The organism is Burkholderia ubonensis (assembly GCF_902833085.1).
Lineage (GTDB): Bacteria > Pseudomonadota > Gammaproteobacteria > Burkholderiales > Burkholderiaceae > Burkholderia > Burkholderia ubonensis.
This window is the reverse complement of the sequence record NZ_CADFEB010000012.1, coordinates 1-112564: the sequence shown is the minus strand read 5'-3', so window position 1 is coordinate 112564 and position 112564 is coordinate 1. Positions and strand designations below refer to the sequence as shown.

The following is a 112564-nucleotide window of genomic DNA, read 5'->3' as shown; positions in this document are numbered from 1 at the left end:
GCGCGTGATCAGCTCGCAGCCCTGCTCGCGCACGATCGCGTCGTCCTCGATGCGGATACCAATGTTCCAGTATTCGGGCGGCACGTCGTCGGCGGCGCGCACGTATAGGCCCGGCTCGACGGTCAGCGTCATGCCGGCCTGCAGCGTGCGCCACGGCAGCGCGCCGTTGGCGTCGCGCTCGGCGAGCCGCTCGCGGTAGTCGCCGCAGTCGTGCACGTCCATGCCGAGCCAGTGGCCGGTGCGGTGCATGTAGAAGCGCGCATACGCACGCTCCGCGATCACGTCGTCGACGTTCGAGAAGCGCGTCTTCGGGATGATGCCGGTGTCGAGCAGGCCCTGCGCGAGCACGCGCACCGCGGCGTCGTGCGGCGCCTCGAACGGCACGCCGGCGCGCGTCGCGTCGATCGCCGCCTGCTGCGCGGCGAGCACGATGTCGTACAGCGTGCGCTGCGCGGGCGAGAAGCGTCCGTTGGCCGGGAACGTGCGGGTGATGTCCGATGCGTAGCCGTCGAGCTCGCACGCGGCGTCGATCAGGATCAGGTCGCCGTCGCGCGCGGCCGCGTTGCCGGCCGGGTAGTGCAGCACGCACGTGTTCGCGCCCGCCGCGACGATCGAGCCGTAGGCCGGCGCCTGCGCGCCGTGCTTGCGGAACGTGTAGAGCAGCTCGGCCTCGAGTTCGTATTCGCGCACGCCCGGCCGGCACGCCTGCATCGCGCGGCGATGCGCGAGCGCCGAGATGTGCGCGGCGCGCATCATGATCGCGAGCTCGTGCTCGTCCTTGACGAGCCGCATGTCGTCGACGAGCGGCGTGAGGTCGAGCAGCGCGTCGGGCGCCGCGACGCCCGTGCGCGCCCGCGCGCGCACCGCATCGAGCCAGCGGCCGAGCTGGCGGTCGAACTCGGCCGACGCGCCGAACCGGTAGTGCACGGTGCCCGCATCGGCGAGCAGGCGCGGCATTTCCGTGTCGAGCACGTCGGCGGCGTATGCCGCGTCGAAGCCGAATGCGTCGCGCGCGGCCTCCGGGCCGTAGTGGAAGCCTTCCCAGATCTCGAGGTCGGGATTCTTCGCGCGGCAGAACAGGATCGATTGCGGCGCGCCGTGCGGCGCGGACGCGTTCAGCACGAGCACGGCGTCCGGCTCGGCGAAGCCCGTCAGGTAGTAGAAGTAGCTGTCGTGGCGATACGGGTAGCCCGTGTCGCGGTTGCGCAGCACTTCCGGCGCGGTGGGAACGATGGCGACGCCGCCGCCCGCGGCGCGCAGTGCGGCAAGCACGCGCTCGCGGCGCTGGCGGTAGACGTCGACGGCGATGGCGGATTCGTGGGGCGCATTCATCGTGCGATTGTAGCGCCGCCGGACGCGGCGCGTGAGAGGGCGTGGGAAGGGGGCCGCAACGGCGCCGGCGCGGTTGTTGCAAACCATCCACAGGCCGGATGGGCGATTTTCTACCGGCTGTCGCCGGCCGGTTATGATCGGCGACAACGTATACTCTCGGCGGTTCCTCAACAAAGGCAGATGATGAAATTAATCGGTTCGCTCAGCAGCCCGTTCGTCCGAAAGGCGCGGATCGTGCTTGCTGAAAAGAAGATCGACTACAAGCTGGAGCTCGAGAACGTCTGGGCGCCGGACACGAACATTCATGCCTCGAACCCGCTCGGCAAGGTTCCGTGTCTCGTGATGGAAGATGGCGCCGCGGTGTTCGATTCCCGCGTGATCTGCGAATACGTCGACACGCTGTCGCCGGTCGGCAAGCTGATTCCGCAGTCGGGCCGCGAGCGCGTCGAAGTGCGCTGCTGGGAGGCACTGTGCGACGGCGCGCTCGACGCGTCGGTCGCGATCCGCATCGAAAACGTGCAGCGCGACGCGCATCAGCGCAGCGAGAGCTGGATCGCCCGCCAGCAGCGCAAGATCGACGACGCGCTCGTCGCGATGTCGCAGGGCCTCGGCGGCAAGATGTGGTGCGTCGGTAATCATTACACGCTCGCCGACGTCGCGCTCGGCTGCGCGCTCGGTTATCTCGACTTCCGGATGCCCGAGCTGAACTGGCGCGAGCGCCACCCGAACCTCGACAAGCACTTCGTGAAGCTGATGCAGCGCCAGTCGTTCATCGACACGGTGCCGCAGGGCTGAGTCGGCCGGCGCCGTTGCCGCCCGCGCATTCCGCAGATGAAAAAAACGCGCCCCGAGAGGCGCGTTTTTTCTTGCCGGTCGGCCGGCGCCGTCACTCGATCGACGCGTAGACGGCGTCGCCGAGCGTGAACGAGTCGCTGCGCGCGAGCGGCCACCATTTCTCGTACAGCGTAAAGCCGCAGTGGCCGCCGTCGAGCAGCGCGCCGGGCTTCAGGTACTTGAGCAACTGCGACATCAGCCGGACCTCGTGCGGCGCGATGCGCTGCACGATGTGATGCGCGCGCAGCTCGGACGGATGTGCGAGGCCGGCCGCCTGCACGAGCTCCTGCAGCGCGTGCAGCGTGTTGCGGTGGAAGTTGTACACGCGGTCGGACTTGTCCGGCACGACGAGCGCGCGCTGGCGCACCGGGTCCTGCGTCGCGACGCCGGTCGGGCAGCGGCCGGTGTGGCAGGTCTGCGCCTGGATGCAGCCGACCGCGAACATGAAGCCGCGCGCGGAGTTCACCCAGTCGGCGCCGATCGCGAGCGTGCGCGCGACGTCGAACGCGGTGATGATCTTGCCGCTCGCGCCGATCTTCACGCGCTCGCGCACGCCGATCCCGACGAGCGTGTTGTGCACGAGCAGCAGCCCTTCCTGCAGCGGCACGCCGACGTGATCGGTGAATTCGAGCGGCGCCGCGCCGGTGCCGCCCTCGGCCCCGTCGACGACGATGAAATCCGGCACGATGCCGGTCTCGAGCATCGCCTTTGCGATGCCGAAGAACTCCCACGGATGGCCGATGCACAGCTTGAAGCCGGTCGGCTTGCCGCCGGACAGCGTGCGCAGCCGCTCGACGAATTCGAGCAGCCCGCGCGGCGTCGAGAATTCCGAGTGCGTGGCGGGCGAGATGCAGTCCTTGCCCATCGGCACGCCGCGCGTCTCGGCGATCTCGGGCGTGATCTTCGCGGCCGGCAGCACGCCGCCGTGGCCGGGCTTCGCGCCCTGCGACAGCTTGATCTCGATCATCTTCACCTGCGGATCGGCCGCCTGCTTCGCGAACCTGTCCGGGCTGAACGTGCCGTCGTCGTTGCGGCAGCCGAAGTAGCCGGACGCGATTTCCCAGATGATGTCGCCGCCGTGCTCGCGGTGGTATTTCGACAGCGAGCCTTCGCCCGTGTCGTGCGCGAAGCCGCCTTTCTTCGCGCCGAGGTTCAGCGAGCGGATCGCGTTCGCGGACAGCGAGCCGAAGCTCATCGCCGAGATGTTGAAGATCGAGATCTCGTACGGCTGCGCGCGGCTCGCGCCGACGCGGATGCGGAAATCGTGGTTCGGCAGCTTGGTCGGCGCGAGCGAATGGCTGATCCATTCGTGCGCGAGCGCCTTCACGTTCAGCTCGGTGCCGTACGGGCGGTTGTCGCCGACGTTCTTCGCGCGCTGGTAGACGAGGCTGCGCTGCGCGCGCGAAAACGGTTTCTCGTCGGTGTCGTCCTCGACGAAGTACTGACGGATTTCCGGCCGGATGAATTCGAACAGGAAGCGCAGGTGGCCCCACAGCGGGTAGTTGCGCAGGATTGCGTGACGGTCCTGGTTCAGGTCGTACAGGCCGAGGGCGACGAGGGCGGCGGGGATCGCGAGCCAGGGCCATGCGATCGCATGGCCGGCGGCGAGGGCCGCGATCGCCACGAACAGGACGACGGCGCACCACATCGCGAGATAGCGTCGGGAAAACATTGGGGACTCCCTATACATTTTCTGGATCGCCGCGATGCGCGATGCAGCGGCGCGGCGGCGGGCGCAACAGCCGGCGGCCGCCTGTGCCGGGTGCGCGGCGACATCCGTCTCGCGGGGCCGCGCATGCGCGCTGCGACCGGCGCCGATGCTGGGCGAGAGTCTACTACGGGAATCGCCAGGCCTGCGCTGACGCGCCGGCAGGGCAGGGCGCGTCAGACCTCGCGTCGCGCGTGGCGGATGAACGGGCTGTACACGGGGGCGTCCGGCTTCAGCGTGACGCCGGCATCGAAGTCCTCGTCCCGGTTGAACGGCATCCGCGGCCACGCGGACCAGTCGCGCACCCGCGCGCGATAGGCGTCGACCCGTTCCCGCAGGGCGGCGTCCCGTCGCCGCGCGGCCGCGCGGTCGGGATCGTCGCGCACGTCGTGGATCAGGTGCGGCTCGAGCACGTCGAAGCCGACGTAGCGCAGCGCGTACATGAGCGGCCACAGCAGCAGGCGCGTGTCGCCTTCGCGGCCGTCGGGCGAACAGGCCGTCGCCGACGATCCGGTCGTCACGCTCAACAGCGCGCGGCGCCCCCGCATGACGCCGCGATCGTGGCGACGGCGGCTGTCGTAGAGGCCGCCATACACGAATACGCGGTCCATCCAGCCTTTGAGGATCGCGGGCGCGCCGAACCACCACAGCGGGAATTGCAGGATCAGCGCGTCGGCCGCATGCAGCAGGTCGAGGTGCTGCCGGATCTCGGGGGCGAGCGAGCCGCGCTGCCAGTGATGGCGTTGCTCGCGCTGCGCGTCGAAACGCGCGGGATCGTGCCGGTCGGGGTGATGCCACGGCGCCTCGCGCGCGTCGAAGCCCTCCGCGTACAGGTCGACGACGGTCGCGGCATGTCCCTGTTCGCGCCAGGCCGCCGCCGCCGCGCCGGCCAGGTGCGCGTTGAACGAGCGGGGTTCTGGATGGGCGACGAGGATCAGTGCATGCATGAGCGGGCTCCGGTGATGTGCGACGATGATGGCCCGCGGCTGCCGGCCGCGCAATTACGCACCCGGAGGTAACCATGGCATTCCCCGGCGACGTCTACGCGGCCGACTGTTCGGCGCGCGACGCGCTCACGCTGATCGCGGGCAAATGGACGCTGCTGATCCTGCCCGCGCTGGCGGCGGGGCCGTTGCGCAACGGCGAGCTGCTCGCGCGCATCGGCGGAATTTCACAGAAGGTCCTGACGCAGAATCTGCGCGAACTGGAGCGCCACGGCCTGATCGAGCGCGAGGATTTTCGCGCACGGCCCGCGCGCGTCGAATATCGGCTGACGCCGGTGGCGGAATCGCTGGTGACGACGCTGATTGCGCTCGACCGATGGGCCGAGCGGCATTTTCCCGAACTCGACGCGGCGCGCGAGCGCTACGACGCCGCGTTGCGCCGCACGGCCTGACGGACGGCGGCGCGGCGCGGTTCGGGAGGGAAGGGGGATCGGGAACGGGCCGGCAGGCCGCTCAGCGTGTTTCGACGAGCGCCGGCGCGCCGGCTTCCGTGGGCGCCTCATGGCCGGGCTGACCCGGCTGGCCGGTCGCCGCGAATTCGATGATGCCGCCGCCGAGGCAGATTTCGCCGTCGTACAGCACCGCCGACTGGCCGGGCGTGACCGCCCATTGCGCGTCGTCGAAGGTCAGCGAGAAGCGCTCGCCGCCGGCCCGTGCGAACGAGCAGGCCGCATCGGCCTGCCGGTAGCGGGTCTTCGCGCCGCACGCAAAGCCGTCGGCCGGCGGCTCGCCGGCGGTCCAGCTCACGTTGCCGGCGACGAGCCGGCGCGACAGCAGCCACGGATGGTCGTGGCCCTGCACGACGTACAGCGTGTTCGACGGGATGTCCTTCGCGGCGACGAACCACGGCTCGCCGCTGCCGTCCTTGCTGCCGCCGAGGCCGATGCCCTTGCGCTGGCCGAACGTGTAGAACGCGAGGCCGATGTGCTCGCCGACCGTCTTGCCGTCGGGCGTCTTCATCGGGCCGGGTTTCGTCGGCAGATAGCGGTTCAGGAAATCGCGGAACGGCCGCTCGCCGATGAAGCAGATGCCGGTCGAATCCTTCTTCTTCGCGTTCGGCAGCCCGATCTGCGCGGCGATCTCGCGCACCTTCGTCTTCGGGATCTCGCCGAGCGGGAACATCGTCTTCGACAGCTGCGCCTGGTTCAGCCGGTGCAGGAAATACGACTGGTCCTTCGTGTGGTCGAACGCCTTCAGCAGCTCGAAGCGGCCGTCGCGCTCGCGCACGCGCGCGTAGTGGCCGGTCGCGATCGTTTCCGCGCCGAGCGTCATCGCGTGATCGAGGAACGCCTTGAACTTGATCTCGGCGTTGCACAGCACGTCCGGGTTCGGCGTGCGCCCGGCCGAGTATTCGCGCAGGAACTCGGCGAACACGCGGTCCTTGTATTCGGCGGCGAAGTTGACGGCCTCGACGTCGATGCCGATCAGGTCGGCGACCGACACGACGTCGATCCAGTCCTGGCGCGTCGAGCAGTATTCGCCGTCGTCGTCGTCTTCCCAGTTCTTCATGAACAGGCCGACGACGTCGTATCCCTGTTCCTTCAGCAGCCACGCGGTCACCGACGAATCGACGCCGCCCGACATGCCGACCACGACACGTCGTTTGCTCATTTGTTCACCACCTGACGATCGAATGCGTCCGGCCGCGGCGCGACCGAATGCGTATGCACGAAATCGAGCGGAATGCGCCGCCCGGCGAGATAGTCGTCGACGCAGCGCATCACCGCGGGCGAGCGGTGGCGGTCGCTGCATGCGCGCAGCTCGTCGGCCGTCAGCCACAGCGTGCGGACGATGCCGTCGTCGAGCCGGTGCCCGGCGAGCGGCTCGCCCGCCGCGCCGCAGAACGTGAAGCGCAGATAGGTGGCGCCCGCGTTGCCGGGGCGGTCGTAATGGGCGAGGTACACGCCGACGAGCGCGTCGGGCTCGAACGGATGCGCGGTTTCCTCGAGCGTTTCGCGGATCACGGCGTCGGCGAGCGATTCGCCGGCTTCGAGGTGGCCGGCGGGCTGGTTGATGCGCAGGCCCGCCGAGGTTTCTTCCTCGATCACGAGAAAGCGGCCGGCGCGCTCGACGATCGCCGCGACGGTCACGTGCGGGGTCCAGATTTCGGGTTTCATGGGATCGCATTTTACCGGTTGCGCCCGGACACTGCCGGGTATGCAGCGATGGCTGTTCCGACCCCGCGGGATCGGCGGCGCGCTTGTCAAGTGCTGCAGCGCAACAGTGCCGCACGGTCGTTCGGAAACTGCTGGCGCGACCCCCGCTTTCGGTTAAAGTGCAGCGTGATAGCCGTTGCTCGTGAGCCGGTATGCAAGCCTGTCCGGCTCGCCGTCGCAGTAAGAATCGAATTAAAGAATTAATTACTGTAATGACCGGAGGAATCGACAATGCATATCGGAGTGCCTGCTGAGACGCGGGCGAACGAGACGCGCGTGGCCGCGACGCCGGAGACCGTCAAGAAATACGCGGCCGCCGGCCACCGCGTGAGCGTGGCGAAGGGGGCGGGTGTCGCGGCCAGCTATCCCGACGACGCCTACGCGGCCGCCGGCGCCGAGTTGACCGACCAGTCGGCCGCTTTCGACGCCGACATCGTGCTGAAGGTCCAGGCGCCCACCGAAACCGAGATTCCATCGCTCAAGCGCGGCTCCGTGCTGATCGGCATGCTCGATCCATTCAACGGCGAGCAGGCCGCGCAGCTCGCGGCGGCCGGCGTGACCGGCTTCGCGCTGGAAGCCGCGCCGCGCACCACGCGCGCGCAGAGCCTCGACGTGCTGTCGTCGCAGGCGAACATCGCCGGCTACAAGGCGGTGCTGGTCGCCGCCGATCTGTACCCGCGCTTCCTGCCGATGCTGATGACGGCCGCCGGCACCGTGAAGGCGGCGCGCGTACTGATCCTCGGCGCGGGCGTCGCGGGCCTGCAGGCGATCGCGACCGCGAAGCGCCTCGGCGCGGTGATCGAGGCGTCCGACGTGCGGCCGGCCGTGAAGGAGCAGATCGAGTCGCTCGGCGCGAAATTCCTCGACGTGCCTTACGAAACCGACGAGGAGCGCGAGGCCGCGCAAGGCGTCGGCGGCTACGCGCGGCCGATGCCCGCCTCGTGGCTCGGCCGCCAGGCCGCGCTCGTGCACGAGCGCGCGAAGCAGGCCGACATCATCATCACCACCGCGCTGATCCCGGGCCGTCCCGCGCCGACGCTGATCTCGGTCGAGACCGTGCAGTCGATGAAGCCCGGCTCGGTGCTGGTCGACCTCGCGGCCGGCCGCGGGCCGGAATTCGACGGCAGGAAGAGCGGCAACTGCCCGCTAACCGTCGCCGATCAGGTGATCGTGCACAACGGCGTGACGATCGCGGGCCACACCAACCTCGCGTCGATGGTCGCGTCGGATGCGTCCGCGCTGTACGCGCGCAACCTGCTCGACTTCATGAAGCTGATCGTGACGAAGGAAGGCACGCTGAACATCGACCTGACCGACGACATCGTCGCCGCGACGCTGCTGTGCCGCGACGGCGAAGTCGCCCGCAAGTAACCGGAGGGGACCATGGAAGTCATCAATCACACGGTGATCAACGTGATCATCTTCGTGCTGGCGGTGTACGTCGGCTACCACGTGGTGTGGAACGTGACGCCCGCGCTGCACACGCCGCTGATGGCGGTGACCAACGCGATCTCGGCGATCGTGATCGTCGGCGCGATGCTCGCCACCGCGCTGACGGTCGGCACGGCCGGCAAGGTGTTCGGCACGCTCGCGGTCGTGCTCGCGGCGGTCAACGTGTTCGGCGGGTTCCTCGTCACGAGACGGATGCTCGAGATGTTCAAGAAGAAGGTGCCCAAGCGCATCGACGGCGGCAAGGAGGGCGCGCGATGAGCATGAACGTCGTTACGCTCCTCTACCTGATCGCGTCGGTCTGCTTCATCCAGGCGCTGAAGGGGCTGTCGAACCCGAAGAGCGCCCGGCGCGGCAACCTGTTCGGGATGGTCGGGATGGCCATCGCGATCCTCACGACGATCGCGCTGATCGTCAAGCAGGCTGCGTTGCTCGACGCGAACCTGCCGCTCGGCCTCGGGCTCCTGCTCGGCGCGCTGGTGGTCGGCGGCGCGGTCGGCGCGGTGGTCGCCGCGCGCGTCGAGATGACCAAGATGCCGGAACTCGTCGCGGCGATGCACTCGCTGATCGGTCTCGCGGCGGTGTGCATCGCGTATGCGGTGGTGGCCGAGCCGGAAGCGTTCGGGCTCGTGCCGCAGGACGCGACGGTGTCGAACTTCATCCCGTACGGCAACCGGGTCGAGCTGTTCATCGGCACGTTCGTCGGCGCGATCACGTTCTCCGGGTCGGTGATCGCGTTCGGCAAGCTGTCCGGCAAGTACAAGTTCCGGCTGTTCCAGGGCGCGCCGGTCGTGTATGCGGGCCAGCACCTGATCAACCTGATGCTCGCGCTCGCGATGCTCGGCTTCGGCATTCTGTTCATGCTGACGCAATCGTGGCTGCCGTTCGTGATCATGACGGCGATCGCGTTCGTGCTCGGCGTGCTGATCATCATCCCGATCGGCGGCGCGGACATGCCGGTGGTCGTGTCGATGCTGAACTCGTACTCGGGGTGGGCCGCGGCGGGCATCGGCTTCTCGCTGAACAACGCGATGCTGATCATCGCGGGCTCGCTGGTCGGCTCGTCGGGCGCGATCCTGTCGTACATCATGTGCCATGCGATGAACCGCTCGTTCTTCAACGTGATCCTCGGCGGTTTCGGCGGCGAGGCGTCGGCCGGCGCTGCAGGCGGCTCGCAGGAGCAGCGGCCGGTGAAGTCGGGCTCGGCGGAGGACGCGTCGTTCATGCTCGGCAACGCGGAGACGGTCGTGATCGTGCCGGGCTACGGCCTCGCGGTGGCGCGCGCGCAGCATGCGCTGAAGGAGCTGACCGACAAGCTGGTCGAGAAGGGGATCGACGTGAAGTACGCGATCCACCCGGTCGCCGGGCGAATGCCGGGGCACATGAACGTGCTGCTCGCGGAAGCGGAGGTGCCGTACGAGATCGTCCACGAGATGGAGGACATCAACGGCGAGTTCGGCCAGGTCGACGTGGTGCTGGTGCTCGGCGCGAACGACGTGGTGAACCCGGCCGCTAAGAACGATCCGAAGTCGCCGATCGCGGGGATGCCGATCATCGAGGCGTACAAGGCGCGCACGGTGATCGTCAACAAGCGGTCGATGGCCGCGGGGTATGCGGGGCTCGACAACGACCTGTTCTACATGGACAAGACGATGATGGTGTTCGGCGATGCGAAGAAGGTCATCGAGGACATGGTGAAGTCGGTCGATTGACGTACTCGAAAAACGCAGTCGCGTGCACGGCGGGCGACGGCTCATCCGTTTGCCCGCCGTTTTTTTCACGGCCTGACGATCCTTTCGATGCACGCGGCGACGGCGTCCCGCACGCGCACGATCGCCGGGTCGCGCTGCGCGCTCGTGCGCCAGCCGATCTCCACCGGATAGCCCGGCAGCGCGACCGGGCATGCGACGCATTGCAGCGGCGTTGCCTGCGCGATCGCCCGCGCCGCGTGCGCGGGGATCGTTGCAACGGCATCGGAGCCGAGCAGCAGATACGGTAGTGCCGCGAAATGCGTGGTCGACGCGGTCACGTGCCGCTTGTGCCCGAGCGCGGCCAGCGCTTCGTCGACGATCCCGATCACGCCGCCCGACGACACCAGCAGATGGTCGCGCCGCAGATAGTCGGCGAGCGTCAGCGTACGAGCGGGCCGTGTGCGCGCCGCCGGATCGATCAGGCAAGCATAGCCGCCAGTCGCAACCGCGCGCCGGCTCAGCCCGCTCGCCGAAAACCCGCCCGACGCGATCGCGAGGTCGACGCCGTGCCGAAGCAGCGCGTCGCCCGCGATTCCGCTGTACGTCTGCCGGAAGATCAGCCGGATGCCGGCCGCTTCCTTCGCGACCGCGGCAATCAGCGCGCTGCCGAGCGCGATCTCGAAGTCGTCCGACAGCCCGATCGAGATTGTGCGGCTGAGCCGGTCGCCGCTGTCGGCCACGATCGTAAGGCTCTGCCGGCAACGGTCGAGCGCGTCGGACAGGATCGGCTTCAACTCGTCCGCGCGCGGCGTCGGCGCGAGCCCGCGGCCGGTGCGCACGAACAGCGGATCGGCGTACAGCACGCGCAGCCGAGCGAGTGCCGCGCTGACGGCCGACTGCGTGAGGTCGAGCCGCAGCGCCGCGCGACTCGCGCCGCCTTCCTCGTACAGCGCCTCGAAGACCTTCAGCAGGTTCAGGTCGATACGCGAGATATCATCGCTGTTCATATCACTTATCGTTCCATCGATTTGATCGATGACATCTTATCGACAAAGATGGCGTCATCCCCATCACCGGAGACGCCTTCATGTCCACCTCAGTCATCGCCGCGCTGCAGCTCGGCACATCGCCCGCCGGCACGCGCGCCACGCTCGACAAGATCCTCGGCTACGAAACGGCGATCCGCGACAGCGGCGCATCGCTCGTCGTGCTGCCCGAAGCCGTGCTCGGCGGCTATCCGAAAGGCGAGATCTTCGGCACGCGGCTCGGCTACCGGCTGCCCGAAGGCCGCGACGCGTACGCGCGCTACGCCGCGCAGGCGATCGACGTGTCGGGGCCGGAAACCGACGAGCTGGCCGCGCTTTCGCAGCGCACCGACGCGAGCCTCGTGGTCGGCGTGATCGAGCGCGGCGGCAGCACGCTCTATTGCACGGCGCTGTTTTTCGATCCGCGCGACGGGCTCGTCGCGAAGCACCGCAAGCTGATGCCGACCGGCACCGAGCGACTGATCTGGGGGCAGGGCGACGGCTCGACGCTGCCTGTCGTCGAGACCGCCGCGGGGCGGGCCGGCGCCGCGATCTGCTGGGAGAACCACATGCCGTTGTTGCGCTGCGCGATGTATGCGAAGGGCGTGCAGATTTGGTGCGCGCCGACCGTCGACGAGCGCGACGTCTGGCAAAGCTCGATGCGCCATATCGCGCACGAGGGGCGCTGCTTCGTCGTGAGCGCGTGCCAGGTGCAGCCGTCGCCGCGCGCGCTCGGGATCGACGTGCCGGGCTGGGACCCGGAGCGGCCGCTGATCCGCGGCGGCAGCGTGATCGTCGGGCCGCTCGGCGACCTGGTGGCCGAGCCGCTGATCGGGGAAGAGGGGCTCGTCTCCGCGCGCATCGATCTCGACGAGCTGGTGCGCGCGCGTTACGACTTCGACGTGGTCGGGCACTATGCGCGCGCCGACGTGTTCTCGCTGCACGTGGATGAACGGCCGAAGCGCGCGGTGGTGTTCGGGGAATGAGCGAACAGGCGGTGGCGCGCGCAACCGTGTCGCGGCGTGCCGTCGCCCGGCCGCGTCACTTCATCGGCGCTTCCGCGATCCGCATGTAATCCGCGATCCGGCGCCCTTCCATGTCCGGAAACTGCTCGTGCACGGTGATGTCGCCCATCCGCGCGATGTCGAAGGTGCGAAAGTCGTCGCGCAGCTCGCACCACGCGCCGATCGTCCAGCGTCCGCCCCAGTACACGAGCCCGAGCGGCCACACGCGGCGCTGCGTGTGCGCGCCGAGGCGGTCGCGATACGCGAAGCTGACGACGTGCCGCGTGTCCACCGCCTGGTGGATCGCGTCGACCTTCGCGCAGAACGCCGCGTCGATGTGGAACGACGGCGCGAACACCGGCAGGCGGTCGAGCGCGTTGCGCTTGTCGGCCGGCATCGCCGACGCGATCTTCGCGAGCGCCGAACGGGCGCCGCCCGCGAAGCGCGCGCCGCCCCAGGTCTCGAGCATCCGCGCGCCGGCGGCGAGCGCCGCGAGTTCCTCCGCGGTGAAGGTGAGCGGCGGCAGGCTCGCGTTGCGGTTCAGCCGGTAGCCGATGCCGGCCTCGCCTTCGATCGGCACCCCTGACAGTTGCAGGTCGCGCACGTCGCGGTACACGGTGCGCGGCGACACCGACAGCCAGTCGGCCAGCTGCTGCGCGGTCGTCAGGCGACGCCCGCGCAGCAGTTCGGCGATCTGGAACAGGCGATCGGCACGACGCGTCATTGCTGCACCTCGATTCCGTCAAAAGCGGCGACACCGCGATGATAGCGCCGCGCCCGCCGCCCGGTGGACGCCGTCAGTGGCATTTCGGCGCGTGCAGGCCGACGCGGTTGCCTTCGGTATCGATCAGGTACCCGATGTAACCGTAGTTGTTCGGCAGTTCGACGACCGATCCTTGCACGATGCCGCCCGCGCGCTTCGCGCGGTCGAGCGCCGCGACGACCGATTCGCCCGCATTCAGGTAGACGAGCACGCCGGTCGCGCTCGGCTTCATCTGCTGCGGGTCGTAGACGATGCTGCCGCCGGTGGCCGACGCTTCGTGGCCGAACACGGCCATCGGCACGCCGCCGATCACGTCGCGATGCAGCGTCGTCTGCAGCACGGTTTCATAGAAGCGGATCGCGCGGTCGAAATCGAGGGACGGAATGTCGAACCAGGCGATTGCGCGTTCCAGGGTTGCGGTTGCTGACGTCATGACGAGCTCCTTGTTCGTTCGGGTTCTGTGTGGAAACCAGCCTTGCATTGCGCCGGGATTGCAGTGTGAGCGGGGGCTGCTGACACCGTATTGTCAGTAGTGTTGTCATCCTTGACATGCAACCATTTGGTTGCATAATAAATGCAACGACCCAGGAGCGGAATGGATCTTGTTTTCAAGGCGCTGGCCGACGCCACGCGCCGTCAACTGCTCGACCTGCTGCAAGCGAGGAACGGCCAGACGCTGTCCGAGCTGTGCGACGGCCTTGCGATGAGCCGCCAGGCGGTGAGCAAGCATCTCGCGCTGCTCGAGGCCGCGAATCTGGTCGCGACGGTGTGGCGCGGCCGGGAGAAGCTGCACTACCTGAATCCGGTGCCGATCCACGACATCGCGGAACGCTGGATCGGCAAGTTCGAGCGTCGGCGCCTGCAGGCGCTGGCGGATCTCAAGCGCGGGCTCGAAGCGGCCCGCGAAACGGGAGCAGACGATGAGTGACCCCGCCTTTGTGTACGTGACGTTCATAGCATCGACGCCCGAGCGCGTGTTCGATGCGCTGACCAATGCCGAGCTGACGAAGGACTACTGGGTGCGGCATCGCAACGCATCGCCCGACTGGCGACCGGGTTCGCGCTGGGAGCATCAGGACTACGACGATCCGTCGCGCGTCGACATCGTCGGCGAGGTCGTCGAGCACGATCCGCCGCGCCGGCTCGTCGTTACGTGGCGCGCGCCGTCCGGGGAGGGCGAGGAATCTCGCGTGACCTACGTCGTCGAGCCGCACGAAGGCGTCGTGAAGCTGACCGTCACGCACGACGGGCTCGTGCCGGGCTCGGAGATGGATCGCGGGATTCGCGGCGGGTGGCCGGTCGTGCTGTCGAGCCTCAAGACGCTGCTCGAGACGGGGCAGGCGCTGCCGTTCACGATGGCGCGCTGGTCGAAGTCGAAGCACTGAAACGCATCGCCGCCCGGTTCGCGAGCGCGGTTCGGGCGGCGATGTATGCGGCGCTAGTGCGCTTTTGCCAGCCGATCGGCAAGCGTGTCGAGTTCCTGGCTGTGGAAGAGGTCGATGCACTTCATCGTATTGAACGACGCCGGAATCGAGCCGCCGTATTTCCGGTTTGCGTACCGTTGCGTGAGCGTACGGAGCGCGTCGTAGGCCTCGATCGGCTGATGGCCGAACTCCAGATACGCGCTTGCGGCGGCATTGGCGTCGTCACGGTCGCGGGCGCCATGCGCGACTTGCGCGAGACAGACGCTGAGTGCCCAGTTCTTCAGCAACGTCTTTTGCGAATACCGTTCGACAGGGTTGCGAGCATCGGGGCCCGCGGCCGTGACTTGGGATGCCGCCGTGGCCGTGCCGTTCGCGAGGGCCATGAAGAGGGCCAGCAGCAGGCTTTTCAGCGCAATACCCATATCGATGCGGTTTCCGGGATGAAGGTGCCGTTGTCGGGAGCATCGGCATCGCCGGAACAGCGCGACGCAAACAGTAGGGGAGGGAGAACCGGGGGAGAATAACCCGGCGTGTTCGCCGGCCAGGCAGGGACGGCGACAGCCGGCCGCGCGGAGGCGGCCGGCACATGATGCGTTGCTTACGCGTCCCCTTCCGGTGCGGCCGGACGCGCCTTCACGCTGCCCGCGATCAGGTCGAAGCGGAACAGCCGGCATTCGAGCGCGCCGTTGAAGAGCGGCGTCTTGGCCGATTCGCGCAGCCGGAGCTGGCCGGGCAGCGCGCGGTCGGACGTCAGCAGGAATGCCTGCCAGCCGGTGAAGCGCTGCTTCAGCGCGTCGCCCAGCGCGTTGAAGAACTCGCTGTCGGGCGCGTCGGTGTGGGTGCGGCGGAACGCGTCGTCGTTGCCGCGATTGCGGCCCGTCTCGCGCGCGTCGCCGCGCGGGCCGCGGCCGCGCACTTCGATCCGCTCGCCGTACGGCGGGTTCGCGACGATGATCCCCGGCGCGTCGCACGGCGGCGTCATTGCGCGTGCGTCGACCTGCTTGAGCCACAGCGACGGCACGCCCGCGCGTTCGAGGTTCGCGCGCGCCTTCTCGAGCATGTCGCCGGAGATGTCGCTGCCGTAGACCAGCAGATCGTCGCGCTTGCCGCGCGCCGCGCGCTTCGCGTCCAGCGCCGCGACCTTCAGGCCCTGCCACGCGGTGATGTCGTACTGCTTGAGCTTTTCGAAGCCGAAGCGGCGCTCGACGCCCGGCGCCACGCCGAGCGCGATCTGCGCCGCTTCCGCGAGGAACGTGCCGCTGCCGCACATCGGGTCGTACAGCGGCGTGCCGGGCGCCCAGCCGGTCAGGCGCAGGATGCCGGCCGCGAGGTTCTCGCGCAGCGGCGCCGCGCCCTTGTCGAGGCGCCAGCCGCGCTTGAACAGAGGCTCGCCGGACGTGTCGAGGTACAGCGTGCAGTCGGTGGCGGTCAGGAACGCGAACACGCGCACGTCGGGCGCGCCGGTGTCGATGCTCGGCCGCGCGCCGGTCTTGTCGCGCATCCGGTCGCAGATCGCGTCCTTCACGCGCAGCGTCGCGAACTCGAGGCTCTTGAGCGGCGACTTGATCGCGGTGATGTCGACGCGCAGCGTCTGCGTCGCCGCGAACCAGCGCTCCCACGGCTGCTCGAGCGCGAGCGCGTAGACGTCCTGCTCGTTGCGGTACGGGCGGTGCGCGATCTTCAGCAGCACGCGGCTCGCGATCCGCGAATGCAGGTTCGCGGCCATCCCGGCGGCCCAGCCGCCCCGGAAATGGACGCCGCCCGGCACCTGCGCGCCCGCGGCGAACGGCGCGCCGTTCAGATGGCTGCCGGCGATCTCGGCCAGCTCGGCGGCAAGCGCCGCTTCGAGGCCGCGCGGGCAGGGGGCGAAGAATTCGTACTGGGTGGGCGAGGACATAAGGCGGGGGAGGACGGACAAAAGTCCATTATTGTACGCGGCGCGGGCGGCAGGGCCGGCGCGTCGTGCCGCGAGGGCCGCCGGCGGCCGGGAGAGGCCGGTTCGAAGCGGCCGGCCGCCCCCGTGGAATCGGTTCGGCGTGCGGCTGCGTGCGGCCCGACCCGGCGGGCCGCACGCAGCGCTCAGTGCGACCCCGACTGCCCCGTGCGGGCCGTCGCGCCGGCTGCCGGCCAGACCAGCACGAGCGGATTCGCGAGCACCGCCCGGCCGATCGCGGCGACGAGCGCGCGCACCTTGGTCGGCCGCAGGCTGCGCGAGCGCACGGCCATCGTGAACGCGAGCGCGAAGCTCACCGCGACGTTGAGGATCGCCATGCTGAGCACGCCCGCCGCCGCCCACCACAGCTCGGGCGAGCCGAGCGTGTCCTTGCCGAGCACGCCGAGCGCGATGCCGATCGAGCCCGCGGACAGCGTCACGTGACGCACCTCGAACGAAAACGCGACGGCGCTGACGATCACCGGCACGAGGCCGAGCATCAGGCCGAGGCCGACGTTGCCGACCACGCCGGCGACGTTCGAGCGGCAGAAATGCGCGAGCTTCGCCGCGCCGGCGGCGCCGAGCGTGAGGCGCAGCCGGCGGTTGTACGCGAGCGCGTCGCCGACGCGATGCAGCACGAACCAGTTGTCCGCCCAGCCGGCGAGCAGGCTCGACGACCACAGCAGCACGCCCGTGAGCGCCGCATAAAGCGGCGTCGGGCCGAGCAGCGAGAATGACTGAAGCGTCGCATGCGCCTTCTGCGACGAGATCAGGTTCGCATGCAGCACGCCGCCCGCGAACAGCTGCACGAGCAGGCACACCGGCAGCACGACGAGCACGTTGCCGCAGATCGCCGCCGCCTGCGTGCGGATCAGCGCGATCACCGACGACACGAACTGCTTCACGCCGTCGTCGTGGACCGTGCCGTCGAGCTCGCGCGCGAGCGTCGGCGCGGTCATCGCCGGCTGCTTGGTCGCGAGCGTGAAGTGCAGGAAGTGCATCACCATGAAGCTCGCCGCGTAGTTGACGCCGGCCAGCAGCCCTTCGAGCATCGACTGCAGGTGCGCGCCGGTGATCGCGAACTTCAGGCAGACCGTCGCGACGGTGACGAGCCCGCCGCCAGCGGCCATCCGCAGCATTTTCAGGTACTCGGCGCGGCCGCGCGTGATGTAGTGCTCGCCGGTGTCCGCATTGGTCTCGACGAGCTTGCGCGCGAACAGCGAGAAATTGCTGCGCACGAGGTGCGACACGCTCTGGCTGTTCTGGTTCGCGTCGACGAGCTCGGCCGTGAGGCGCGCCGTCCCGCGCAGGTCGTCGCGCGCCATCCACGCGTTCAGCAGCATTTCCGCGCGCTGGATGCGCATCCGCATCCGCTCGACCTGGAACACGATGTCGACCGACACGCCGTTGCGGTACAGGTGCGCGAACACGTCGTCGACCGCGATCCGGCACTCGTCGAGCAGCACGCGCAGGTAGTTGACCTCGTGCAGCAGCTTGCTCGGGGCGCCGCCTTCCTCGAGCGCGGCGTGCGCGGATTCGACCGCGAGCATCGCGCCCGTCAGCCGGTAGAACGGCTGCGCTTCGAGCGGCTTGGGCGCGTCGTCGCCGGACAGGCGGCTGCGCACGGTCTGCGACAGGCCGGTCGAGCTGATCTGGCAGGTCAGGTTGTGCAGCGCCGCGAGCAGGTCGCGAGAAAGCGAGCCGGGCTCGTGACGCTCGTCGTCGGTCACGTCGAACGACAGCAGGTCGGCGAGGCGCGCGAGCAGGTCGTCGGGCAGCGCGCCGATCCACTGGGCATCTTCCGGTGCCGGGAACATCAGCGTGAACAGCGCGGACAGTTCGCGGCGGTTCGGCGCGGGCGGGATCATCGACGAATCGAGCCGCTCGAACAGCGCGCCGAAGAAGCCCGAGTGCACGGGCATGCCCGCGTCGCACAGCAGCGAGATGCCGTCGCATTCGCGCAGGATGCCGCGCAGGGTCCGCGCGGCATGCGATTTCCACGCCGGGTTGCGGTCGAGCACGTGGAACAGGTAGCGCAGCCGCGCATGCGCGGGGAACGTGCGCGCGTCGTCGTCGCGTTCGGCGGCGTCCTGCGATGCGGCCTGCATCGCGCCGCCGCGGCGCAGCCAGTGCGCGAGCTCGATCAGCCATTCGCTGCGCTCGGCGTAGGGCGCGTCGGCGTCGGCGTGCGCCAGCAGCGCGTCGAGCTGGTGGCTCGCGCTGCGCGACGCGCGCCACTTCTGAATCAGGGTCGTCAGGGAACGAAACATAAACGGAATGGCGAAAGCCCTGGACGGGCGGGTTTCGGATGCGGCGACGGTCGCGAAGCGGGCGCGGCGCCTTGGATTGCCGTGTGACTGGCCGGGTCGCCCGGCACGGCGCGGTGGCCCCAGGCGACCCGTAAGCGGCCCGTTCGATACGGCTCGCGCGGCGTCACGCGCGCGGGCGAAGAGCGATGCGGCTTGCGGGCGGCACGGCGCGGCCCCGGCGAAGGGTGGATCGACGGCCGGCGCAAGCAGGGAACCTGCGTAGGATCGTCAATCAGTCTCGAAAATGCAAGTCGACCGGACTGCCTATCGTCGGTTCCGGCGGATTATGACAAAGAATGCAAGATCGGTCGGTCGCCTGGCTCGCGAGTCATGGTGCGGGGCGCGGCGATATGCGCGCAGGTCGAAGCCGCGCGTACGCCGCAATCGCTGCCGGTTACGTCCCCGCTTTGCCGGTCGCGCCGGCGGCGTCGCCGGACGTCGGGTTCGCCGGGCACGGCACGAGCGGCGCGGCGGACTTGCCGCCGGAAGCCGTCGCGGCCGGCCCGCCGCGCCGCGCGGCCAGCGCGCGCACGCCGGCGGCCGCTTGCGTCGCAATCACGTCGAGCGCGCGCCGATGACCGGCGACGAGCGCGTCGTAGCCGTCGCCGACCGGCTCGGCGACGCTCGTGCGGCAGGTCATCACGACCTGCGTGCCGACGGCGCGCACGCTCCACACCGCGTCGATCGCCGCACGCTTGGCCGGCCACGACTCGAAGCGCTGCACGTTGACGCTGACCCGGTACACGGGCACACCCGCCGGATACGCGGAATTCACGACGTCGATCGTGCCGAGCTGCGCGGCGAGGTCGTCTGACAGCGCGCGGCGGATCTCGTCGGCGGGCGGCGACGCCCAGCGCTCCAGCTCGAGCACGTCGACCTGCGCGGCGTTCTTCTGCACGACGAGCTGGTTCTTCGCGACCTGCTCGGGCACGCCGACGGACGGCACCTCGATCAGGAACGGCGGGTTGGCGGGCGCGGTGCGCGTCGCGAGCGCCGCGTCGGCGGGGCTCAGCGTATAGAACCGCGCGGGCGGCGAGCTGCACGCGGCGAGCGCCAGCGCGGCGAAAACCACCGCCGCGCCGCTCGCGAAACCGTTCACGCGTGTCGTCATTGCTTGTCTCCTGGCTTGCCCTTGAGCAGCGATTCGGGGTGGCGCTCCAGATAGTCCGAGAGCGCGTTCAGCGATTGCAGCGTGCGCGTGAGCTCCTTCAGCGCGCCGCGCACGTCGGACTGCAGCGGCGAATCCTGCTGCAGCGTCGCCTCGGCGGCCGAGAAGGTCTGCTTCGCGGCCGACAGCGTGTCGCGCGCCTCGGGCATGACCTGCGAGTCGAGCTGCCTGAACAGCCTGTCGGCGTTCGCGAGCGTGCTGTTCAGGTTCGCGCCGATCTGCTCGAACGGCACCTTGTCGAGCTTCTTCGCGATGTCGGCGACCACCACCTGCAGCTCCTCGAGCTCGTTCGGCACGGTCGGCAACTGGAGCGGCTGGCGCGCCGGATCGATCTTCGCGGCCGGCGCCTTCGGGAAGAAGTCGAGCGCGACGTAGAGCTGACTCGTCAGCAGGTTGCCGGTGCGCAGCTGGCCGCGCAGCCCGCGCTCGACGAGCCGCTCGATGATCTCGCGGCGGGCGGCCTCGCCCTTGCTCTCGATCGTTTCGCGGAAGCGCCGGCCGAGGCGTTCCGGATAGAGGTTCATCGTCACCGGCATCGTGAAGCTCTTCGTCTTCGGATCGTAGTCGATGCCGATGTTCGTGACCTCGCCGAGCACGATGCCGCGGAAGTCGACCGGCGCGCCGACCGCGAGCCCGCGCAGCGACTGGTTGAAGTCCATCACGACCTGCAGCGGCGGGCCGTCCGGCTCGCGCATCGCATCGGCCTCGTCGGAGCCGAGGTGGAACACCATGTTGTTCGGCGCGCTCGCGCCGCTCGACTGGTTCGGCGGCGCCTGGAACGCGATGCCGCCGAGGATCACGGTCGCGAGCGACTGCGTGTTCAGCTTGAAGCCGCTCGAGTCGAGCCGCAGGTCGACGCCGCTCGCCTGCCACCAGCGCGAATTCGTGCCGACGTACTGGTCGTACGGCGCGTTGACGAACACGTTGACGGTCACGCCCGTGCCGTCCTTGTCGAGCGCGAAGCCGACCACCTGGCCGACCTGCACGCGCCGGTAGTAAACCGGCGAGCCGATGTCGACGGAACCGAGCGACGCGCCGCGCAGCACGTACTGCGTGCCCTTCTGGTCGCCGGTGACGGGCGGCGGCGTCTCGAGGCCCGCGAAGTCGGTTTGCCCTTCCTGCGCGCGGCCGGCATCGACGCCGATGTACGCGCCCGACAGCAGCGTGCCGAGCCCCGACACGCCGGTCGCGCCGATCCGCGGACGCACGACCCAGAAGCGCGAGCCCTTCACCGCGAAGTCCTCGGCCTCCTTCTTGAGCTGCACGTCGACCAGCACGCGCGCCAGGTCCTTCGACAGCGTGATCGTCTTGACGATGCCGATCTCGACGTCCTTGTACTTGACCTGGGTCTTGCCGGGTTCGAGGCCTTCGGCGCTGCGGAAGCTGATCGTGATTTCCGGGCCGCGCTCGCGCACGGACTTGATCACGAGGCCGATGCCGATCAGCGCGGCGATCAGCGGCACGAGCCAGACGAGCGACGGCAGCCAGCCGCTTTTCGTCGAGATCGCCGGATCGGGCGGCCGGGGCCGGTCGTGCTGCGGGCCTTGCGGACTATTCATGGAGTTTCCCTGAGTTTTCGACGGGATCCCAGATCAGGCGGGGATCGAACTGCATCGACGCCAGCATCGTGAGGATCACGACCGAGCCGAACGCGAGCGCGCCGGGGCCGGCCGTGATCACGGCGAGCGAACGAAAGTGGACGAGCGCGACGGTGAGCGTCACGACGAAGATGTCGAGCATCGACCAGCGGCCGATGCGCTCGACGATCCGGAACAGGCGCGTGCGCTGCAGCGGCCGCCACGCGGAGCGGCGCTGCGCGCTGATCACGAGGATCACGAGCACGCCGAGCTTGAGCATCGGCACGAGGATGCTCGCGACGAACACGACGACGGCGAGCGGCCAGTCGCCCGAGGTCCAGAAATAGACGACGCCGCTCATGATCGTGTCCTGCTGCGCGCCGACGAGCGACGCGGTGCGCATGATCGGCAGCAGGTTCGCCGGAATGTAGAGGATCGCGGCGGCGAGCAGCAGCGCCCAGGTGCGCGCGATGCTGTTCGGCGTGCGGAAGTGGAGCGCGGCGCCGCAGCGCGCGCAATGCGCGTGCGCATGCGTGCGGTCGAGCGGCTGCACGAGCCCGCACGTGTGGCAACTGGCGAGGCCCTCGCGCGCGGCGGTCGGCGTCGTCATCGGCGAGGCGCCTCCGGCAACGGCGCTTCGTCGTCGCCGGGCCCGGCGCGCAGCTCGTCGGCGACGTCCCACAGCCGCTGCGGGTCGAACATCAGCACGACGGCGATCATCAGCGTCAGCGCGGCGAACGCGAACAGCGCGGCTTCCGGCACGACGCGCGCGAGCGAGACCATCTTGACGATGGTCACGACGATGCCGAGCATGAACACCTCGATCATCCCCCACGGGCGCACCAGCTGGATCGCGCGCAGCACGAAGTTGAACCCGGGCGGCACGTGACCGCGCCGCATCGGGAACAGCAGGTACAGCAGCGCGGACATCTCGACGAGCGGAAACAGCACGGTCGAGCAGAACACCATCACGGCGACGAGCGCCATGTCCTGGCGCCACAGCGATTCGATCGCGCCGAGCAGCGTCGTCTGCACGCGGTTGCCGTTCACGTCCATCTCGATGATCGGGAACGCCTGCGCGATCACGAACGTGATCAGCCCCGCGAGCGCGAGCGCACAGATCCGCTCGAGCTGGGCCGAGCTGCTGCGGTAGAGCACCGCGTCGCAGCGCGGGCAATGCGCGACGTCGCGGCCGCTAAGACGCGGTTTGTGCAACAGTGCGTCGCATTCATGGCAGGCAATCAGGTCGTTTCGATGCATGGGGAAAGCGGTTGAGCGACGGCAGGGATACGCGTCGGCGGGGCCGGAACCCGCGCCAATCTTACCAAAACGCGTTTTTTGCGGTGTCAACACCGGGATCGGATGTGACCGGTCGGTCACGATGGGGGCTGGGCCGCGCGGGCGGCCGCGTCCGTAGTGAGAGTCCGCGCGTGACAAAAGGTTGCGGTAGCATGGCGCCCTTGGCATGCGTCGGACGATTGGCGGCGCGGCCGTTCGCTGTTCGCTGAATTGAGGAATCCATGGCACCGAATTCGCTGCCGGCCGCACCGGCCCGCTATACGAGCACCGCGATCGCGCTGCACTGGCTGATCGCACTGCTGATCGTCTGCGGCTTCGCGCTCGGCTGGGTGATGACCGACATCCCCGGCTTCACGCCGACGAAGCTCAAGTATTTCTCGTGGCACAAGTGGATCGGCGTGACCGTGTTCGCGCTGGCCGCCGTGCGCGTGCTGTGGCGCGCGACCCACATGCCGCCGGCGGCGCCAGCGGGCATGCCGGCGTTGCAGCGGATCGCCGCGCACGGCGTGCACATGCTGCTGTACGTGCTGATGATCGTGATCCCGGTGACGGGCTACCTGTACAGCTCCGCGTCGAACATCCCGGTCGTGTATCTCGGCATCGTGCCGCTGCCGCGCCTGATCGATCCCGATCCGGCGCTGAAGGAAACCTTCAAGACGCTCCACGTGTCTTTGAATTACATTCTGCTTTCGCTCGTCGCGCTGCACGTGCTCGCGGTGGCCAAGCATCAGTTGCTGGACCGTGACGGCGTGCTGTCGCGGATGCTCCCCTCTGCCAAATGAAGGATCCCATGAAAGTGTCTTTCTCCCGCTCCGTGCTGGCCGCGTTCGCCGCGGCGTCGTTCGCCGCGTCGGGCGCCGCGCATGCCGACGTCGATCTGGCGAAAAGCAAGGTCACCGCCGTGTCGAAGCAGATGAACGTGCCGACCGAAGGCGTGTTCAAGAAATTCAGCGCGCAGATCAAGTTCGATCCCGCGAAGGCCGCGCAGGGCAGTGCGCAGGTGGCGATCGACATCGCGAGCTACGACCTCGGCGACAAGATGTACAACGACCAGGTCGCCGGCAAGGACTGGTTCGACGCGAAGGCGTACCCGCAGGCGACCTTCCAGTCGACCGCGATCGCGCCCGCCGGCGGCAACAAGTACAACGTGACCGGCAAGCTGACGATCAAGGGCAAGACCGAGACGCTGACCGTGCCGGTCACCGTCACGCAGAGCGGCGCGACGCAGGCCTTCGACGGCGTGCTGCCGATCAAGCGCTCGGCGTTCAACGTCGGCACCGGCGAATGGAAGGACACGTCGATCGTCGCCGACGAGGTGCAGATCAAGTTTCATATCGTCGCCGCGAAGTAAGCGCGGCGGCCTGGCATCACAACCCGAAGCCGCACCGGCGTGCGGCGACGTTCCAAGGAGATTGAATTGAGCAAGCATCTGATGATCGCGGCGGGCGCGCTCGCCGCAGCCCTGTCGTTCCCGGCGTTCGCCGACGTGTCGACGTACCAGTTCGACCCGAGCCACACGTACCCGAGCTTCGAGGCCGACCACTTCGGCGGCCTGTCGGTGTGGCGCGGCAAGTTCGACAAGTCGAGCGGCACGGTGACGCTCGATCGCGCCGCGAAGACGGGCACGGTCGACGTGACGACCCAGCTCGCGTCGATCAGCACCGGCAGCACGAAGCTCGACGAGCACCTGCAGACGAACGAGTTCTTCGACGTCGCGAAGTACCCGGACGCGGTCTACAAGGGCACGGTGAAGTTCAAGGGCGACAAGCCGGCCGAGGTGGTCGGCAACCTGACGCTGCACGGCGTGACCAAGCCGCTGACGCTGAAGATCGATTCGTTCAAGTGCATGCCGCACCCGATGCTCAAGCGCGAAGTGTGCGGCATCGACGCGGTGGGCGAGTTCAACCGCGACGAATTCGGCCTCGACTACGGCAAGCAGTACGGCTTCAAGATGCAGACCAAGCTGCTGATCACGGCAGAAGCGGTCAAGCAGGACGCCGCCAAGCAGTAAGCCGGGCCGCGCCGGCGCCGATCGCGCCGGCCGCCTGCGGGAAACCGCCGCGCTCCGTTGCCGGGCGCGGCGGTTTTTTATTGCGCGCCGCCGGCGCGCCGGCGGCGCAGGCAGCGCAGGCAGCGCAGGCGGGCCGTCTATAATCGCCCGAACCGTCGACGGCGGCGTGCGGGCCGCGCCGCCGCGCGAACGCGAACGAACAACAAGGACAAGGAGATTGCCCATGCATGCCGCCGTCACGCCGTCTCGTTCCATCGCCTCGTCGCCGCGCGTGCGGCGCGCGGTCGTCGCCGCGTCGATCGGCAATGCGCTCGAGTGGTTCGACCTCGTCGTCTACGGCTTCTTCGCGGTGACGATCTCCAGGCTGTTCTTCCCGGCCGGCAACGACGCCGTGTCGCTGCTGTTCACGCTCGGCACGTTCGGCGTGTCGTTCTTCATGCGGCCGCTCGGCGCGATCGTGCTCGGCGCGTATGCCGACCGCGCGGGCCGCAAGGCGGCGCTGACGCTGTCGATCCAGCTGATGATGGCCGGCACGCTGATCATCGCGGTGCTGCCGACCTACGGCACGATCGGCGTCGCCGCGCCGCTGATCCTCGTCGCCGCGCGGCTGCTGCAGGGTTTTTCGGCGGGCGGCGAGTTCGGCAGCGCGACCGCGTTCCTCGCGGAGCACGTGCCGGACCGGCGCGGCTTCTTCGCCAGCTGGCAGGTCGCGAGCCAGGGCCTCACGACGCTGCTTGCGGCCGGGTTCGGCACCGTGCTCAACGCGCACCTCACGGCCGCGCAGATGGCCGCATGGGGCTGGCGGATCCCGTTCTTCTTCGGGTTGCTGATCGGCCCCGTCGCGTACTACATCCGCGCCAAGGTCGACGAGACGCCCGAATTCCTCGCGGCCGGAAGCGCCGGGCATCCGCTGCGCGACACGTTCGCGTCGCACAAGGCGCGCCTGGTTACGTCGATCGGCGTGATCGTGCTCGGCACCGTCGCGACCTATCTCGTGCTGTTCATGCCGACCTACGGCGTGAAGGAAATGGGCCTGTCGCCGTCGGCCGCGTTCGCGGCGATCCTCGTCGTCGGCGCGATCCAGATGGGGTTCGCGCCGCTCGTCGGCCACTGGTCGGACCGTTACGGCCGCGTGCGCGTGATGGTCGCGCCGGCCGTCGGCATCCTCGTGCTGATTTATCCGGCGTTCGCGTATCTGGTCGCACATCCGGGCTTCGGCGCGCTGATCGCGGTGCAGATCGTGTTCGCATTCCTGATGACCGGCTATTTCGCGGGGCTGCCGGCGCTGCTGTCCGAGGTGTTCCCGGTGCAGACCCGCACGACGGGGATGTCGCTCGCGTATAACGTCGGCGTGACGATCTTCGGCGGCTTCGGGCCGTTCATCATCACGTGGCTGATCCGCGCGACCGGGATGAAGACCGCGCCGAGCTTCTACGTGATGTTCGCGGCGGTGCTGAGTCTCGCGGCGCTGGCCGTGCTGCGCAGGCGGTTCGGGTTCCGGTGAAGCGGAGCAGGGCGGCGCGCAAAAGCAAAAAGGCCGGTTCGAGCGAACCGGCCTTTTCCGTTTGCCGAGGCAGCGACGCGCTTACACCTGCGCGCCCGCGTTCGGATCGTCCGGATCGTGCGCGAGCTTCTTTTCCTTGATCAGGTCTTCGCGCTTGATGCCGAGCCACATCGCGAGCGAGCCCGCGACGAACACCGACGAGTAGATGCCGAACAGGATGCCGACCGTCAGCGCGAGCGCGAAGTAGTGCAGCGTCGGGCCGCCGAAGAAGAACATCGACAGCACCATCATTTCGGTCGACGTGTGCGTGATGATCGTGCGCGACATCGTGGTCGTGATCGCGTGGTTGATCACTTCCTGCACGCTCATCTTGCGTTCGCGGCGGAACGTCTCGCGGATTCGGTCGAAGATGACGACCGACTCGTTCACCGAGTAGCCGAGCACCGCGAGGATCGCGGCGAGCACCGCGAGCGAGAACTCCCACTGGAAGAACGCGAAGAAGCCGAGAATGATCACGACGTCGTGCAGGTTCGCGATGATGCCGGCGACCGCGTACTTCCATTCGAAGCGGAACGACAGGTAGATCACGATGCCGATCACGACGCACGCGAGCGCGAGCAGGCCGTCGGTCGCGAGCTCCCGGCCGACCTGCGGGCCGACGAACTCGACGCGCTGCAGCGTCACGTCCGGGCTTTGCGCCTTCAGCGCGGTCATCACCTGGTCGCTCTGCTGCGCGGACGTGAGGCCCTGCTTGAGCTGCAGGCGGATCAGCACGTTGCGCGACGTGCCGAAGTTCTGCACCTGCGCGTCGGCGTAGCCGAGCTTGCCGAGCGTCGCGCGCACGGGCTCGAGCTGCGCGGCCTGCTGGTACTGGACCTCGATCACCGTGCCGCCGGTGAACTCGACGGACAGGTGCAGCCCGCGATGGAGCAGGAAGAACACGGCGGCGAGGAACGTGACCAGCGAGACCACGTTGAACACCAGCGCGTGCCGCATGAACGGGATGTCTTTACGGATGCGGAAAAATTCCATGATCGTCTCCGGGGCCTTATTGGGTCGAGCCCGGTTTCTTCGGCGGCAGGCCCGCCTGCGCGCGGTTGCGCAACTGCGGCTTGCCGGTGCGCGGCGCGTTGCTCTTCGCGGGCGCGGCGAGCTTCGCGGCGCGCGCGGTGTCGGTCGCTTCGTCGGCGGCGTCGAACGACGCGGCGCCGGCGGTCGCGCCTTCCGGCTTCCACACCTGGCCGATCGCGAGCGACTTCAGCTTCTTGCGGCCGCCGTACCAGAGGTTGACGAGCCCGCGCGAGAAGAACACCGCGGAGAACATCGACGTCAGGATGCCGAGGCAGTGCACGATCGCGAACGCGCGCACCGGGCCCGAGCCGAACGCGAGCAGCGCGAGGCCGGCGATCAGCGTCGTGACGTTCGAGTCGAGAATCGTCGCCCATGCGTGCGAGTAGCCGGCCTGGATCGCGAGCTGCGGCGGGTGGCCGGCGCGCAGCTCCTCGCGCACGCGCTCGTTGATCAGCACGTTCGAGTCGATCGCCATGCCGAGCGCGAGCGCGATGGCGGCGATGCCGGGCAGCGTCAGCGTCGCCTGCATCAGCGACAGCACCGCGACCAGCAGCAGCAGGTTCACCGACAGGCCGATCACCGAGATCATGCCGAACAGCATGTAGTACAGGGCCATGAACACGGCGATCGCGGCGAAGCCCCAGATCACCGAGTGCACGCCCATCTTGATGTTGTCGGCGCCGAGGCTCGGGCCGATCGTGCGTTCCTCGATGATGTCCATCGGCGCCGCGAGCGAGCCGGCGCGCAGCAGCAGCGCGAGGTCGGCCGCGGCCTGCGGGGTCGGCTGGCCGGTGATCTGGAAGCGATCGCCGAGTTCCGACTGGATCGTCGCGACGGTCAGCACCTCGCCCTTGCCCTTCTCGAACAGCACCATCGCCATCGGCTTGCCGATGTTCTCGCGCGACACCGCGCGCACCGCGCGGCCGCCTGCCGAGTCGAGGCGGATGTTGACCGACGGGCGCTGGTGCTCGTCGAAGCCGGCCGACGCGTCGATGATGCGGTCGCCGGTGAAGATCACGTCCTTCTTCAGCAGCACGGGCGCCTGGTTGCCCTGCGTGAACAGCTCCTCGCCCGGCGGCACGGGGTCGTTCGGGTTCGGGTGCGTGTTGATCGGATCGGCGAGGCGCGCTTCGAGCGTCGCGGTGCGGCCGATGATGTCCTTCGCCTTCGCGGTGTCCTGCACGCCCGGCAGCTCGACGACGATGCGGTCGCTGCCCTGCTGCTGCAGGATCGGCTCCGACACGCCGAGCTCGTTGACCCGGTTGTGGAGCGTGGTGAGGTTCTGCTTGAGCGCCGCGTCTTCGACGGCCTTCTGCACGGCCGGCGTGAACGTGCCGACCACCTGGACGCCGCCGCCGCCGGGCTGGGTCGCCCATTGCAGCTCGGTGACCGACGACGCGAGCGCCTTGCGGGCGTCTTCGGCCGTCTGCGGATCGCTGAAGTTGACGACGACGGATTGATCGACGCGGCTCACGCCGCCGTCGCGGATGTTCTTGTCACGCAGCAGCGTGCGGGCGTCGGACGCGTCGGAATCGAGCTTCTTCGTCAGCGCGCCCGTCATGTCGACCTGCAGCAGGAAGTGGACGCCGCCGCGCAGGTCGAGGCCGAGATACATCGGCAGCGCGTGCAGTGCGGTCAGCCAGCGCGGCGACGCGCTCTGCAGGTTCAGCGCGACGACGTACTGCGGATCGTTCGGGTCGGCGTTCAGCGATTTCTGCAGCAGATCCTTCACGCGCAGCTGCGTATCGGTGTCCTTCAGGCGCACGCGGATGTTCGCGTTGGCGGCCGTGTTCTCGAAGGTGACGTCGTCCGGCTTGATCTGCGCGGCCGTCAGCGCGGCTTCGACCTGGCTCAGCGTCGCCGAGTCGAGCTTGACCGTGGCCTTGCCGCTCGACACCTGCACCGCCGGCGCTTCGCCGAAGAAATTGGGCAATGTGTACAGAAAGCCGATGGCGAGCGCCACGACCATCACGACATATTTCCAGATTGGGTAACGATTCATGAGGGGGCCGAACGGGGTAGTTGGCTTGAAAGCGTCGCGTCCGGCGCCGCGTCGGCCCGCTTCTCGGGCGGGCGCGGCGCGGGGAGCCGGACGCTCGGACCAGGGCTTACAGCGACTTGATCGTGCCCTTCGGCAGAATGGTCGTGACAGCGGCCTTCTGCACGGTGATTTCGGTGCCTTCGGCAATCTCGACGCCGATGTAGGCTTCCGACACCTTCGTCACCTTGCCGACGAGCCCGCCGCTCGTGACGACTTCATCGCCCTTGGCCATGGCCGAGAGCATGTTGCGGTGCTCCTTCTGGCGCTTCATCTGCGGGCGGATCATGATGAAATAGAGCACGGCGAACATCAGGATGAGCGGCAGGAAGCTCATCAGGCTCGATTCGGCGCCACCCGCGGCACCTTGCGCGAAGGCATTGGAAATGAACGGCACGTTGGTCTCTCCGTAAGGGAAGATCGAAAATTAAGCCGGTTATTCTACCACCGGCCCCAAGCCGCGACGGCGTGGCAAATGCGCTTTGGGATCAAGCTGTTAAAGCGGAAACCGGCGCCATTGCGGCTTGCGAAGAAAGGTAATTGTAATATTCGTTGGTCGGGGGCCGATAGTTTTCCGGACTTTTTTAGTACTAGTCTCAATCCACGGCCCGCCGGCCCGTCAGTCGACGCCTCTCGCGCGATCCTCCGCGAAGCGCTGGCGGAACGCGTCGAACGTGTGCGTCTCGATCGCCTCGCGGATCTCGCTCATCAGCTGCAGGTAGTAGTGCAGGTTGTGGATCGTGTTGAGCTGCGCGCCGAGGATCTCGCCGACGCGGTGCAGGTGGTGCAGGTAGCCGCGCGAGAAGTTCTGGCACGTGTAGCACGCGCAGCTCGGGTCGAGCGGCTTCAGCGAGTTCTTGTGCGTCGCGTTGCGGATCTTCACGTCGCCGAAGCGCGTGAACAGCCACCCGTTGCGCGCGTTGCGGGTCGGCATCACGCAGTCGAACATGTCGATGCCGTTGGCGACGCCGTCGACGAGGTCCTCCGGCGTGCCGACGCCCATCAGGTAGTGCGGCTTGTGCGCGGGCAGCTTCGGGCCGACGTGCCGCAGCACCCGCATCATGTCTTCCTTCGGCTCGCCGACCGACAGCCCGCCGATCGCGAGGCCGTGGAAATCCAGCTCGGCGAGGCCCGCGAGCGATTCGTCGCGCAGGTCCTCGAACATCCCGCCCTGGACGATCCCGAACAGCGCGTTCGGGTTGCCGAGCCGGTCGAACTCGTCGAGCGAGCGCTTCGCCCAGCGCAGCGACATCCGCATCGAGTCGGCCGCTTCCTTGTGCGTGGTCGGCACGCCGTTGGTCGCGTAGGGCGTGCACTCGTCGAACTGCATCACGATGTCCGAGTTCAGCACCTTCTGGATCTGCATCGACACTTCCGGCGACAGGAACAGCTTGTCGCCGTTGATCGGCGACGCGAACGTGACGCCGTCCTCGGTGATCTTGCGCAGGTCGCCGAGCGAGAACACCTGGAAGCCGCCCGAGTCGGTCAGGATCGGTTTGTTCCAGCCCATGAAGCCGTGCAGGCCGCCGTGCGCGTCGATCGTGTCGAGGCCCGGGCGCAGCCACAGGTGGAACGTGTTGCCGAGGATGATCTGGGCCTTGATCTCGTGCAGCTCGCGCGGCTGGATCGCCTTCACGGTGCCGTAGGTGCCGACCGGCATGAAGATCGGCGTCTCGACCACGCCGTGGTTGAGCGTCACGCGGCCGCGCCGCGCGTGGCCGTCGGTCGTCAGCAGGTCGAATTTCAGGCCGTTGTGCGGGCGGATGTGGGTGTGCGTATCGTGGGATGAACCTTCGGTCATCGCATTGGGCTCCTTGCAACCGAAAAACAGTTCGGCGCATGTTGAGTGCGCCACCGGGATACCGGCGGCGGGTAAAAATCGGATGTGCGCTACTGTAGCGCGCCGCGCGACGCTTACGCGCGGGCTTCCGGCGCGCTGCGCCGCGTGAGCAGCATCGCGTCGCCGTAGCTGAAGAAGCGGTAGCGCTCGTCAATCGCGTGCCGGTAGGCGGCGCGGATCGTCTCCACGCCCGCGAACGCCGAAACGAGCATCAGCAGCGTCGATTTCGGCAGGTGGAAATTGGTCACGAGCCGGTCGACCACGCGAAACGCGTAGCCGGGCGTGATGAAGATGTCGGTCTCGGCCTGCGTCGCCGCGAGCGGACGGCCCGCGGCGTCGGCGTCGCGCGCCGCGGCTTCGAGCGCGCGCATCGACGTCGTGCCGACCGCGATCACGTTGCCGCCGCGCGCGCGGGTCGCGGCGATCCTGTCGACCAGCGACTGCGGCAATTCGTACCACTCGCTGTGCATCTTGTGCTCGGCGAGGTTGTCGACCCGCACCGGCTGGAACGTGCCCGCGCCGACGTGCAGCGTCAGCGTCGCGCGCTCGACGCCCATCGCGTCGAGCTTCGCGAGCAGCGGCTCGTCGAAGTGCAGGCCGGCCGTCGGCGCGGCGACCGCGCCCGGGTTGCTCGCATAGACGGTCTGGTAGCGCGTCTCGTCGGTCGCGTCGGGGTCGTGCTCGATGTACGGCGGCAGCGGCAGCCGGCCGTACTGCTCGATCAGCGTCAGGCACGGCGCCGGGAAATGCAGCGTGAAGAACGGCTCGACGCGCTCGCCGAGCGTCACGTCGAACGCGTCGGCCAGCGTCAGCGTCGTGCCGGGCCCGGGCGACTTGCTCGCGCGGATCTGCGCGAGCGCGGTGTGGGTGCCCGTCACGCGCTCGATCAGCACCTCGACCTTGCCGCCGCTCGCCTTGTGGCCGAAGAAGCGCGCCTTCAGCACCTTGGTGTCGTTGAACACGAGCAGGTCGCCGGCCGCGATGCACGACGGCAGCTCGGCGAAACGGCGATCGACGAGGCGGGCCGGCGCGACCGTGTTGTCGACCTCGAGCAGGCGGCTCGCGGTGCGGTCGGGCAGCGCGGTTTGCGCGATCAGCTCGGGCGGCAGATGGAAATCGAAATCGGAAAGCGTGAGCATGCGGGCTGGTTCGAAGCGGCCGGCGCGCGCTGCCGACAGGCTAAAACGCGTAAATGGGGCGCGCGAGCCGCTATGATGGCGGAGTCGCGGCTTGGCCGGCGTCGCTCGTTCGGACGACGTGAAAGCCGCTATTGTACTTGCGAAGCCCTCTGCCGATCCGATGCCTGTGTCACCACGCCGTTCCACCGCCGCCGCCGTTGACGATCCCGCCGACCCGTTCGACGCGGGCGAGGCCGCGCCGCCCGCGCCCCGCACGGGGGCGCGCCGCGCGGCGCCGCGTCGTGGCGCGGACGGCCGGCTCGCGCAGCCGGCGGCGGCCGCGCCCGACGTGACGGCCGAGCCTGCTGAATCTGACCCGGCCGCGCCTGACCCAGCCGCATCTGAGCCGGCCGCGCCGAAGCGCAAGAAGGCCGCGACCGACAAGCCGCTGAAGACCGCCGACAAGCTCGCGAAGCTCGGCCTCACGCGTTCGATCGATCTCGTGCTGCACCTGCCGATGCGCTACGAGGACGAGACCACGCTCACGCCGATCGACGAGCTGCTGCCCGGCGGCATTGCGCAGACGGAAGGCGTCGTGTTCGACAACGAGGTCGCGTACCGGCCGCGCCGCCAGCTCGTCGTGAAGATCCAGGACGACGACGGCGCGCAGCTCGTGCTGCGCTTCCTGAATTTCTACGGCTCGCAGGTCAAGCAGATGGCCGTCGGCCAGCGGCTGCGCGTGCGCGGCGACGTGCGCGGCGGCTTCTTCGGGATGGAGATGGTGCATCCGGCGGTGCGCGTCGTCGACGAGCACGCGCCGCTGCCGCAGGTGCTCACGCCGGTCTATCCGAGCACGGCGGGCGTGTCGCAGGCATACCTGCGCAAGGCGATCGAGAACGCGGTCGAGCGCACGCCGCTGCCCGAATTGCTGCCCCCCGAGATCGACCGCGCGTACCTGAAGCCGCTCGGCGTGCCGACGCTCGCGGACGCCGTGCGGATCCTGCACCACCCGGGCGTCGATTCCGACGAGCCCGCGCTGATGGACGGCTCGCATCCCGCATGGACGCGCATCAAGTTCGACGAGCTGCTCGCGCAGCAGCTGTCGCTCAAGCGCGCGCACGAGGAGCGCCGCACGCGCGCCGCGCCCGCGATGCCGCGCCGCGCGGCGGGCGACGCCGGCGCGTTGACGACGCGGCTCTACGCGGCGCTGCCGTTCACGCTGACGGGTGCGCAGGCGCGCGTCGTCGACGAGATCGCGCACGACCTGACCCTGCCGCATCCGATGCAGCGCCTGCTGCAGGGCGACGTCGGCAGCGGCAAGACCGTGGTCGCGGCGCTCGCGGCCACGCAGGCGATCGACGCCGGCTACCAGGCCGCGCTGATGGCGCCGACCGAAATCCTCGCGGAGCAGCATGCGCGCAAGCTGCGCGGCTGGCTCGAGCCGCTCGGCGTGTCGGTCGCGTGGCTCGCGGGCAGCCTGAAGGCGAAGGAAAAGCGCGCGGCGATCGAAGCCGCCGCGCTCGGCACCGCGCAGCTCGTGATCGGCACGCACGCGATCATCCAGGACGCGGTCGAGTTCGCGCGGCTCGGCCTCGTGATCGTCGACGAGCAGCATCGCTTCGGCGTCGAGCAGCGCCTTGCGCTGCGCGCGAAGGCCGCCAACGCCGCGGACGGCGCGCAGGGCTTCCAGCCGCACCAGCTGATGATGTCGGCGACGCCGATCCCGCGCACGCTCGCGATGACCTACTACGCGGATCTCGACGTGTCGACGATCGACGAATTGCCGCCGGGCCGCACGCCGATCCTGACGCGCCTCGTCGGCGACGCGCGGCGCGAAGAGGTGATCGCGCGGGTGCGCGAGGCCGCGCTGACGGGCCGCCAGGTCTACTGGGTCTGCCCGCTGATCGAGGAAAGCGAGACGCTGCAGCTGCAGACGGCGGTCGAAACCTACGAGACGCTCGTCGCCGCGCTGCCCGAGCTGAAGGTCGGCCTCGTGCACGGGCGCCTGTCGACCGCCGACAAGGCGGCGGTGATGGACGCATTCACGCGCAACGAGGTGCAGCTGCTCGTCGCGACGACGGTGATCGAGGTCGGCGTCGACGTGCCGAACGCGTCGCTGATGGTGATCGAGCACGCGGAGCGCTTCGGCCTCGCGCAGCTGCACCAGCTGCGCGGCCGGGTGGGGCGCGGCACCGCGGCGTCGGTTTGCGTGCTGCTGTACAGCGGGCCGCTGTCGCTCGCGGGCCGCGCGCGGCTGAAGACGATGCGCGAGACCACCGACGGCTTCGAGATCGCGCGGCGCGACCTCGAGATCCGCGGGCCGGGGGAATTCCTCGGCGCGCGCCAGTCGGGCGCCGCGATGCTGCGCTTCGCGAACCTCGAAACCGACGGCTGGCTGATCGAGCCGGCCCGCGAAGCGGCGGCGCGGCTGATCGCCGCGTACCCGGACGTCGTCACGCAGCATCTCGCGCGCTGGCTCGGCGCGCGCGAGCAGTACCTGAAAGCGTGACGGCGGATTGAGGGCCGGCTTTGAAAACGCCGTTTTGCGCGTCAGGATGCGGAGAAACTTGGCGAACCGGCACCACAGGGTGTATAAAATAAACCTATCGCCTGTATATATTTGATTGACCCGCAATGACACTGACTGAACTGAAATACATCGTCGCAGTCGCGCGCGAACGGCATTTCGGCCGTGCGGCCGAAGCGTGCTTCGTGAGCCAGCCGACGCTGTCGGTGGCGATCAAGAAGCTGGAAGACGAGCTCAACGTACAGATTTTCGAGCGCGGCGCGAGCGAAGTGAGCGTCACGCCGATCGGCGACCAGATCGTCACGCAGGCACAGCGCGTGCTGGAGCAGACCTTCGCGATCAAGGAGATCGCGAAGCAGGGCAAGGACCCGCTCATCGGGCCGTTCCGTCTCGGCGTGATCTACACGATCGGACCGTACCTGCTGCCGACGCTCGTCAAGCAGATGATCCAGCGCGTGCCGCAGATGCCGCTGATGCTGCAGGAGAACTACACGCTCAAGCTGCTCGAACTGCTGAAGCAGGGCGAGATCGACGCCGCGATCATGGCGCTGCCGTTCCCGGAAACGGGGCTGATGGTGCGGCCGCTGTACGACGAGCCGTTCGTCGTCGCGCTGCCGGCCGGCCATCCGTGGGAGAAGCGCAACCAGATCGACGCGGAGGACCTGAAGCAGGAAACGATGCTGCTGCTCGGCAACGGCCATTGCTTCCGCGATCACGTGCTCGGCGTGTGCCCGGAACTGATGCGCTTCTCGCAGACCGCCGACGGCATCCAGAAGACCTTCGAGGGCTCGTCGCTCGAAACGATCCGCCACATGGTCGCGAGCGGCGTCGGCATCACCGTGCTGCCGCGGATGTCGGTTGCCGAGGTCGGCCCGCGCGCGAACGGCCCGGACGCCGAGCTGCTGTCGTACGTACCGTTCAACGAACCGGTGCCGGACCGCCGCGTCGTGCTCGTGTGGCGCAAGAGCTTCACGCGGATGCCCGCGATCGACGCGATCAGCGAGGCGATCGCCGCGTGCGAGCTGCCGGGCGTCGCGAAGCTCGACATGCCGGCCACGATGAACTGAGCGGGCGCGGCCGGTGGTCGCAGTTCGGGGGCGGGGTCTTGCGACCCCGCTTATTTTTGTCTATCGTATAGATTAAATTTATTGATTTAGAAAAATCAATAGCGAGATATAGAATCCTTCGCATGGATCGAGCGGCGTCGCGCACCGGTCCGCACGTTCAATGCAAGCGTCTAAGGAGGATGTCATGATGCATTTGGTCATGCAGCACGCGCAGCGGAACATCCCGCCGCGCGGGAAGGTCTTCGATCGCGCCCGGGCCGCGATCCGGCGCTTGCGCCCGATTGCGTTCGCCTACCTGGCGCAGCGCACGTACGGCGGCTGAACGCGCGCCCAGCCCGGCATCGATTCCGGCATCACCGTAGTACACGGGAGAGGGTCTCCTGTTTTTTTCCCCGCAGTGACCGTCCGCCGACGGTGCCCGGCTTCCGGGCCGAGCAGGCGGACGCAGACGATCATAGGAGAAGACGCATGTCGACTGAAAGCAAGTGCCCGTTCCATCAAACCGCAGCCGGCGGCACGTCGAACAAGGACTGGTGGCCCGAACAGCTGAACCTGAACATCCTGCACCGGCATGCGTCGGTGTCCGATCCGATGGACGCGGATTTCGACTATGCCGAAGCATTCAAGAAGCTCGATTTCGCGGCGCTCAAGCAGGATCTCCGCGCGCTGATGACCCTGTCGCAGGACTGGTGGCCGGCCGACTTCGGCCACTACGGCGGCCTGTTCATCCGCATGGCGTGGCACAGCGCCGGCACGTACCGCACGGGCGACGGCCGCGGCGGCGCGGGCGGCGGCCAGCAGCGCTTCGCGCCGCTCAACAGCTGGCCCGACAACGGCAACCTCGACAAGGCGCGCCGGCTGCTGTGGCCGGTCAAGCAGAAGTACGGCCGCAACATCTCGTGGGCCGACCTGATGATCCTCGCCGGCAACGTCGCGCTCGAATCGATGGGCTTCAAGACCTTCGGTTACGCGGGCGGCCGTGCGGACACGTGGGAACCGGACGACGTGTACTGGGGCGCGGAGAAGATCTGGCTGGAGCTGAGCGGCGGCCCGAACAGCCGCTACTCGGGCGACCGTGATCTCGAGAACCCGCTGGCCGCCGTGCAGATGGGCCTGATCTACGTGAACCCGGAAGGCCCGGACGGCAACCCCGATCCGATCGCCGCGGCGCGCGACATTCGCGAGACCTTCGCGCGGATGGCGATGAACGACGAGGAAACCGTCGCGCTGATCGCGGGCGGCCATACGTTCGGCAAGACCCACGGCGCGGGGCCCGCGTCGAACGTCGGCGCCGAGCCGGAGGCTGCGGCCATCGAGGCGCAGGGGCTCGGCTGGAAGAGCACTTACGGCACCGGCAAGGGAAAGGACGCGATCACGAGCGGGCTGGAGGTCACGTGGACGACCACGCCGACGCAGTGGAGCCACAACTTCTTCGAGAACCTGTTCGGCTACGAATGGGAGTTGACGAAGAGCCCGGCCGGCGCGCACCAGTGGGTTGCGAAGGGTGCCGACGCGGTGATTCCGGATGCATTCGATCCGTCGAAGAAGCACCTGCCGACGATGCTGACGACCGACCTGTCGCTGCGCTTCGATCCGGCCTACGAGAAGATCTCGCGGCGCTTCTACGAGAACCCGGACCAGTTCGCCGACGCGTTCGCCCGCGCGTGGTTCAAGCTGACGCACCGCGACATGGGCCCGCGCGCACGCTATCTCGGCCCGGAAGTGCCGGCTGAGGCGCTGCTGTGGCAAGACCCGGTTCCGGCGGTCGACCACAAGCTGATCGACGACGCCGACGTCGCGGCGCTGAAGGGCAAAGTTCTCGCGTCGGGGCTGTCCGTGTCGCAGCTGGTGTCGACCGCGTGGGCGTCGGCGTCGACGTACCGCGGCTCCGACAAGCGCGGCGGCGCGAACGGCGCGCGCATTCGCCTCGCGCCGCAGAAGGACTGGGAAGCGAACCAGCCCGAGCAACTGGCGAAGGTGCTGGCGACGCTCGAAGGCATCCGCAGCGCGTTCAACGACGCGCAGACCGGCGGCAAGCAGGTGTCGCTCGCGGACCTGATCGTGCTGGCCGGCGCCGCGGGCGTCGAGCAAGCGGCGAAGAACGCGGGCCAGACGGTGACGGTGCCGTTCGCGCCGGGCCGCACGGATGCGTCGCAGGAGCAGACCGATATCGACGCGATGGCGGTGCTCGAGCCGCGCGCGGACGGCTTCCGCAACTACCTGAAGGGCAAGTACCGGGTGCCGGCCGAAGCGCTGCTGGTCGACAAGGCGCAACTGCTGACGCTGAGCGCGCCGGAAATGACGGTGCTGGTGGGCGGGCTGCGCGTGCTGGGCGCGAACGTCGGGCAGAGCGCGCATGGCGTGTTCACGGACCGGCCGGAGGCGCTGACCAACGACTTCTTCGTGAACCTGCTCGACATGGGCACCGAGTGGAAGCCGGTCTCGGCCGACAACGACGTGTTCGAAGGGCGCGATCGCGCGACGGGCAAGGTGAAGTGGACCGGCACGCGCGTGGACCTGGTGTTCGGCTCGCACTCGCAGCTGCGGGCGCTGGCCGAGGTCTACGGCAGCGCGGATGCGCAGCAGAAGTTCGTGCGCGACTTCGTCGCGGTCTGGAACAAGGTGATGAACCTCGACCGCTTCGACCTCGCGTAATCGCGACGCCTCGCTGTTGACGCACTGACAGCGGGTAACGGGGAAACGGCCGGTCGCGAGACCGGCCGTTTTCGTCTGAGGGATGGGTTTTGTCGTTCTGTCTGAAGGAGTAACGATCATGACGCAATTGATGATGGATATGCGCGTCGCGCTCGCCGCGCCGGTGACGCGCGCGCCTGCCGCCGCGCTGCGGCGCTTCGTCGGTTTCGCGATCGCGGGCAGCGGTGCGGCCGTGCTGGTCGCGCAGGCGCTGCACCACCTCGCCGCCGTCGCGGCCGGTTGAGCGCGCGAACCCGTGAACCCGTTTCGCTCGAGGGGGCCGATCGCGATCCCCGCTGCGCGGGCGCCGGGCGCGCGCCGCCCCGACATGACGCGAACGGCCGCCCGGCTCTAAAATGCCGGGGTTATCTTCCCGGTGCTTCGCCATGCTCGCCCGCTTTCCCCTGTATCTGCGGCTCGTCCGGATGGACAAGCCGATCGGCAGCCTGCTGCTGCTCTGGCCGACGCTCAACGCGCTGTGGATCGCGTCGAGCGGCCAGCCGCGCTGGTCGCTGCTCGTGATCTTCGCGCTCGGCACGCTGCTGATGCGTTCGGCCGGCTGCGCGATCAACGACTACGCCGACCGCGACTTCGACCGTCACGTGAAGCGCACGGCCGACCGTCCGCTGACGTCCGGCAAGATCCGGGCGTGGGAAGCGATCGCGATCGCGGTCGGGCTGGCGCTCGTCGCGTTCCTGCTGATTCTGCCGCTCAATACGCTGACGAAAGAGCTGTCGGTGGTCGCGGTGATCGTCGCGGGCACCTATCCGTTCATGAAGCGCTTCTTCGCGATCCCGCAGGCGTACCTGGGCATCGCGTTCGGCTTCGGCATTCCGATGGCGTTCGCGGCCGTGCAGGACACGGTGCCGATGCTCGCATGGGTCATGCTGATCGCGAACGTGTTCTGGTCGGTCGCCTACGACACCGAATACGCGATGGTCGACCGCGACGACGACATCAGGATCGGCATCCGCACGTCGGCGCTCACGTTCGGCCGCTTCGATGTCGCGGCGGTGATGGCGTGCTATGCGGCCACGCTCGGCATCTACGTGTGGGTCGGGCTGACGCTCGGCTTCGGCCTCGTCTACTGGGCGGGGTGGGCGGCGGCGGCCGGCTGCGCGGTGTATCACTACACGCTGATCAAGGATCGCGAGCGGATGCCGTGCTTCGCCGCGTTCCGGCACAACAACTGGCTCGGCGGCGTGCTGTTCGCCGGGATCGCCGCGCATTACGCGGTGGCCGGGCTCTGAGCGCCGGTGACGGCGGCGCATCCTGCGCCGGAAAAAGAGAAAGCGGCCCGCGGGCCGCTTTTCTGTTTGCGCGAAGGGGCGAGCGGGTGCGCAGCCGCAACCGCCGCGCACGTTCCGCGCGGACGTTCCGTTTAATCGCGCCCGAGCTCGTCGCCCATTTCCTTCGCGCGCGCCTCGGCCGCGAGTGCGCCGCGCACGATCGCTTCCTTGACGCCCTGCGCGTCGAACGACGCGAGCGCGGCCGCCGTCGTGCCGCCCTTCGACGTCACGCGCTCGCGCAGCACGCTGGCCGGCTCGCCGGATTGCGCGGCGAGCTGCGCGGCGCCCGTGAACGTCGCGACCGCGAGCGCGCGGCCCTGCTCGTCGCTCATCCCGAGGCGGCGCGCCGCTTCCTGCAGCGCTTCGATGAAATAGAACACGTATGCGGGGCCGCTGCCCGAGATCGCGGTGACCGCGTCGAGCTGCGACTCGTCGTCAAACCAGACGATCTCGCCGACCGCGCCGAGCACGTTCGACGCCAGTTCGCGGCCCGCCGCGTCGACGCCCGGTAGCGCGGCGAGCCCCGTCACGCCCATGCCGACGAGCGCCGGCGTGTTCGGCATCGTGCGCACGACGCGCGGATAGCCGCCGAGCCAGCGCGCGAGGTCCGCGCCGCGGATGCCGGCCGCGATGCTGATCACGAGCTGCGAGGTGAGGTGCGGCGCGAGCGCCTGCGCGACCTCCTTCAGCACCTGCGGCTTGACCGCGAGCACGATCGCGTCGTAGCCGGCGAGCGCCGCATCGACCGCCGCGCCGGTGCGGATGCCGAATTGCTGCGCGGCGCGCGCGCGGACGTCTTCGTTGACGTCGATCGCGTACAGGCCGTCCGCGCCGACGCCGCGCTTGACGAGGCCGCCGATCAATGCCGCGGCCATGTTGCCGCCGCCGATGAATGCAATCTTCATGATGTCGGGAATGAGAAGTGGATCAATGGGAATAGTCGCGCGCGCCGAAGATCGCGGTGCCGACCCGCACGATCGTCGCGCCTTCGAGCACGGCCGCCTCGAGATCGGCGGACATGCCCATCGACAGCGTATCGAGCGGCAGCCCATCCGCGCGCAGCGCGTCGAACAGTGCCCGCAGCGCGCGATGCGGCGCGCGCTGCGCGTCGGCGTCGCCCGCGGGTTCGGGAATCGCCATCAGGCCGCGCAGCCGCAGCGACGGCAGCGCGGCCACCGCGTGCGCGACCTCGGCGACGTCGGCCGGCGCGACGCCGCTCTTCGACGCCTCGCCGCTGATGTTCACCTGCACGCACACGTTGAGCGGCGGCAGGTGCGCGGGCCGCTGCTCGGCGAGCCGCTGCGCGATCTTCAGCCGGTCGATCGAATGCACCCAGTCGAAGCGTTCGGCGACGGGGCGCGTCTTGTTCGACTGCAGCGGCCCGATGAAATGCCATTCGAGCGCCGCGCGCAGATCGGCGAGCGCGTCGATCTTGTCGATCGACTCCTGCACGTAGTTCTCGCCGAACGCGCGCTGGCCCACTGCGTGCGCGGCGCGCACCGCATCGGCGGGGAAGGTCTTCGAGACGGCGAGCAGCGTGACGGCGGCAGGGTCGCGTCCGGCCGCGCGGGCGGCGTCGGCGATGCGGCGGTGGACGGATTCGAGGCGAACGGCGAGATCGGACATGACGGGCACGAAAGCAGGCATGGGAGCGGTCGCGCCGCCGGCGCGCGGCGCTTCGATGCGCATCATTATACGGACGCGGTGCCCGTTCGCCGGCGCTATCCGTACAGCAGGTGCTCGACCAGCTGGACCCAGTGCGCGACCGGAATCGGCGTGCCGCTTTGCAGGTGCGCGATGCAGCCGACGTTCGCGGAGACGATCATCTGCGGCTCGAGCGCCTGCAGCTTCGCGAGCTTCTGCTTGCGCAGCTTGTACGACAGCGACGGCTGCGTCAGCGAATAGGTGCCGGCCGAGCCGCAGCACAGGTGGCTGTCGGCAGGCAGGCGCACGTCGATGCCGAGCGTCTCGAGCAGCCGCTCGACTTTGCCGCGCGACTGCTGGCCGTGCTGCAGCGTGCACGGCGGGTGGTAGGCGACGGTATGGATCGCGCGGCGCCGCGCGAGCGTCGCGAGCTCGGCCTCGAACGCGAGCAGCACGTCGGACACGTCGCGCGTCAGCGCGACGATGCGCTGCGCCTTCTCCGCATAGGCCGGATCGTCGCGCAGCAGGTGCGCATATTCGAGCACCGTCGCGCCGCAGCCTGACGCGTTCATCACGATCGCCTCGATGCCCTGTTCGACGTAGGGCCACCACGCGTCGATGTTGCGGCGCGCGTCGTCGAGCGCCTCGTCGTGATAGTTCAGGTGCAGCCGGATCGCGCCGCAGCAGCCGGCCTCGGGCGCGACGATCGTCTCGACGCCGAGCGCGTCGAGCACGCGCGCGGTCGCGATGTTGATGTTCGGCAGCATCGACGGCTGCACGCAGCCGGCCAGCATCAGCATCTTGCGGGGATGGGTGCGGTTCGGCCATTCGAGCAGCTTCGTGCGCGGCGGCACCTTGTCGCGCAGGCGCTTCGGCAGCAGCGGCCGCACGTGCTGGCCGAGCCGCATCACCGGCGAGAACAGCGCGCTGTTCGGCACGAAGCTCGCGAGCGCGCGGCGCACGAGCCGCTGCGACAGCGGGCGCCGCACCTGCGCCTCGACGTGCTTGCGGCCGATCTCGACGAGGCGGCCGTACTGGACGCCGGACGGGCAGGTCGTCTCGCAGCTGCGGCACGTGAGGCAGCGGTCGAGATGCTGTTGCGTGCTGCGCGTCACGGGGGTGCCCTCGACCATCTGCTTGATCAGGTAGATGCGCCCGCGCGGGCCGTCGAGCTCGTCGCCGAGCAACTGGTAGGTCGGGCAGGTCGCGGTGCAAAACCCGCAATGCACGCACTTGCGCAGGATCGCGTCGGCTTCGTCGCCGTCGGGCGTATTGCGGATGAAATCGGCGAGGTTCGTCTGCATCTCAGAGATCGGGGTAGAGCCGGCCGCGGTTGAAGATGCGCGCCGGATCGAACGCCGCCTTCAGCCCGCGGTGGATTTTCATCAGCGGCGCGGGCAGCGGCGTGAACACGCCGGCGCTGCGGTCGTACGATTCGCCCGCGCGGAACAGCGTCGCATGGCCGCCCGCCTGTTTCGCGCTCATGCGGACGGTCTGCGCGTCGGCGTCGGTGATCCACCAGCGCTGTGCGCCGCCCCATTCCATCAGCTGGGTGCCCGGCAGGTGCATCGGCTCGGTGATGCTCGGCAGCGACAGGCGCCACAGCGCGAAGCCCGGCGGAATGCCGTTGAAGAACGGATCGGTGTGTTCGCGCAGGCCGGCCCAGAAGCGCTCGGCTTCGACCGCGTCGACGACTTCGCCGCCGAGCAGCGTCTTCGCGGCCTTCACCGCGGCCTCGGCGCCGGACAGGCGCAGCACGAGGGTGCCGTTGCGCCACGCGCTCGCGCTGACGGGCAGCGGGTGGCCGCCCCATTCGTTGAGCTTGCGCACCGCATCGGTCGCGCTCATCTCGAACTTCAGCGTGATTTCGGCGACGGGCACCGGCAGTACCTTGATCGACAGCTCGAGCATCAGCCCGAGCGTGCCGAGCGAGCCGGCCATCAGCCGCGACACGTCGTAGCCGGCGACGTTCTTCACGACCTGGCCGCCGAACCGCAGCACCTCGCCGCGGCCGTTCATCAGCTCGACGCCCAGCACGAAGTCGCGCGGCGCGCCGCAGGTCGCGCGCCGCGGGCCGGCGAGCCCCGCCGCGACGCAGCCGCCGACCGTGGCCGCGCGGCCGAAATGCGGCGGCTCGAACGGCAGCATCTGGCCGCGTTCGCCGAGAATGGCTTCGAGCTGCGCGAGCGGGGTGCCCGCGCGGACCGTGACGACGAGTTCGGCCGGGTCGTACGACACGATGCCGTGAAACGCGCGCGTGTCGAGTATCTCGCCCTCGAGCGTCTGGCCGTACCAGTCCTTGGTGCCGCCGCCGCGCAGGCGCAGCGGCCGGCCGTCGGCGCTGGCCGCGCGAACGCGCTCGGCCCAGCCGGCGACGATGTCGTCCTCTTCCATGATCGGTTGTCGTTTCGTCTCGTGTCGTTGTCCGGTCGATTGTACCGGGGTCGCGCGAATGCACATCGCGACTATCCCTAAGCCCGATTGCGGCGGCACGCGGGCCGCGCCGCCGCAACCGGACCGGATCGGGCCGGGCGGCAGCGCGTGTGCCGCGCCGGCGGCTCAGAAGCGCGGCAGGTCGGGGTGCGGCAGCAGTCCGCCGCGGACGTGCTGGCGGCCGTATTCGGCGCAGCGCGCGCGGGTCGGAATGCCCTTGTCGGGATTGAGCAGCCCGGGCGGATCGAACGCGCGCTTGACCGCGAAGAACGCGTCGCGCTCCTGCGGCGAAAACTGCACGCACATCGAGTTGAGCTTCTCGACGCCGACGCCGTGCTCGCCCGTCACGGTGCCGCCGAATTCGACGCAGCACTCGAGGATGTCCGCGCCGAACAGCTCGACGCAGTGCAGTTCGTCAGGATCGTTCGCGTTGTACAGGATCAGCGGATGCATGTTGCCGTCGCCCGCGTGGAACACGTTGATGCAGCGCAGCCCGTAGCGCGCCTCCAGCTGCTCGATGCGCGCGAGCAGCGGCCCGATCGCGCGGCGCGGCACGGTGCCGTCCATGCAGTAATAGTCGGGGGAAATCCGCCCGGCGGCCGGAAACGCGTTCTTGCGGCCGGACCAGAAGCGCAGCCGCTCGCTTTCGTTGCGCGACACCTGGATGCGCGTCGCGCCGTGCTCGCGCAGCACCGCCGTCATCCGGACGATTTCCTCGGCGACTTCCTCGGGCGTGCCGTCCGATTCGCACAGCAGGATCGCCTTCGCGTCGAGGTCGTAGCCCGCGTGCGTGAACGTCTCGACCGCCTGCGTCGCCGGCTTGTCCATCATCTCGAGGCCGGCCGGGATGATTCCCGACGCGATGATCGCCGCGACCGCCTCGCCGCCCTTGACCACGTTGTCGAAGCTCGCCATCACGAGCTGCGCGGTCTGCGGTTTCGGGATCAGCCGCACCGTGACTTCGGTGATGATCGCGAACATGCCCTCGCTGCCGATCGTGACCGCGAGCAGGTCGAGGCCCGGCGTGTCGAGCGCGAGCGAGCCGAATTCGACGATTTCGCCGTCGATCGTCACCGCGCGCACGCGCATCACGTTGTGCACGGTCAGGCCGTACTTCAGGCAGTGCACGCCGCCGGAATTCTCGGCGACGTTGCCGCCGATCGTGCAGGCGATCTGCGACGACGGGTCGGGTGCGTAATACAGGCCGTACGGCGCGGCGGCCTCGGAGATCGCGAGATTGCGCACGCCGGGCTGCACGGTCGCGGTGCGCGCATACGGGTCGACCTCGACGATGCGCGTGAAGCGCGCGAGCGACAGCACGACGCCGAGCGAGATCGGCAGCGCGCCGCCCGACAGGCTCGTGCCCGCGCCGCGCGGCACGATCGGCACTTCCATGCGCCGGCAGATCTGCACGATGCGCTGCACCTGCGATTCCGTCTCGGGCAGCGCGACCGCGAGCGGCAGGCGCCGGTACGCGGACAGGCCGTCGCATTCGTATGGCGCGGTGTCTTCCTCGCGATACAGCAGGCAATGCGTCGGCAGCACGGCCATCAGCGCCTGCACGACTTCGCGCTGGCGCTGCGCGCGCATCTCGGCCGACAGTTCGGGGGCGTTCATGAGGTCTCCTGCGTGGTCAGCACGTGAAGATCTTGCCGGGATTCATCAGGTTGCGCGGGTCGAGCGCGAGCTTGATCGCGCGCATCGCGTCGATCGCGTCGTCGCCGTGCTCCTTCGGCAGGAAGCGCATCTTGTGCAGGCCGACGCCGTGCTCGCCCGTGCAGGTGCCGCCCATGCGCAGCGCGCGCTCGACGATCCGGTCGTTGATGCGTTCCGCTTCCTCGAGCTCCTCGGGCCGGTCGGGATCGATCAGGATCGCGACGTGGAAATTGCCGTCGCCGACGTGGCCGACGATCGGGCACGGCAGCGACGACGCGCGCAGGTCGGTCTCGGTTTCCTCGACGCACGCGGCGAGCTGCGAGATCGGCACGCAGACGTCGGTCGTCACCGCGCGGCAGCCGGGCTTCAACTGCAGCATCGCGAAATAGGCATTGTGGCGCGCGGCCCAGAGCCGGCTGCGGTCTTCGGGCCGGGTCGCCCATTCGAAGCCCTGGCCGTGGTTCTGGCCGGCGAGGGCCTCGACCAGTTCGGCCTGTTCCTTCACGCCGGTCTCGGTGCCGTGGAATTCGAAGAACAGCGTCGGCGCCTCGGCGAGCGTCAGGTTCGAGTGACGGTTGATCGAGCGGATCGCGAGCGCATCGACGAATTCGACGCGCGCGATCGGCACGCCGATCTGGATGGTCTCGATCACGGTGCGCACCGCGTCGCCCATCGACGGGAACGTGCAGGTCGCGGCCGACACGGCTTCCGGCAGCGGGTGCAGGCGCAGCGTGATCTCGGTGATCACGCCGAGCGTGCCTTCGGAGCCGACGAACAGGCGCGTGAGGTCGTAGCCGGCCGACGACTTGCGCGCGCGCGAGCCGGTCTTCACGACGCGGCCGTCGGCGAGCACCGCGGTCAGGCCGAGCACGTTCTCGCGCATCGTGCCGTAGCGCACGGCGTTGGTGCCGGACGCGCGGGTCGCGGTCATGCCGCCGATGCTGGCGTCGGCGCCGGGATCGATCGGGAAGAACAGGCCCGTGTCGCGCAGCGCTTCATTGAGCGCCTTGCGCGTGATGCCGGGCTCGACGGTCACGGTCAGGTCTTCCGCGTTGATCGACAGCACGCGGTTCATTTCGGACAGGTCGAGCGATACGCCGCCGCGCACCGCGAGCAGGTGGCCCTCGAGCGACGAGCCCGCGCCGTACGGGATCAGCGGCACGCCGTAGAGCGCGCAGAGCGACACGACCTGCCGGACGTCGTCGGCGCTGTGCGCGAACACGACCGCGTCGGGCAACTGCGGGTCGAACGGCGATTCGTCGCGGCCGTGATGCGCACGCACCGCGTCGGCCGTCGACACGCGCTCGGCGAACGCGGCGCGCAGCGCATCGAGCAGGGCGGGGGGCAGGGGGCGGCGCGTTCCGGTCGCTGCGGCCGGCGGGGCGGGGTGATTCACGCAAGTCTCCTCTCGATCAGCATGGGCGCTTCGGCACCGGGTGCGGCCCCATGCAAGGCTGCGAGCGCCTCGGCACCGACTCCGGTCCCGCGCTTTGCGCCTGGTCCCGTGCAAGGTCCGGCAGCTTGCCGGGCGGTTCCGCGGCGGGGCGGTTTGCTTTCATTCTACGCTGGAAGACCTGCTGCGAGCCGCGCGGCGGGCTGCGATAATCGGCTTGCAATGCAACCCTGGCCGCGCCGCGGCCGAGCACGAGAGGACTTCGCATGGGCAACCGCTTGAGCAAGATCGCCACGCGCACCGGCGACGACGGCACCACCGGCCTGGGCGACGGGCGGCGCGTCGGCAAGGACGACGTGCGGATCGCCGCGATCGGCGACGTCGACGAACTGAATTCGACCATCGGCGTGCTGCTCGCCGAAACGCTGCCCGACGACGTGCGCGCGGCGCTCGTCACGATCCAGCACGACCTGTTCGACCTGGGCGGCGAGCTGTGCATCCCGGGCCACACGGTGCTCGGCGATGCGCATCTCGCGCGCCTCGACCAGTGGCTGGCCGACTACAACGCGACGCTGCCGCCGCTGAAGGAATTCATCCTGCCCGGCGGTTCGCGCGCGGCGGCGCTCGCGCACGTGTGCCGCACCGTATGCCGACGCGCGGAGCGCGCGATCGTCGCGCTCGGCCGCGTCGAAACGCTGCAGGAGACGCCGCGCCGGTACGTGAACCGGCTGTCCGACCTGCTGTTCGTGCTCGCGCGCGTGCTGAACCGTGCGGACGGCGGCGCGGACGTGTTGTGGGAGCGCGGCCGGGCGACGTGACGGGCGCAGCAGTCGGGGAGCCGCCCCCTATTGATGCGCTGCGACAATTTGTCCAAGCCGACGCGGGATTTTAAAGATGTATTGTACGGGCATGTTTAACGGAGAACGAACATGACCCACATCACCGCCGACCAGATGGCCCGCGTGAAAGCCACCGCCCCCGTCCTTGCCGTGCACGGCGCGACGATCACGAAGCATTTCTACGGGCGCATGTTCGCGCGTCACCCCGAACTGAAGAACCTGTTCAACCAGACGCACCAGAAGACCGGCAGCCAGCCCGAGACGCTCGCGAAGGCGGTCTACGCGTACGCGGCGAACATCGACAACCTCGGGGCGCTCGGTGGTGCGGTGTCGCACATCGCGCACAAGCACGCAAGCCTGAACATCCGTCCCGAGCATTACCCGATCGTCGGCGAGAACCTGCTCGCGTCGATCGTCGAAGTGCTCGGCGACGCGGTCGATGCGGACACGCTCGAAGCGTGGCGCGTCGCATACGGCCAGCTCGCGCAGATCCTGATCGGCGCCGAGGCGGACCTGTATGCGGGCGCGGCGTGGAGCGGCTTCCGTCCGTTCAAGGTCGCGCGCAAGGTGCGCGAGAGCGACGAGATCACGTCGTTCTACCTGACGCCGGCCGACGGCGGCCAGGCGCCGAAGTTCGAGCCGGGCCAGTACGTGACCGTGAAGCGCTTCGTCGGCGACCTGGGCGTCGATCAGCCGCGCCAGTACAGCCTGTCCGACGCGCCGCACGGCAATTGGCTGCGCATTTCGGTGAAGCGCGAGGCGGGCCAGGCCGAGTCGATCCCGGCGGGCAAGGTGTCGACGCTGATGCACGATGGCGTCGAAGAGGGCGCAATCGTCGAGGTGACCGCGCCGATGGGCGAGTTCTCGCTGAAGCGCGACGTGCCGACGCCGGTCGTGCTGATCTCCGGCGGGGTCGGCCTCACGCCGATGGTGTCGATGGCATCGACGCTGGTCGCGGAAGGCAGCCCGCGCGAAGTGCGCTTCATTCATGCATGCCGTTCGGGCGCGGTGCACGCGTTCCGCGACTGGCTCAACGACACGGTGCGCGAGCACGCGAACGTCAAGCGGACCGTGCTGTACGAGCTGGTCGGGCCGAACGACCGCGCGGGCATCGATCACGATCTCGAAGGGCGGCTTACGCCGGAGCGCGTGCAGCACGATGCGCTGGTGCCGGACGCCGACTATTACATCTGCGGCCCGATCGCGTTCATGAAGGCGCAACGCGATGCGCTCGTCGCGCTGGGCGTCGCGCCTGAGCGCGTGAATACCGAGATCTTCGGGTCCGGGGCGCTCGAGTGAGCGAGCGGCCGGCAGGTTGATCGAACAGGCCCGGTGCGAGCCGGGTCTTTGTCATTGTCGCTCGCGTTGTCGCGCAGGTGACGTCAGGCACGCAACATAAGCGTCGCATGATAGCGCCACACTTTCGGGTCGGCGCTGACGAGCGGCATGCCTTCATGCAGTGCCTGCGCAACCATCACACGGTCGAACGGATCGGCATGGTCCGGAAAATCGGGCAGCGCGGCAACTGCTTCGACGTGATCGCTGCTGATCGGCAACTCCGCGAATCCGGCGAGCCGGAACGCCGAGCGCGCGTCGCGCGGATGGACGGGGAGGTTGCCTTTGCGGTATTTGATTGCGATTTCCCAGATTGACGCGGCACTGACATACAGGATGTTGCCGGGGTCTTCGATCAACGCGGCTGCTGTCGACGAGAGTTGCGGTGCGCCCTCGGCAGCCCAGAGCGCGATATGCGTATCGAGCAACAGCTTCACGGTGCGAGCCCCTGCTCGTCACTGGCATCAAAGTCGGCGGCGATCGATTCGTCGCCCGCGTTAAACGCTTCGACGGTTGCCGGAATGTTCAGGCCGGCAAGCAGCTGGCGAGCCGCGCCGATCCGCTTCGGCGCCGAGTAGGGAACGATCCGCGCGACCGGATGGCCATTGCGGGCAATCACGACCTCGGATTCACGTCCCAATTCGAGTGCTTCGACGAGGCTCGAGAGCCGCGACTTGGCATCGTGCATATTGACGGTCGACATGGTCGCTCCTGCTTAGCTAAGAGATGTTAGCTAGTCTAGCAGAGTCGATCATCGCCTGCAGATGGAATCCGTGATCGCCCCGCCGAGAGGCGCGTGGCGATCACGCCGATTTCGCAGGTTCTCCGCCCGTCAGTTCCCGCTGCCGCGCGCGACGCGCCGCGCCTTGACGGATTCCGCGAGGCCTTCGAGCACCTTCACGCTGTCCTCCCACGCGATGCATGCATCGGTGATGCTCTGGCCGTAGGTCAGCGGGCAGCCTTCCTTCAGGTCCTGGCGGCCTTCGACGAGGTGCGACTCGACCATCACGCCGACGATGCGCTCGTCGCCCGAGGCGATCTGGCGGCCGATGTCCGCGCACACGGGGATCTGGTTCTCGTGCTTCTTCGAGCTGTTCGCATGGCTCGCGTCGATCATCAGGCGCGCGGCGAGGCCGGCCTTGCCGATGTCCGCGCACGCGGCGTTCACGCTTTCCGCGTCGTAGTTCGGCGCCTTGCCGCCGCGCAGGATCACGTGGCAATCCTCGTTGCCGGCCGTCGACACGATCGCCGAGTGGCCGCCCTTCGTCACCGACAGGAAATGGTGCGGCTGCGACGACGCCTTGATCGCGTCGACCGCGATCTTCACGTTGCCGTCGGTGCCGTTCTTGAAGCCGACCGGGCACGACAGCCCCGACGCCAGCTCGCGGTGCACCTGCGATTCGGTCGTGCGCGCGCCGATCGCGCCCCATGAGATCAGGTCCGCGATGTACTGCGGGCTGATCATGTCGAGGTATTCGGTCCCGGCCGGCAGCCCCATTTCGTTGATGTGCAGCAGCAGCTCGCGCGCGGTGCGCAGCCCTTCGTTGATCTTGAAGCTGTTGTCGAGGTGCGGATCGTTGATGAGCCCCTTCCAGCCGACCGTCGTGCGCGGCTTCTCGAAGTACACGCGCATCACGATTTCCAGCTCGTTCTTGAAGCGCTCGCGCTCCTTCACCAGCCGCCCCGCATATTCGAGCGCCGCCTTCGTGTCGTGGATCGAGCACGGCCCGATCACGACGATCAGCCGGTCGTCCATCCCGTGCAGGATCCGGTGCATCGACTGCCGCGCGTTGTAGATCAGCTCGGACGCGGCTTCGGAGCACGCGAACTCGCGGATCAGGTGGGCGGGCGGCGTCAGTTCCTTGAGTTCACGAATGCGGACGTCGTCGGTATTGTGCGGGGGCATGCTGTTTCTCCTTGATAGGGCTAGCCGTTCGGTCAGTGCACGGGCGGCAAATTCATCAATTCAGGCAATTCAGTCGTTTCGGCCGGCGCTGCGGGACGGCTGCGGCGGCGACCGGGTGGCGAAGGGCGAAAAAAAACCGCCGGGTTCGCCGGCGGTTTTTTCGGGAATTTTGGTTGCGCTTTACGCGCCATCAACCCTCTCGATCCGCCAGCGGTCTGAGATGCCAGAAAAAGTAAAAGTAAAACTTGGCGGACATGACGGAAAGTGGGTTCGTCAAAAAAGTTGATTCGGAATTTATACCCGCTCGCCGCGTGGCTGGCAACCGGGGACTGACGAAAATGCGGACATTCCGCGCGTTTTTCGCAAAATACGCGGAATGTCTGCGCGGCGATGCGGTTATGCCGTGCCGCCGACCGTCATCTTGTCGATCCGCAGGGTCGGCTGGCCGACGCCGACCGGCACGCTCTGGCCTTCCTTGCCGCACACGCCGACGCCGGTGTCGAGCGACATGTCGTTGCCGATCATGCTCACGTACTTCAGCGATTCCGGGCCGCTGCCGATCAGCGTCGCGCCCTTGACCGGGTACGTCACCTTGCCATTCTCGATCATGTACGCCTCGGACGCCGAGAACACGAACTTGCCGTTCGTGATGTCGACCTGGCCGCCGCCGAAGTTCACCGCGTACAGGCCGTTCTTCACCGACGCGATGATCTCCTGCGGGTCCTTGTCGCCGTTCAGCATGTAGGTGTTGGTCATGCGCGGCATCGGCAGCGCCGCGTACGACTCGCGCCGCGCGTTGCCGGTGATGGGCATCTTCATCAGGCGCGCGTTCAGCGTGTCCTGGATGTAGCCCTTCAGGATGCCGTCCTCGATCAGCGTCGTGCACTGCGTCGGGTTGCCTTCGTCGTCGATGTTCAGCGAGCCGCGGCGGTTCGGCAGCGTGCCGTCGTCGACGACGGTCACGCCCTTCGCGGCAACCTGCTCGCCGATCCGGCCCGCGAACGCCGACGAGCCCTTGCGGTTGAAGTCGCCCTCGAGGCCGTGGCCGATCGCCTCGTGCAGCAGCACGCCCGGCCATCCCGGCCCGAGCACGACCGTCATCGCGCCGGCCGGCGCCGGGCGCGCATCGAGGTTCACGAGCGCCGCGTGCACCGCGTCGTCGACGTAGCGCGACAGCACGTCGTCGGTGAAGTAGCCGTAGTCGAAGCGGCCGCCGCCGCCGCCGGTGCCGATCTCGCGGCGGCCGTTCTGCTCGGCGATCACCGTCACCGACACGCGCACCAGCGGGCGGATGTCCGCCGCGAGCGCGCCGTCGCTGCGCGCGACGAGCACGACGTCGTATTCGCCGGCGAGGCCCGCCATCACCTGCGTGATGCGCGGGTCGCGGCCGCGCGCCATCTGCTCGATGCGCTCGAGCAGCTTGACCTTGGCCGTGGCGTCGAGCGACGCGAGCGGGTCGGACGGCAGGTACAGGTCGCGGCCCGAGATGCCCTTCAGCGACGTCGCCGCCTTGACCTTCTGCCGGCCGCCGCCCGCGGCCGCGATCGCCTTGGTGGCCGCGGCCGCCTGCGCGATCGCCTCGGGCGACAGGTCGTCGGAATACGCGAACGCGGTGCGGTCGCCCGCGACCGCGCGCACGCCGACGCCCTGGTCGATGCTGAAGCTGCCCGATTTGACGATGCCTTCCTCGAGGCTCCACGCTTCGCTGCGGGTCGCCTGGAAGTACAGGTCCGCGTAGTCGACGCGATGCGTGAAGATGTCGGCGATCGTGCGCGTCAGGAGGCTCTCGTCGAGGCCATAGGGCGTGAGCAGGATGTCCTTCGCCAGCGCCAGGTTGCGGATGCCGGGTTCGATGATGTTCATGCGGGTATCGGGGTTTCTCAAAAAAGTGTCGGGTGCGGATAGGGGCAGATGGTTCGCGCGGGCCGGGGTTTCAAGGGGCAGGCCAGTGAGGGCGGGCGTCAGCCGAGCACGCGGTGCCGCCATGCGGGCAGGCTCTGGCGCACGTCCGCGATGCGTTGCGGGTCGAGCATGCCGGTCACGATGCTCGCGCCTTCGGCGCGCTCCGCGACGATCTCGCCCCACGGGTCGACCAGCATGCTGTGACCCCAGGTGCGGCGGCCGTTCTCGTGCCTGCCGCCCTGCGCGGCCGCGAGCACGTAGCACTGGTTCTCGACCGCCCGCGCGCGCAGCAGCGTTTCCCAGTGCGCGCGGCCGGTGGTGTAGGTGAACGCCGACGGCACGACGACCAGCGCGCAGTCGCCCATCTTGCGGTACAGCTCCGGAAAGCGCAGATCGTAACAGACCGACAGCCCGACGCGGCCGAACGGCGCGTCGAACGTGACGACCGTGTCGCCCGGGCGGATCGTGCGCGCCTCGTCGAACGACTCGTCGCCCTTCTCGAAGCTGAACAGGTGGATCTTGTCGTAGCGGGCCGCCTCGGTTCCGGACGGATCGAACACGAGCGTCGTGTTCAGCACGCGGTTCGGCTCCGGCGCCTTCAGCGGCAGCGTGCCGCCGATCACCCAGATGCCGTGGCGGCGCGCGGCGTCGGCGAGGAACTGCTGGATCGGGCCGTCCCGGTAGGCTTCGGCGAGCGGGAGCTTGTCGGTGTCCTGGTGCCCCATGAAGCAGAAATACTCGGGCAGCAGCACGAACTGCGCGCCTTCGCCGGCGGCCTCCGCGATCAGGCGGCGCGCCTCGGCGAGATTGCGCGCGACGTCCGGCGTGCTCACCATCTGCAGCGCGGCAACCCGGACGGGCGTGGCGGAAAGGGCGGGGTCGGTCATCGCGAGTTCGGTTGCGTCATAAATGGGGTGCGGCCCGTGCGGCTCAGGGGTTCGACGTGCCGGCCGCGTCGTGATTCATCTTACCCTGATCGCCCCGCACCCGCTCGATGTGCGGATGCGCCCACGAGCCGTTGATCGCGTAGTCGATCGCGAACGCGCGCGACAGCGTTTCCGACAGCGCGTAGTTCGCGGCCAGCACGCCGACGCCGAGCAGCGGGTTGATGATCGCGGCCGCGATCGCCGCCGTGCCGGCGCCGATCTTCGGCGCAACGTGCGCGCGCAGGTCCTGCGTCTCCGCGCCGAGGTCGACCGAGCCCTTCAGCGTGACCTTCGCGGGCGACGTCGTCATCTCGAAATCGTCGGTGCGCGCGATGCCGTTGGTGATCTGGCCGGTGCCGGTGATCTTCTCGAACGGCAGCCCCTTGCCGATGACTTCGCGGAAATTGAGCGTCAGGAAGCGCGCGAGGCTCTGCAGGCTCAGCACGCCGAGCAGCTTCGCCGCGCCCGGATCGACCTTCAGGATCTCGCCGTGCTCGAGCTCGAGCGCGAGATGGCCGTTGAGCGACGGGTAGTCGAGCGCCGTCGGGCCGCCGCGCCAGCCGACCTTGCCGGTCAGCGTGCCGTGGCCGTCCCCGACGGTGCGGGGCAGGCCGACGCGGTCGAGCAGCGCGCCGGCATTGTCGATGTCGAGCTTGAAGTCGAACACGCTGCGGCGCGGCGCATCGGCTTCGTCGGCGCCGCGCGCGAGCGCCCGGCGCGACGTGCGCCAGTTGCCGGTCGCGGTCAGTTTCGCCGCCGGGTTCGACAGCTCCAGCTTGTCGAGCTGCCAGACCGGCACGCCGTCTTCCTCGACGTTGCGCGCGTTGACGACCAGCCGGCCGATGTCGTGGCCTCGCTCGACGACTTCGTCGACGACGAGGTCGATCGACGGAATCGGGCGGTCGGCCGGCGTCGGCAGGTTCATCGCGCGGCCGACGAGGTCCTGCTCGGCGCTCTGCGGAATCACGAGCTTCGCGAGCCGCGCGTTCAGCACGCCCGCGCCGTTGTTGCCGCCGCCCGGCGCCCACGACAGGTAGCCGGACACCTGGTTCGACGCGATGTTCGCCTGCCACAGCTCGTCGACGTGCGACGCGCCGACGATCACGTTTTCCCAGTTGCGCTTGAGCAGCTTCAGCGTGCCGAAATGGAACGCGAAGCGCTTCGGCGCGAAGCTCGCGAGATCGATGCGTTCGGCCGCCTGCGGCTCCTGCGCGCGCTGCGGGCTGCGCAGCGTGTGCGCGAGCGCGAGCCACGCGTCGGCGTCCAGCTCGCCGACGTCGACGGCCGCGCTCACGCCTTCCTGCGGCACGTCGGGCATCCGGTGGATCCCCATCGCGCCGCGCACCGCGCGCAGCGGCTGGCCGCGCGTCGCGTCGAGCACGTAGGTCGCGGCGATCGGGCCGAGCGTCAGGTCGGCGTGCTCGAGGCGCCGCGCGTCCGTCTGCGGCGCCGCCGGCCGCAGCGTGAAGCTGAACGGCATCGGTGTGCCCGCGGGCTTCGCGAACGGCGCCGGGAAGTTCAGCGCGACGCCCGTCAGGTCGGAGTGGGCCGTCACGTCGGGCAGGCGGCCCGGCGTGCCGCGCACGGCGATCCGGTACGGCGCGTCGCCGACCACGTGCTCGAGCAGCGCGGCCGCGGGGCCGTGCAGGTTCAGGCCGCGCGCGGCGTCGAGCGCGAGCCGGCCGTCGACGTCGAACGCGTACGGGCCGTGCGACGTCAGGCTGCCGTTCGCGCGCACCGGGCCGCCGAGGAAGCGGGCGGAGAGGTTGTCGAGCGCCGCGCCGGACTGCGTGAAACGCACGCTGCCGCGCAGCGCGGACAGCGGCGGCACGCCGTCGGTCGACAGCGTGTTGCCGCCGAACGCGAGCGCGCCTTCGACGCTCGTGTGCTGGTGTGCGATCCGCTGCGGGATCGTCAGCTTGAGCGCGAGCGTCGCGGGCCCTTGCGCGTCGATCCGTTCGCCGACGTGGCCGCTCAGGCTGCCGAGCGTGCTGTTGTTCGCATAGTCGATCAGGTCGGCGAGCGGGCCGCGCGCGTCGCCTTCGATCACGAGCGGCGACGTGACCGGGCGGCCGAGGTCGTCGATCCGGCCGCGGACCTTCGTCAGCGCGACCTGCTTGTAGGATGCGCGGGCGATGTCGAAGCGCAGCTTGTTCTGCTCGAGCTCGAACACGCCGTCGATGCCGGTGAGTGCGGGCCACACGCTCTGCGTGCCGTTCGCGAGCGTGTGCGGCGGGAACGGGGTCGGCTCGAACTTGCCGCCGGTGAACGGCGCGACGATGTGGAACACGCCGCCGCTCGGGTCGTGCTCGTACGGGAACGTCTCGAGCGGGCCGCGCGCGACGATCGACGCACCCTTGGTGACCTGTCCCGCCTGCAGCGCGTGGCCGAGATACTGGCGCAGGTGCTCGGCCATGCCGGTCGGCAGGTAGCGCGGGATGCGCGCGACCGCGGCGCGCGCGAAGTCGGCGCGCAGGTCGAGCGAGCCGCGGCCGTGGCCCGGGTTCGTGTAGCTGCCGGACACCGCGATCTCGGCGTCCGGGTTCGACACGAGCAGGTCGGGCACCGTCACGTCGACGCGCGCGTGCTTCTCGCCCGGTGCCGGCGTGACGACCCATTTCGCGTTGCCGCGCAGCCGGTCGAACGTGAGGCGCGGCTCGTCGAACTCGCCGGGCACCGTGACCGCGGCGTTGACCGTGTCGAAATGCGCGACGCCGCCCGTCTCGGTCGCGTCGACGCGGCCCCACAGGTTTTCGATTCCCGGCCAGCCGGCGCGCGGATGGCCGCGCGCGGACAGGCCGGGCGGCGGCTCCTGCGCGGCGAAGCTGATGCCCTGCAGGTCGCCGAGGAAGCGGTAGCGGACGACCGGTGCGGCGCCGGTGCGCTTCTCTTCTTCGGCGAGCTCGGCCTTCGCCGGCTTCGCGCGCTCGACCTCGATGTGATAGTTCGACACCATCCCGCGCGGGTCGACCCGCACGAGCTCGTTGCGCAGGTGGGCCGGCAGCGGCAGCCCGCGGATGAATTCGCTGAGAATGCCGAGATCGACGCGGTCGCCGGCCACGCTGATCAGTTGCCCCTGGCTCGCGGACGGCACCCGGTAGCGCGCGGTGAGCGTCGCCATGCCGAGCGAGCGGGCGAGCGGCGAGCCGTCCGGCAGCGGCGGCTGGCCCAGCTCCGCGTGAAAGCGCGACAGGTGCAGCGAGTAGTCGTGGCCGGGGTCCATCGTCATGTCCCAGCCGAAGCGGGCGATCGGCACGTCGAGCCGCGGCTGCGTCGGCCGCACCCGCAGCGCGACGTCCGCGCCCTGCAGGTTGCCGCCCGCCGAGCGCAGGCGGCCGTCCCGGAAGGTCGCCCAGATCGCGTTGTCGATCCGGCCCGCGTACATCGTGAACGGCATGTTCACGTAGCGGGCGAGGGTCGGCAGGTCGACGGGACCGGTCGACAGGTACGCATCGCCGGTCCAGTTCGTCGGCTTGCCCACCGGCCCGAGCGCCTTGTGCGTGAAGCGCGCGCGGAAATCCAGCGGGCCGCGCAGCAGCGTGCCGTTCGCGGGCGCCTGCAGCGCCGCCCGGTGGACGCGCCCGTCGTTGAGCACCGCGAGCCGGATCCCGGCCAGCGCGAGCTCCGGCGCGTCGTGCCGCGCGTCGCGCCAGCGCAGCGTGCCGCCGCGCAGCACGATCGCTTCCTGCTTGAGAAGCCAGGTGCTGAACGTGTCGTCGTTGCCGCCGTGGGTGGTCGGCACGCCGACCCCGGCGATGAACAGCTCGCCGTCCGCGGTGCGCTCGACGACCAGGTCCGGCTGGTCGACGATCAGGCTCGACAGCGCGGGCGACAGGCGCAGCAGCGACCACCAGGACAGCGCAGCGGTCGCATGCGGCACCGACAGCGCGACCCGGCCGTCGCGGCCGCGGATCGTCAGCCCGGTGACTTCGACGCCGGGCTGCATGCCGGACCAGTGGGGCGCCAGCTTGCCGATCGACAACTGCGCGTGGAGCTTGTCGGAAACGAACCGCTCGATGCGCGGCCGGTAATCGTCGACGCGGGGCAGCAGCACGTAGCGCAGCCCGAGGAATGCGCCCGACGCGACGAAGTAGGTGCCCGCCCCGATCGCCAGCGTGATCCTGAACACGCGGCGCAATACCGGATGATCGTGCTTCGGAGGTCCCGCTTTGGGCACTGCTACGGCGGATTCCTGACGGTCGGACATGCGGCGGACGGGCGGCGGTGTGGTAGTTTGCGAACTGACGTTGAAATGTATCACACGGGTCCGTGCCGGCGGCCGTTGCGGCGGCGCGGCACGGGCTTCCCGGCGCGCGATCGTGCGCCTGCCGCGCTCGCGGCAGCGCGTGCACGTTCCCCATGTCGCCCGATTCTTGCGCAAGGCCCGCATCTCGATGACCGACGCTTCAGCCCTGATCAGCACGTCCTATTCCCACTATCTGGCGCGCGCGGTCGCGGCGCGCCCCGCGCTCGCCGGCCGGATCGCCGCGTGGGCGGCCGCGCCCTTGTCCCGCGCGCAGCTCGAAACGCGGCTCGACGAGCTGCTCGCGGCGCTCGCCGCAGGGGCCGCGCCGACCGAGGACCAGTTCAAGAAGGCACTCCGCCAGTTGCGCGCCGAGGTGTTCGGCGCGGTCGCCGAGCGCGACCTGCGCGGGCTTGCCGACGTCGCCGAGGTCACGGGCGCGATGACCGATCTCGCCGAGGTGGCCGTGCAGCGCGCGCTCGCGCTGCTGTCGGCCGAGCTCGACGCGCTGTACGGCGAGCCGCGCGGCGCCGACGGCCAGCGCGTCGCGCTCGGCGTGGTCGGGATGGGCAAGCTGGGCGGGCGCGAGCTGAACGTGTCGTCCGACATCGACCTGATCTTCGTCTACGAGGACGACGGCGAGACGACGGGCGGCACCCGCGCGGCGCTGTCGACGCAGGAATACTTCACGCGGCTCGGCCGGCGCCTGATCGGCGTACTGTCGGAGGTGACGGCCGACGGCTACGTGTTCCGCGTCGACATGCGGCTGCGCCCGAACGGCGATTCCGGGCCGCTCGTGTGCAGCATCGGGATGCTCGAGGAATATTTCTACGTGCAGGGGCGCGAGTGGGAGCGCTATGCGTGGATCAAGGGCCGGCTCGTGTCGGAAGGGCAGAGCGACGCGGCCCGGCGGCTCGCGACGCAGCTCGACGCGATCGTCAAGCCGTTCGTCTACCGGCGCTACCTCGATTTCGGCGTGATCGGCGCGATCCGCTCGCTGCACCAGCAGATCCGCCAGGAAGCCGCGCGCCGCGCGTCGATGCGGCCGGACAAGGCCGACGACATCAAGCTCGGGCGCGGCGGGATCCGCGAGATCGAATTCAGCGCGCAGGTGTTCCAGCTGATCCGCGGGGGCCAGGACGCGGGCTTTCGCGTGCGGCCGACGCTCGCCGTGCTGCGCCATGCGCAGGCGCGCGGGCTGATCGGCGACGACGTCGAGGCGCGGCTCGCCGACGCGTACCGCTTCCTGCGCACGCTCGAGCACCGGCTGCAATACCGCAACGACGCGCAGACGCACGCGATGCCGGTCGACGCCGACGAGCGCGCGGCGCTGGCGGCGTCGCTCGGCCAGGCCGACTATGCGGCGCTGATGACGGTGCTCGACGGCCACCGGACCTTCGTCGAGGCGCAGTTCGACCAGATCTTCGCGGACAAGGTCAGCGGCGGGCCATGCGGCGCCGCCGACGACAGCGAGGCGGCCTGGATCTGGAGCGGCGCGCTCGCCGACGACGGTGCGGACGATACGCTGGCAGCCCGTCTGGAAAGCCTCGGCTTCGGCGATCCGCAGGCCGTGCTGACGCGCCTGCGCGCGGTCTGGCGGTCGTCGCGCTACACGGGCCTCGCGGAAAAGAGCCGCCAGCGCTTCGACAGCGTCGCGCAGCGCGCGCTCGAGGCGGCGCCGCGGATCGACGCCGCGCACCGCGACGACACGATCGTGCGGCTGTTCGACCTGCTCGAGACGGTCAGCCGGCGCGGCGTCTATCTCGCGCTGCTGACCGAGTACCCGGCGGCGCTCGACCGCGTGCTGTCGGTGCTCGGCGCGACGCGCTGGGGCGGCGGCTACCTGATCCGGCATCCGCAGCTGCTCGACGAGCTGCTCGACGACGAGGCGATCGCGAGCCCGTTCGACTGGCCCGCGTTCAAGCATGCGCTGCGCGCGCGGCTCGCGGCGGCCGACGGCCCCGAGCAGCAGATGGACCTGCTGCGCCACGCGCAGCACGCGGAGGTGTTCCGCATCCTGCTGATCGATCTCGCCGGGCAGCTGTCGGTCGAGCACATCAGCGACCGCCTGTCCGAGCTGGCCGACGCGGTGCTCGACGTGACGATCGAGATCGTCTGGTCGCAGCTCGCGAAGCGCCACTGCGACGTGCCGAAATTTGCGGTGATCGCGTACGGCAAGCTGGGCGGCAAGGAGCTCGGCTATGCGTCGGATCTCGACCTGATTTTCCTGTACGACGACCCGGACGAGCGCGCGGCGGACGTCTACACGACGTTCACGCGGCGGCTGATCACGTGGCTGACGACGGCCACCGGCGCGGGCGCGCTGTTCGACATCGACCTGCGGCTGCGGCCGAACGGCGAGGCCGGGCTGCTCGTCACCGATCTCGACGCGTTCCGCCGCTACCAGCTGCGCGAGGGCGACGCGGCGAACACCGCGTGGGTCTGGGAGCACCAGGCGCTGACGCGGGCGCGCTACAGCGCGGGCGACGCGCAGATCGGCGCGGCGTTCGAGGCGATCCGCCAGCAGGTGCTGACGATGCCGCGCGACGCGGCCGTGCTCGCGAAGGAAATCGTCGACATGCGCGACAAGGTGTTCGCCGGCCATCCGAACCACGGCGAGCTGTTCGACCTGAAGCACGACCGCGGCGGGATGGTGGACATCGAGTTCATCGTCCAGTACTGGGTGCTGCTGCACGCGTCGCGCGATCCGGAGCTGATTCGCAATACCGGCAACATCGCGCTGCTGCGCGAGGTCGCGCGCTTCGGGCTGATGAGCGAGGCGGAAGCCGAACGCGTCGGCGCGGCCTATCGCACGTACCGGAAGCTGCAGCACAAGCTGCGGCTCGACGGGATGGAGAAGGCGCGGGTCGATCCGGCGATGGTCGCCGACGAGCGGGCGGTGGTGACGGCGTTGTGGGAGCGGGTGTTCGGGGTGGCAGGGACTGCGGGCTGACGGCGGTAGGGCTTTGACGGCGGTCGGGGGAGAGCGGTCGAAGCGCTCGGCTTGTCATCCTGGCCCGAGGCCGAAGCTGAATCCGGGATCGAGCCCCAAGCCCCAACCGCTTTCGGCGGAAGAGCGGCCAGTCAGGCCGCCAGCATTTCCTTCGCGTGCTTGCGCGTCGTTGCCGTGATCTCGAGCCCGCCGAGCATCCGCGCGACTTCCTCGACGCGGCTCGCCTTGTCGAGCGGAACGACCGTCGACACGGTGCCGCCGTTGTCGTCGGCGCCCTTCGCGACCTGGAAGTGCTGGTCGCCGCGCGCCGCGACCTGCGGCAGATGGGTCACGCACAGCACCTGCCGGTCGCGGCCCAACTGGTGCAGCAGCCGGCCGACCACTTCGGCGACGCCGCCGCCGATTCCCGTATCGACTTCGTCGAAGATCAGCGTCGGCGTCGGGCTCGCGGCGCTCGCGATGACCGCGAGCGCGAGGCTGACCCGCGCGAGCTCACCGCCCGACGCGACCTTCGCGAGCGGCCGCAGCGGCACGCCCGGGTGTCCGGCGACGCGGAACTCGACCTGTTCGAGGCCGTGCGGGCCGCCGTCGGCGAGCGGCACGAGCGCGACCTCGAAGCTGCCGCCCGCCATCGACAGCTCCTGCATGCCGGCGGTCACGGCCGTGCCGAGTGCCTTGGCCGCCTGCGCGCGCGCCTTCGACAGGCGATGCGCGTCGACGAGGTACGCATCCCTCGCCTTGGCCTGCGCGGCGTGCAGCGCGCCGAGGTCGGCGGCGGCGTCGAGCGCGGCCAGCTGCGCGCGCCGCGCCGCGTGCTCCTCGTGCAGCGTGTCGGGCGGCAGGCGGAATTTGCGGGCGGTCGAATGCAGCGCGTCGAGACGCGTTTCGACCTGCGCGAGCCGGTTCGGGTCGAGATCGAGGCGCTGCACGTAGTGCGACAGCGAGTAGACGGCCTCCTGCAGCTGGATTTCGGCCGGCTCGAGCGACGCGAGCGCATCGCCGAGCGCCGGATCGTAGTCGGCGAGGCTGCGCAGCTTCGACACGATCGCGCCGAGCTGCGCGAGCATCGCGTCGTCCGCTTCGGACAGCGCGTTGAGCGCGCCCTGCACGCCGTCGAACAGGTTCGCTGAATGCGACAGGCGCTTGTGCTCGTTGCTGACCTCGTCCCATTCGCCGGGCTGCGGCGCGAGCTTGTCGAGCTCGGCGAGCTGCCACGCGAGCTTTTCGCGTTCGAGCTGCAGTTCGCGCTCGTGCGCCTTCGCCGCGTCGATCGCCTGGGTCGCGTCGCGCCACACGCGCCACGCGCGCGCGACGTTCGCGGCGTCGGCGACGAGGCCGGCATGAGTGTCGAACAGCTCGCGCTGCGCATCCGGCCGCATCAGCAACTGGTGCGCGTGCTGGCCGTGGATGTCGACGAGCATCTCGCCGACTTCGCGCAGTTGCGCGAGCGTCGCGCTGGTGCCGTTGATGAACGCGCGCGAGCGGCCGTTCGCGTCGATCACGCGGCGCAGCATCACGGTGTCCTCGGCGTCGAACGCGTGCTCGTCGAGCCAGCGCGCGATGCGGTCGTGCTGGGTGAATTCGGCGGTGATGTCGGCGCGGCCGCAGCCGGTGCGCACGACGCTCGCGTCGGCGCGTTCGCCGAGCGCCAGCGCGAGCGCGTCGATCAGGATCGATTTGCCGGCGCCGGTCTCGCCGGAGAAGACGGTAAAGCCGCTGTCGAATTCGAGATCGAGCGCGGCGACGATGACGAAGTCGCGGATCGAGAGGTGGCGGAGCATGGTGTCGGGCGGTTGGGCGTCAGGACGCCGTGTCGTCGTCTTCGTTCGAGGCGTGCTCGTTCCAGTGCAGCTTCTTGCGCAGCGTCGCGTAATAGCTGTAGCCGATCGGGTGCAGGAACGGCACGGTGTGCTTCGAGCGGCGCACCTCGATCGTGTCGTTCAGTTCGAGCGCGGTAAACGACTGCATGTCGAAATTCACGTTGACGTCGCGCCCGCCGACGATCTGGATCGCGATCCGGGTGTCGTCGGGCAGCACGATCGGCCGGTTCGACAGCGCATGCGGCGCGATCGGCACGAGCACGATGCCCTGCAGCTGCGGATGGAGGATCGGCCCGGCCGACGACAGCGCGTACGCGGTCGAGCCGGTCGGCGTCGCGACGATCAGGCCGTCCGAGCGCTGGTTGTACATGTACCGGCCGTCCACCGTCGCGCGCAGCTCGACCATCCCGGAAAAGCCGCTGCGGTTCACGACGACGTCGTTGAACGCGAGCGCGTGGTAGATCGGTTCGCCGTTGCGCATGATCCGGGCCTCGAGCAGCGACCGTTCCTCGCGCTCGAACTTGCCGGACAGCATCACCGGGACGCGCGCCTGCATGTCGGCCGCCGCGATGTCCGTGACGAAGCCGAGCCGCCCGTGGTTGATCCCGATCAGCGGCGTCTTGTACGGCGCGAGCTGCCGGCCGATGCCGAGCATCGTGCCGTCGCCGCCGAGCACGACCGCCACGTCGGCGCGCGCCCCGATTTCGGCCGGGGTGAGCGCCGGGTAGCCGGCGATGCCGAACTCGCGCGCGGTGTCGGCTTCGAAGACCACCTCGAAGCCCCCCTTCGCGAGGCAATCGGCCAGCGTGGCGAGCGGCTCGGCGATGCCGGGCGTGTTGCTCCGGCCGACGAGCGCGACAGTATGGAACTGATTACCGGTTTTCATGGCGGCATTACACCATAGCTCGTTGACGAAAAGAACCGTTTGCGGCCCCGGGCGCCGCGCCCGGCCCGTTTGCGTGCCGGGCGCGGCCACTCGCCGCAGTCGCGCGGTTGCGCTAAAATTTTCCACCATGCTAGATCCTCGCGCACGAACCCTCCTGAAAACCCTGATCGAACGGTATATCGCCGACGGTCAGCCGGTCGGATCGCGCACGTTGTCTCGTTATTCCGGGCTGGAGCTGAGCCCGGCGACGATCCGCAACGTGATGTCCGACCTGGAGGAGCTCGGCCTCGTCTCGAGCCCGCACACGTCGGCCGGTCGGGTGCCGACCCCGCGCGGCTACCGCCTGTTCGTCGACACGATGCTGACGGTCGAGACGCCGATCGACGCCGAGGCGGTCGCCCGCCAGGTCCAGACCACGCTGCAGGCCGGCGAGCCGCAGCAGAAGGTGGTCGCGGCCGCGGCGAGCGTGCTGTCGAACCTGTCGCAGTTCGCGGGCGTCGTGCTGACGCCGCGCCGCAGCCACGTGTTCAAGCAGATCGAGTTCATGCGCCTGTCCGACAAGCGCATCCTGCTCATCATCGTCACCCCCGAAGGCGACGTGCAGAACCGGATGCTCGCGACGCCGCGCGACTACTCGCCGTCGCAGCTGACCGAGGCGTCCAACTACATCAACGCGCATTTCGCCGGCCTGTCGTTCGACGAGGTGCGCCGCCGCCTGCGCGACGAGATCGACCAGCTGCGCGGCGACATGACCGCGCTGATGCACGCGGCCGTGACCGCGAGCACCGAGGTGCCGGATACGGAAGACACCGTGCTCATTTCCGGCGAGCGCAACCTGCTCGAGGTCGCCGACCTGTCGTCCGACATGGCGCGGCTGCGCAAGCTGTTCGACGTGTTCGACCAGAAGACCGGCCTCCTGCAGCTGCTCGACGTGTCGAGCCATGCGCAGGGCGTGCAGATCTTCATCGGCGGCGAATCGACGCTCGTGCCGATCGAGGAAATGAGCGTCGTCACCGCGCCCTACGAGGTGAACGGCCAGATCGTCGGCACGCTCGGCGTGATCGGCCCGACCCGGATGGCGTACAACCGGGTGATCCCGATCGTCGACATCACCGCGCGCCTGCTGTCGCTCACGCTCAGCCAGCAATAACGGTTCCCGCCATCGTGCCGCGGCGCGCTGCGCGCCGCAATCGGCCGAACGGCCAGTCACTCCTTGCAGGACGGCCCGCTATAATTGAAAGCCGTCCGGTTTCGTGCCTCGAGCACGTCCTTGCTTATGCGCTTCGATCTTGAGCCGCCATCGAGCGTCGCAGCCGCCCATCGCATCGCGGTGCTGCTGATCAACCTCGGCACGCCCGACGCGCCGACGCCGCGCGCCGTCCGCCGCTATCTCGCCGAATTCCTGTCCGATCCCCGCGTGGTCGAAATCCCGCAGGCGATCTGGCAGGTCCTGCTGCGCACGCTGATCCTGCCGTTGCGCGGCCGCGCGTCCGCGAAGAAATACGCGGCCGTATGGATGCCCGAAGGCTCGCCGCTGCGCGTGCACACCGAGCGCCAGGTCGACGGCGTGCGCCACCTGCTCGCGTCGAACGGCTATCAGGTGCTGGTCGACTACGCGATGCGCTACGGCAGCCCCAGCATCTCGCAGGTGCTCTCGCAGCTCAAGCGCGCTGGCGTCGAGCGCGTGCTGCTGATGCCGATGTATCCGCAATATTCAGCGTCGACGACGGCGACCGCCTTCGACGCGGCGTTCAACGCGCTCGCGCGCATGCGCAACCAGCCGGAAGTCCGCACCGTGCGTCATTACGCCGATCATCCGGCGTATATCCACGCGCTCGCCGAGCAGGTGCGGCAATACTGGGCGCAGCACGGGCGGCCCGATTTCGCGGCCGGCGACAAGCTGGTGCTGAGCTTTCACGGCGTGCCGAAGCGCACGCTCGACCTCGGCGATCCCTATCACGACCAGTGCCAGCAGACGGCCGCGCTGCTGATGATGGCGCTCGGGCTGTCGACGATCGAATGCCGCGTGACCTTTCAGTCGCGTTTCGGCAAGGCCGAATGGCTGCAGCCGTACACCGCGCCGACGCTGCGCGAGCTCGGCGAAGCGGGCGTGCGGCGCGCGGACGTGTTCTGTCCGGGCTTCACGGCCGACTGCCTCGAGACGATCGAGGAGATCGGGATGGAAGTGCGCGACGAATTCGTCGCGGGCGGCGGCAAGGCGTTCCACCGTATTCCGTGCCTGAACGGCGCGCATGCGTGGATCGGCGCGCTCGGCGAGATCGTCGCCGAGAATCTGCAGGGCTGGCCGGTCAAGGCGGCGCAGCCGGAAACCGTGGGCTGAAATGAAACGACCCCCACGCTCACTTTGTTCGCTGCCCCCGATGGGGGCGGTCAGCCCCCTTGGGGCGGCCCGGCGGAGGCTGACATGAACTACAAGATTTCCACCGAGCCGGGCGCGCGGCTGCGCATCGACAAGTGGCTGTGGGCCGCCCGGTTCTTCAAGACGCGCTCGCTCGCCACCGACGCGGTCGACAAGGGGCGGGTGCGGATCGGCGGCGCGCCGGTCAAGCCGGCCAAGGAGGTGCGCGTCGGCGACGAGGTCGAGATTGCGATCGACGGCATCGTCTGGCACATTGCCGTGCTGGGCGTGTGCGACGTGCGCGGGCCGGCGAGCGTCGCGCAGACGCTATACGCGGAGACGGAATCCGGGCGGGCCGCGCGGCTCGCCGAACAGGAGCGGCGACGCACGTTCCACGAGCCGGCGGCCGAACTGCACGGCCGGCCGACGAAACGCGACCGTCGCATCATCGACAGATTTTCGGGTGGGAGCTGAACATCTGGTCCAGCGTCGCCTGTACGCTGCCGTATTCGGTCGTGCGGTCGGTGACCGCGCCGGACAGGCAGATGGTGGTGGTGCCAGCAATGAGTACCAGCGCGACCACCGATATGGCAAAGGTCAGTTTCACGGTACTCCCCTCGAGAAGACGGGTGAAAATGGCGCCTGGTGGAGTTCGGGCAACGGTCGGGTCAGGGTAAACGCGCCGCCCGATGCCTGAAATGCAGTGTAGTGCAGCGCCCGGAGGCGGGCTAGTACTCGCCGGGTAAGCGTTGTTACAGGTCGTTTCGACCGCCCGGGCGGTGGTTGCCGCGGACGGCGCGGTTGATTCGCGGCGTTGGCGAATGCGCGCGAATAACCCTCTTGAAGTCGGTGTTTTCGCCCTTATCTGCACCACTAATGTGCGGCGCCGTCGACGATTCGTCAGACGGTTGCCGGTTTGGCTTCAACCTCTAATCGACTTTCAGCGACATGGAAAACACGCAAGAGAACCCGGCTACCCAATCGGCCGAAGACATCGGCAGCGAGACGCAGGCGGCGCAGGGCGCCGCGCCGGCTGTCGAAGCCGCCGAAGCGGCGCTCGCCGAGGCTCAAGCCAAGGTCGCCGAGCTGCAGGAAAGCTTCCTGCGGGCGAAGGCCGAGACCGAGAACGTGCGCCGCCGTGCGCAGGACGACGTCGCGAAGGCGCACAAATTCGCGATCGAGAGCTTTGCGGAGCACCTGCTGCCGGTGCTGGACAGCCTCGAGGCGGCGGTGGGCGACACGTCCGGCGACCTCGCGAAGGTGCGCGAGGGCGTCGAGCTGACGCTGCGCCAGCTGACGAGCGCGCTCGAGAAGGGGCGCGTCGTCGCGATCAACCCGGTCGGGGAGAAGTTCGATCCGCACCAGCATCAGGCGATCTCGATGGTGCCGGCCGAGCAGGAGCCGAACACCGTCGTCACCGTGCTGCAGAAGGGCTATACGATCGCCGACCGCGTGCTGCGCCCGGCGCTCGTCACGGTTGCGCAACCGAAGTAAGGCTGCCGCCATGGTGCCCGCCGGCGTCGATCCGGCCGCGTTCGCCGCGTTCGACATGCAGGCGCTGTCGGCCGACACGTTCGACGCCGGCCTCGCGGGCGCGGGTGACGCGCTCGCCGTGGTGTTCTTCTGGGGCGTCGACTGCTTCAACTGCGAAATCGCGAAGAAGGCGATGCTCGCGCAGCCGGACGCCATCCGCGCGCTGGGCCTGAAGTGGTTCCACAGCAACGTCTACGAACACCGCGACCTCGGTCGACGCTTCGGGCTGCACGGCGTGCCGACGTGGTTCTTCTTTCACCGCGGCAGGCGGCTCGGCCGCGCGACCGGCTGGCACGGTCTCGCGCAGTTCCAGGCGGCGGTGGCGGCAGCGCGGGCGAAGATCGTGGCAGCCGGCGCTCCGGCGGCCGGCGATCCGGCACCGTCCGGCGATTGAAAAAATTTAATAGCCGCATCGCTTGTCGGGTCTTGAAAACGGCGCGAGCGGACTTATTTCGGGAACAGAGTTGAATTCGGCGCGCGAAACAGCCCAAAAAAGCAGGTTTTCGCGCAGCAATCAAGGATTTCTGGAGATTAGGAAAAATGGGAAAGATCATCGGTATTGACCTCGGCACCACGAACTCGTGCGTTGCCATCATGGAAGGCAACCAGGTCAAGGTCATCGAGAACTCGGAAGGTGCGCGCACCACGCCGTCGATCATCGCCTACATGGACGACAACGAAGTGCTCGTCGGCGCGCCGGCCAAGCGTCAGTCGGTGACGAACCCGAAGAACACGCTGTTCGCAGTGAAGCGCCTGATCGGCCGCCGCTTCGAAGAGAAGGAAGTGCAGAAGGACATCGGCCTGATGCCGTATGCGATCGTCAAGGCGGACAACGGTGACGCATGGGTCGAAGCCCACGGCGAGAAGCTGGCGCCGCCGCAAGTGTCGGCGGAAGTGCTGCGCAAGATGAAGAAGACGGCCGAAGACTACCTCGGCGAGCCGGTCACGGAAGCCGTGATCACGGTGCCGGCGTACTTCAACGACAGCCAGCGCCAGGCAACGAAGGATGCGGGGCGCATCGCGGGCCTCGAAGTCAAGCGGATCATCAACGAGCCGACCGCCGCTGCGCTCGCGTTCGGTCTCGACAAGGTCGAGAAGGGCGACCGCAAGATCGCCGTGTATGACCTCGGCGGCGGCACGTTCGACGTGTCGATCATCGAGATCGCGGACGTCGACGGCGAAATGCAGTTCGAAGTGCTGTCGACCAACGGCGACACGTTCCTCGGCGGCGAGGACTTCGACCAGCGCATCATCGACTACATCATCGGCGAGTTCAAGAAGGAGCAGGGCGTCGACCTGTCGAAGGACGTGCTCGCGCTGCAGCGCCTGAAGGAAGCCGCTGAAAAGGCGAAGATCGAGCTGTCGTCGAGCCAGCAGACCGAAATCAACCTGCCGTACATCACGGCGGACGCATCGGGTCCGAAGCACTTGAACCTGAAGATCACCCGCGCGAAGCTGGAAGCGCTGGTCGAGGATCTGGTCGAGCGCACGATCGAGCCGTGCCGCATCGCGATCAAGGACGCGGGCGTCAAGGTGTCGGACATCGACGACGTGATCCTGGTCGGCGGCCAGACCCGCATGCCGAAGGTCCTGGAGAAGGTGAAGGAATTCTTCGGCAAGGATCCGCGCCGTGACGTGAACCCGGACGAGGCCGTTGCAGTCGGCGCGGCGATCCAGGGCCAGGTTCTGTCGGGCGACCGCAAGGACGTGCTGCTGCTCGACGTGACCCCGCTGTCGCTCGGCATCGAGACGCTCGGCGGCGTGATGACGAAGATGATCAACAAGAACACGACGATCCCGACGAAGCACGCGCAGGTGTACTCCACCGCGGACGACAACCAGGGCGCCGTGACGATCAAGGTGTTCCAGGGCGAACGCGAAATGGCGGCCGGCAACAAGCTGCTCGGCGAGTTCAACCTGGAAGGCATCCCGCCCGCACCGCGTGGCGTGCCGCAGATCGAAGTGACCTTCGACATCGACGCGAACGGCATCCTGCACGTCGGCGCGAAGGACAAGGCGACCGGCAAGGAAAACAAGATCACGATCAAGGCGAACTCGGGCCTGTCCGAAGCCGAGATCGACCAGATGATCAAGGACGCGGAAGCGAACGCGGCGGAAGATCACAAGCTGCGTGAGCTGGCCGATTCGCGCAACCAGGGCGACGCGCTCGTCCACAGCACGAAGAAGGCGCTGACCGAGTACGGCGACAAGCTGGACGCGGGCGAGAAGGAGAAGATCGAGGCCGCGCTGAAGGAGCTCGAGGAAGTTCTGAAGAGCACCGCGAGCGACAAGGCCGCGATCGATGCGAAGGTCGAAGCCGTGGCAACGGCCTCGCAGAAGCTCGGCGAGAAGATGTACGCCGACATGCAGGCCCAGCAGGCAGGCGCGGCCGGTGCGGCGGGCGCAGCGGAAGGCGCAGCCCATGCGGGCGGCGCGCAGCAGGCTGCGGACGACGTCGTCGACGCCGAGTTCAAGGAAGTGAAGAAGGACTGAGCCGGGTTGCAACAGCACCGCACGCCGCGCGCGAACCGCGCGCGGCGCGGCTGACAAGTGACTGAAAAGCGGTCTGTCTTTCCTTCCGGATGGCCGGATCGACTCTACGCCTGGCGGGCTTCGCGGCCCTCCGGGCACATTTGTTTTTTGGCGGGCGCTGCGCACGCCGTCCACGGACGGCGCGCCGCAACGCCAGACGAGTCGCGAGACTTTACTGCAGGCGAAAGGAGCCGTTGCGTGCATCAGGCGTGGCGGCAGTGAATCGATATGGCGAAACGGGATTACTACGAGGTTCTGGGCGTCGCGAAGAATGCGAGCGACGACGAAATCAAGAAGGCATATCGCAAGCTTGCGATGAAGTATCACCCTGACCGCAATCCGGACAGCAAGGATGCGGAAGAGCATTTCAAGGAGGCGAAGGAAGCCTACGAAATGCTGTCGGACAGCCAGAAGCGGGCCGCGTACGACCAGTACGGCCACGCGGGCGTCGATCCGAACATGGGCGGTGCGGGCGCACAGGGCTTCGGCGGCTTTGCCGACGCGTTCGGCGACATCTTCGGCGACATTTTCGGCCAGGCGGCGGCGGGTGGCCGCGGCGGCCGGGGCGGTCCGCAGGTGTATCGCGGCGCGGACCTTCGCTACAGCATGGAAATCACGCTCGAGCAGGCCGCGCACGGCTACGACACGCAGATCCGCGTGCCGAGCTGGGTGTCGTGCGAGATCTGCCACGGTTCGGGCGCGAAGCCGGGCACCAAGCCCGAGACCTGCCCGACCTGTCACGGCCAGGGCACGGTGCGGATGTCGCAGGGCTTCTTCAGCATCCAGCAGACCTGCCCGAAATGCCACGGCAGCGGCACCTACATTCCCGAGCCGTGCGCGCATTGCCACGGGTCGGGCAAGGTGAAGGAAACCAAGACGCTCGAAGTGAAGATTCCGGCGGGGATCGACGACGGCATGCGGATCCGCTCGGCCGGCAACGGCGAGCCGGGCATCAACGGCGGGCCGCCGGGCGACCTGTACGTTGAGATCCACATCAAGCCGCACTCGGTGTTCGAGCGTGACGGCGACGACCTGCATTGCCAGATGCCGATTCCGTTCACGACCGCCGCGCTCGGCGGCGAGATCGAGGTGCCGACGCTGGCCGGCCGCGCGACGTTCCCGGTGCCGGAAGGCACGCAGTCGGGCAAGACGTTCCGCCTGCGCGGCAAGGGCATCAAGGGGCTGCGTTCGAGCATCGCGGGCGATCTTTACGTGCACGTGCAGGTCGAGACGCCGGTGAAGCTGACCGAGCAGCAGCGCGATCTGCTCAAGCAGTTCGAGAAATCGCTGGCCGAAGGCGGCGCGCGCCACAGCCCGCAGAGCAAGAGCTGGTTCGACCGGGTGAAGAGCTTCTTCGAGTAACGGCATGACTGAAGGCAGCGAGAGCGCGTCGTTCGCGCTCTTGGACGATTGCGACTCGACCGCGTCCGCGCGATCGAGTCGCTTGTATACGGGCTTCGTGCGCGAGCGGGTGTGCGCCGATCCCGCGCAGCTCGACGCGATCGATGCGGCGCTTGCGCAGGATCTGCGCGACGGGCTGCACGCGGTCGTGGTCGGCGACTATGAATTCGGGCGCAACCTGCAATGGGCGCAGCCGGGCGAGGCCCCGCTGCGCTTTTTGCTGTTTGCGCGCTGCGAGCGCCTGTCGCGCGACGAGGTCGATGCGTGGCTCGCGCAGCGCGACGGCGGCGCGGCGTCGCCGTCGATCGCGGGCGTCGCGCACGTGACGAAGAGCGTGACGCGCGACGCGTTCGATGCGGCGATCGCCGCGGTGCACGACGCGCTGCGCGCGGGCGACTCGTATCAGGTCAACTACACGTACCGGCTGCATTTCGACGCGTTCGGCGCGCCGCTCGCGCTGTACCGGCGCCTGCGCGCGCGCCAGCCGGTGCGCTATGGCGCGCTGATCGCGCTGCCGGACGGCGCGTGGGTCGTGTCGTGCTCGCCGGAGCTGTTCGTCGAGCGGCACGGCGACGTGCTGCGCGCCCGGCCGATGAAGGGCACCGCGCCGCGTTCGGGCGATCCGCAACGCGACGCCGAGGCAGCGGCATTCCTCGCGAACGACCCGAAGAACCGCGCCGAGAACGTGATGATCGTCGACCTGCTGCGCAACGATCTGTCGCGGATCGCGCGCACGGGGACGGTCAAGGTGCCGGCGTTGTTCTCGGTCGAGCCGTATGCGTCGGTGTGGCAGATGACGTCGACCGTCGAAGCCGGCTGGCGCGACGGCACGACGTTCGCGCAGATGCTGCGCGCGCTGTTTCCTTGCGGATCGATCACGGGCGCGCCGAAGTACAAGACGATGCAGTTGATCGATGCGATCGAGTCGACGCCGCGCGGGCTCTATACGGGTGCGATTGGCTGGCTCGACGCACCGAAGGAAGACGCGGGCGAGGCGTTGCACGGCGCGGCGGCTGGCTGTGGCGATTTCTGCCTGTCGGTCGCGATTCGGACGCTGACGCTCGATCCGGACGGCGTCGGCAACGACACGGACGGCACGGGCACCGCCACCGCGGCAGCCGGCCGGCGACGCGGCACGATGGGCGTCGGCGCGGGCATCGTGCTCGACAGCGTCGCGGCCGACGAATATGCGGAGTGCGAATTGAAAGCGCGATTCCTGACGGACGCCGATCCCGGCTTTCAGTTGTTCGAAACGACGGCCGCCACGCGGGCGGACGGCATCCACCATCTCGAACGCCATCTCGCGCGGCTGCAACGCAGCGCGGATGCGTTCGGCTTCCGCTTCGACGCTGACACGCTACGCAGCGAGATCGACGCACGCTGCGCGGCGCTCGACGGCGACGGCGCGTACCGGATGAAGCTCGCGCTGGCGAAGGACGGCACGATCGAGATCGTCGCGGCGCCGCTCAAGCCGCTGCCGGCGGGGCCCGTCGGCGTGCTGCTGGCCTCCGCGCACGGTTTCGCGCCGACCCACACCGACGACGCGCTGCTGCTGCACAAGACCACGCGCCGCGCCGAATACGACCGCGCGTGGCAGGCGGCGGAGGCGCTCGGCGGGTTCGACATGCTGTTCGTGAACGAGCGCGGCGAGGTGACGGAAGGCGGGCGCTCGAACGTGTTCGTGAAGCTCGACGGTCGATGGGTGACGCCACCATTGTCGTGCGGCGTGCTGCCCGGCGTGATGCGCGGTGTGCTGCTCGACGATCCGGCAGTAGGCGCCAAAGAGCGTGTGCTGACGCTCGACGATGTGCTGAACGCGGATGAGTTGATGATCTGCAATGCGTTGCGCGGGCCGATGGCAGCGCGGCTGATTCGCGGCTGCACACCGGCCTGAACGTAGGCTACTTCCGAGGTGTACATCGCCAGCTTTGTACGATGGGGCGCCCTCGTTCGTAGCTCACGACGCAAGTCTGCGCATGTTTGCCGAGCGGCCGTGCGATTACGACGCTCGTATTGCCGTAGTCACACGAGACCCAGTAGTCCTCACGATCTTCGGCCAGCGACCAGATATAAGTATCGCTTTTGGGCCCAGAGCGCGAGCGGTTTGGCAACAACGACGTTATCCGATCCGGCGGCCCCGACCAGAAGGTGACGCCTGCAAGCGGATACGTGCGCCGCGTGTCGAAGTTTTTCCAGCCATCGGGCGGTTGGCCGTCGAGCAGTTGGGTGACGGCAAGGCGCGCGGGGCAATCTGTCGTTGCGGCGGACGCGACGGAGGTGCCGCACATGATCGCAACGATTGCGATCAGCGCGGACCGTGTTCGACGAGGGATCGTCATCATTTAGCGCGCCGGCGGCGTGCAGTACCAGTCGATCATCTTCGGCGGCGTTCGCTTCGCGTCGTAACGGACCGTGCAGGTTCGCGCGGCAGTGCCGAGCGGACGCGCGATGATGGCGGCCGTGTCGAAGTAGTTGCAACTGATCCAGTAATCGGTTTCGGCTGCGGCGAGTGCCCAGGTGTTGATGAGCGTGTCGCGTTGTTTGACGCCGCTCGATGGAGCGAGCATGGTCAGTTGATCGGGAGGGCCGGACCAAAACGACACGCTGATCAGCGGATGCGCTTGCTGCGAATCGTAGGTTCGCCAGCCGTTGGGTGCGGGACTGTCGATCGTCTGTGAAACCGGCAGGCGAGCCGGACATTGGAGCTGTGTCGAGGTGGCGTGCGCCGACGATAGGCACGCGGCTGTCAGCAGCGCGGCGAGCGCCGCATCGAGTGGAACAAGCGGGCGTGCCATCGTTATCTCACCACCGAGAAGGCATCGGCGTTGTTGCTCGGGTCGATGTAGCGACCGTTCCTATCCTTGCCCTTGAACCGGATGTGCCGTTTCTGGATTTTCGAGAGGCTGCGCCATTGTTCGGCGACATAGATGCCTGTCGAATCTTGACCCAGATAGAACGCCGCATGGTTGCCATGCGATTTGTTCGGATAACGTTCGTTCTCGAAGGTTGCGATGACCGTGCCCGGACTAATGCTCGAATCGCCTTTGACGGTTTTTTCCGGTCGCCAAGCCGAGGTTGGACCCACTCTGGTATGGGCCTTCACAAGCGCGACGCATTCACCGTCGCCTTGCAGTGGGTCGCCCGGTAGTTTGGCTGCGTCTTCGTATACATGTGCCATTTTCACCTCCTTCGAATGAGGAAGGTGCAATGGTTCCAGTAATGAACGCGCGCGGATATGGGACTCGTTTGAAATTAAGCGCTGTCCTATGACATGACGGGTTTTGTCGACAGGGTGGCGACCATTGCCTTCGCACCCCGCCGCCGCCTCATCCGCGAATCAGAACGTATGCTCCGCCCCCGGGAACGAACCGTCCTTCACCGCGCGCACATACGCTTCGACCGCCGCCTGAATATTCGGCTGGCCCTGCATGAAGTCCTTGACGAAGCGCGGCCGCTTGCCGGGGAAGATGCCGAGCATGTCGTGCAGCACCAGCACCTGGCCCGAGCAGTCCACACCCGCGCCGATGCCGATCGTCGGAATGCGCAGCATGTGCGTGACCTCGGACGCGACGAGCGTCGGCACGGCCTCGAGCACCACGAGCTGCGCGCCCGCGTCCTCGATCGCGCGCGCGTCGCGCAGCAGTTGCGCGGCGCCGGCTTCGGTCTTGCCCTGCACCTTGAAGCCGCCGAACGCATGCACCGACTGCGGCGTCAGGCCGACGTGCGCGCACACCGGCACCGCGCGCTCGACCAGGAAGCGCACGGTGTCGGCGAGCCATTCGCCGCCTTCGAGCTTGACCATCTGCGCGCCGGCGCGCATCAGCTTGACCGAACTCTCGAACGCGTCGGCGGGCGTGCCGTACGTGCCGAACGGCAGGTCCGCGACGATCAGCGTGCGCGGCTGCGCGCGTGCGACGCAGGCGGTGTGATACGCGATGTCGTCGAGCGTGACGGGCAGGGTGGTGGTGTGGCCTTGCAGCACGTTGCCGAGCGAATCGCCGATCAGCAGGACGTCGACGCCCGCGCGGTCGAGCAGCGCGGCGAAGCTCGCGTCGTAGCAGGTCAGCATCGCGATCTTCTCGCCGGCGTCGCGCATCGCCTGCAGTTTCGGCACGGTCACGGCGGGCCGGCTCGATTCCTGGAGATAGGTCATGGGAAATCCGGATCGATGGGTAAAAACAGCGGCGAGACGCGTCAGCGCGTCGTCTCGCCCTTGACGAAGAATTCCTTGCGGCCGCGCATCGTTGCGATGTGCTCGACCAGCAATGCGAGATCCTCGGGGGAGTCCAGCGGATTCAGGTGTTCCGCGGCGACCGTCAGCACCGGCGAGCGGTCGTAGTGATAGAAGAATTCGTTGTACGCGTCGACGAGCGCGCGCAGGTAGGCGTCGCTGATCTGCAGCTCCATCGGCAGGCCGCGCTTCTGGATCCGCGCGAACAGCACCTCGGGGCTCGCCTGCAGGTAGACGACGAGATCGGGCGTGCTCGCCCGGGGCGCGTCGACGTGCGCCGCGAGCGCGCGATAGAGCTGCCACTCGTCGTCCGGCAGGTTCAGCCGCGCGAAGATCTCGTTCTTCTGCGGCATGAAATCGGCGACGACCGGCCGGCCCGTGTCCAGCGCCGCGCTCAGTTCGCGCGCCTGCTGCGCGCGCTGCAGCGCGAACGCCAGCTGCGCCGGCAGCGCATAGCGCGCGGTGTCGCGATAGAAGCGCTCGAGAAACGGATTGTCCTGCGGGCGCTCGAGCAGCGTCTGCATCGACCAGCGCTCGGCGAGCAGGCGGGCCAGCGTCGTCTTGCCGACGCCGATCGGGCCTTCGATCACGAGATAGCGGTGCGGCGCGCGCAGGTCCGGCGCGGTGACGGTCAGCGGTGTCGGGTTCATCGGCAGGGGTTCTTGTCGGCGCCGTCGTCGGCAGCGGCGAGCGCTTTCTGCATCAGGCACTTGCAGGTCTGGACCTTCTCGATGCGCTGGCTCGCGACCGCGGCGAGAAATGCCTCGGCGCGGCCGCGCGCCGGGATGTGGAGCGCCGGATCGAGTTCGACGAGCGGCACGAGCGCGAACGCGCGGTCGGTCAGGCGCGGGTGCGGCACGATCAGGTCAGGTTCGTCGATCGAGTCGACGCCGTACAGCAGGATGTCGATGTCGAGCGTGCGGGGCGCGTTGCGGTACGGACGCTCGCGCCCGAAGTGATGTTCGATCTTCTGGCAGAGGGCGAGCAGCTCGCGCGCGGCGAGCGTCGTGTCGATCTTGACCGCGCAGTTGTAGTAGTCGTCGCCCCCGGCGTCGACCGGGGCCGTGCGATACAGGCTCGACTTGTCGAGCACGGCGACCGTGCGCTGCTGGGCGAGGCATACCACCGCGTCCTTCAAGGTCTGGCGCGCATCGCCGAGATTCGCCCCCAGTCCGAGATATGCAACCGTCATGGCATCACTTCCTACGTCGTTCGCCGGCGCGCGTCAGTCGTCGGAACCGGCCGGGCCGTCCGACGCCTGTTCTGCGCCTTCGGTGCCCTTGCGGTTCTTCGCGCCGCCGCGGCGGCGCCGCTTGCGGGGCGATTTCTCCTTGGCTCCGCCCTGCGTGAGCAATGCGTCGCGCGCGGCCGCGTCGCCCTCGATGAAATCCGTCCACCACTGCCCGACGGCCGGATCCAGCTCGCCGGATTCGCAGCGTAACAGGAGGAAATCATACCCCGCTCTGAATCTTTGGTGTTCCAGCAGGCGCAGCGCGCTGCGGCCGGAGCGCTTCTCGAGGCGCAGCTGCAGGCCCCAGATCTCGCGCATGTCGGCCGAGTAGCGCTTGTGGATCGCGAGCTTCTCGGTCTGCATGTCGAGCACGTCGTCCATCGCGCGATGCAGCGCGGGCACCGGGAACTCGCCGTCGGCCGTGTACTGCTCGAAGCGCTGGCGCATGTCGTGCCACAGCAGCGTCGCGAACAGGAAGCCCGGCGACACCGGCTTGCCGGCCCGCACGCGCGCGTCGGTGTTGTTCAGCGCGAGCGTGATGAACTTCTCGCCCTGCGGCTGTTCGAGCACGACGTCGAGGAGCGGCAGCAGCCCGTGGTGCAGGCCTTCGCTGCGCAGCTGCTTCAGGCACGCGAGCGCGTGGCCGGACAGCAGCAGCTTCAGCATCTCGTCGAACAGGCGCGCGGCCGGCACGTTGTTGATCAGGTCGGCGAGCGCGTTGATCGGCTCGCGCGTATGCGGCTCGATGTCGAAGCCGAGCTTCGCCGCGAAGCGCACCACGCGCAGCATGCGCACCGGATCCTCGCGATAGCGCGTGGCCGGGTCGCCGATCATCCGCAGCAGGCGGGCGCGCACGTCGGCCATCCCGTCGTGGTAGTCGAGCACCGTCTGCGTCGACGGGTCGTAGTACATCGCGTTGATCGTGAAGTCGCGGCGCGCGGCGTCCTCGTGCTGTTCGCCCCACACGTTGTCGCGCAGCACGCGGCCGCTCGCGTCGACCGCGTGCGTACGGCGGTCGAGTTCGTCGCGCTTCAGGCGCTTCGGCGGCTCGGCCTCGGCAGGGGGCGGATCGACGAGCGCGCGGAACGTCGACACCTCGATCAGCTCCTGGCCGAACTGCACGTGGACGATCTGGAAGCGGCGGCCGATCAGGCGCGCGCGGCGGAACAGGCGCTGGACCTCGGTCGGCGTCGCGTCGGTCGCGACGTCGAAGTCCTTCGGCGCGATGCCGAGCAGCAGGTCGCGGACCGCGCCGCCGACGATGAACGCACGGAAGCCCGCCTGTTGCAGCGTGTCGGTCACGCGCACCGCGTTCTTCGAGATCAGCGACGGATCGATGCCGTGCACGCTGGCCGGCACGACGGTCGGCTCGTGGTTGCCGCGCGGTTTCTTCGCGGTGCTGCCGCGGGCGCCCTTCGCGGCGCGCGGAGCGGGGGCCGCTTCGGCAACGGCAGCCGGGGCGGAAGGCGTTTGCGCGGCGTCGTCCTGGCCGAGCAGCTTGCGGATGAATTTTTTGATCACGACGTTCAGAAGAGATCGAGGATGCGCCAGCCGCGGTTGCTTGCATGCGCGCGCAGCGTGTCGTCGGGGTTGGTCGCGATCGGGTCGGTGACTTTCTCGAGCAACGGGATGTCGTTGTGCGAATCGCTGTAGAAGTAGCTGTGTTCGAAATCGCCCCAGTGCTTGCCGAGCGACGCGAGCCACGCTTCGGTGCGCACGATCTTGCCTTCGCGATAGCTCGGCGTGCCGGTCGGCCGGCCGGTGTACGGCGAATCGGGGTGGCCGTCGGTCGTCTCGACCTCGCACGCGATCAGCGTGTCGACGCCGAACGCGGTCGCGATCGGCCGGGTGATGAATTCGTTGGTCGCGGTGACGACGCAGCACAGGTCGCCGGCATCGAGGTGCCGGCGCACGAGTTCGAGCGCGGCGGGCGTCATCGCCGGCCGGATCACCTCGTGCATGTACTGGTCGTGCCACTCGGCGAGCTGCGCGCGCGAATACTTCGCGAGCGGCGTGAGCATCGCCGTGAGGTACGCGTGGATGTCCAGCTTGCCGGCCTTGTAGTCGGCGAAGAACTGGTCGTTCTGACGCGAAAAGCTTTCCGCGTCGACGATGCCGAGCTTCACCATGAAGCGGCCCCATTCGTGGTCGCTATCGGTCGGGATCAGCGTGTGATCGAGGTCAAAGAGTGCCAGATTAGTCATGGAAGCGCATTTTACTCGAAGCGGTTCGGGCCCGTGCCCGGCGGCGTGATGTCGTCGCCGGGGCGGGCCAGCATCCGGCGCAGCAGCGGCAGCGTGACGGCGCGTTTCTGCTCGAGCGAGAAACGGTCGAGCGCGTCGAGCAGCGCCATCAGGCTGGGCATGTCGCGGCGGAAATGGGTCAGCAGGTAAGCCGCGATGTCGTCGGTGAGCGCGATCCCGCGCTCCTTCGCCGCGAGCTTCAGCACGGCGATCTTGCCGGCGTCGGACGGCGGCGACAGATGGAACACGAGCCCCCAGCCGAGGCGCGTGCGCAGATCCTCGCGGACGTCGAGCGCGAGCGGCGCCGCGGGGCCCGCCGCGACGAACGCGCTCGACGGATGCGCGCGGACCTCGTTGAACAGGTTGAAGAGCGCGACCTGCTGCGTGTCGCTCATCCGGTCGCAGTCGTCGATCGCGTAGATGCCGATGCGCGGGTCGAACGTGAACGCGCCGAGCGGGCTTTGCGGCGTCAGATAGCGCGCATAGCCATACGACGCGTCGCTCACGAGCGCCTGCAGCAGGTGGCTGCGGCCGCTGCCGGGTTCGCCCCAGATGTAGAACGACCGGTCCGGCACGGGGCCCGCCGCCAGCGCGAGGTCGAGCTTCTGCAGCCGCGTGATGAGCTCGCCGTTTTCCTCGCCCGTGATGAAGTTGTCGAACGTGGCGGGGGGCGGCGTGCCGAGATCGAGCGTCAGTTGACGGGACACAGTCACAATGCGGGTCGGTTGGTGAAACGTGCGCCGGGGAGCGCGGCGTCGATGGCTGCACGCGCGGCCGCACGCACGGCGGCGCGCGGGTTCCGGCGCGGCTCGCTCAGCGGTGAAAACGGGGACGTGTTGGCCAAGATGCAATCCCTGACGAATCGATGCGGGGAATTCCGGCCAGCGGGCCGGCTTCGGGTAAAATCGCATTTTACCGACCTTCTCGCATTCCCCCATGAATCCTCCGAAATCCGCTCCTGACGCTCAAGGTCTGTCCTATCGTGACGCGGGCGTCGACATCGACGCGGGCGACGCGCTCGTCGACAAGATCAAGCCCTTTGCGAAGAAAACCCTGCGCGACGGCGTGCTCGGCGGCATCGGCGGGTTTGGCGCGCTGTTCGAAGTGCCGAAGAAGTACCGCGAGCCGGTGCTCGTGTCGGGCACCGACGGCGTCGGCACGAAGCTCAAGCTCGCGTTTCATCTGAACAAACACGATACGGTCGGCCAGGATCTCGTCGCGATGAGCGTGAACGACATCCTCGTGCAGGGCGCCGAGCCGCTGTTCTTCCTCGACTACTTCGCGTGCGGCAAGCTCGACGTCGACACGGCCGCGACCGTCGTCAAGGGCATCGCGCAAGGCTGCGAACTGTCGGGCTGCGCGCTGATCGGCGGTGAAACCGCCGAAATGCCGGGCATGTACCCGGACGGCGAATACGACCTCGCGGGCTTCGCGGTCGGCGCGGTCGAGAAGAGCAAGATCATCGACGGCAGCACGATCGCCGAGGGCGACGTGGTGCTGGGCCTCGCATCGAGCGGCATCCACTCGAACGGCTTCTCGCTCGTGCGCAAGATCATCGAGCGCGCGAACCCGGACCTGTCGGCCGATTTCCACGGCCGTTCGCTCGCCGACACGCTGATGGCGCCGACCCGCATCTACGTGAAGCCGCTGCTCGCGCTGATGGCAACGATCGCCGTGAAGGGGATGGCGCACATCACCGGCGGCGGCCTCGTCGAGAACATTCCGCGCGTGCTGCGCGAAGGCCTGACGGCCGAGCTGGACCAGAAGGCGTGGCCGCTGCCGCCGCTGTTCCAGTGGCTGCAGGAGCATGGCGGCGTCGCCGACGCGGAAATGCATCGCGTGTTCAACTGCGGGATCGGCATGGCCGTGATCGTGTCGGCGGCGGATGCCGACGCAGCGGTCAGCCAGCTGACGGCGGCCGGCGAGCAGGTGTGGAAGATCGGCGTCGTGCGCGCGAGCCGCGAAGGCGAAGCGCAGACGGTCGTGGTCTGACGCGCCGTCCGACGCGCAAAGTCACAGGAAGCCGCCCGGAGTCGATCCGGGCGGTTTTTTTTCGCCGCGCGTCGCGCGGGCGGACGGATTCCGCTTACGCGGCCGGACTTTCTCGCGCCGGCCGCGCGTGGGCCAGCAGCGGCGGCACCAGCAGGTAGAGCAACGCGGCCGCGGCCCAGACGAGCCCGGGCCACGCATCGCGGGTTGCCGCGTAGGCCGCGGTGACGACGAGCGGCCCGGCGACGCCGATCAGGCTCGCGATGCTTGCGAGCGTGCCCTGCAGCTCGCCCTGCCGGGCGTCGTCGACCTGGCGCGCGAGCATCGCCTGCAGCGCCGGCAGGGTCATGCCGCCCGCCGCGAACAGCGGCAATAGCGCGAACGGCACCCAGGCCATGTCGGCGAACGCGATGACCACGAGGCCGAGCGCGTCGCCGGCGAGGCCCAGCGCGAGCGCGCGGCGCTCGCCGAGCCGCGCGATCAGCGGCCCGATCGCGAACGCCTGCGCGAGCGCGTGGCACGCGCCGTAGCCGGCGAGCGACAGGCCCGCGACCGGCGTCGACCAGCCGAAATGCGCCTGTCCGTACAGGATCCACAGCGTCGCGGGCGCCTGCGACACCAGCGCCACGATCACGTAGACGCCGATCAGCGGGACGAGCGCCGGGCCGCCGCGCAGCCGCCGCAGGCTCGCGAACGCGTTGAGGCTCACCGTGGCGCCGCCGGCGCGCGCGGCCGGCGGCCGCGATTCCGGCAGGCTCCGCCAGACGAGCGCGAGATTGAGCGCGTTGAGCAGCGCCGCGGCGGCGAACGGCGCGCGCAGATGCCACGCGCCGAGCAGGCCGCCGAGCACCGGGCCGGCGATGAAGCCGATCCCCATCGCGGCGCCCAGCTGGCCAAAACGGCGCGCGCGATCGGGTTCCGCGGTTACGTCGGTGACGTACGCGGTCGCGACCGCGACGTTCGCGCCCGTGATGCCCGCGATCAGCCGCCCGGCGTAGAGCCACGCGAGCGTCGGCGCATACGCCATCAGCAGATAGTCGAGCGCGGCGCCCGCGAGCGACGCGAGCAGCACGGGCCGGCGGCCGAAGCGATCGCTCAGCGCGCCGAGGACGGGCGCGCACACGAACTGCGCCAGCGCATACAGCGCGAGCAGCATGCCGTAGTGCGTGTCGGCGCCGCCCGCGCCGGCGAGCGTGCGCAGCAGCCCGGGCAGGATCGGCATCACGAGCCCGACGCCGATCGCGTCGAGCACGACCGTCGTCAGGATGGCAAGCATGGAAGGGTTCAAGATCGTTCTCTATCGGTGATAGAGTGGCGATTATTCCACAGCTTCCCTATCGGTGATAGAGATGAAAGACACGGGTGCGCGACTGACGCGCGACACGGTCCTGCGCGCGGCGCTCGAACTGCTCGACGAGGTCGGCATCGATGCGCTGTCTACGCGTCGGCTCGCGGAACGGCTCGGCGTGCAGTCGCCGACGCTCTACTGGCATTTCAGGAACAAGGGGGAGCTGCTCGATGCGATGGCGGAAGCGATCATGCTCGAACGGCGCCGCGCGTCGCTGCCGCAGCCGGGCGATGCGTGGGATGCGTGGCTCGTCGCGAATGCGTGCAATTTCCGCGCGGCGCTGCTGGCCTATCGCGACGGCGCGCGCCTGCATGCCGGCACGCGGCCGCGCGGCGCGCATTTCGACGGGATCGAATGCAAGCTGGCGCTGCTGTGCGACGCGGGCTTCACGCCGGAGCAGGCGATCGACCTGATGTTCGCGATCGGCCGTTTCGTGGTCGGCTGGGTGCTGGAGGAGCAGGCGGAGCCGGAACGGGCGCCCGATGCGGACGGGCCGGACCCGGCCACGCATCCGCTCGTCGCGCAAGGGTGGGCCGCGTTGCAAGCACGCAGTCCGGACGACGCGTTCAAGTGCGGCATCGCGCTGATCGTCGACGGCGCGCGGGCGCGACTCGCCGCGCGGTGAGCCGGGTGACGACGCGCGCGGCCGCGCGCCGCTGCGATGGCGTCAGTCCGGCGCGCGGCCGTCGAGCACGCGTTCGAGCGCGTCGACCGCTCGCGCGGCCGCATCGGCCGCGACGCAGTCGACGACGATCCGCTCCGGCATCGCACGCAGCCATGTGAGCTGTCGCTTGCACAGCTGGCGCGTCGCGAAGATGCCCTTGTCGCGCATCGTCCGATAGTCGATCGCGCCGTCGAGGAATTCCCATGCCTGCCGGTAGCCGACGCAGCGCATCGACGCCAGCCCGAGATGCAGGTCGTCGCGGCGGCGCAGCCGTTCGACCTCGTCGATGAAACCCGCGTCGAGCATCGCGTCGAAGCGCTGCGCGATCCGCGTGTGCAGCACCGCGCGGTCGGACGGCTCGAGCGCGACCGGCACGAACCGGTAGCGGGCCGCCGCATCGTCCGCGCGCGGCGGCGCGGCGAGCAGCGCGGACATCGGCCGGCCGCTCAGCATGAAGACTTCGAGCGCGCGCTGGATGCGCTGCGAATCGTTCGGCGCGAGGCGCGCTGCCGTCTCCGGGTCGACCTGCGCAAGCCGCGCGTGGAGGGCCGGCCAGCCGTCGCGCGCGGCATCCGCGTCGAGTTCCGCGCGCACGGCCGGGTCCGCGGACGGCAGGTCGTTCAGCCCCTGCGTCAGCGCCTTGTAGTACAGCATCGTGCCGCCGGCGAGCAGCGGCGTGCGGCCGCGCGCGGCGATCTCGCCGATCAACCGCAGCGCGTCGGCGCGGAATTGGGCGGCCGAATACGCGTCGGCCGGGTCGATGATGTCGATCAGGTGATGCGGCGCGCGCGCGCGTTCTTCGCGGGTCGGCTTTGCGGTGCCGATGTCCATGTCGCGGTAGACGAGCGCCGAATCGACGCTGACGATCTCGATCGGCCGGCGTGCCGCGAGCGCCAGCGCCGCGGCCGTCTTGCCGGACGCGGTGGGCCCGAGCAGGCAGGCGATCGTCGTTTGAGCGGAAGACTGCGACACGCTCATTGGCCGCGCATGAACAGGCGGTCGAGGTCGCCGAGCGTGAGCTGGTACCAGGTCGGCCGGCCGTGGTTGCACTGGTCCGCGCGCTCGGTCGCTTCCATCTGGCGCAGCAGCGCGTTCATCTCGTCGAGCGTGAGGCGGCGGTTCGCGCGCACCGCGTGATGGCACGCGAGCGTGCCGAGCAGCTCGTGCTGGCGCTCGGTGAGCACGCGCGAGCCGCCGAACGCGTGCAGGTCGGCGAGCACCGCGCGCGCGAGCGCCTGCAGATCCGCGTCCTTCAGCAGCGCGGGCACCGCGCGGATCGCGAGCGTCGTCGGCGACAGCACCGCGAGGTCGAAGCCGAGCGATTCGAGCGTCTCGCGCTCCTCCTCGACGGTGCCGATCTCGACCGGCGTCGCGTTCATCGATACCGGCAGCAGCAGCGCCTGCACCGCGACCGAGCGGTCGACGAGCGCGTGCTTGAACTGTTCGTACAGGATCCGCTCGTGCGCCGCGTGCATGTCGACGATCACGAGCCCGTGCGCGTTCTGCGCGAGCACGTAGATGCCGTGGATCTGGCCGAGCGCGAAGCCGAGCGGCTGGTCGTCGTGCGTGCTGTGGGCGAGCGACGGCGCGGCGGCGAATCCCGCCGGCAGTGCGGCCGGCGCGTCGCCGGCATTGGCTGCGTCATGCGCGACCGCCGTGGTGCCGGCCGGCGTGCCCGCGCCGCTGTCCTTGCGGCCGAACAGCGCGTCGTAGAGCGCGAGCGGCTGCGCGACGGGCAGCGTGCCTTGCGTCATCCGCGCCTGGCGCAGCCACGTGCTGCCTTGCGACGGCGTGGGCGCGGGGCTGCCGCCGCCGCTCGCCGCCTGGCCGAGCGGCGTGCGCTGGAACGAAGCGGGGCCCGGCGCCGCTGCGATATGCGCGGCATGGCCGCCGGCGGTGGTTTCGGGCGACGCGCCCGCATGGCGGGCGAGCGCGCGCTGCACCGCATGGAACACGTACTGGTGGATCGAGCGCGAATCGCGGAACCGCACCTCGATCTTCGACGGATGCACGTTCACGTCGACGGCCTCGGGCGGCAGGTCGAGGAACAGCACGTAGGACGGGTAGCGGTCGCCGTGCAGCACGTCCTCGTACGCGGCGCGCACCGCGTGCGTCAGCAGCTTGTCGCGCACGAAGCGGCCGTTCACGAAGAAATACTGCTGGTCGGCGCGGCCGCGGCTCGCGGTCGGCAGCCCGGCGCAGCCGTAGACGGCCAGCGGCCCGGCGCGCTCGTCGAGCGGCAGGTACGCGGTCGCGAAGCCCTCGCCGAGGATCTTCGCGACCCGCTGCGTGGGCTCGGTCGCGTTCCAGTGCTCGACGGCCTTGCCGTTGTGCAGCACCGAGATCGCGACGTCCGGCCGCGCGAGCGCCGCGCGGCGGATCATTTCGACGCAATGGCCGAACTCGGTCTGCTCGCTCTTCAGGAACTTGCGCCGCGCGGGCGTGTTGAAGTACAGCTCGCGCACCTCGATCGTCGTGCCGACCGCGCCGGCGGCGGGGGCCAGCACGCCGGTCTGTGCGTCGATGCGCGTCGCATGCGGAGTATCGGCCGTGCGGCTCGTGATGAACATCTCGGCGACCGACGCGATCGACGCGAGCGCTTCGCCGCGGAACCCGAGCGTCGCGACCGCTTCGAGCTCCTCGAGCGAGCGGATCTTGCTCGTCGCGTGGCGCATCAGCGCGAGCGGCAGCTCGCCGGGCGGGATCCCGCAGCCGTCGTCGGTGATCGAGATGCGCTTGACGCCGCCTTCCTCGAGCACGATGCGCAGCGTGTTCGCGCCGGCGTCGAGCGCGTTCTCCAGCAGCTCCTTGACGACCGACGCCGGACGCTCGACGACTTCGCCCGCGGCGATCTGGCTGATCAGCTGGTCGGGCAGGGGCTGGATCGCGCGCAGCGGGCGCGGCGAGTGCGGATCAGGGGCGGGCGTGGCGCTCGCGGCCGTTTCGGTGAATTCGGACATGGCCGAATTATAGCGAGGCCGCCGGCGCGCGCCGGGCCGGCGATCCGTTACGTTTTTTCACGGAGCCTTAAGGCAGTTTCGGTATGATGACTGCGTTTCACGCGCCGCCCTTGCCGGGCGGGCGATTCCGCCCTTTGTGCCGTCACCGGCCTGCTTGCCCTGAAGGAACCGCATTTGGATACGCTGCTTCATTTCGTCAATCTCGTCCTGCACATCGATGCATTCCTCGGCGACTTCATCCGGCAATACGGCGCCTGGGTGTATCTGGTGCTGTTCCTGATCGTGTTCTGCGAAACGGGCCTCGTCGTGTTTCCGTTCCTGCCGGGCGATTCGCTGCTGTTCATCGGCGGCGCGTTCGCGGCGACCGGCGAAATGAACGTCGGCGCGCTGATCGTGCTGCTGCTCGTCGCGGCGACCGCCGGCAACACCGTCAATTACCTGATCGGCCGCTGGATCGGGCCGAAGGTCTTCAATACGCACATTCCGGTGCTCGAGCGCTTCCTCGACCGCGCGGCGCTGCAGAAGACCCACAGCTTCTACGACAAGCACGGCGGCAAGACGATCGTGCTCGCGCGCTTCATCCCGGTGGTGCGCACCTTCGCGCCGTTCGTCGCGGGCGCGTCGTCGATGAGCGTCACGCGCTTCCAGCTCTTCAACGTGCTCGGCGCGCTGATCTGGGTGCTGCTGCTGGTGCTGCTCGGCTACTTCTTCGGCAACATCCCGTTCGTTCGCCAGTACCTGAACGTGATCGTGCTGGCCGGGATCGGCGCGGCGGTCGTGCCGGTCGCGCTCGGCGCGCTGTGGAAGCTCGTGCGCGGCCGCTCGGGCGGCGAGGGCAAGACCAGCGGTCACTGACCTGCGCGGGTCGCGCGGTTCGCCGCGGCAATGAAAAAGCGTGGCTCGCAAACTGCAGCCACGCTTTTTTCATGTCCGCCGGCGCGGCGCGCCGTTACGCAGTGCGGTGCGAGAGCGGCGTTTCGGGCGTCGGGTACTGCGCGTCGCGGAACGTGTCGAGGATCGCGCGGTTGGTGTCGCAATACACCTGCCAGTAGTTCGCCGGCTGCGTGAACGGGCGCACGAACAGCAGCGGGCCTTCCGGCGTGAACTGCAGCACGCCGACGTCCGGCGCCGGGGTCGTCAGCACGTTCGGGATTTTCTGCACCGATTCCTTCAGGCGGTTGATCGCGTCGACCGCGTCGACGCCGTTCGCGATCTTCGCGGACAGGTCGACGCGGCGGTGCGGCGTCGCGCTGTAGTTCGCGATGTTGTCCGAAAAGATCTTGTTGTTGCCGACGATCGTGACGATGTTGTCCGCGGTGATGATCGTCGTGCCGAACAGGCCCATCTCCTTCACGGTGCCGGTGACGCCGCCGGCGCTGATCACGTCGCCGATCTTGAACGGGCGCAGCACCTGCATGAACACGCCTGCCGCGAAATGCGCGAGCAGCCCGCCCCAGGCCGTGCCGATCGCGAGGCCGAGGCCGGCGAGCAGCGCGGCGAACGACGTGGTCTGCACGCCGAAGAGCTGCAGGATCGCGAGGATCAGCAGGATCGTCAGCAGCACGCCGACGACCGAGGTCATGTAATCGGAGAGCGTCGGGTCGACCTTGCCGCTGCGCTGCACGATCCTGCCGAGCAGCCGCGTGCCGATGCGGATTGCCCAGCGGCCGACGAGCCACAGGGCGATTGCGGCGACGAGATTGAGGCCGAAGTCCATGCCGCGGGTCATCAGGAATTGCTGGGCGGTGGCGAGGTCCAGGGTCAAGGTGGGTTCTCCATAAGACGTTGAACGGGGCACGGTCATGCCCGCAAGCGCGGCATGCCGAAAATCCTCGGACTTTTATAGCCGACACGCGGCGGCATGGCAACCGGTCGCGCCACGCCTACGCGTGACGCCGCGGCTCGAACGGCCGCTGCTCGACGTCGCCGCCGTGCGCAATGATCGCGGTGCTTTCCGGAATTTCCTCCCACGCGCCGCGCAGGTCGACGAGCGGCTCGGACAGCACCATGAACGCATCGTCACCCGCTTCGGCGATGCGCGGGTTGTGCGGATACAGTTCGTGCAGGTGCCGGAACGACGTGCTGTGGAACAGCGAACGCGATTGCCGCTCGCTCGAGTAGCGCACCGAGATGATCTGCTCGCCGTCGGTCACGCAGACCGTCATGTTGAGCGGCAGGTTCACACGGTGCCGCGCGGCGATGTCCTCGATGAGGCCGGCCATCCGCTCGAGCGCCGGCAGCGGCGCCTGTTCGAGGCCGAACGTCAGCGCGAGGCGGAACATCAGCTCCGAATCGGTCGACCCTTCGATCGTCGGGAACAGCGCCGGATCGATCTTCATCGCGAGGTCGCGTTGCAGCTTCGGCAGATCGCGGATCAGGCCGTTGTGCGCGAACAGCCACCGGCCGTGCCGGAACGGATGGCAGTTGGTTTCCTGTACGGGCGTGTCGGTCGCCGAGCGGACATGCGCGATGAACATCCGCGAGCGGATCGCGCGCGCGGCTTCGCGCAGGTTGCGATCGTTCCACGCGGGATGCACGGATCGGTAACGGAACGGCAGTTCGTCCGGGTGGCCGTACCAGCCGATGCCGAAACCGTCGCCGTTGGTGGTCGTCGCGCCCAGCTCCGAATGCAGGCTCTGGTCGATCAGCGAATGCTTCGCGCGGAACAGGACGGTCTCGAGGTGGATCGGGTTGCCCGTGTAGGCGAGCCAGCGGCACATGGGGCGCTCCTTCTCGGCGAGTCGTCCGGGCATGGTAGCCGAGTTCGCCGTAGCCGGGTTCACCACGGCGGCCGCCTGCAAACACCCCGGGCGCGCCGGGCGGGGCCGGGCGCCGGGGCGTGACCGCGGTCGCGGGCTCAGTCGCCCATTGCATCCATCACGCGCGCCGAATAGACGAGCGCGGCGCCCGCGTTCAGCGCGACCGCCACGCCGAGCGCTTCCGCCACTTCCTCCTTCGTCGCGCCGTGCCTGGCGGCTTCGGCCGTGTGCACGGCGATACAGCCGTCGCAGCGCGTCGTGACCGCCACGGCGAGCGCGATCAGCTCGCGCGTCTTCGCGTCGAGATGGCCGGTCTTCGCGCCGGCGCCGGACAGCGCCTTGTAGCCGGCGAGCGTATCGGGCGACAACTTCGCCAGATCGCCGATGCGCGTCGAGAGTTCCTTGCGATATTCGTTCCAGTTCAGCATGGCTCGTCCTTTTTCACGGGTAGGTGGCCGCGGCGGGTGCCGCGTGCTGCGGAGATGCACGGCTATTCTGAGCGTCGGCGGTGATGGTTTCGATACGCTAAAGTGTCAATTTTTAGCGCGAGCGTCTCATGGATGCGCTGAGTCAACTGCTGCTGCTGGGCCGCAGCCATGTCGAGCTGGACGTGCGCTGCCTGCTCGACGGCCCGTTCGCGATGGCGCACGATGCGCTGCCGGCCGGCGAGGCCGCGTTCCATCTGCTGCTGGCCGGGCAATGCCGTCTGCGCACGGCGGACGGCCGCGCGCTGCGGCTCGTCGAAGGCGATTTCGTGCTGCTGCCCGCGGGCGGCGCGCACGAGATCCACGACGCGACGGCCGCGCCGGCGGCCGCCATGCCGATGCGCGAGCTTGCCGTGGCCGGCGGCGCGGTGCTGCCGGTCAAATGCAATACCGACACGCCGGAGCGCGCGAGCGTGGATCTGCTGTGCGGGCGCTTCGTGTACGAGCGCGGCGCGGGCGAGCTGCTGATGCGCGCGCTGCCGGGCCTGCTGCACGTCGGGCTGGGCGAGCCGTCCGGGCTCGCATCGCTGCAGATGCTGACCGGGGTGCTGCGTGCCGAGGCATCGAATCTGCAGCCGGGCGCCCGCGCGATCGTCAACGCGCTCGGCCAGGCATTGCTCGCGTATGCGCTGCGCGCGTACGGCCGTGACACGCAGGTGCCGTCCGGCTGGCTCGCGCTCGCCGCGGATGCGCGGCTCGGGCCGTCGATCCAGGCGGTGATGCAGGCGCCCGCGCAGCCGTGGACGGTCGCGTCGCTCGGCGACGTGTCGGCGATGTCGCGCGCGACCTACGCGCGGCATTTTCGCGAGAAGGCGGGGATGAGCGTCGGCGCGTTCGTCACGCAGATCCGGATGATGCACGCGTGCGCGTTGCTGCGGGACACGCGCCGGGGGCAGGCGGAGATCGGCCAGGCGGTCGGCTACCAGTCGGAGGCGGCGTTCGGCAAGGCGTTTCGCGAGGTGTTCGGCACGACGCCGGGGCGCTGGCGGCGCGCGCATCGCGGCGCGTGAGCGCGCCGGCGGCGGGCCGTCGATCCGGTCATTTCATGTGACAAAACTGCTACCATGCTCGCGATTCAATTCAACAAGAATTTCAACAAGAAAGAGAGGGCAACACCATGAACCAGACCACTATCCAGCAGCCGTCGTTCGCGTTCGTCGCGGCCTCGTGGGCGGCATTGATCGCGGGCTTCGCCGCGTTTCTCGTCGGGCTCTGGAACGCGGGCATGCAGCTCAACGAAAAGGGCTACTACTTCACCGTGCTGGTGTTCGGCCTGTATGCGGCGATTTCGCTGCAGAAGAGCGTGCGCGATCGCGCCGAAGGCATCCCGGTCACCGGCATCTATTACGGGCTGAGCTGGTTCGCGCTGCTGCTCTCGATCGCGCTGCTGATCGTCGGCCTGATCAACGCGACGCTGCAGCTCAGCGAAAAAGGCTTTTACGCGATGTCGTTCGTGCTCGCGCTGTTCGGTGCGGTGACCGTGCAGAAGAACACGCGCGACCTGCAAGGCGCGAAGCCGCGGCTGACCGACATCGATCCGGCGCAGCCGACGCAGGAATGAACGCAGGGCGGGCGTTGCACGCCGTCGTCGCCCTCAGAGATCGCTGCGCTTCTCCGAAGCGAGCGTGAATTCGAGCAGGTCCCGGGCGTTCAGGTGCGCCTGGTTGGCGAGGCTGGCATGCCGCCGGACTTCGTCCTCCCGTTGCGAAGCGTCGTCGTTGCGCGCATCGCGCTGGAGGGCGGAGCGGGCGGCGCCCGCGTGAGCGCGGGCACGCGTTGCATGCTCGCGCGCCTTTCTGGCGCGCTCCCGCACCAGTTGCTTTCTGGACAGCGTGCTCGGAAAGTCGTCGGCCGCGCGCACGATCGCCGCGCGCTCGCTGGCCGCACGCGTCGAGCCACCCGAGGCCAGTCGTTCCAGCTCGGTGGCGCACGCATCCGCGGCACGCGCGTCCAGCGTGGCAAACCGCACCACCTCTTGCGCGGCGTCGCGCGCCGACGCCCGCGTGCCGACGGGCAGTCCCTTGCACCATGCCCGCATCAGCCGCGGCGATGCGACCGCGAGCAGGATTACCGTACCAACGACGCTGATCAGAATGGTCATCGACATTGCGTGCGTGTGACGAATGAAGTGAGCGCAGGAGAAATCGACAGGCGATCCATGCGTGTCGCGCTGCCGATCCGCGACACGCTCGAACGCGATTACGCCGACGCGTCTATCAGGAACTGTTCGCGACTTTGCCCGTTGATCCACAGGGGCTCGCGGCCGCGGCCGCTCCATGTCGCTCCGCTCTGCGGGTCGCGGTACTTCGGCGGAACCGGGCCGCGCTTCACGCGCCGACGCGGCTTGCGCGGCGGATCGCAGAACAGGTCGCCGGGCGTCAGGTCGTACAGCGCGATCGCTTCCCTGATCCTCGACACGGCGGCTTTTTTTTCCTCCAGCCGGACCGACTCGGCTTGTGCTTGAAGCACTTCTATTTGTGCCTGGAGCTCTCGATAGGTTGTCACGGTGTTCTCATTACGGTGTCATCGATTCGCCAACGGTCCCGATCGGATCGCTGCCGGGGCGCTGTCGAATCTGGAATGCAAAACGTGTCGGACGCGACATCCGGAGCATCGTCCAAACCGGATGCGCGACGGATGCCGCGTCGAGTCGTGGATTGGCCGCCGGCTTCGTCCGGATTGCGGCAGGCGACCCTGTCGTATGAGGCTCGAGCCGTCGTTCGCATGGGGCGGGTGTTTCGATTGCCGGAAGCATCGGCGACATTGCCGGCATGGCGGTCGGCGGGCGATGCCGCATTCCGCTCCCATTTCGGAACGCAGGAATCAACCTGCCCGATCGCGTGCTGGTGTTGCAAGAATGCAATTCATGTCTTAACCGGGATAATATGGATGAAGCGGTGGTCATTTAAAACTGGCAAATATGACAGGACGATTGTCGTCTTTTGGCTGGATACGCGTTGATGTCGATCTGTCAGCCGTGCCGCCGACCCGTTGCGGCGGACTCGCATGAAATAACCAGGCGGATTGGCTTTATTTGCTTTTATGATGCCGCATTGCGCCCGTCACGGACGGGCCGGAGCGATCGTTGCCTTGAATCGATTGCCGACGGATAAAAGAAATGGCTACGGTATCATGGCGAAGTTGGCGACGTAACTGGCAATTAAGCCTTCGCGCATTTAAATAATCGCTCTGAATTTATCGAAAAATAGAACGCTGAAATCGAAAACAAAGACATGAACTCGCTATCCAATCAAGGCGCCCTGGAGCTCGGCAAGCAATCCAAGTACGAGTCGATTTACAACCCGGAAAAGCTCTATGCGATTCCGCGCACGATCAAGCGCGAGGAGATCGGCATCACGGATACGCTGCCGTTTTTCGGCGTCGACGTATGGAATCACTATGAGGTGTCGTGGCTCACGCCCCGCGGCGTGCCGCGCGTCGCGATCGCGACGATCGTCGTGCCGTGCACGTCGCCGAACGTGATCGAATCGAAATCGATGAAGCTGTACTTCAACACGTTCAACAACACGTCGTTCGAAAGCCGGGAGGAGGTCGAGCGCATCGCCGCGAACGATCTGTCGCGCTGCGCCGGCGCGCCCGTTTCGGTCACGCTCGAATCGCTCGAATACGCGGCCGCCTTGCAGATCGGCGCGCCGATCGGCACCTCGATCGACGAGCAGGACATCGACATCGCGCAGTTCAGCGTCGACCGGCAACTGCTCGCGACGCATGACGAGCGCGTCAGCGAAACGCTCTATTCGAACCTGTTGAAATCGAACTGTCTCGTGACGGGCCAGCCCGACTGGGGGACCGTGTCGATCGAGTACGAAGGGCGCCGCATCGACCGCGACGCGCTGCTCCGGTATGTCGTGTCGTTCCGCAATCACGAGGAATTCCACGAGCAATGCGTCGAGCGGATCTTCAAGGACATCCAGGATCAATGCGCGCCGGCCCGCCTGACCGTGTCGGCCCGCTATACGCGCCGGGGCGGCCTCGACATCAATCCGGTGCGCAGCAGCGCGCCCGTTCAGGACGTCCCGAATACGCGCCTGATCCGACAATGACTTCGCACCGCGAGCCGATCATGGAATCCGCTTCTCACGAAATCGAAGCCGTCATCGAGCCGTCGCTCGAGAGCGACGCGCTGCAGGTCCTGGTGCGGGTGCGCGATTCCGGCACCACGTTCAGGATGTCGCCGCGCGAGCTGAACACGAAGGCGTGGCTCGACAAGTTCTCGCGCGAGGACGTCGCGCACATCGGCTTTCTCAACGCCGCCACGTATACGGACCAGCCCATTCCGCTCTCGTACTTTCCGACGCGCAAGCATCAGCTGACACCCGCCGTCCTGTTGCTGGCGCTTCTTTATGCCGGCTTCCTGATGCTGTCGAACGTGACGGGCGCGCGCGTCATCGCGGTCACGCTCGGCGGCATCACCTTCGGCATTCCGGCCGCACTGATCGCGTTTCCGATGACCTACGCGTTCAGCACGATCATCACGGAGGTGTACGGATATCGGGTCAGCCGGATGGTGATCTGGGGCGGTCTTGCCGTGAACCTGATGTTCATCATCGGGACCTGGCTCCTGTCGTTGCCGCCGGGCTTGCCGAGCTGGGAAGCGCAGAATCCGACGCTCGCCGCGGCCTATCCGGCGCTCGCGCTGGAGTTCGCGCGGACGTTCGTCGCGTCGACCGTGGCCTACTTCTGCGGCGAGTTCGTCAACACGACCTTTCTCGCCAAGCTCAAGATCGCGAGCGCGGGCCGCCATCTGTGGGCGCGCATCGTGTCGAGCACCGGCGTCGCGATCGTGATCGACAGCACGCTGTTCTGCGTGATCCTGTTCTGGGGCCGGCTGCCGAACGATGTCGTGCTGACGATGATCGGCGTTCAGATCGCGGTCAAGGTGACCTATGAGCTCGTGCTGCTGCCGGTCGTCACGACGGCTTCCAGGCGCCTCAAGCAAATGGACCAGATCGACTACTACGACTATCACACGAGCTTCAATCCGTTCTCGTTCAAGGATTGACGAGGCGCGACTCGGTGACGACGCCGAGCACCACGACGCTCGCTCCGAAGGCGTTGATCGTGTCTGCCGGCGAAGGGGCGAGGCCTTTGAGCCAGACCGCTTCGCCGTCCTTGGTGACGCGGCGCAGCGTCGGCTCGCCGCCGTCGATCGCGGCGACGACGACCTGAGCATCGCGAAACGCGACGCCCGGCTCGACGATCACGATCGAGCCTTCGCGGAACCGCGGCGCCATCGACGGCTTGGTGCGCGCCGCGAACGTTCCCGGCCTGCGCGGCGTGTCGACGGTCAGCCAGCGCGTGTTGCGCGCGACGTCGTAGACACCGCGCGCATAGCCGAGCATCTCGTCCCAGCCGAGAATCGGGATCGGATAGACCCGCTCGCTCTGAAGCAGATACCCGACGGTCGAACCGAGCGCATCGGCGATCGCCATGACGGTGCTGATGCGCGGGTCCTCGGTCGCCATCGACAACACGCGGCTCAGCGTCGCGGGCGACACACCGGTCTTGCGGGCGAGGTCGGCGTCGCTGAGGCCTTGCCGCTGCATCAGCGCGCGTATTCTCGCGACCATCAGGACCAGCCGCTGGCTCGTTTCCATAGTGCGTTCTTGTCTCTCCCGGAGGGCTGGCGGATGCTCGACATTTTAGAGACGGGCGGGTGCAGCGTGGCCTCCGCTCATAAGGGCGATCGTACCCTAACAAATTTGTAATGTGCGAAATGGGTCGTGACGGCCGGCGCGATTCGGGAATGACCGCGAATTCGAAGACGATGCGCCAGAATCGTTTTGTTTTAAAATCTCGCGCAGAGCACTGACGTGAGGGGCGACTCGGCTCGCCTTTTCAAGGAAATCGAGAGAGCTCATGTTCAAGGCTATCGCAGGCATTGTAATCGGAGTCGTTTTTCTCGTGATCGCGGCTTTTACGGCGTGGTCGACGTGGGATTTTCTACGGACGGCAATCGCGGTTCCTGGGGCGGTCGTCAGCTTGAATGCCGGTGGCAGCCATCCCCAGGTTGAATTTGTGACAAGAACCGGCAAACGCATTTCCTATCCGCAGGGCGGGATGATTTACGGAACGAAGGTCGGCGACAAGGTCACCGTGCTGTATCAGCCGGAGGCGCCTTCGCGGACGGCCACCATCAATCGGTTTGGCGCGGTGTGGAACTGGACGCTGATGGCGTTTATTTTTGGCGTCGGGTTCATCTTCTTCGCGCTGATGAATTTCCCGCCCAGAAAATAACAGAACCTGAGAGGACACCGGCCGTGTCAATTCTGAGATCCAGCAACTGGAGCTATAAGACCGGCGCAACAGGCGGCGCCAGCATCGAATTCGTCGTCGCTTCGGGCGGCACGATCGTTTTGGCCGACCCCGGCGGCCGTGAGACCGACTTCTATTATGGTGGCGTGGGTGTGGGGTTGGGCTTTGGTCTTCGCATTCCGAAGATCAAGCTCCCGAGATTCGCGTTGCCGGAGATCAGGATTCCGAAAATCGCCGGGCATGAAGTGGGAGGGGCTGGCTCCGTCAAGTCCTTCGACAGTGCGGGGCTTGTGTTCATGACGCCGGCGTTTCGCGGCGCGGAACTTGCCGAGGCCGATTTCCAGGGGGGCACGGTTTATCTCGACGGCGGACTGGGCATCGGATATGGCAAAGCAGGATCGGCCATGCTTCTCGGCATCAATTCAGCGCAACTCGCGCTGGGATTGTCGAGCCCCGCGATGACCTGGCTTGCGGAGAACGCCATTGCTCATGCGCCCGCGGTCCTGCTGATGGGCGGAACGACCGTTGGCTTGCAAGCCGGTGCGGGCGCCGGCATTTTGGTCGGCTATCTGCATTGACTAGATCAGCGGGCGCGTTCCCGGCTGTGCGGTGCAACGCAGCAGTTCTCTGCCGGTCTGCGACGAGCGGACGACCAGTTGCACGTAGCTGTTCGTCGGCGTGTACGGCGCGAAAAGCCGTTCGAGCACTTGCGCGAACAGGTTCAGCGTGACGTCGCGCAGCACGCCCTCGTCGAGAGACACGAAGATTTCCACGCCGCGCACGAACGACGGAAACGGGCTGTCGAGCGCCATCCACTTGATCGCAGGTTGATTGTCCAGGTCGGTGATCGCGTCGATACAGCGTTGCGCGAGTACGTTCGCGCGCGGCGCATGCAGCCGGAGGAAGTCCTTGAACGCCTTCAAGCCCGATTGAGTCAGGTCGAACGGGTGCAGCGACATGCCCGCCAGAACCCGCCACAACGCGTCGTGCCCGCGTGGCAGCGCGCTCGGCAAGGTCGGTCGTGTGAGCAGCCGGATGGGGCAGGCCAATGCCGCACCTTCATGCAGCAGATCGCTGTCCGGTGCGCCGATCGGCAAGCGAGAGGGCAAGTCTCCGTTGGTTGCAGTGACATCGACGTCGACTTGCGGGCGCTTCGGGTGTGCGGGAGTGCCCTCCAAGCCGAGCAGCGACAGCAGGAGTGGTGGGCGGGACGTGCCGGCCGCGGCATAGGGATCTCGCAAGGCTGTCCAGTATGCGATCGCGGGTTCCGGCGGACGACCGTGACTGAATGCGCGATAGGGCAGGACGGTGGTTCGCGGAGTATGGCCGGCCGTGGGTGCCGTTTTTTCCTGGTCGGATTGCGTTCGATCTCCCAGATAGACGGCATCGATCGAATACACGTCGAGCGGAGAGCCGGTTTGCAGCGGGACGGGTGTTACGGGGTACGCCGTGTCGGTGCTCGTCAACTGGATCGGCGTCGCAGGCCGCTTGAACAGATTGACGACCGGCGTACAGAACAGTTTGAAGGCCGCGGCGTCCAGGCCGTCCAGTGCCTGGGCGGCGATCGATTCCGCGGGCGTGCCGCGGATGGCGATGTGCAGCGTCAACAGCCGTGCATGCGGTGCTCGCGCAGCACGTCGTATCCGCCCCAGGTCGATGTCGACGAAATCGAATTTCTCCGGGAATCCGAAATATTCGATCAGATACTGGAAGGCGGCCGAGTCGCCGGTCGGCTCTTCCGGCAGCAAGCGTTCGCTCTCGTCAAAACCCGCAGCCTGGATCGGTACGTTGGACAACGCGGTCCATCGGCCGCTTTGGTCGATCTCGACGAATGCGGCGCATGCGCGCAACAGCAGCGCATCAGTGAGTGCGGCGACGCGGGGCCGGTCGCCGGACAAGTGAACGCGGACCGGGCCGGACGGGATCGCGGCATCGAAGGTTTCCGATGCCGTTGCGCTGGCGAACGCGATCGACAGGATGCCGGTGACGTCGGTTGGCAGCCGGACGGCTGCGGGAACCAGCGTAGCCGGTGCATAGCGCGCCAATTGAATGCGCAGCGGGGATAGCGTGATGTCGTAGACCGTCCGAAACCGGCATGGTGCGGCATTGGCATCCAGTGATGTACCGCGCGACATCGTGAACGGTGTCGTCAATTGGCCGAACAGGGTCGTCGGATCGAATTGCGCGATCGCGCAGGCGGGCACAGTGCGCAGGTACTGCGGGTGCAGCATTTCGAGCAGCGATTCGGTGAATTCCGGGTAGTGGTCCCCGAGCTTCGCGTCGACGCGCGCGGCCAGCAGCGCAAAGGTCTGGATCATCCGGTCGACGTGCAGATCACCTTGACCATTCGCGATCCCGAGCCGGGCACCGATTTTCGGATAGCGCCGGGCAAACTCCGTCAGGCCGTGAAGCAGCAGGCCGACCTCGTATTCATAGTGGGGCAGCAGATTTTCCATTCGCCATCCGTATAATCCGTCCCCATATAAAAATCACAAGAATCGCAAAATTTGATTCTTCTTGATGCAGGCGGTTTAAAATCCACCGACGAATAATATCCTGCCCTTCCGATGCGGGTTCCGAGGCTGCCATGCAAATGTCAGATGCTGCAAGCTTTTTTGGGCTTCAGAGCAATCGGCTTTTTACCATCGAGACACCCCTGAAAGGGCGGTCCGATCTGGTGCTCGTCGATTTTCACTGTACCGAAGGCTTATCTCGGAATTTCGAGATTCACGTTCGCCTCGCGTCTCAGGACGCGAATATCGAACTGAAGAAGCTGATCGGACAACCAGTGACGATTACGTTACAGCTGACCGATGCATTGGCGAGTTCGGAAGAGCGGTATTTCCACGGCTACGTCGCCGGTTTCACGCATCTCGACAACGACGGGGGCTTCACGCTCTATAGCGCGACGATCCTGCCGTGGCTCTGGATGCTGTCACGCCGCCGCGACATCCGGATTTTTCAGGAAGAGAATACCGAAGCCATTCTTTCGAAAGTCTTTCGGGAATATGGTCAGATCGCGTCGTTCGAATTCCGATTGTCGAAGGCAACGCAGAATCGCAGCTACTGCACGCAGTACCGGGAAACCGATCTGGAGTTCGTCGAGCGGCTGATGCAGGAAGATGGCCTGTTCTTCTTCTTCGAGCATGCGAAAGACGGCCACAAGCTCATCATCACGGACAACTCCATTGCCGCGAAGCCGATCGACGGTCGCAGTCCGGCGTTGCAGTACTCCAAGGGCGAGGCCTTCGACGATCTGGCGGTCGTGACGTCATTCCAGGCGAGCCGGCAGCTGGAGTCCGGCAGCGTCGGGTTGAAGACATTCGACTACAAGGCGCCGCATGCGCGCCGCTTCGTGTCCGGGGGAACGGAGGTCAAGCAGGGGGAGGTGCCGTCGTACGAAGTCTATGACTACCTGGGCGAACACGGCTTTGCCGACAGCGACCGTGGAGAGGAGCTTGCGCGTTTCAGGACCCAGGCGCTGGCAGCGCACAGCAAGGTCTTCGTCGGGACGACCACCAGCCGCCGGTTGACGCCGTGCCGCTACTTCGAGCTGGACGATCACTACGATCACAGCAATGCCAAACCTGAGGACCGCCAGTTTCTGCTGACGACGGTCACGCATAGCGGCACGAACAACTATCAGGCCGGTGAAGGCGCAGCGACTTATCAATGCAATTTCACCTGCATCCGCAAGAAGATCCCGTATCGCCCTGCTTTCACGATCGAGCGGCCGTCGATCATCGGGCCGCAGACCGCGATCGTCGTGGGGCCGGAGGGCGAGGAGATCTACACCGACAACCTCGGTCGCGTGAAGGTGCAGTTCCATTGGGACCGACTCGGCAAACGCAACCAGGGCAGTTCGTGCTGGGTGCGCGTCGGGCAGCCGTGGGCCGGGCGTGGGTTCGGGATGATTCAGATTCCGCGGATCGGCGACGAAGTGGTCATCATTTTCCTGGATGGCGACCCTGACAGGCCGCTGATCATATCGAGCGTTTACAACTCGGCCAACATGCCGCCGTGGGTCCTGCCGGGGAACGCGACGCAGAGCGGGATTCTCACGCGCTCGACCAAGACCGGCAACGTCAACGCGGCGAACGCAATTCGCTTCGAGGACAAGAAGGGTGCGGAAGAGGTCTGGCTGCACGCGGAGAAGGATCAGCGGATCGAGGTCGAGCACGACGAGTCGCACTGGGTCGGGAACGATCGCAGCAAGAATATCGACCACGACGAAACCGTTCACGTTGGCCACGATCGTACGGAGACCGTCGACAACAACGAAACCATCAACATCGGCGTGGATCGCACCGAGCGCGTCGGTAACAACGAGACGCTGACGGTAGGCGGCAACCGGAACGAGACGATCGAGGGGATGGAGAACATCCTGATCGCACTGACGTCGACGGAGACGGTCGGGCTTGCGAAAGCATTGACGGTCGGCGGCGGATATCAGGTCACGGTGGTCGGGGCGGTCAACACGTCGGCCGGCCTTGCGAGTGCCGAGGAAGTGGGCCTGTCCAAGACGGCGATGGTAGGGCAGTCCTACACGATTAAGGCCGGTAAGGTTTTCGAGGTCACAGTCGGCAAGTCCACGTTTCGCATGGACGAGGACGGCAACATCACTCTCAAGGGCGTCAGGCTGCTCATTGAAGGTTCTGGTCCGGTGGAAATCAACGGTAAAGATGTGGACGTGAACTGATCCGATGGAGTTCATCAACCACACCCCCTTTCCTGCGCTGGCCTTTGCTGGTGTTGATCCTCGTGACCAGGAATTTCATGTCGTGGTTCTACGGCAGACCCTGACATGGAACGATACGGACGGACTCCAGTTCTCCGAGGAACAGCAACCGTTGTGTGAGGCGGACGAGTTCTTTGGCGCTGACATGCAAGGCAGCGTTCGGCAGGAATCAGACTTCTGTCCTTACAAGCCCCGATGCGACGTGATCGTCAATGCGATGGCTTATCCGCCTCGGCGGCCGGATGGCAAAGTACCCGGAAAATTCGAGGTTCGGCTTGTGGTTGGTCGGCCTGATACACCCGTGCCGTTGCCCCCGAAGCCGCATGGGCTCAATCCGTTAATGCCCGCGTCTCCCGAAAAGATGCAGGCTTGGCGAGCGGAAGTTGAGCGCGCAAAGAAAACGATGACCCCAGGTCATCGCCTGATCGACAAGACGCTAGTTGTCACGGGCGAACGCCAGTTCGTCAGGCGGACAGGGTGGCTGCGTTTCGCGGCTGCACTGGTCAAGGTCGGCTCCCTGGGCATCGTACGTTTGCCGGCTTGGCGATTAACGACCCCGCAGCCAGCACACACGGTTCCGGTGAACCTTGAACGTGCATTTGGTGGCCAATGCCGCATCGAACTGGACAACAAGGCTGCCGACAGAGTCCCGAAGAAGGAGCGTTTGACGCCGGAGCAGGCAGATGCCCATCCAGACGCACCGCGCGCGCCGGTCGCCCATGACGCGTATCCAGCCAACATCGCGGGACAGGGGTTTACACGCGACTGGTATCTGAATGCGGCGGGCATCGACACCGTTGCTGCACCACAAATCGAATACCCAGGGCATCCTGTTACTTTGGCTCATTTCGATCGTGCTCGTGTCGGTAGGCTCGATGACGCGGAGCCGCTTGTTGCTGGGCTGGGTGTCCGTCCTAAAGGACATCCTGAGCGTGCAAAGTTGGTGGGAACGATAGATCAGGCGTTCACCGAGAGTGAAGCGCCGTTGCCGGAGGACTTTGATTTTGCGGTGTGGAACGCGGCGTGGCCGGATCAGCAGGTGGATGGGCTGAGAGGCGATGAGCAAATCGAATTGGTGAATTTGTGTACCTCTGCGACGCCATGCACCGCACTGGACGCTTCTGGTGATGTCAGGTTGACGTTGACACTTCCGGGTCACTTGCCATTTGTTCTGGTCCGGTTCGAAAACGGAGGCATCGGAGAGCTTGAATCTCGACTCGACACGATATTGATCGATCCCGACCGGCGCGAGGTGTCGTGCATTTGGCGAGCAACGCTTGCCAAACAGCCCGGCGTGCGAGTACTGGAATTGCGTATGGTCGAGCGTGGAGACATCAGCGCGATGGCCGTCACATCTCAAGACGAGGGGGCGGCACATGGCTAGCCAACTCGGGGCGCGCAAGGACAGCGCGTTCAAGGCTGTTTCAACAGCGCCGTCTATCAACAAGACGCCGGTCGGCAGCAGTACGCCGCCATTGCCGTACCCTGTTACCGAAGACTTGTCGAGCAGCCTGGGTACGGTGCCGAACGTACGCTTCAACGGTGATCCCGTCTATGTGCTCAATCAGAGCACGCAACCAAGCTGCAAGGGGGATGCCGCCGGGTCCTGCAAGGGCGTGAAGAGCGGGACCGTGAGTGGCGAGGTCAAGCCGGTTAAAGGTTCTAGTACGGTTCGAATCACGGGCAAGCCGGTGATTCGTGAAGGAGATCCATGTACGCTCAATGGCGGGAATTGCCCCGGTATCTACGTAACTCAGTCGGCTCCCAGCGTATCCATCGAAGGGGGAAAGCCGAGCGCTAGCAGCAATCCACCGGTAAAGCCGGAAACGCCCAAAGAGGAAGGCTGGTGGAGCAAGGCCAGTCCGTGGGTGCACGGTGTGCTCGGTGTGGCGAGTTTCGTGCCAGGACTCTCCGTCGTGACCGGGGCGGCGGATGCGGGGATTTACGCGGCCGAAGGCGATATGGTCGAGGCAGGGCTATCCGCCGCAAGCATGATTCCGGGTGGGAAAGTGGTGACCACGGCAGGCAAGCTCGCCAAGGGAGCGGCGAGCTTGGCTAAGGGGGCACATGCTGCGGAAGAGGCGGCGAAAGCGGCCAAGCTGGCGAAAGAGGCAGAGGAGGCCGCCAAGGCGGCCAAGTTGGCGAAGGAGGCGGAAGAAGCAAAAAAGGCCGAAGCAGAAGCCGAACGACTCCGGAAGTTGAAAGAGGAGGCAGAGGCGGGCGAGAAAGGCAAAGACGGCCTGAAGGTCAAGCTAAAGCGGATGAAGGAGCACTTGGTGAAGTGCTTCAAGAAAAACGCGAAAGGCGACACAAAAGAATATGACCGACAACTTCTTGAGCAGGAAAAGGGCTTAAACGACCTCAGTGTCAAGGAGTATCTCGAAGGGCGAGCGCGCTATCAGCAGATCGGGAGGGCGGGCACTGGAGCCGCACAGGAGCAGGCAAGGGCAAAGTACTCGCGTGAGCTGGCCTCCCAGTTTGAAGAAGCCTTAAGCGAACGAGGAATTTTCGGAGAAGCAGCTCAGAAACAAGCCGCTGAAATGGCGGCCGAGCGGATGAAGACGTTGGCCGCGCTGCATAACCCGGACATGATCGCGGGTGGTAAGGACGTTGTCACTATGATGGGCGATCGTGGCGTAAACTCGTCGATCGGATCGCAGTGGAAAGATCGTGTCGGGGAGCTCGATAAGGCTGCAAAGGAAGTCCCCGAATCGGAGCGGGGGAGTACTAGAATGAACGCAAAGCTCAAGCGATGCAAAAAGTGAGGAAGGAGCAATGGATCAGTTCATGGAGAATTTTCTCGGATTCAAGGAATTCGGCCCTTCGATTGCCCGACAGGATGTGCCTCCTGAGAAGATTGAACGGTTCCGGGGAAAGCTGCCGAACAAGCTTCTGGAATATTGGCAGGAGTACGGATGGTGCGGCTATGCCAAGGGTCTGCTCTGGACCGTCGACCCTGACGAATGGGAAGACGAGTTGGAAGCCTGGGTTGGCGAGACGGACTTCATGGAGCGCGATGCGTACTACGTTATCGCGCGTACTGCATTCGGCGAACTGATTCTGTGGGGCGAAAGCACGGGGCAGTCGCTAAAAGTCATCACCCCATATGGCATGATTTTCCCCTCGTTTGATGAGCAAAAGTTCAAAAAAAGAGGTCCGGACTTGGCTATTCAACTCTTCTTTAGTACGTGCTCGAAAGAAGCGTTTGATCTTTTGGATAGTGAAAAGTCCCCGCTTTTTGAACGCGCGCTGGAAAAGTTGGGTCCTCTTGATCACACCACCATGTACGGGTTCGTGCCAGCTCTCGCGTTGGGCGGGGCCCCGATTCTTGATCGGCTGCAAAAGCTCGATGCACACGTTCATTTGGACATCTTGTCTCAGGTTACCGAACTGCAAGTTATGCGCGACATCGGCCAAGAGGCACGAGATGCTGGATTGATGTAGCAGGGCACTGTCGACAGCAGTAGTCGAGGTTCAAGCGCATGAATCTCGACCCCGTTGCTGTCGAGGATTCGTGCCATCACGAGAAAGCGTGTTGTTTTCAGGTCCAAAATGCGTTTGTGGGTAGATGCGCGCATTGCACGTGTAGAGCGTGACGAGACATTGGGGATGGTTCGACGATGAGACGGCCGATGTTGAGCGTGTGTTCGTCATACATGACGAGCAATTGGCCGCGATCCCGAGGCACCGCTGCCTGACAGCATGGGATCGGTTGCAGCGCTTTGTGAGCGGTACTAGGCGGGCCACCAATTCCGGAAGATGGTCCAGTTCTGCTTGGTCGGGAGCGGAGGGGACTGGATGCAGATCGGACATGAATCTGCTTAGATTGATGTAGACCCGAAATGCCTTCGTGGTGCCTACACGAATCCAGAAACGAAAAAGGACTTACACGCCGAAGCAATGTAAGTCCTTGAATTTCTTTGGTAGGCCGTACAGGACTTGAACCTGTGACCAACGGATTAAAAGTCCGCTGCTCTACCAACTGAGCTAACGACCCAAAGAAGAAAAGTATAGCTTTGGGTTGCGAACCTGTCAACAACCCCGAACATCATTATTTGATGGTCTGCAGCTTGCCTTGTGCCGTCTGCGCCGCGCTCGTTCCGTTGTACTGCGAAACGACCTGTTCGAAGGTCTTCTTCGCCGCCGCCTTCTGGCCTTGCTCGAGCTGGTTCGTGCCGATCGCGACGAGCGCGTCGGCCGCGCGCGGATGCTGCGGGAACTTGCTCACGATGCCCTGCCACGTCGCCGTCGAGCCGCGGTAGTCGCGCAGCGCGTACTGCGCATTACCGAGCCAGTACTGCGCGCTCGGCTGGTAGGGGCTCTGCGGATACTTCGCGATGAAGCTGCGGAACGACGCGGCAGCCGCCTTGAAGTTGCCGTCGCGGAACTGCTGCTGCGCCGCATTGAACGCATCCGTCTCGCCCGGCTGCACGGTGCCTTCGACACCGTCGACCGTCTTCTGCTCCGGCTCGAACTTCTTGAGCCGCGTATCGAGATCGGTGTAGTACTCCTTCTGCTGACGTTCCAGCGTCGTGAGGCGGTTCGTCAGATCCTCGTTCTCGCCGCGCAGCGTCGCGACCTGCTGGTTCAGCTGGTCGAGGCGGGCGGTCTGGTCGAGGATCGTGCGTTGCGCGGCCGCGAGCTGGCTCGCAAGGTTGTCGCTCTTGCTGCGCAGATCGAGCACGGCGCGACGCGCCTCGTTGTCGTCGAACATGCCGGCGTGCGCCGGCGCGGCCGACCACGCCGCGCCGACGACGCACAGGGCTGCGGCCACGCGCAGCCAGGATTCACGGTGCGTCATACAGCTAACCTTTCGTCACTTACTGTTGGTAGACGAGATCCGAGCGGCGGTTCTGCGCCCACGATGCCTCGTCGTGACCCGTTGCCTGCGGCTTTTCCTTGCCGAGGCTCACGGCTTCCATTTGCGAATCGGCGACGCCGAGCAGCGCCATCGCGCGGCGGACCGCTTCCGCACGCTTCTGGCCCAGCGCGAGGTTGTACTCGCTGGTGCCGCGTTCGTCGGTGTTGCCCTGGATCAGCACGTGACGCTGCGGATGGCTCTTCAGGTACTGCGCGTGCTGCTGCATCAGCGGCTGATACTCATCCTTCACCGAGTAGCTGTCGAAATCGAAGTAGATGCTGCGCTTCGCGAGCGGGCTGTTCGGGTCGTTCAGCGGATCGACCGTCACTTGCGCGACGTTCTCGGGGTTCGGCTGGGTGCTCATCGCACCGGCGTTGGCCTTTTCGTCGAGCTTCACGCCCGACTTACATGCTGCCAGCGCGCCGACCATCATCACGGCCAGGGCCAGACGAACTTTTTTCGACATCATGGTTACTCTCCTTGTGGTCATTGCATGAAGGGTCCCCACGACGGCTCGCGTACGGAGCCGCCCTGGACGGACAGAATCTGCGGCGGCGCACTGCCGTCGGATGGGACAGCGGCCAGCACGTTGCGGCCGCCCGACTGGGTGGCGTACAGCAGGTACTGGCCGTTCGCCGCGAAGCTCGGCGACTCGTCATGACTGGTATTCGTGATCGCGTTCGCCGCGCCCGTCTGCAGATCCTGTACGTACAGCTTGAAGCCCCCGCCCGTGCGGGAGATGTAAGCGAGCAGCCTGCCGTCCGGGCTGACGCGCGGGCTCGTGTTGTAGCTGCCGGTGAACGTCACGCGCTGGGCCGAACCGGCGCTTTCGCCCTGGGCGGGCATCCGGTAGATTTGCGGCGCGCCGCCGCGGTCGCTCGTGAAGTAGATCCAGCGGCCGTCCGGCGAGTAGAACGGCTCGGTGTCGATCGAGTTGCTCTGGGTCAGCCGGTGCAGGCCGCCGCCGTTCGCGTTGACCGCGTAGATCTGCGTGTTGCCCGTCAGCGACAGCGCGACCGACAGCGTCTGGCTGTCCGGCGACCACGCCGGCGCGCTGTTGTTGCCCTTCTGGTCGGAAACGATGTAGCGGCGGCCGGTCGGCAGGTCGTGGATGTAGACGATCGGCTTCTTGCGCTCGAACGATACATAGGCGACCTTCGTGCCGTTCGGGGACCACGCCGGCGAGATGATCGGCTCGGTGCTCGACAGCGCGATGCGCGGGTTCTGGCCGTCCGAATCGGAAATCTGCAGCTGGTAGCGGTTGCCGGACTTGATCACGTACGACAGGCGCGTCGCGAACACGCCGCGCGTGCCGAGCAGCTTCTGGTAGATGTAGTCGGCGATCTTGTGGCCGGCCGTGCGCAGCGTGCCGTCGTTCGCCGTCAGCGACAGGCCGCCGAGGCTTTGCTGCTTGACGGTGTCGTACAGGATGAAGTTGACCTTGTACTGGCCGCTCGCTTCGCGGTTCACGCTGCCGGCGACGAACGCATTCGCGCCCTTGGCTTTCCATGCGCCGAGGTCGACCGATGCGGTCTCGGGCACCGGCGTGCTGCCGGCGTCGATGTTGGTGAATTTGCCGCTGCGGGCGAGGTCCGCGCGGACGATCGACGTGACCTGCTGCGGCAGGCCCGCCTCATTCGCGAAATTCGCGGTGGCGATGGGGAACTGGGTCGAACCGACGCCGGTGATCAGCACGTTGACCTGCGCGTTAGCGGCGCTGCCCGCCGCAATCAGACACGAGGCCACGAGTGCCCTGAAACCTAGCTTCGTCATCAAACTCATGCTTCTTGCTTCCCGTATGACTTGTATCGCTGCGCAACCGCAGAGACAGTAAAAATACCCGATTCGTTCCCGTCCTACAGCGACGGCGGGAGTGTAAGCGCATTTCCGTTCACTCCGCCGCCTTGAAGGTAATCGTAATGTCCGATGGAGTACGACCGTTAGAATCGGGCGGCAACGGGACCGACGCCTGGATCGCACTGACCACGGCTTGATCCCACCCCGAATTTCCGCTCGAACGGCGGATCGATACGCTCAATACGTCGCCCGACGGCGTGCAGCGGATCGCGACGACGGTCGTCAGGCTGTCGCGCTCGCCGCCCCAGACGATATGCGGCTTGACGCGCCGCCGCACCTTGTCCGGATAGCCGGGGGACGCCGCGTTGCCGCCGGAGCCCGTGCCGGTGCCGCTCTTCGCGAGCCCTTCGCCACCGCCTTCGCCGCCGCCCGCCAGGCCTTGCATCTGCGCGAGGCGCACACGCCGCTCCTGGTCGAGCTTCGCCTTCGACGCCGCATCGGCCTTCGCGCGGGCCGCCGCTTCAGCCTTCGCCTTGGCCGCGGCTTCGGCTTTCGTCTTCGCGGCCTGCTGCTGCGCCTCGAGCTTTGCCTGCTTTTGCTGCTCGAGCTTCTGCTGTTCCAGTTTTTGCTGTTCGGCGAGCTGCTTCTGCTTGAGCTTGTCAGCCTGCTTCTGCTTTTCCTGCTCGGCGGCCTTCTGCGCGGCGAGCGTGGCGGCCTGCCGGGCCGCCAGCTGAGCGCGCCTGGCCTGTTCTTCCTGTTCCGCCTTGAGCTGCTGCGCGCGGCGCTGCTGTTCGAGCAGCGCTTCGCGTGCGGCGGCTTCCTGCTGGCGCTTCTTCTGCTGCAGCGCGATGTCCGCTTCCTCGTTCTTCACCGGGGGAGGGGGCGGGGCGACGCGGGCGGGGGGCGTCGGGGCGGGCTGCGGCGCCGGCATGTCGGGCACCGTCGTCCACAGCTCGGCCTCGGCGCCGGCCGGGGTGCTGTTCTGCCATTGCACGCCGTGATACAGGAACAGCGCGAGCAGCACGTGCATCAACGCCGCGAGCGCGAACGCGCGCCACGTGCCGCGTTCGCGCGGCGGCATCGGCGGGTAGGCGGTGCTGCGCGGGGGTTGCCGTTTCATTGCGATTTGACGAGGAGACCGACGCGCTTGACGCCGCGCGCCTTCAGATCCGACATCACGGTCATGACTGCATCGTACTGCACGGTCTTGTCGGCCGCGATCACGACCGGCTGGTCAGGATGATCCGCCTGGCGGGCGACGATGAAGCTGTCGAGCTCGGCCTTCGTCATCGTGTCTTCCTGCGTCGCGCCCGAGTTGCTCTTGTACTTGACGCTCATCGTCCGGTCGGCCTTGATGTTGACGACGACGGGCGGCGTCTGCTCCTGCGGCGCGGCATTGCCGACGGTCGGCAGGTTGATGATCGACGGCGCGACGAGCGGTGCGGTGACCATGAAGATCACGAGCAGCACGAGCATCACGTCGATGTACGGCACGACGTTGATGTCGGCCATCGCGCGGCGCGAGCGGCCGCCGCGCATGCTGGATCGGATGGGAGTTCCGGCCATGTCGCGCTCCTTACTGGGCCTGGCGCTGCAGGATGTTCGAGAACTCTTCGATGAAAGTCTCGAAGCGGATCGCGAGGCGGTCGATGTCGTGCGCGTAGCGGTTGTAGGCGACGACGGCAGGAATCGCGGCGAACAGGCCGATCGCGGTGGCGACGAGCGCTTCGGCGATGCCCGGCGCGACGTTCGCGAGCGTCGCCTGCTGGACGTTCGCGAGGCCGCGGAACGAGTTCATGATCCCCCAGACCGTGCCGAACAGACCGATGTACGGGCTGACCGAGCCGACCGACGCGAGGAACGCCAGGTTCGCTTCGAGCACGTCCATCTCGCGCTGGAACGACGCGCGCATCGCACGCCGCGCGCCGTCGAGCACGAGGCCCGGGTCGCTGATGCGCTTTTCCTTCGCCTTCAGGAACTCGCGCATCCCCGATTCAAAAATTCGCTCGAGCGCGCCGATCGTATGGCGGTTGTTCGCCGCGCTCTGATACAAGGCCTGCAGGTCGCCGCCCGACCAGAAATCCCGTTCGAAACGCTCGGTCTGCGCGCGTGCGCGGCGGATCGCGAACCACTTGCGGAAGATGAAGGTCCACGACATCAGCGACAGCAGCAGCAGCAGTCCCATCACGGCCTGGGCCAGGACGCTCGCATTGAGGACGAGGGAAATGATCGACAGGTCTTGAGAAGTGTTCATAGAGGTTTGATTAACGTCCCTTCGGGGGCGCCCGGCCAAGGAGCCCGGCTAGGCGTTCCCGGCACGGGCGAGGCGCTGCGCGCCGGAATACCGCTGCCGCGCCTGACGCCGAACCATGCTTAGTATCGATTCAGGAAGGCAAGTTCATAGGCTTTGTCTAAACGGGGCTCACGCGAGCCTCGTTGACAACACAGTGTGCCCGGCGTCGATGACGGGCCCGCGTTGCAGCGCGTCGAGCACCGCCGGCGGGATCGCCGCGGGGCGGATGCCCGTGCGGTCGACGCAACCGATGCGGATCTGCCCGGCGACGAGCAGCGTGTCGCCACGCCATGCTTCCTGCATGAATTCCACCGACGCACGGCCGATCCGTCCGGGCCGGCTCGTGATCGCGAGCGTATCGTCGAGCCGCGCCGGCGCGCGATAGTCGAGCGCCGTGCTGCGGACGATGAAGATCGCGCCCGTTTCGTCGGCGAGGCGCCGCTGGTCGATGCCGCAGGCGCGCAGCCACTCGGTGCGCGCTCGCTCGAAGAATTTCAGGTAGTTGGCATAGAAGACGATGCCGCCTGCGTCGGTATCCTCGTAATACACGCGAACCGGCCAGGTGAAGCCGGAAGGCGCTTCCGGAGGGCGGGTAGGCTGAGTCATGGCGCGCATTTTACCGGAAGCGGGGAGGCCGCTTCGCAACCGATTCGTAACGGAATGTTCCCGGCCGCGAGCCGGCCGCCGGGGCGGCTCGCGGCGGACCGTCAGCCGCGATGGACGGTGAGGCCGGCCGGCGCCTGGGCGACCGGCATCATCTCGATCGTGTTGATGTTCACGTGCGCGGGACGCGTCGCGATCCAGTAGATCGTGTCGGCGATGTCCTCGGCCGTGAGCGGCTGGACGTTCGCGTACACGCCGGCCGCCTTCGCGTCGTCGCCGCGGAAGCGGACGTTCGAGAATTCGGTGCCGCCGCACAGGCCCGGCTCGATGTCGGTGACGCGCAGCGGCGTGCCGATCAGGTCGGCGCGCAGGTTCAGGCTGAATTGTCTGACGAAAGCCTTGGTCGCGCCGTAGACGTTGCCGCCCGGGTACGGGTAGGTGCCGGCAACCGAGCCGAGGTTGAAGATATGGCCGCGGCCGCGCGCGATCATGCCCGGCAGCAGCGCGTGCGTAACCGTCACGAGGCCCGAGCAGTTGGTGTCGATCATCGTCTGCCACTCGTCGAGGCTGGCCTTGTGGGCAGGCTCGACGCCGAGTGCGAGACCGGCGTTGTTGACGAGCACGTCGAGCGCGGCGAACTCGGCGGGAAGGGCGGCCGGCACGGCTTCGACGGCGGCGCGGTCGCGCACGTCGAGCTCGAGCGGCAGCAGTGCGTCGCCGAGCTCGGCCGCGAGCGCGTCGAGACGATCCTTGCGGCGCGCGGTCGCGACGACGCGGTGGCCGCCGTTGACGAAGGCACGGGCGATGGCGGCGCCGAAGCCGGCGGACGCGCCTGTGACGAACACGATCATTGCTGCTCCTGGTCGGTTGGGTAGCGGGTGGGGAACCTGCAAGCCTACTGAGATTGCCGCACCGCGGCAAGGCACAAAACTCAGCCGGCGCGGGCGACGCAACTCTGTCCCCGTTTGTTTGCGGTGGCCGCCGCGCGGTTGCCTATTCATGACGCATCCAATAAACTAACGCGCTCATCACCCCTGCGTGACTGGCGATAGAACCCTCGGGTTCAAGGTGGAGCATCCCACCGTGAAGCGCAGGGCGCCGTTTTTGCCGTTCGCCTGGGCAGCCGTTGTGCGCCGTCGCGTGCATCGCCGGTGGCTGTCCCTGCCTCGCGTCATACGGATCCTTCCGCCACGTCGAGCTGGTGCCGCCAGCAGCGCAATGTACTCGGCCACCCCGGTCAACCTGTACACACTTAACGGAAACCGTATGTTTGACAGAGCCCAAAGCACCATTGCGAACGTCGATCCCGAAGTCTTTGCAGCGATCGAGCAGGAAAACCGCCGCCAGGAAGATCACATCGAGCTGATCGCGTCGGAAAACTACACGAGCCCGGCCGTGATGGCCGCGCAGGGCTCGCAGCTCACGAACAAGTACGCCGAAGGCTACCCGGGCAAGCGCTATTACGGCGGCTGCGAATACGTCGACGTCGTCGAGCAGCTCGCGATCGACCGCGTGAAGGAACTGTTCGGCGCCGAAGCCGCGAACGTCCAGCCGAACTCGGGCTCGCAGGCGAACCAGGGCGTGTTCTTCGCGATGCTCAAGCCGGGCGACACGATCATGGGCATGAGCCTCGCGCACGGCGGCCACCTGACGCACGGCTCGCCCGTGAACATGTCGGGCAAGTGGTTCAACGTCGTCAGCTACGGCCTGAACGAAAGCGAAGACATCGACTACGAAGCGGCCGAGCAGCTTGCGCAGGAGCACAAGCCGAAGCTGATCGTCGCGGGCGCGTCGGCGTTCGCGCTGAAGATCGACTTCGAGCGTCTCGCGAAGATCGCGAAGTCGGTCGGCGCGTACCTGATGGTCGACATGGCGCACTACGCGGGCCTGATCGCCGCGGGCGTCTACCCGAACCCGGTGCCGCACGCCGATTTCGTCACGACCACGACCCACAAGAGCCTGCGCGGCCCGCGCGGCGGCGTGATCCTGATGAAGGCCGAGTACGAGAAGCAGATCAACTCGGCGATCTTCCCGGGCATCCAGGGCGGTCCGCTGATGCACGTGATCGCCGCGAAGGCGGTCGCGTTCAAGGAAGCGCTGTCGCCGGACTTCAAGGCGTACCAGCAGAAGGTGGTCGAGAACGCGCGCGTGCTGGCCGAGACGCTGGTCAAGCGCGGCCTGCGCATCGTGTCGGGCCGCACCGAAAGCCACGTGATGCTGGTGGACCTGCGTGCGAAGCACATCACCGGCAAGGCGGCGGAAGCCGCGCTCGGCGCCGCGCACATCACGGTCAACAAGAACGCGATCCCGAACGATCCGGAAAAGCCGTTCGTGACGAGCGGTGTCCGTCTCGGCTCGCCGGCGATGACGACGCGCGGCTTCGGCACGGCCGAAGCGGAGCTGGTCGGCAACCTGATCGCCGACGTGCTCGACAACCCGGAAGATGCAGCGACGATCGAGCGCGTGCGCGCGCAGGTGGCCGAGCTGACC

At 67.6% G+C, this 112564-nt stretch carries 106 protein-coding genes, 1 tRNA gene and 1 riboswitch (1 of these 108 cut by a window edge); of the genes, 43 read left to right on the top strand and 64 right to left on the bottom strand.

The genetic code is table 11. The annotated features are described in order from the left end of the window. Window positions 1-1332 carry the 5' portion of an aminopeptidase P N-terminal domain-containing protein gene (locus tag HWX31_RS30605; RefSeq protein WP_174964844.1) on the bottom strand. It extends 66 nt beyond the left edge of the window, so 1332 of the gene's 1398 nt are visible here — the first part of the coding sequence; the start codon lies at window positions 1330-1332; its stop codon lies beyond the left edge, outside the window. 180 nt (window positions 1333-1512) lie between these two features. Here HWX31_RS30605 and HWX31_RS30600 point away from each other — a divergent pair, with 180 nt between their 5' ends. Continuing rightward, window positions 1513-2127, top strand: coding sequence for a glutathione S-transferase family protein (locus HWX31_RS30600; protein WP_174964845.1), 615 nt, complete (start codon window positions 1513-1515; stop codon window positions 2125-2127). 91 nt (window positions 2128-2218) lie between these two features. On the opposite strand, the gene HWX31_RS30595 is transcribed toward HWX31_RS30600, so the two are convergent. Together HWX31_RS30595 and HWX31_RS30590 are read right to left on the bottom strand one after the other, a co-directional pair. Further along, a complete protein-coding gene (locus tag HWX31_RS30595; protein ID WP_174964846.1) occupies window positions 2219-3838 on the bottom strand; it encodes an FMN-binding glutamate synthase family protein in 1620 nt (539 codons plus the stop codon). 212 nt (window positions 3839-4050) lie between these two features. Next, on the bottom strand, window positions 4051-4821 hold the full coding sequence (locus tag HWX31_RS30590; RefSeq protein WP_174964847.1) for an NAD(P)H-dependent oxidoreductase: 771 nt from the start codon (window positions 4819-4821) through the stop codon (window positions 4051-4053). Between the two features lie 74 nt (window positions 4822-4895). Between HWX31_RS30590 and HWX31_RS30585 the strand changes: the two genes are divergently transcribed. Continuing rightward, window positions 4896-5270: a winged helix-turn-helix transcriptional regulator gene (locus HWX31_RS30585; protein ID WP_174964848.1), complete on the top strand. Its 375-nt coding sequence runs from the start codon at window positions 4896-4898 to the stop codon at window positions 5268-5270. A gap of 61 nt (window positions 5271-5331) precedes the next feature. Here HWX31_RS30585 and mnmA read toward each other — a convergent pair whose 3' ends face one another. Both mnmA and HWX31_RS30575 read right to left on the bottom strand, forming a co-directional pair. Beyond that, complete coding sequence (gene mnmA / locus HWX31_RS30580) at window positions 5332-6489, bottom strand: tRNA 2-thiouridine(34) synthase MnmA (RefSeq protein ID WP_059617063.1); 1158 nt, start codon at window positions 6487-6489, stop codon at window positions 5332-5334. Beyond that, on the bottom strand, window positions 6486-6995 hold the full coding sequence (locus HWX31_RS30575; protein ID WP_174964849.1) for an NUDIX hydrolase: 510 nt from the start codon (window positions 6993-6995) through the stop codon (window positions 6486-6488). The genes mnmA and HWX31_RS30575 overlap by 4 nt, the downstream gene beginning before the upstream one ends. Before the next feature lie 270 nt (window positions 6996-7265). Between HWX31_RS30575 and HWX31_RS30570 the strand changes: the two genes are divergently transcribed. The 3 genes from HWX31_RS30570 to HWX31_RS30560 are packed head-to-tail and all read left to right on the top strand — an operon-like array spanning window position 7266 to window position 10195. Next, complete coding sequence (locus HWX31_RS30570) at window positions 7266-8405, top strand: Re/Si-specific NAD(P)(+) transhydrogenase subunit alpha (RefSeq protein WP_059611100.1); 1140 nt, start codon at window positions 7266-7268, stop codon at window positions 8403-8405. 12 nt (window positions 8406-8417) lie between these two features. Beyond that, entirely contained in the window at window positions 8418-8744 is a 327-nt protein-coding gene (locus HWX31_RS30565) for an NAD(P) transhydrogenase subunit alpha part 2 (RefSeq protein ID WP_174964850.1), read from the top strand. Next, window positions 8741-10195 carry an NAD(P)(+) transhydrogenase (Re/Si-specific) subunit beta gene (locus HWX31_RS30560; RefSeq protein ID WP_174964851.1) on the top strand — a complete coding sequence of 485 codons (1455 nt, stop codon included), beginning with the start codon at window positions 8741-8743 and terminating at the stop codon, window positions 10193-10195. The genes HWX31_RS30565 and HWX31_RS30560 overlap by 4 nt, the downstream gene beginning before the upstream one ends. Before the next feature lie 65 nt (window positions 10196-10260). Here HWX31_RS30560 and HWX31_RS30555 read toward each other — a convergent pair whose 3' ends face one another. Beyond that, window positions 10261-11181, bottom strand: coding sequence for a LysR family transcriptional regulator (locus tag HWX31_RS30555; RefSeq protein ID WP_059611104.1), 921 nt, complete (start codon window positions 11179-11181; stop codon window positions 10261-10263). 80 nt (window positions 11182-11261) lie between these two features. Here HWX31_RS30555 and HWX31_RS30550 point away from each other — a divergent pair, with 80 nt between their 5' ends. Next, entirely contained in the window at window positions 11262-12185 is a 924-nt protein-coding gene (locus HWX31_RS30550) for a carbon-nitrogen hydrolase family protein (protein ID WP_174964852.1), read from the top strand. A 55-nt stretch (window positions 12186-12240) separates the two neighbouring features. On the opposite strand, the gene HWX31_RS30545 is transcribed toward HWX31_RS30550, so the two are convergent. Together HWX31_RS30545 and HWX31_RS30540 are read right to left on the bottom strand one after the other, a co-directional pair. Next, entirely contained in the window at window positions 12241-12927 is a 687-nt protein-coding gene (locus HWX31_RS30545; RefSeq protein WP_059760630.1) for a helix-turn-helix transcriptional regulator, read from the bottom strand. A gap of 73 nt (window positions 12928-13000) precedes the next feature. Further along, the gene (locus HWX31_RS30540; RefSeq protein ID WP_059611111.1) at window positions 13001-13399 is read right to left on the bottom strand and encodes a VOC family protein; all 399 of its coding nucleotides are present in this window, start codon (window positions 13397-13399) and stop codon (window positions 13001-13003) included. Between the two features lie 162 nt (window positions 13400-13561). Here HWX31_RS30540 and HWX31_RS30535 point away from each other — a divergent pair, with 162 nt between their 5' ends. Both HWX31_RS30535 and HWX31_RS30530 read left to right on the top strand, forming a co-directional pair. Beyond that, window positions 13562-13894 carry an ArsR/SmtB family transcription factor gene (locus tag HWX31_RS30535; RefSeq protein ID WP_174964853.1) on the top strand — a complete coding sequence of 111 codons (333 nt, stop codon included), beginning with the start codon at window positions 13562-13564 and terminating at the stop codon, window positions 13892-13894. After that, the gene (locus tag HWX31_RS30530) at window positions 13887-14351 is read left to right on the top strand and encodes an SRPBCC family protein (protein WP_174964854.1); all 465 of its coding nucleotides are present in this window, start codon (window positions 13887-13889) and stop codon (window positions 14349-14351) included. The genes HWX31_RS30535 and HWX31_RS30530 overlap by 8 nt, the downstream gene beginning before the upstream one ends. A 53-nt stretch (window positions 14352-14404) precedes the next feature. Here the strand turns inward: HWX31_RS30530 and HWX31_RS30525 are convergent, their stop codons facing one another. The 7 genes from HWX31_RS30525 to HWX31_RS30495 form a co-directional block, all read right to left on the bottom strand. After that, window positions 14405-14812, bottom strand: coding sequence for a T6SS amidase immunity protein Tai4 family protein (locus HWX31_RS30525; protein ID WP_208456097.1), 408 nt, complete (start codon window positions 14810-14812; stop codon window positions 14405-14407). Between the two features lie 176 nt (window positions 14813-14988). Beyond that, window positions 14989-16287 carry a THUMP domain-containing class I SAM-dependent RNA methyltransferase gene (locus tag HWX31_RS30520; protein ID WP_174964855.1) on the bottom strand — a complete coding sequence of 433 codons (1299 nt, stop codon included), beginning with the start codon at window positions 16285-16287 and terminating at the stop codon, window positions 14989-14991. A gap of 182 nt (window positions 16288-16469) precedes the next feature. Further along, entirely contained in the window at window positions 16470-18593 is a 2124-nt protein-coding gene (locus HWX31_RS30515; protein WP_174964856.1) for a site-specific recombinase, read from the bottom strand. Between the two features lie 433 nt (window positions 18594-19026). Beyond that, window positions 19027-19743, bottom strand: a complete 717-nt coding sequence (locus HWX31_RS30510) for a PqiC family protein (RefSeq protein ID WP_174964857.1) — start codon at window positions 19741-19743, stop codon at window positions 19027-19029. Beyond that, on the bottom strand, window positions 19740-21359 hold the full coding sequence (locus HWX31_RS30505) for a PqiB family protein (RefSeq protein ID WP_174964858.1): 1620 nt from the start codon (window positions 21357-21359) through the stop codon (window positions 19740-19742). Before HWX31_RS30505 ends, HWX31_RS30510 begins: the two co-directional genes overlap by 4 nt. After that, window positions 21352-21987, bottom strand: a complete 636-nt coding sequence (locus HWX31_RS30500) for a paraquat-inducible protein A (RefSeq protein ID WP_059611122.1) — start codon at window positions 21985-21987, stop codon at window positions 21352-21354. The genes HWX31_RS30505 and HWX31_RS30500 overlap by 8 nt, the downstream gene beginning before the upstream one ends. After that, window positions 21984-22637, bottom strand: a complete 654-nt coding sequence (locus HWX31_RS30495; protein ID WP_174964859.1) for a paraquat-inducible protein A — start codon at window positions 22635-22637, stop codon at window positions 21984-21986. The genes HWX31_RS30500 and HWX31_RS30495 overlap by 4 nt, the downstream gene beginning before the upstream one ends. Before the next feature lie 260 nt (window positions 22638-22897). On the opposite strand from HWX31_RS30495, the gene HWX31_RS30490 reads away from it, so the two are divergent. The 4 genes from HWX31_RS30490 to HWX31_RS30475 all read left to right on the top strand — a co-directional run bounded on the left by HWX31_RS30490 (window position 22898) and on the right by HWX31_RS30475 (window position 26191). Then, a complete protein-coding gene (locus HWX31_RS30490) occupies window positions 22898-23458 on the top strand; it encodes a cytochrome b (RefSeq protein WP_174964860.1) in 561 nt (186 codons plus the stop codon). An 8-nt stretch (window positions 23459-23466) separates the two neighbouring features. Then, window positions 23467-24027 (top strand): YceI family protein, encoded by a 561-nt coding sequence (locus HWX31_RS30485; RefSeq protein ID WP_059611403.1) that lies wholly within the window; start codon window positions 23467-23469, stop codon window positions 24025-24027. Between the two features lie 66 nt (window positions 24028-24093). Then, window positions 24094-24687, top strand: a complete 594-nt coding sequence (locus HWX31_RS30480; RefSeq protein ID WP_059611128.1) for a YceI family protein — start codon at window positions 24094-24096, stop codon at window positions 24685-24687. A 223-nt stretch (window positions 24688-24910) separates the two neighbouring features. Beyond that, on the top strand, window positions 24911-26191 hold the full coding sequence (locus tag HWX31_RS30475; protein WP_174964861.1) for an MFS transporter: 1281 nt from the start codon (window positions 24911-24913) through the stop codon (window positions 26189-26191). A gap of 81 nt (window positions 26192-26272) precedes the next feature. On the opposite strand, the gene secF is transcribed toward HWX31_RS30475, so the two are convergent. The 5 genes from secF to queA all read right to left on the bottom strand — a co-directional run bounded on the left by secF (window position 26273) and on the right by queA (window position 32279). Next, window positions 26273-27223, bottom strand: coding sequence for a protein translocase subunit SecF (gene secF, locus HWX31_RS30470; protein WP_010091395.1), 951 nt, complete (start codon window positions 27221-27223; stop codon window positions 26273-26275). Window positions 27224-27239: 16 nt separating this feature from the next. Beyond that, window positions 27240-29264: a protein translocase subunit SecD gene (gene secD / locus HWX31_RS30465; RefSeq protein ID WP_174964862.1), complete on the bottom strand. Its 2025-nt coding sequence runs from the start codon at window positions 29262-29264 to the stop codon at window positions 27240-27242. A 106-nt stretch (window positions 29265-29370) separates the two neighbouring features. Beyond that, window positions 29371-29697, bottom strand: coding sequence for a preprotein translocase subunit YajC (gene yajC, locus HWX31_RS30460; protein ID WP_010091397.1), 327 nt, complete (start codon window positions 29695-29697; stop codon window positions 29371-29373). Between the two features lie 222 nt (window positions 29698-29919). Further along, complete coding sequence (gene tgt, locus HWX31_RS30455; RefSeq protein ID WP_174964863.1) at window positions 29920-31101, bottom strand: tRNA guanosine(34) transglycosylase Tgt; 1182 nt, start codon at window positions 31099-31101, stop codon at window positions 29920-29922. 113 nt (window positions 31102-31214) lie between these two features. Then, window positions 31215-32279, bottom strand: a complete 1065-nt coding sequence (gene queA, locus HWX31_RS30450; protein WP_174964864.1) for a tRNA preQ1(34) S-adenosylmethionine ribosyltransferase-isomerase QueA — start codon at window positions 32277-32279, stop codon at window positions 31215-31217. A 160-nt stretch (window positions 32280-32439) separates the two neighbouring features. On the opposite strand from queA, the gene recG reads away from it, so the two are divergent. Both recG and HWX31_RS30440 read left to right on the top strand, forming a co-directional pair. Further along, window positions 32440-34767 (top strand): ATP-dependent DNA helicase RecG, encoded by a 2328-nt coding sequence (recG, locus tag HWX31_RS30445; RefSeq protein WP_175934001.1) that lies wholly within the window; start codon window positions 32440-32442, stop codon window positions 34765-34767. 125 nt (window positions 34768-34892) lie between these two features. Beyond that, entirely contained in the window at window positions 34893-35852 is a 960-nt protein-coding gene (locus tag HWX31_RS30440) for a hydrogen peroxide-inducible genes activator (protein WP_059617033.1), read from the top strand. Window positions 35853-36009: 157 nt separating this feature from the next. On the opposite strand, the gene HWX31_RS30435 is transcribed toward HWX31_RS30440, so the two are convergent. Then, on the bottom strand, window positions 36010-36219 hold the full coding sequence (locus tag HWX31_RS30435) for a hypothetical protein (RefSeq protein ID WP_174964066.1): 210 nt from the start codon (window positions 36217-36219) through the stop codon (window positions 36010-36012). 101 nt (window positions 36220-36320) lie between these two features. On the opposite strand from HWX31_RS30435, the gene katG reads away from it, so the two are divergent. The 3 genes from katG to ubiA all read left to right on the top strand — a co-directional run bounded on the left by katG (window position 36321) and on the right by ubiA (window position 39796). Next, window positions 36321-38507, top strand: a complete 2187-nt coding sequence (gene katG / locus HWX31_RS30430) for a catalase/peroxidase HPI (protein ID WP_174964067.1) — start codon at window positions 36321-36323, stop codon at window positions 38505-38507. 118 nt (window positions 38508-38625) lie between these two features. After that, window positions 38626-38790 carry a hypothetical protein gene (locus HWX31_RS30425; RefSeq protein WP_088500984.1) on the top strand — a complete coding sequence of 55 codons (165 nt, stop codon included), beginning with the start codon at window positions 38626-38628 and terminating at the stop codon, window positions 38788-38790. A gap of 142 nt (window positions 38791-38932) precedes the next feature. Beyond that, entirely contained in the window at window positions 38933-39796 is an 864-nt protein-coding gene (gene ubiA, locus HWX31_RS30420) for a 4-hydroxybenzoate octaprenyltransferase (protein ID WP_174964068.1), read from the top strand. A 131-nt stretch (window positions 39797-39927) separates the two neighbouring features. Here ubiA and proC read toward each other — a convergent pair whose 3' ends face one another. The 6 genes from proC to HWX31_RS30390 form a co-directional block, all read right to left on the bottom strand. Then, a complete protein-coding gene (proC, locus tag HWX31_RS30415; protein WP_174964069.1) occupies window positions 39928-40740 on the bottom strand; it encodes a pyrroline-5-carboxylate reductase in 813 nt (270 codons plus the stop codon). A gap of 22 nt (window positions 40741-40762) precedes the next feature. Next, window positions 40763-41461: a YggS family pyridoxal phosphate-dependent enzyme gene (locus HWX31_RS30410; RefSeq protein ID WP_174964070.1), complete on the bottom strand. Its 699-nt coding sequence runs from the start codon at window positions 41459-41461 to the stop codon at window positions 40763-40765. 95 nt (window positions 41462-41556) lie between these two features. Continuing rightward, window positions 41557-42783: a glycolate oxidase subunit GlcF gene (gene glcF, locus HWX31_RS30405; protein WP_174964071.1), complete on the bottom strand. Its 1227-nt coding sequence runs from the start codon at window positions 42781-42783 to the stop codon at window positions 41557-41559. 1 nt (window position 42784) lies between these two features. Next, window positions 42785-43873, bottom strand: a complete 1089-nt coding sequence (gene glcE, locus HWX31_RS30400) for a glycolate oxidase subunit GlcE (protein ID WP_174964072.1) — start codon at window positions 43871-43873, stop codon at window positions 42785-42787. Between the two features lie 165 nt (window positions 43874-44038). Further along, the gene (locus HWX31_RS30395; RefSeq protein ID WP_174964073.1) at window positions 44039-45529 is read right to left on the bottom strand and encodes an FAD-linked oxidase C-terminal domain-containing protein; all 1491 of its coding nucleotides are present in this window, start codon (window positions 45527-45529) and stop codon (window positions 44039-44041) included. A gap of 16 nt (window positions 45530-45545) precedes the next feature. Then, window positions 45546-46964, bottom strand: a complete 1419-nt coding sequence (locus HWX31_RS30390; protein WP_174964074.1) for an FAD-binding oxidoreductase — start codon at window positions 46962-46964, stop codon at window positions 45546-45548. Window positions 46965-47227: 263 nt separating this feature from the next. Between HWX31_RS30390 and HWX31_RS30385 the strand changes: the two genes are divergently transcribed. Together HWX31_RS30385 and hmpA are read left to right on the top strand one after the other, a co-directional pair. Beyond that, window positions 47228-47779: a cob(I)yrinic acid a,c-diamide adenosyltransferase gene (locus HWX31_RS30385; protein WP_059611152.1), complete on the top strand. Its 552-nt coding sequence runs from the start codon at window positions 47228-47230 to the stop codon at window positions 47777-47779. A gap of 111 nt (window positions 47780-47890) precedes the next feature. Then, the gene (hmpA, locus tag HWX31_RS30380) at window positions 47891-49099 is read left to right on the top strand and encodes an NO-inducible flavohemoprotein (protein WP_174964075.1); all 1209 of its coding nucleotides are present in this window, start codon (window positions 47891-47893) and stop codon (window positions 49097-49099) included. An 83-nt stretch (window positions 49100-49182) separates the two neighbouring features. Here hmpA and HWX31_RS30375 read toward each other — a convergent pair whose 3' ends face one another. From HWX31_RS30375 to aroG, 3 genes are all read right to left on the bottom strand, one after another. Continuing rightward, the gene (locus HWX31_RS30375; RefSeq protein WP_059617017.1) at window positions 49183-49572 is read right to left on the bottom strand and encodes a type II toxin-antitoxin system VapC family toxin; all 390 of its coding nucleotides are present in this window, start codon (window positions 49570-49572) and stop codon (window positions 49183-49185) included. Beyond that, entirely contained in the window at window positions 49569-49838 is a 270-nt protein-coding gene (locus HWX31_RS30370; RefSeq protein WP_174964076.1) for a type II toxin-antitoxin system Phd/YefM family antitoxin, read from the bottom strand. The genes HWX31_RS30375 and HWX31_RS30370 overlap by 4 nt, the downstream gene beginning before the upstream one ends. A gap of 129 nt (window positions 49839-49967) precedes the next feature. Then, a complete protein-coding gene (aroG, locus tag HWX31_RS30365) occupies window positions 49968-51041 on the bottom strand; it encodes a 3-deoxy-7-phosphoheptulonate synthase AroG (protein ID WP_174964077.1) in 1074 nt (357 codons plus the stop codon). Between aroG and HWX31_RS30360 the strand changes: the two genes are divergently transcribed. Further along, window positions 51040-51327: a hypothetical protein gene (locus HWX31_RS30360; protein WP_174964078.1), complete on the top strand. Its 288-nt coding sequence runs from the start codon at window positions 51040-51042 to the stop codon at window positions 51325-51327. The genes aroG and HWX31_RS30360 overlap by 2 nt on opposite strands. A 110-nt stretch (window positions 51328-51437) precedes the next feature. On the opposite strand, the gene tldD is transcribed toward HWX31_RS30360, so the two are convergent. The 3 genes from tldD to HWX31_RS30345 form a co-directional block, all read right to left on the bottom strand. Continuing rightward, window positions 51438-52904, bottom strand: a complete 1467-nt coding sequence (tldD, locus tag HWX31_RS30355) for a metalloprotease TldD (protein WP_174964079.1) — start codon at window positions 52902-52904, stop codon at window positions 51438-51440. Window positions 52905-53002: 98 nt separating this feature from the next. Further along, entirely contained in the window at window positions 53003-53830 is an 828-nt protein-coding gene (locus HWX31_RS30350; protein ID WP_174964080.1) for a carbon-nitrogen hydrolase family protein, read from the bottom strand. Window positions 53831-53873: 43 nt separating this feature from the next. Further along, window positions 53874-58076: a YhdP family phospholipid transporter gene (locus HWX31_RS30345; protein ID WP_174964081.1), complete on the bottom strand. Its 4203-nt coding sequence runs from the start codon at window positions 58074-58076 to the stop codon at window positions 53874-53876. A gap of 187 nt (window positions 58077-58263) precedes the next feature. Between HWX31_RS30345 and glnE the strand changes: the two genes are divergently transcribed. After that, window positions 58264-61065 carry a bifunctional [glutamate--ammonia ligase]-adenylyl-L-tyrosine phosphorylase/[glutamate--ammonia-ligase] adenylyltransferase gene (gene glnE, locus HWX31_RS30340; protein WP_174964082.1) on the top strand — a complete coding sequence of 934 codons (2802 nt, stop codon included), beginning with the start codon at window positions 58264-58266 and terminating at the stop codon, window positions 61063-61065. Window positions 61066-61196: 131 nt separating this feature from the next. Here the strand turns inward: glnE and recN are convergent, their stop codons facing one another. Together recN and HWX31_RS30330 are read right to left on the bottom strand one after the other, a co-directional pair. Continuing rightward, a complete protein-coding gene (recN, locus tag HWX31_RS30335; protein ID WP_174964083.1) occupies window positions 61197-62846 on the bottom strand; it encodes a DNA repair protein RecN in 1650 nt (549 codons plus the stop codon). 19 nt (window positions 62847-62865) lie between these two features. Beyond that, a complete protein-coding gene (locus tag HWX31_RS30330) occupies window positions 62866-63771 on the bottom strand; it encodes an NAD kinase (RefSeq protein ID WP_174964084.1) in 906 nt (301 codons plus the stop codon). A 127-nt stretch (window positions 63772-63898) separates the two neighbouring features. On the opposite strand from HWX31_RS30330, the gene hrcA reads away from it, so the two are divergent. The 3 genes from hrcA to HWX31_RS30315 all read left to right on the top strand — a co-directional run bounded on the left by hrcA (window position 63899) and on the right by HWX31_RS30315 (window position 66604). Further along, window positions 63899-64921 carry a heat-inducible transcriptional repressor HrcA gene (gene hrcA, locus HWX31_RS30325; protein ID WP_174964085.1) on the top strand — a complete coding sequence of 341 codons (1023 nt, stop codon included), beginning with the start codon at window positions 63899-63901 and terminating at the stop codon, window positions 64919-64921. A gap of 126 nt (window positions 64922-65047) precedes the next feature. Beyond that, window positions 65048-66112, top strand: a complete 1065-nt coding sequence (gene hemH, locus HWX31_RS30320; RefSeq protein WP_174964086.1) for a ferrochelatase — start codon at window positions 65048-65050, stop codon at window positions 66110-66112. A gap of 84 nt (window positions 66113-66196) precedes the next feature. After that, the gene (locus HWX31_RS30315) at window positions 66197-66604 is read left to right on the top strand and encodes an RNA-binding S4 domain-containing protein (protein ID WP_174964087.1); all 408 of its coding nucleotides are present in this window, start codon (window positions 66197-66199) and stop codon (window positions 66602-66604) included. Here the strand turns inward: HWX31_RS30315 and HWX31_RS30310 are convergent. Continuing rightward, window positions 66576-66737 (bottom strand): hypothetical protein, encoded by a 162-nt coding sequence (locus HWX31_RS30310; RefSeq protein ID WP_174964088.1) that lies wholly within the window; start codon window positions 66735-66737, stop codon window positions 66576-66578. The two genes, HWX31_RS30315 and HWX31_RS30310, sit on opposite strands and share 29 nt — an antisense overlap. A gap of 341 nt (window positions 66738-67078) precedes the next feature. Here HWX31_RS30310 and grpE point away from each other — a divergent pair, with 341 nt between their 5' ends. The 5 genes from grpE to HWX31_RS30285 all read left to right on the top strand — a co-directional run bounded on the left by grpE (window position 67079) and on the right by HWX31_RS30285 (window position 73490). After that, window positions 67079-67624, top strand: coding sequence for a nucleotide exchange factor GrpE (gene grpE / locus HWX31_RS30305; protein WP_059611175.1), 546 nt, complete (start codon window positions 67079-67081; stop codon window positions 67622-67624). 10 nt (window positions 67625-67634) lie between these two features. Continuing rightward, on the top strand, window positions 67635-68057 hold the full coding sequence (locus tag HWX31_RS30300) for a thioredoxin family protein (protein ID WP_174964089.1): 423 nt from the start codon (window positions 67635-67637) through the stop codon (window positions 68055-68057). A gap of 146 nt (window positions 68058-68203) precedes the next feature. Beyond that, window positions 68204-70156, top strand: coding sequence for a molecular chaperone DnaK (dnaK, locus tag HWX31_RS30295; protein WP_174964090.1), 1953 nt, complete (start codon window positions 68204-68206; stop codon window positions 70154-70156). 267 nt (window positions 70157-70423) lie between these two features. Beyond that, window positions 70424-71557 carry a molecular chaperone DnaJ gene (gene dnaJ, locus HWX31_RS30290; protein ID WP_059611180.1) on the top strand — a complete coding sequence of 378 codons (1134 nt, stop codon included), beginning with the start codon at window positions 70424-70426 and terminating at the stop codon, window positions 71555-71557. A 4-nt stretch (window positions 71558-71561) separates the two neighbouring features. Next, complete coding sequence (locus HWX31_RS30285; RefSeq protein WP_174964091.1) at window positions 71562-73490, top strand: chorismate-binding protein; 1929 nt, start codon at window positions 71562-71564, stop codon at window positions 73488-73490. 7 nt (window positions 73491-73497) lie between these two features. Here HWX31_RS30285 and HWX31_RS30280 read toward each other — a convergent pair whose 3' ends face one another. The 9 genes from HWX31_RS30280 to hda form a co-directional block, all read right to left on the bottom strand. Then, on the bottom strand, window positions 73498-73938 hold the full coding sequence (locus tag HWX31_RS30280; protein ID WP_174964092.1) for an STY0301 family protein: 441 nt from the start codon (window positions 73936-73938) through the stop codon (window positions 73498-73500). Further along, complete coding sequence (locus HWX31_RS30275) at window positions 73939-74391, bottom strand: STY0301 family protein (protein ID WP_059611186.1); 453 nt, start codon at window positions 74389-74391, stop codon at window positions 73939-73941. A gap of 2 nt (window positions 74392-74393) precedes the next feature. After that, entirely contained in the window at window positions 74394-74774 is a 381-nt protein-coding gene (locus HWX31_RS30270) for a BPSL0067 family protein (RefSeq protein WP_059611188.1), read from the bottom strand. 159 nt (window positions 74775-74933) lie between these two features. Next, window positions 74934-75749: a 3-methyl-2-oxobutanoate hydroxymethyltransferase gene (gene panB / locus HWX31_RS30265; RefSeq protein ID WP_059611190.1), complete on the bottom strand. Its 816-nt coding sequence runs from the start codon at window positions 75747-75749 to the stop codon at window positions 74934-74936. 41 nt (window positions 75750-75790) lie between these two features. Further along, a complete protein-coding gene (locus tag HWX31_RS30260) occupies window positions 75791-76477 on the bottom strand; it encodes a deoxynucleoside kinase (RefSeq protein WP_174964093.1) in 687 nt (228 codons plus the stop codon). Further along, window positions 76474-77019 carry a 2-amino-4-hydroxy-6-hydroxymethyldihydropteridine diphosphokinase gene (gene folK / locus HWX31_RS30255; RefSeq protein WP_059611194.1) on the bottom strand — a complete coding sequence of 182 codons (546 nt, stop codon included), beginning with the start codon at window positions 77017-77019 and terminating at the stop codon, window positions 76474-76476. The genes HWX31_RS30260 and folK overlap by 4 nt, the downstream gene beginning before the upstream one ends. A gap of 33 nt (window positions 77020-77052) precedes the next feature. Beyond that, the gene (gene pcnB, locus HWX31_RS30250; RefSeq protein WP_174964094.1) at window positions 77053-78579 is read right to left on the bottom strand and encodes a polynucleotide adenylyltransferase PcnB; all 1527 of its coding nucleotides are present in this window, start codon (window positions 78577-78579) and stop codon (window positions 77053-77055) included. Window positions 78580-78584: 5 nt separating this feature from the next. Beyond that, on the bottom strand, window positions 78585-79262 hold the full coding sequence (locus HWX31_RS30245; RefSeq protein ID WP_059611198.1) for a histidinol-phosphatase: 678 nt from the start codon (window positions 79260-79262) through the stop codon (window positions 78585-78587). 11 nt (window positions 79263-79273) lie between these two features. Further along, window positions 79274-80014, bottom strand: a complete 741-nt coding sequence (gene hda, locus HWX31_RS30240) for a DnaA regulatory inactivator Hda (protein ID WP_279613161.1) — start codon at window positions 80012-80014, stop codon at window positions 79274-79276. A gap of 223 nt (window positions 80015-80237) precedes the next feature. On the opposite strand from hda, the gene purM reads away from it, so the two are divergent. Next, window positions 80238-81293: a phosphoribosylformylglycinamidine cyclo-ligase gene (purM, locus tag HWX31_RS30235; RefSeq protein WP_174964096.1), complete on the top strand. Its 1056-nt coding sequence runs from the start codon at window positions 80238-80240 to the stop codon at window positions 81291-81293. Window positions 81294-81387: 94 nt separating this feature from the next. Here purM and tet(64) read toward each other — a convergent pair whose 3' ends face one another. Then, window positions 81388-82578 (bottom strand): tetracycline efflux MFS transporter Tet(64), encoded by a 1191-nt coding sequence (tet(64), locus tag HWX31_RS30230; RefSeq protein ID WP_174964097.1) that lies wholly within the window; start codon window positions 82576-82578, stop codon window positions 81388-81390. A gap of 61 nt (window positions 82579-82639) precedes the next feature. On the opposite strand from tet(64), the gene tetR reads away from it, so the two are divergent. Further along, the gene (gene tetR, locus HWX31_RS30225; protein WP_174964098.1) at window positions 82640-83263 is read left to right on the top strand and encodes a tetracycline resistance transcriptional repressor TetR; all 624 of its coding nucleotides are present in this window, start codon (window positions 82640-82642) and stop codon (window positions 83261-83263) included. A 42-nt stretch (window positions 83264-83305) separates the two neighbouring features. Here tetR and miaA read toward each other — a convergent pair whose 3' ends face one another. Together miaA and mutL are read right to left on the bottom strand one after the other, a co-directional pair. Then, window positions 83306-84280, bottom strand: a complete 975-nt coding sequence (gene miaA / locus HWX31_RS30220; RefSeq protein WP_174964099.1) for a tRNA (adenosine(37)-N6)-dimethylallyltransferase MiaA — start codon at window positions 84278-84280, stop codon at window positions 83306-83308. Then, window positions 84277-86262, bottom strand: a complete 1986-nt coding sequence (gene mutL, locus HWX31_RS30215; protein ID WP_174964100.1) for a DNA mismatch repair endonuclease MutL — start codon at window positions 86260-86262, stop codon at window positions 84277-84279. Before mutL ends, miaA begins: the two co-directional genes overlap by 4 nt. A 174-nt stretch (window positions 86263-86436) precedes the next feature. Here mutL and HWX31_RS30210 point away from each other — a divergent pair, with 174 nt between their 5' ends. After that, the gene (locus HWX31_RS30210; protein WP_174964101.1) at window positions 86437-87117 is read left to right on the top strand and encodes a DedA family protein; all 681 of its coding nucleotides are present in this window, start codon (window positions 86437-86439) and stop codon (window positions 87115-87117) included. 94 nt (window positions 87118-87211) lie between these two features. On the opposite strand, the gene HWX31_RS30205 is transcribed toward HWX31_RS30210, so the two are convergent. From HWX31_RS30205 to HWX31_RS30195, 3 genes are all read right to left on the bottom strand, one after another. Then, window positions 87212-88066 (bottom strand): mechanosensitive ion channel family protein, encoded by an 855-nt coding sequence (locus HWX31_RS30205; RefSeq protein ID WP_174964102.1) that lies wholly within the window; start codon window positions 88064-88066, stop codon window positions 87212-87214. 79 nt (window positions 88067-88145) lie between these two features. Further along, on the bottom strand, window positions 88146-88982 hold the full coding sequence (locus HWX31_RS30200) for a class II glutamine amidotransferase (protein ID WP_174964103.1): 837 nt from the start codon (window positions 88980-88982) through the stop codon (window positions 88146-88148). A 137-nt stretch (window positions 88983-89119) separates the two neighbouring features. Then, window positions 89120-89449, bottom strand: a complete 330-nt coding sequence (locus tag HWX31_RS30195; RefSeq protein WP_010091464.1) for a carboxymuconolactone decarboxylase family protein — start codon at window positions 89447-89449, stop codon at window positions 89120-89122. A gap of 128 nt (window positions 89450-89577) precedes the next feature. Here HWX31_RS30195 and HWX31_RS30190 point away from each other — a divergent pair, with 128 nt between their 5' ends. Continuing rightward, complete coding sequence (locus HWX31_RS30190) at window positions 89578-90516, top strand: cupin domain-containing protein (protein ID WP_174964104.1); 939 nt, start codon at window positions 89578-89580, stop codon at window positions 90514-90516. Window positions 90517-90623: 107 nt separating this feature from the next. Then, window positions 90624-91067 (top strand): inner membrane protein YiaA, encoded by a 444-nt coding sequence (gene yiaA, locus HWX31_RS30185; RefSeq protein WP_059483398.1) that lies wholly within the window; start codon window positions 90624-90626, stop codon window positions 91065-91067. A gap of 33 nt (window positions 91068-91100) precedes the next feature. On the opposite strand, the gene HWX31_RS30180 is transcribed toward yiaA, so the two are convergent. Together HWX31_RS30180 and HWX31_RS30175 are read right to left on the bottom strand one after the other, a co-directional pair. Further along, on the bottom strand, window positions 91101-91607 hold the full coding sequence (locus tag HWX31_RS30180; protein ID WP_174964105.1) for a hypothetical protein: 507 nt from the start codon (window positions 91605-91607) through the stop codon (window positions 91101-91103). Window positions 91608-91705: 98 nt separating this feature from the next. Next, the gene (locus tag HWX31_RS30175) at window positions 91706-92011 is read right to left on the bottom strand and encodes an H-NS histone family protein (protein WP_174964106.1); all 306 of its coding nucleotides are present in this window, start codon (window positions 92009-92011) and stop codon (window positions 91706-91708) included. Between the two features lie 728 nt (window positions 92012-92739). On the opposite strand from HWX31_RS30175, the gene queF reads away from it, so the two are divergent. After that, window positions 92740-93570 carry an NADPH-dependent 7-cyano-7-deazaguanine reductase QueF gene (gene queF / locus HWX31_RS30170; protein ID WP_174964107.1) on the top strand — a complete coding sequence of 277 codons (831 nt, stop codon included), beginning with the start codon at window positions 92740-92742 and terminating at the stop codon, window positions 93568-93570. A gap of 20 nt (window positions 93571-93590) precedes the next feature. Further along, on the top strand, window positions 93591-94529 hold the full coding sequence (locus tag HWX31_RS30165) for a queuosine precursor transporter (RefSeq protein ID WP_230463677.1): 939 nt from the start codon (window positions 93591-93593) through the stop codon (window positions 94527-94529). Here the strand turns inward: HWX31_RS30165 and HWX31_RS30160 are convergent. Further along, complete coding sequence (locus tag HWX31_RS30160; RefSeq protein WP_059775566.1) at window positions 94519-95124, bottom strand: LexA family protein; 606 nt, start codon at window positions 95122-95124, stop codon at window positions 94519-94521. The two genes, HWX31_RS30165 and HWX31_RS30160, sit on opposite strands and share 11 nt — an antisense overlap. A gap of 262 nt (window positions 95125-95386) precedes the next feature. On the opposite strand from HWX31_RS30160, the gene HWX31_RS30155 reads away from it, so the two are divergent. Beyond that, a complete protein-coding gene (locus tag HWX31_RS30155) occupies window positions 95387-95764 on the top strand; it encodes a DUF3592 domain-containing protein (RefSeq protein ID WP_174964108.1) in 378 nt (125 codons plus the stop codon). A gap of 23 nt (window positions 95765-95787) precedes the next feature. Then, a complete protein-coding gene (locus HWX31_RS30150) occupies window positions 95788-96360 on the top strand; it encodes a hypothetical protein (RefSeq protein ID WP_174964109.1) in 573 nt (190 codons plus the stop codon). Here HWX31_RS30150 and tssF read toward each other — a convergent pair whose 3' ends face one another. After that, window positions 96361-98238: a type VI secretion system baseplate subunit TssF gene (gene tssF / locus HWX31_RS30145; RefSeq protein ID WP_174964110.1), complete on the bottom strand. Its 1878-nt coding sequence runs from the start codon at window positions 98236-98238 to the stop codon at window positions 96361-96363. It lies immediately after the preceding gene. A gap of 131 nt (window positions 98239-98369) precedes the next feature. On the opposite strand from tssF, the gene HWX31_RS30140 reads away from it, so the two are divergent. The 4 genes from HWX31_RS30140 to HWX31_RS30125 are packed head-to-tail and all read left to right on the top strand — an operon-like array spanning window position 98370 to window position 103964. Then, the gene (locus tag HWX31_RS30140) at window positions 98370-100481 is read left to right on the top strand and encodes a type VI secretion system Vgr family protein (protein WP_174964111.1); all 2112 of its coding nucleotides are present in this window, start codon (window positions 98370-98372) and stop codon (window positions 100479-100481) included. Between the two features lie 4 nt (window positions 100482-100485). Then, complete coding sequence (locus tag HWX31_RS30135; protein WP_174964112.1) at window positions 100486-101904, top strand: DUF2169 family type VI secretion system accessory protein; 1419 nt, start codon at window positions 100486-100488, stop codon at window positions 101902-101904. Continuing rightward, complete coding sequence (locus HWX31_RS30130; RefSeq protein ID WP_174964113.1) at window positions 101897-103285, top strand: polymorphic toxin type 15 domain-containing protein; 1389 nt, start codon at window positions 101897-101899, stop codon at window positions 103283-103285. Before HWX31_RS30135 ends, HWX31_RS30130 begins: the two co-directional genes overlap by 8 nt. A 10-nt stretch (window positions 103286-103295) precedes the next feature. Then, window positions 103296-103964 carry a GAD-like domain-containing protein gene (locus HWX31_RS30125; protein WP_174964114.1) on the top strand — a complete coding sequence of 223 codons (669 nt, stop codon included), beginning with the start codon at window positions 103296-103298 and terminating at the stop codon, window positions 103962-103964. 477 nt (window positions 103965-104441) lie between these two features. On the opposite strand, the gene HWX31_RS30120 is transcribed toward HWX31_RS30125, so the two are convergent. The 9 genes from HWX31_RS30120 to HWX31_RS30080 form a co-directional block, all read right to left on the bottom strand. Beyond that, window positions 104442-104517, bottom strand: a tRNA-Lys gene (locus tag HWX31_RS30120). 54 nt (window positions 104518-104571) lie between these two features. After that, window positions 104572-105321: a tol-pal system protein YbgF gene (ybgF, locus tag HWX31_RS30115; RefSeq protein WP_059616960.1), complete on the bottom strand. Its 750-nt coding sequence runs from the start codon at window positions 105319-105321 to the stop codon at window positions 104572-104574. 19 nt (window positions 105322-105340) lie between these two features. After that, window positions 105341-105850, bottom strand: a complete 510-nt coding sequence (pal, locus tag HWX31_RS30110; RefSeq protein WP_059611239.1) for a peptidoglycan-associated lipoprotein Pal — start codon at window positions 105848-105850, stop codon at window positions 105341-105343. A gap of 17 nt (window positions 105851-105867) precedes the next feature. Next, on the bottom strand, window positions 105868-107163 hold the full coding sequence (gene tolB / locus HWX31_RS30105) for a Tol-Pal system beta propeller repeat protein TolB (protein WP_174964115.1): 1296 nt from the start codon (window positions 107161-107163) through the stop codon (window positions 105868-105870). Between the two features lie 109 nt (window positions 107164-107272). Further along, on the bottom strand, window positions 107273-108298 hold the full coding sequence (gene tolA, locus HWX31_RS30100) for a cell envelope integrity protein TolA (RefSeq protein ID WP_174964116.1): 1026 nt from the start codon (window positions 108296-108298) through the stop codon (window positions 107273-107275). Continuing rightward, entirely contained in the window at window positions 108295-108744 is a 450-nt protein-coding gene (gene tolR, locus HWX31_RS30095; RefSeq protein WP_174964117.1) for a protein TolR, read from the bottom strand. The genes tolA and tolR overlap by 4 nt, the downstream gene beginning before the upstream one ends. 10 nt (window positions 108745-108754) lie before the next feature. Continuing rightward, window positions 108755-109432, bottom strand: coding sequence for a protein TolQ (gene tolQ / locus HWX31_RS30090; RefSeq protein WP_010091489.1), 678 nt, complete (start codon window positions 109430-109432; stop codon window positions 108755-108757). A gap of 168 nt (window positions 109433-109600) precedes the next feature. Further along, a complete protein-coding gene (gene ybgC / locus HWX31_RS30085) occupies window positions 109601-110086 on the bottom strand; it encodes a tol-pal system-associated acyl-CoA thioesterase (RefSeq protein ID WP_042583242.1) in 486 nt (161 codons plus the stop codon). A 92-nt stretch (window positions 110087-110178) separates the two neighbouring features. Then, entirely contained in the window at window positions 110179-110925 is a 747-nt protein-coding gene (locus HWX31_RS30080) for an SDR family NAD(P)-dependent oxidoreductase (protein ID WP_059483387.1), read from the bottom strand. A 177-nt stretch (window positions 110926-111102) separates the two neighbouring features. Then, a riboswitch (ZMP/ZTP riboswitch) is annotated at window positions 111103-111202 on the top strand. Between the two features lie 138 nt (window positions 111203-111340). On the opposite strand from HWX31_RS30080, the gene glyA reads away from it, so the two are divergent. Next, on the top strand, window positions 111341-112564 hold a 1224-nt coding region (glyA, locus tag HWX31_RS30075; protein ID WP_175934000.1), incomplete at its 3' end, for a serine hydroxymethyltransferase.

Coding starts and splice junctions, on each gene's coding strand:
- HWX31_RS30600 (WP_174964845.1), top strand. CDS start 1,513: ATGATGAAATTAATCGGTTCGCTCAGCAGCCCGTTCGTCCGAAAGGCG.
- HWX31_RS30595 (WP_174964846.1), bottom strand. CDS start 3,838: ATGTTTTCCCGACGCTATCTCGCGATGTGGTGCGCCGTCGTCCTGTTC.
- HWX31_RS30590 (WP_174964847.1), bottom strand. CDS start 4,821: ATGCATGCACTGATCCTCGTCGCCCATCCAGAACCCCGCTCGTTCAAC.
- HWX31_RS30585 (WP_174964848.1), top strand. CDS start 4,896: ATGGCATTCCCCGGCGACGTCTACGCGGCCGACTGTTCGGCGCGCGAC.
- mnmA (WP_059617063.1), bottom strand. CDS start 6,489: ATGAGCAAACGACGTGTCGTGGTCGGCATGTCGGGCGGCGTCGATTCG.
- HWX31_RS30575 (WP_174964849.1), bottom strand. CDS start 6,995: ATGAAACCCGAAATCTGGACCCCGCACGTGACCGTCGCGGCGATCGTC.
- HWX31_RS30570 (WP_059611100.1), top strand. CDS start 7,266: ATGCATATCGGAGTGCCTGCTGAGACGCGGGCGAACGAGACGCGCGTG.
- HWX31_RS30565 (WP_174964850.1), top strand. CDS start 8,418: ATGGAAGTCATCAATCACACGGTGATCAACGTGATCATCTTCGTGCTG.
- HWX31_RS30560 (WP_174964851.1), top strand. CDS start 8,741: ATGAGCATGAACGTCGTTACGCTCCTCTACCTGATCGCGTCGGTCTGC.
- HWX31_RS30555 (WP_059611104.1), bottom strand. CDS start 11,181: ATGAACAGCGATGATATCTCGCGTATCGACCTGAACCTGCTGAAGGTC.
- HWX31_RS30550 (WP_174964852.1), top strand. CDS start 11,262: ATGTCCACCTCAGTCATCGCCGCGCTGCAGCTCGGCACATCGCCCGCC.
- HWX31_RS30545 (WP_059760630.1), bottom strand. CDS start 12,927: ATGACGCGTCGTGCCGATCGCCTGTTCCAGATCGCCGAACTGCTGCGC.
- HWX31_RS30540 (WP_059611111.1), bottom strand. CDS start 13,399: ATGACGTCAGCAACCGCAACCCTGGAACGCGCAATCGCCTGGTTCGAC.
- HWX31_RS30535 (WP_174964853.1), top strand. CDS start 13,562: ATGGATCTTGTTTTCAAGGCGCTGGCCGACGCCACGCGCCGTCAACTG.
- HWX31_RS30530 (WP_174964854.1), top strand. CDS start 13,887: ATGAGTGACCCCGCCTTTGTGTACGTGACGTTCATAGCATCGACGCCC.
- HWX31_RS30525 (WP_208456097.1), bottom strand. CDS start 14,812: ATGGGTATTGCGCTGAAAAGCCTGCTGCTGGCCCTCTTCATGGCCCTC.
- HWX31_RS30520 (WP_174964855.1), bottom strand. CDS start 16,287: ATGTCCTCGCCCACCCAGTACGAATTCTTCGCCCCCTGCCCGCGCGGC.
- HWX31_RS30515 (WP_174964856.1), bottom strand. CDS start 18,593: ATGTTTCGTTCCCTGACGACCCTGATTCAGAAGTGGCGCGCGTCGCGC.
- HWX31_RS30510 (WP_174964857.1), bottom strand. CDS start 19,743: ATGACGACACGCGTGAACGGTTTCGCGAGCGGCGCGGCGGTGGTTTTC.
- HWX31_RS30505 (WP_174964858.1), bottom strand. CDS start 21,359: ATGAATAGTCCGCAAGGCCCGCAGCACGACCGGCCCCGGCCGCCCGAT.
- HWX31_RS30500 (WP_059611122.1), bottom strand. CDS start 21,987: ATGACGACGCCGACCGCCGCGCGCGAGGGCCTCGCCAGTTGCCACACG.
- HWX31_RS30495 (WP_174964859.1), bottom strand. CDS start 22,637: ATGCATCGAAACGACCTGATTGCCTGCCATGAATGCGACGCACTGTTG.
- HWX31_RS30490 (WP_174964860.1), top strand. CDS start 22,898: ATGGCACCGAATTCGCTGCCGGCCGCACCGGCCCGCTATACGAGCACC.
- HWX31_RS30485 (WP_059611403.1), top strand. CDS start 23,467: ATGAAAGTGTCTTTCTCCCGCTCCGTGCTGGCCGCGTTCGCCGCGGCG.
- HWX31_RS30475 (WP_174964861.1), top strand. CDS start 24,911: ATGCATGCCGCCGTCACGCCGTCTCGTTCCATCGCCTCGTCGCCGCGC.
- secF (WP_010091395.1), bottom strand. CDS start 27,223: ATGGAATTTTTCCGCATCCGTAAAGACATCCCGTTCATGCGGCACGCG.
- secD (WP_174964862.1), bottom strand. CDS start 29,264: ATGAATCGTTACCCAATCTGGAAATATGTCGTGATGGTCGTGGCGCTC.
- tgt (WP_174964863.1), bottom strand. CDS start 31,101: ATGACCGAAGGTTCATCCCACGATACGCACACCCACATCCGCCCGCAC.
- queA (WP_174964864.1), bottom strand. CDS start 32,279: ATGCTCACGCTTTCCGATTTCGATTTCCATCTGCCGCCCGAGCTGATC.
- recG (WP_175934001.1), top strand. CDS start 32,440: ATGCCTGTGTCACCACGCCGTTCCACCGCCGCCGCCGTTGACGATCCC.
- HWX31_RS30440 (WP_059617033.1), top strand. CDS start 34,893: ATGACACTGACTGAACTGAAATACATCGTCGCAGTCGCGCGCGAACGG.
- katG (WP_174964067.1), top strand. CDS start 36,321: ATGTCGACTGAAAGCAAGTGCCCGTTCCATCAAACCGCAGCCGGCGGC.
- HWX31_RS30425 (WP_088500984.1), top strand. CDS start 38,626: ATGACGCAATTGATGATGGATATGCGCGTCGCGCTCGCCGCGCCGGTG.
- ubiA (WP_174964068.1), top strand. CDS start 38,933: ATGCTCGCCCGCTTTCCCCTGTATCTGCGGCTCGTCCGGATGGACAAG.
- proC (WP_174964069.1), bottom strand. CDS start 40,740: ATGAAGATTGCATTCATCGGCGGCGGCAACATGGCCGCGGCATTGATC.
- HWX31_RS30410 (WP_174964070.1), bottom strand. CDS start 41,461: ATGTCCGATCTCGCCGTTCGCCTCGAATCCGTCCACCGCCGCATCGCC.
- glcF (WP_174964071.1), bottom strand. CDS start 42,783: ATGCAGACGAACCTCGCCGATTTCATCCGCAATACGCCCGACGGCGAC.
- glcE (WP_174964072.1), bottom strand. CDS start 43,873: ATGGAAGAGGACGACATCGTCGCCGGCTGGGCCGAGCGCGTTCGCGCG.
- HWX31_RS30395 (WP_174964073.1), bottom strand. CDS start 45,529: ATGAACGCCCCCGAACTGTCGGCCGAGATGCGCGCGCAGCGCCAGCGC.
- HWX31_RS30385 (WP_059611152.1), top strand. CDS start 47,228: ATGGGCAACCGCTTGAGCAAGATCGCCACGCGCACCGGCGACGACGGC.
- hmpA (WP_174964075.1), top strand. CDS start 47,891: ATGACCCACATCACCGCCGACCAGATGGCCCGCGTGAAAGCCACCGCC.
- HWX31_RS30370 (WP_174964076.1), bottom strand. CDS start 49,838: ATGTCGACCGTCAATATGCACGATGCCAAGTCGCGGCTCTCGAGCCTC.
- HWX31_RS30360 (WP_174964078.1), top strand. CDS start 51,040: ATGCTGTTTCTCCTTGATAGGGCTAGCCGTTCGGTCAGTGCACGGGCG.
- aroG (WP_174964077.1), bottom strand. CDS start 51,041: ATGCCCCCGCACAATACCGACGACGTCCGCATTCGTGAACTCAAGGAA.
- tldD (WP_174964079.1), bottom strand. CDS start 52,904: ATGAACATCATCGAACCCGGCATCCGCAACCTGGCGCTGGCGAAGGAC.
- HWX31_RS30350 (WP_174964080.1), bottom strand. CDS start 53,830: ATGACCGACCCCGCCCTTTCCGCCACGCCCGTCCGGGTTGCCGCGCTG.
- HWX31_RS30345 (WP_174964081.1), bottom strand. CDS start 58,076: ATGTCCGACCGTCAGGAATCCGCCGTAGCAGTGCCCAAAGCGGGACCT.
- glnE (WP_174964082.1), top strand. CDS start 58,264: ATGACCGACGCTTCAGCCCTGATCAGCACGTCCTATTCCCACTATCTG.
- recN (WP_174964083.1), bottom strand. CDS start 62,846: ATGCTCCGCCACCTCTCGATCCGCGACTTCGTCATCGTCGCCGCGCTC.
- HWX31_RS30330 (WP_174964084.1), bottom strand. CDS start 63,771: ATGAAAACCGGTAATCAGTTCCATACTGTCGCGCTCGTCGGCCGGAGC.
- hrcA (WP_174964085.1), top strand. CDS start 63,899: ATGCTAGATCCTCGCGCACGAACCCTCCTGAAAACCCTGATCGAACGG.
- hemH (WP_174964086.1), top strand. CDS start 65,048: ATGCGCTTCGATCTTGAGCCGCCATCGAGCGTCGCAGCCGCCCATCGC.
- HWX31_RS30315 (WP_174964087.1), top strand. CDS start 66,197: ATGAACTACAAGATTTCCACCGAGCCGGGCGCGCGGCTGCGCATCGAC.
- grpE (WP_059611175.1), top strand. CDS start 67,079: ATGGAAAACACGCAAGAGAACCCGGCTACCCAATCGGCCGAAGACATC.
- HWX31_RS30300 (WP_174964089.1), top strand. CDS start 67,635: ATGGTGCCCGCCGGCGTCGATCCGGCCGCGTTCGCCGCGTTCGACATG.
- dnaK (WP_174964090.1), top strand. CDS start 68,204: ATGGGAAAGATCATCGGTATTGACCTCGGCACCACGAACTCGTGCGTT.
- dnaJ (WP_059611180.1), top strand. CDS start 70,424: ATGGCGAAACGGGATTACTACGAGGTTCTGGGCGTCGCGAAGAATGCG.
- HWX31_RS30285 (WP_174964091.1), top strand. CDS start 71,562: ATGACTGAAGGCAGCGAGAGCGCGTCGTTCGCGCTCTTGGACGATTGC.
- HWX31_RS30280 (WP_174964092.1), bottom strand. CDS start 73,938: ATGATGACGATCCCTCGTCGAACACGGTCCGCGCTGATCGCAATCGTT.
- HWX31_RS30275 (WP_059611186.1), bottom strand. CDS start 74,391: ATGGCACGCCCGCTTGTTCCACTCGATGCGGCGCTCGCCGCGCTGCTG.
- HWX31_RS30270 (WP_059611188.1), bottom strand. CDS start 74,774: ATGGCACATGTATACGAAGACGCAGCCAAACTACCGGGCGACCCACTG.
- panB (WP_059611190.1), bottom strand. CDS start 75,749: ATGACCTATCTCCAGGAATCGAGCCGGCCCGCCGTGACCGTGCCGAAA.
- HWX31_RS30260 (WP_174964093.1), bottom strand. CDS start 76,477: ATGAACCCGACACCGCTGACCGTCACCGCGCCGGACCTGCGCGCGCCG.
- folK (WP_059611194.1), bottom strand. CDS start 77,019: ATGACGGTTGCATATCTCGGACTGGGGGCGAATCTCGGCGATGCGCGC.
- HWX31_RS30245 (WP_059611198.1), bottom strand. CDS start 79,262: ATGACTAATCTGGCACTCTTTGACCTCGATCACACGCTGATCCCGACC.
- purM (WP_174964096.1), top strand. CDS start 80,238: ATGAATCCTCCGAAATCCGCTCCTGACGCTCAAGGTCTGTCCTATCGT.
- tetR (WP_174964098.1), top strand. CDS start 82,640: ATGAAAGACACGGGTGCGCGACTGACGCGCGACACGGTCCTGCGCGCG.
- miaA (WP_174964099.1), bottom strand. CDS start 84,280: ATGAGCGTGTCGCAGTCTTCCGCTCAAACGACGATCGCCTGCCTGCTC.
- mutL (WP_174964100.1), bottom strand. CDS start 86,262: ATGTCCGAATTCACCGAAACGGCCGCGAGCGCCACGCCCGCCCCTGAT.
- HWX31_RS30205 (WP_174964102.1), bottom strand. CDS start 88,066: ATGACCGTGCCCCGTTCAACGTCTTATGGAGAACCCACCTTGACCCTG.
- HWX31_RS30200 (WP_174964103.1), bottom strand. CDS start 88,982: ATGTGCCGCTGGCTCGCCTACACGGGCAACCCGATCCACCTCGAGACC.
- HWX31_RS30195 (WP_010091464.1), bottom strand. CDS start 89,449: ATGCTGAACTGGAACGAATATCGCAAGGAACTCTCGACGCGCATCGGC.
- HWX31_RS30190 (WP_174964104.1), top strand. CDS start 89,578: ATGGATGCGCTGAGTCAACTGCTGCTGCTGGGCCGCAGCCATGTCGAG.
- yiaA (WP_059483398.1), top strand. CDS start 90,624: ATGAACCAGACCACTATCCAGCAGCCGTCGTTCGCGTTCGTCGCGGCC.
- HWX31_RS30180 (WP_174964105.1), bottom strand. CDS start 91,607: ATGACCATTCTGATCAGCGTCGTTGGTACGGTAATCCTGCTCGCGGTC.
- queF (WP_174964107.1), top strand. CDS start 92,740: ATGAACTCGCTATCCAATCAAGGCGCCCTGGAGCTCGGCAAGCAATCC.
- HWX31_RS30165 (WP_230463677.1), top strand. CDS start 93,591: ATGGAATCCGCTTCTCACGAAATCGAAGCCGTCATCGAGCCGTCGCTC.
- HWX31_RS30160 (WP_059775566.1), bottom strand. CDS start 95,124: ATGGAAACGAGCCAGCGGCTGGTCCTGATGGTCGCGAGAATACGCGCG.
- HWX31_RS30155 (WP_174964108.1), top strand. CDS start 95,387: ATGTTCAAGGCTATCGCAGGCATTGTAATCGGAGTCGTTTTTCTCGTG.
- tssF (WP_174964110.1), bottom strand. CDS start 98,238: ATGGAAAATCTGCTGCCCCACTATGAATACGAGGTCGGCCTGCTGCTT.
- HWX31_RS30140 (WP_174964111.1), top strand. CDS start 98,370: ATGCAAATGTCAGATGCTGCAAGCTTTTTTGGGCTTCAGAGCAATCGG.
- HWX31_RS30135 (WP_174964112.1), top strand. CDS start 100,486: ATGGAGTTCATCAACCACACCCCCTTTCCTGCGCTGGCCTTTGCTGGT.
- HWX31_RS30130 (WP_174964113.1), top strand. CDS start 101,897: ATGGCTAGCCAACTCGGGGCGCGCAAGGACAGCGCGTTCAAGGCTGTT.
- HWX31_RS30125 (WP_174964114.1), top strand. CDS start 103,296: ATGGATCAGTTCATGGAGAATTTTCTCGGATTCAAGGAATTCGGCCCT.
- ybgF (WP_059616960.1), bottom strand. CDS start 105,321: ATGACGCACCGTGAATCCTGGCTGCGCGTGGCCGCAGCCCTGTGCGTC.
- pal (WP_059611239.1), bottom strand. CDS start 105,850: ATGATGTCGAAAAAAGTTCGTCTGGCCCTGGCCGTGATGATGGTCGGC.
- tolB (WP_174964115.1), bottom strand. CDS start 107,163: ATGAGTTTGATGACGAAGCTAGGTTTCAGGGCACTCGTGGCCTCGTGT.
- tolA (WP_174964116.1), bottom strand. CDS start 108,298: ATGAAACGGCAACCCCCGCGCAGCACCGCCTACCCGCCGATGCCGCCG.
- tolR (WP_174964117.1), bottom strand. CDS start 108,744: ATGGCCGGAACTCCCATCCGATCCAGCATGCGCGGCGGCCGCTCGCGC.
- tolQ (WP_010091489.1), bottom strand. CDS start 109,432: ATGAACACTTCTCAAGACCTGTCGATCATTTCCCTCGTCCTCAATGCG.
- ybgC (WP_042583242.1), bottom strand. CDS start 110,086: ATGCGCGCCATGACTCAGCCTACCCGCCCTCCGGAAGCGCCTTCCGGC.
- HWX31_RS30080 (WP_059483387.1), bottom strand. CDS start 110,925: ATGATCGTGTTCGTCACAGGCGCGTCCGCCGGCTTCGGCGCCGCCATC.